Annotated in this window: 121 protein-coding genes, 2 tRNA genes, 1 rRNA gene, 4 riboswitches and 2 other annotated features (2 of these 130 running past the window's edge); of the genes, 24 read left to right on the forward strand and 100 right to left on the reverse strand. The window is 57.0% G+C overall.

Annotated elements, in window-relative coordinates:
• The 4 genes from steA to moaA form a co-directional block, all read right to left on the reverse strand.
• Positions 1–302, reverse strand: the 5' portion of a protein-coding gene (gene steA / locus CBW65_RS21285; RefSeq protein ID WP_087458569.1) for a putative cytokinetic ring protein SteA. Its footprint begins 850 nt before the window's first position; the window shows 302 of its 1,152 coding nt (coding positions 1–302); it begins with the start codon at positions 300–302; the stop codon falls past the left edge of the window.
• Between the two features lie 327 nt (positions 303–629).
• Positions 630–1,121: a MogA/MoaB family molybdenum cofactor biosynthesis protein gene (locus CBW65_RS21290; protein WP_087458570.1), complete on the reverse strand. Its 492-nt coding sequence runs from the start codon at positions 1,119–1,121 to the stop codon at positions 630–632.
• Entirely contained in the window at positions 1,118–1,606 is a 489-nt protein-coding gene (gene moaC / locus CBW65_RS21295) for a cyclic pyranopterin monophosphate synthase MoaC (protein WP_087458571.1), read from the reverse strand. Before moaC ends, CBW65_RS21290 begins: the two co-directional genes overlap by 4 nt.
• 15 nt (positions 1,607–1,621) lie before the next feature.
• Positions 1,622–2,620 carry a GTP 3',8-cyclase MoaA gene (gene moaA, locus CBW65_RS21300; protein WP_232463390.1) on the reverse strand — a complete coding sequence of 333 codons (999 nt, stop codon included), beginning with the start codon at positions 2,618–2,620 and terminating at the stop codon, positions 1,622–1,624.
• An 84-nt stretch (positions 2,621–2,704) separates the two neighbouring features.
• Between moaA and CBW65_RS25200 the strand changes: the two genes are divergently transcribed.
• The 3 genes from CBW65_RS25200 (at position 2,705) to CBW65_RS21315 (ending at position 5,081) form a co-directional block, all read left to right on the forward strand.
• Positions 2,705–3,409, forward strand: a complete 705-nt coding sequence (locus CBW65_RS25200; protein ID WP_087459330.1) for a molybdenum cofactor biosynthesis protein — start codon at positions 2,705–2,707, stop codon at positions 3,407–3,409.
• 3 nt (positions 3,410–3,412) lie between these two features.
• Positions 3,413–4,441 (forward strand): ThiF family adenylyltransferase, encoded by a 1,029-nt coding sequence (locus tag CBW65_RS21310; RefSeq protein WP_087458573.1) that lies wholly within the window; start codon positions 3,413–3,415, stop codon positions 4,439–4,441.
• Positions 4,442–4,709: 268 nt separating this feature from the next.
• Positions 4,710–5,081 carry a hypothetical protein gene (locus tag CBW65_RS21315; protein ID WP_087458574.1) on the forward strand — a complete coding sequence of 124 codons (372 nt, stop codon included), beginning with the start codon at positions 4,710–4,712 and terminating at the stop codon, positions 5,079–5,081.
• Between the two features lie 58 nt (positions 5,082–5,139).
• Here CBW65_RS21315 and rrf read toward each other — a convergent pair.
• From rrf to CBW65_RS21335, 4 genes are all read right to left on the reverse strand, one after another.
• Positions 5,140–5,256: ribosomal RNA gene (rrf, locus tag CBW65_RS21320) — 5S ribosomal RNA — on the reverse strand.
• 2 nt (positions 5,257–5,258) lie between these two features.
• Positions 5,259–5,345 (reverse strand) — tRNA-Leu (locus CBW65_RS21325).
• 17 nt (positions 5,346–5,362) lie between these two features.
• A tRNA-Thr gene (locus CBW65_RS21330) sits at positions 5,363–5,438 on the reverse strand.
• Between the two features lie 95 nt (positions 5,439–5,533).
• On the reverse strand, positions 5,534–6,451 hold the full coding sequence (locus tag CBW65_RS21335; protein ID WP_087458575.1) for a DMT family transporter: 918 nt from the start codon (positions 6,449–6,451) through the stop codon (positions 5,534–5,536).
• A gap of 132 nt (positions 6,452–6,583) precedes the next feature.
• Between CBW65_RS21335 and CBW65_RS21340 the strand changes: the two genes are divergently transcribed.
• Positions 6,584–7,312: a YqjF family protein gene (locus tag CBW65_RS21340; protein WP_232463391.1), complete on the forward strand. Its 729-nt coding sequence runs from the start codon at positions 6,584–6,586 to the stop codon at positions 7,310–7,312.
• A 54-nt stretch (positions 7,313–7,366) separates the two neighbouring features.
• On the opposite strand, the gene CBW65_RS21345 is transcribed toward CBW65_RS21340, so the two are convergent.
• From CBW65_RS21345 to aroQ, 8 genes are all read right to left on the reverse strand, one after another.
• The gene (locus tag CBW65_RS21345) at positions 7,367–8,797 is read right to left on the reverse strand and encodes a phospholipase C (protein ID WP_232463392.1); all 1,431 of its coding nucleotides are present in this window, start codon (positions 8,795–8,797) and stop codon (positions 7,367–7,369) included.
• A 52-nt stretch (positions 8,798–8,849) separates the two neighbouring features.
• Complete coding sequence (locus CBW65_RS21350; RefSeq protein ID WP_157722113.1) at positions 8,850–9,566, reverse strand: polysaccharide deacetylase family protein; 717 nt, start codon at positions 9,564–9,566, stop codon at positions 8,850–8,852.
• Between the two features lie 57 nt (positions 9,567–9,623).
• Entirely contained in the window at positions 9,624–10,850 is a 1,227-nt protein-coding gene (locus CBW65_RS21355) for an MFS transporter (protein ID WP_087458579.1), read from the reverse strand.
• Between the two features lie 402 nt (positions 10,851–11,252).
• A complete protein-coding gene (locus CBW65_RS21360; protein ID WP_087458580.1) occupies positions 11,253–11,708 on the reverse strand; it encodes a CD1247 N-terminal domain-containing protein in 456 nt (151 codons plus the stop codon).
• 88 nt (positions 11,709–11,796) lie between these two features.
• Entirely contained in the window at positions 11,797–12,072 is a 276-nt protein-coding gene (locus tag CBW65_RS21365; protein ID WP_087458581.1) for a YqhV family protein, read from the reverse strand.
• A gap of 123 nt (positions 12,073–12,195) precedes the next feature.
• Positions 12,196–12,753: an elongation factor P gene (efp, locus tag CBW65_RS21370; protein ID WP_087458582.1), complete on the reverse strand. Its 558-nt coding sequence runs from the start codon at positions 12,751–12,753 to the stop codon at positions 12,196–12,198.
• A gap of 53 nt (positions 12,754–12,806) precedes the next feature.
• A complete protein-coding gene (locus CBW65_RS21375) occupies positions 12,807–13,874 on the reverse strand; it encodes a M24 family metallopeptidase (protein WP_087458583.1) in 1,068 nt (355 codons plus the stop codon).
• A gap of 33 nt (positions 13,875–13,907) precedes the next feature.
• Positions 13,908–14,363 carry a type II 3-dehydroquinate dehydratase gene (gene aroQ / locus CBW65_RS21380; protein ID WP_087458584.1) on the reverse strand — a complete coding sequence of 152 codons (456 nt, stop codon included), beginning with the start codon at positions 14,361–14,363 and terminating at the stop codon, positions 13,908–13,910.
• A gap of 115 nt (positions 14,364–14,478) precedes the next feature.
• Here aroQ and CBW65_RS21385 point away from each other — a divergent pair, with 115 nt between their 5' ends.
• Positions 14,479–15,084: a histidine phosphatase family protein gene (locus CBW65_RS21385; protein WP_087458585.1), complete on the forward strand. Its 606-nt coding sequence runs from the start codon at positions 14,479–14,481 to the stop codon at positions 15,082–15,084.
• A 32-nt stretch (positions 15,085–15,116) separates the two neighbouring features.
• On the opposite strand, the gene gcvPB is transcribed toward CBW65_RS21385, so the two are convergent.
• Genes gcvPB through gcvT form a run of 3 tightly spaced genes read right to left on the reverse strand, consistent with a single transcriptional unit; the run spans position 15,117 to position 19,054 of the window.
• The gene (gcvPB, locus tag CBW65_RS21390; protein ID WP_087458586.1) at positions 15,117–16,586 is read right to left on the reverse strand and encodes an aminomethyl-transferring glycine dehydrogenase subunit GcvPB; all 1,470 of its coding nucleotides are present in this window, start codon (positions 16,584–16,586) and stop codon (positions 15,117–15,119) included.
• Entirely contained in the window at positions 16,586–17,938 is a 1,353-nt protein-coding gene (gene gcvPA / locus CBW65_RS21395; protein WP_087458587.1) for an aminomethyl-transferring glycine dehydrogenase subunit GcvPA, read from the reverse strand. Before gcvPA ends, gcvPB begins: the two co-directional genes overlap by 1 nt.
• 18 nt (positions 17,939–17,956) lie before the next feature.
• Entirely contained in the window at positions 17,957–19,054 is a 1,098-nt protein-coding gene (gene gcvT, locus CBW65_RS21400) for a glycine cleavage system aminomethyltransferase GcvT (RefSeq protein ID WP_087458588.1), read from the reverse strand.
• A gap of 67 nt (positions 19,055–19,121) precedes the next feature.
• Positions 19,122–19,184, reverse strand: a riboswitch (glycine riboswitch).
• A 3-nt stretch (positions 19,185–19,187) separates the two neighbouring features.
• Positions 19,188–19,322, reverse strand: a riboswitch (glycine riboswitch).
• Positions 19,323–19,449: 127 nt separating this feature from the next.
• Between gcvT and CBW65_RS21405 the strand changes: the two genes are divergently transcribed.
• Together CBW65_RS21405 and CBW65_RS21410 are read left to right on the forward strand one after the other, a co-directional pair.
• Positions 19,450–21,132, forward strand: a complete 1,683-nt coding sequence (locus CBW65_RS21405; RefSeq protein ID WP_087458589.1) for a DEAD/DEAH box helicase — start codon at positions 19,450–19,452, stop codon at positions 21,130–21,132.
• Positions 21,133–21,175: 43 nt separating this feature from the next.
• Entirely contained in the window at positions 21,176–22,048 is an 873-nt protein-coding gene (locus CBW65_RS21410) for a YqhG family protein (protein ID WP_087458590.1), read from the forward strand.
• Here the strand turns inward: CBW65_RS21410 and CBW65_RS21415 are convergent.
• The 7 genes from CBW65_RS21415 to CBW65_RS21445 form a co-directional block, all read right to left on the reverse strand.
• The gene (locus CBW65_RS21415; RefSeq protein ID WP_087458591.1) at positions 21,991–22,902 is read right to left on the reverse strand and encodes a hypothetical protein; all 912 of its coding nucleotides are present in this window, start codon (positions 22,900–22,902) and stop codon (positions 21,991–21,993) included. The genes CBW65_RS21410 and CBW65_RS21415 overlap by 58 nt on opposite strands.
• A 149-nt stretch (positions 22,903–23,051) precedes the next feature.
• The gene (locus CBW65_RS21420) at positions 23,052–23,963 is read right to left on the reverse strand and encodes a phosphate/phosphite/phosphonate ABC transporter substrate-binding protein (RefSeq protein WP_087458592.1); all 912 of its coding nucleotides are present in this window, start codon (positions 23,961–23,963) and stop codon (positions 23,052–23,054) included.
• Positions 23,964–24,130: 167 nt separating this feature from the next.
• Positions 24,131–24,634 carry a hypothetical protein gene (locus CBW65_RS21425; protein WP_087458593.1) on the reverse strand — a complete coding sequence of 168 codons (504 nt, stop codon included), beginning with the start codon at positions 24,632–24,634 and terminating at the stop codon, positions 24,131–24,133.
• Between the two features lie 94 nt (positions 24,635–24,728).
• The gene (zapE, locus tag CBW65_RS21430; RefSeq protein WP_087458594.1) at positions 24,729–25,673 is read right to left on the reverse strand and encodes an AFG1/ZapE family ATPase; all 945 of its coding nucleotides are present in this window, start codon (positions 25,671–25,673) and stop codon (positions 24,729–24,731) included.
• 95 nt (positions 25,674–25,768) lie between these two features.
• Positions 25,769–26,215, reverse strand: a complete 447-nt coding sequence (locus CBW65_RS21435; protein WP_232463393.1) for an ACT domain-containing protein — start codon at positions 26,213–26,215, stop codon at positions 25,769–25,771.
• Positions 26,216–26,334: 119 nt separating this feature from the next.
• Positions 26,335–28,260, reverse strand: a complete 1,926-nt coding sequence (gene asnB, locus CBW65_RS21440; protein ID WP_087458595.1) for an asparagine synthase (glutamine-hydrolyzing) — start codon at positions 28,258–28,260, stop codon at positions 26,335–26,337.
• Positions 28,261–28,366: 106 nt separating this feature from the next.
• On the reverse strand, positions 28,367–28,885 hold the full coding sequence (locus CBW65_RS21445; protein ID WP_087458596.1) for a shikimate kinase: 519 nt from the start codon (positions 28,883–28,885) through the stop codon (positions 28,367–28,369).
• A gap of 188 nt (positions 28,886–29,073) precedes the next feature.
• Between CBW65_RS21445 and CBW65_RS21450 the strand changes: the two genes are divergently transcribed.
• Both CBW65_RS21450 and CBW65_RS21455 read left to right on the forward strand, forming a co-directional pair.
• Positions 29,074–29,283 (forward strand): hypothetical protein, encoded by a 210-nt coding sequence (locus tag CBW65_RS21450; RefSeq protein ID WP_087458597.1) that lies wholly within the window; start codon positions 29,074–29,076, stop codon positions 29,281–29,283.
• A 145-nt stretch (positions 29,284–29,428) separates the two neighbouring features.
• Positions 29,429–29,617, forward strand: a complete 189-nt coding sequence (locus tag CBW65_RS21455; protein WP_157722114.1) for an aspartyl-phosphate phosphatase Spo0E family protein — start codon at positions 29,429–29,431, stop codon at positions 29,615–29,617.
• Between the two features lie 170 nt (positions 29,618–29,787).
• Here CBW65_RS21455 and CBW65_RS24630 read toward each other — a convergent pair whose 3' ends face one another.
• Positions 29,788–30,042: a hypothetical protein gene (locus CBW65_RS24630; protein ID WP_198299683.1), complete on the reverse strand. Its 255-nt coding sequence runs from the start codon at positions 30,040–30,042 to the stop codon at positions 29,788–29,790.
• A gap of 37 nt (positions 30,043–30,079) precedes the next feature.
• On the opposite strand from CBW65_RS24630, the gene CBW65_RS21460 reads away from it, so the two are divergent.
• A complete protein-coding gene (locus tag CBW65_RS21460; RefSeq protein ID WP_198299684.1) occupies positions 30,080–32,230 on the forward strand; it encodes a M4 family metallopeptidase in 2,151 nt (716 codons plus the stop codon).
• A 340-nt stretch (positions 32,231–32,570) separates the two neighbouring features.
• Here CBW65_RS21460 and CBW65_RS21465 read toward each other — a convergent pair whose 3' ends face one another.
• The 12 genes from CBW65_RS21465 to CBW65_RS21520 form a co-directional block, all read right to left on the reverse strand.
• Positions 32,571–32,843, reverse strand: coding sequence for a hypothetical protein (locus tag CBW65_RS21465; RefSeq protein ID WP_198299685.1), 273 nt, complete (start codon positions 32,841–32,843; stop codon positions 32,571–32,573).
• A gap of 17 nt (positions 32,844–32,860) precedes the next feature.
• Entirely contained in the window at positions 32,861–33,178 is a 318-nt protein-coding gene (locus tag CBW65_RS21470) for a hypothetical protein (RefSeq protein ID WP_087458600.1), read from the reverse strand.
• A complete protein-coding gene (locus CBW65_RS21475) occupies positions 33,175–33,627 on the reverse strand; it encodes a PulJ/GspJ family protein (protein ID WP_087458601.1) in 453 nt (150 codons plus the stop codon). The genes CBW65_RS21470 and CBW65_RS21475 overlap by 4 nt, the downstream gene beginning before the upstream one ends.
• Positions 33,596–33,958, reverse strand: coding sequence for a type IV pilus modification PilV family protein (locus CBW65_RS21480; RefSeq protein ID WP_087458602.1), 363 nt, complete (start codon positions 33,956–33,958; stop codon positions 33,596–33,598). Before CBW65_RS21480 ends, CBW65_RS21475 begins: the two co-directional genes overlap by 32 nt.
• The gene (locus tag CBW65_RS21485; RefSeq protein WP_087458603.1) at positions 33,955–34,422 is read right to left on the reverse strand and encodes a prepilin-type N-terminal cleavage/methylation domain-containing protein; all 468 of its coding nucleotides are present in this window, start codon (positions 34,420–34,422) and stop codon (positions 33,955–33,957) included. Before CBW65_RS21485 ends, CBW65_RS21480 begins: the two co-directional genes overlap by 4 nt.
• A complete protein-coding gene (locus CBW65_RS21490; RefSeq protein WP_157722115.1) occupies positions 34,419–34,793 on the reverse strand; it encodes a competence type IV pilus major pilin ComGC in 375 nt (124 codons plus the stop codon). The genes CBW65_RS21485 and CBW65_RS21490 overlap by 4 nt, the downstream gene beginning before the upstream one ends.
• Positions 34,794–34,836: 43 nt before the next feature.
• Positions 34,837–35,862, reverse strand: a complete 1,026-nt coding sequence (locus CBW65_RS21495) for a type II secretion system F family protein (protein WP_198299686.1) — start codon at positions 35,860–35,862, stop codon at positions 34,837–34,839.
• Between the two features lie 74 nt (positions 35,863–35,936).
• Positions 35,937–36,989, reverse strand: a complete 1,053-nt coding sequence (locus tag CBW65_RS21500) for a GspE/PulE family protein (RefSeq protein WP_157722116.1) — start codon at positions 36,987–36,989, stop codon at positions 35,937–35,939.
• A gap of 268 nt (positions 36,990–37,257) precedes the next feature.
• Positions 37,258–38,073, reverse strand: a complete 816-nt coding sequence (locus CBW65_RS21505; RefSeq protein WP_087458607.1) for a metallophosphoesterase — start codon at positions 38,071–38,073, stop codon at positions 37,258–37,260.
• A gap of 74 nt (positions 38,074–38,147) precedes the next feature.
• Positions 38,148–39,767, reverse strand: coding sequence for an S-layer homology domain-containing protein (locus tag CBW65_RS21510; protein ID WP_087458608.1), 1,620 nt, complete (start codon positions 39,765–39,767; stop codon positions 38,148–38,150).
• Positions 39,768–39,854: 87 nt separating this feature from the next.
• The gene (locus CBW65_RS21515; protein WP_087458609.1) at positions 39,855–40,901 is read right to left on the reverse strand and encodes a S66 family peptidase; all 1,047 of its coding nucleotides are present in this window, start codon (positions 40,899–40,901) and stop codon (positions 39,855–39,857) included.
• Positions 40,902–41,102: 201 nt separating this feature from the next.
• Positions 41,103–42,428 (reverse strand): MFS transporter, encoded by a 1,326-nt coding sequence (locus CBW65_RS21520; RefSeq protein WP_087458610.1) that lies wholly within the window; start codon positions 42,426–42,428, stop codon positions 41,103–41,105.
• Between the two features lie 126 nt (positions 42,429–42,554).
• Between CBW65_RS21520 and CBW65_RS21525 the strand changes: the two genes are divergently transcribed.
• On the forward strand, positions 42,555–43,346 hold the full coding sequence (locus tag CBW65_RS21525) for a sulfite exporter TauE/SafE family protein (protein ID WP_087458611.1): 792 nt from the start codon (positions 42,555–42,557) through the stop codon (positions 43,344–43,346).
• 46 nt (positions 43,347–43,392) lie between these two features.
• Here the strand turns inward: CBW65_RS21525 and CBW65_RS21530 are convergent, their stop codons facing one another.
• From CBW65_RS21530 to CBW65_RS21670, 29 genes are all read right to left on the reverse strand, one after another.
• The gene (locus CBW65_RS21530; RefSeq protein ID WP_087458612.1) at positions 43,393–43,767 is read right to left on the reverse strand and encodes a M67 family metallopeptidase; all 375 of its coding nucleotides are present in this window, start codon (positions 43,765–43,767) and stop codon (positions 43,393–43,395) included.
• Between the two features lie 6 nt (positions 43,768–43,773).
• Positions 43,774–45,060, reverse strand: a complete 1,287-nt coding sequence (gene obgE / locus CBW65_RS21535) for a GTPase ObgE (protein WP_087458613.1) — start codon at positions 45,058–45,060, stop codon at positions 43,774–43,776.
• A 15-nt stretch (positions 45,061–45,075) separates the two neighbouring features.
• Complete coding sequence (locus tag CBW65_RS21540; RefSeq protein ID WP_087458614.1) at positions 45,076–45,669, reverse strand: Spo0B domain-containing protein; 594 nt, start codon at positions 45,667–45,669, stop codon at positions 45,076–45,078.
• Positions 45,670–45,800: 131 nt separating this feature from the next.
• Positions 45,801–46,103: a 50S ribosomal protein L27 gene (gene rpmA / locus CBW65_RS21545; protein ID WP_087458615.1), complete on the reverse strand. Its 303-nt coding sequence runs from the start codon at positions 46,101–46,103 to the stop codon at positions 45,801–45,803.
• Positions 46,104–46,136: 33 nt separating this feature from the next.
• Positions 46,137–46,472, reverse strand: coding sequence for a ribosomal-processing cysteine protease Prp (locus CBW65_RS21550; RefSeq protein ID WP_087458616.1), 336 nt, complete (start codon positions 46,470–46,472; stop codon positions 46,137–46,139).
• 6 nt (positions 46,473–46,478) lie between these two features.
• Positions 46,479–46,787 (reverse strand): 50S ribosomal protein L21, encoded by a 309-nt coding sequence (gene rplU / locus CBW65_RS21555; RefSeq protein ID WP_087458617.1) that lies wholly within the window; start codon positions 46,785–46,787, stop codon positions 46,479–46,481.
• Positions 46,788–46,798: 11 nt separating this feature from the next.
• Positions 46,799–46,873: a sequence feature (ribosomal protein L21 leader region), on the reverse strand.
• A 76-nt stretch (positions 46,874–46,949) separates the two neighbouring features.
• Complete coding sequence (locus CBW65_RS21560; protein WP_087458618.1) at positions 46,950–48,638, reverse strand: Rne/Rng family ribonuclease; 1,689 nt, start codon at positions 48,636–48,638, stop codon at positions 46,950–46,952.
• Positions 48,639–48,720: 82 nt separating this feature from the next.
• Positions 48,721–49,620: a M50 family metallopeptidase gene (locus CBW65_RS21565; protein ID WP_087458619.1), complete on the reverse strand. Its 900-nt coding sequence runs from the start codon at positions 49,618–49,620 to the stop codon at positions 48,721–48,723.
• A gap of 18 nt (positions 49,621–49,638) precedes the next feature.
• Positions 49,639–50,538 carry a M23 family metallopeptidase gene (locus CBW65_RS21570; RefSeq protein ID WP_087458620.1) on the reverse strand — a complete coding sequence of 300 codons (900 nt, stop codon included), beginning with the start codon at positions 50,536–50,538 and terminating at the stop codon, positions 49,639–49,641.
• Positions 50,539–50,661: 123 nt separating this feature from the next.
• Positions 50,662–51,459: a septum site-determining protein MinD gene (gene minD, locus CBW65_RS21575; protein ID WP_087458621.1), complete on the reverse strand. Its 798-nt coding sequence runs from the start codon at positions 51,457–51,459 to the stop codon at positions 50,662–50,664.
• Positions 51,460–51,478: 19 nt separating this feature from the next.
• Positions 51,479–52,153, reverse strand: a complete 675-nt coding sequence (gene minC / locus CBW65_RS21580) for a septum site-determining protein MinC (RefSeq protein WP_087458622.1) — start codon at positions 52,151–52,153, stop codon at positions 51,479–51,481.
• Positions 52,154–52,210: 57 nt separating this feature from the next.
• Positions 52,211–54,112: a peptidoglycan D,D-transpeptidase FtsI family protein gene (locus CBW65_RS21585; protein WP_087458623.1), complete on the reverse strand. Its 1,902-nt coding sequence runs from the start codon at positions 54,110–54,112 to the stop codon at positions 52,211–52,213.
• A 99-nt stretch (positions 54,113–54,211) separates the two neighbouring features.
• Positions 54,212–54,721 carry a rod shape-determining protein MreD gene (gene mreD, locus CBW65_RS21590; protein ID WP_087458624.1) on the reverse strand — a complete coding sequence of 170 codons (510 nt, stop codon included), beginning with the start codon at positions 54,719–54,721 and terminating at the stop codon, positions 54,212–54,214.
• An 8-nt stretch (positions 54,722–54,729) separates the two neighbouring features.
• Positions 54,730–55,605, reverse strand: a complete 876-nt coding sequence (gene mreC, locus CBW65_RS21595; protein ID WP_157722117.1) for a rod shape-determining protein MreC — start codon at positions 55,603–55,605, stop codon at positions 54,730–54,732.
• Positions 55,606–55,645: 40 nt separating this feature from the next.
• Entirely contained in the window at positions 55,646–56,680 is a 1,035-nt protein-coding gene (locus CBW65_RS21600; RefSeq protein ID WP_087458626.1) for a rod shape-determining protein, read from the reverse strand.
• A gap of 87 nt (positions 56,681–56,767) precedes the next feature.
• Entirely contained in the window at positions 56,768–57,472 is a 705-nt protein-coding gene (gene radC / locus CBW65_RS21605) for a RadC family protein (RefSeq protein ID WP_087458627.1), read from the reverse strand.
• 5 nt (positions 57,473–57,477) lie between these two features.
• Positions 57,478–58,077, reverse strand: coding sequence for a Maf family protein (locus CBW65_RS21610; RefSeq protein WP_087458628.1), 600 nt, complete (start codon positions 58,075–58,077; stop codon positions 57,478–57,480).
• A 220-nt stretch (positions 58,078–58,297) separates the two neighbouring features.
• Positions 58,298–59,716 (reverse strand): aspartate ammonia-lyase, encoded by a 1,419-nt coding sequence (gene aspA / locus CBW65_RS21615; protein ID WP_087458629.1) that lies wholly within the window; start codon positions 59,714–59,716, stop codon positions 58,298–58,300.
• A 70-nt stretch (positions 59,717–59,786) separates the two neighbouring features.
• Positions 59,787–60,665: a glycoside hydrolase family 191 protein gene (locus CBW65_RS21620; protein ID WP_087458630.1), complete on the reverse strand. Its 879-nt coding sequence runs from the start codon at positions 60,663–60,665 to the stop codon at positions 59,787–59,789.
• A 109-nt stretch (positions 60,666–60,774) separates the two neighbouring features.
• A riboswitch (cyclic di-GMP riboswitch) is annotated at positions 60,775–60,866 on the reverse strand.
• A gap of 40 nt (positions 60,867–60,906) precedes the next feature.
• Positions 60,907–61,797 carry an SPOR domain-containing protein gene (locus CBW65_RS21625; RefSeq protein WP_087458631.1) on the reverse strand — a complete coding sequence of 297 codons (891 nt, stop codon included), beginning with the start codon at positions 61,795–61,797 and terminating at the stop codon, positions 60,907–60,909.
• Positions 61,798–61,955: 158 nt separating this feature from the next.
• The gene (locus CBW65_RS21630) at positions 61,956–62,939 is read right to left on the reverse strand and encodes a resuscitation-promoting factor (RefSeq protein WP_087458632.1); all 984 of its coding nucleotides are present in this window, start codon (positions 62,937–62,939) and stop codon (positions 61,956–61,958) included.
• 246 nt (positions 62,940–63,185) lie between these two features.
• On the reverse strand, positions 63,186–63,635 hold the full coding sequence (locus tag CBW65_RS21635; protein WP_157722118.1) for a prepilin peptidase: 450 nt from the start codon (positions 63,633–63,635) through the stop codon (positions 63,186–63,188).
• A gap of 268 nt (positions 63,636–63,903) precedes the next feature.
• Entirely contained in the window at positions 63,904–64,938 is a 1,035-nt protein-coding gene (locus CBW65_RS21640; protein ID WP_087458634.1) for a type IV pilus twitching motility protein PilT, read from the reverse strand.
• 75 nt (positions 64,939–65,013) lie between these two features.
• The gene (locus tag CBW65_RS21645) at positions 65,014–66,312 is read right to left on the reverse strand and encodes a bifunctional folylpolyglutamate synthase/dihydrofolate synthase (protein ID WP_087458635.1); all 1,299 of its coding nucleotides are present in this window, start codon (positions 66,310–66,312) and stop codon (positions 65,014–65,016) included.
• Positions 66,313–66,327: 15 nt separating this feature from the next.
• Positions 66,328–68,985 (reverse strand): valine--tRNA ligase, encoded by a 2,658-nt coding sequence (locus tag CBW65_RS21650; protein ID WP_408646514.1) that lies wholly within the window; start codon positions 68,983–68,985, stop codon positions 66,328–66,330.
• A 79-nt stretch (positions 68,986–69,064) separates the two neighbouring features.
• Positions 69,065–69,304: a binding site (T-box leader), on the reverse strand.
• A gap of 63 nt (positions 69,305–69,367) precedes the next feature.
• Positions 69,368–69,910 carry a hypothetical protein gene (locus tag CBW65_RS21655; protein WP_087458637.1) on the reverse strand — a complete coding sequence of 181 codons (543 nt, stop codon included), beginning with the start codon at positions 69,908–69,910 and terminating at the stop codon, positions 69,368–69,370.
• On the reverse strand, positions 69,907–70,569 hold the full coding sequence (locus CBW65_RS21660; protein WP_087458638.1) for an ABC transporter ATP-binding protein: 663 nt from the start codon (positions 70,567–70,569) through the stop codon (positions 69,907–69,909). Before CBW65_RS21660 ends, CBW65_RS21655 begins: the two co-directional genes overlap by 4 nt.
• 1 nt (position 70,570) lies before the next feature.
• Positions 70,571–71,782, reverse strand: coding sequence for an ABC transporter permease (locus tag CBW65_RS21665; RefSeq protein ID WP_087458639.1), 1,212 nt, complete (start codon positions 71,780–71,782; stop codon positions 70,571–70,573).
• Positions 71,783–72,028: 246 nt separating this feature from the next.
• Positions 72,029–73,456 carry a phosphohexomutase domain-containing protein gene (locus tag CBW65_RS21670; protein WP_087458640.1) on the reverse strand — a complete coding sequence of 476 codons (1,428 nt, stop codon included), beginning with the start codon at positions 73,454–73,456 and terminating at the stop codon, positions 72,029–72,031.
• Positions 73,457–73,596: 140 nt separating this feature from the next.
• Between CBW65_RS21670 and CBW65_RS24635 the strand changes: the two genes are divergently transcribed.
• Positions 73,597–73,749: a hypothetical protein gene (locus CBW65_RS24635; protein WP_198299687.1), complete on the forward strand. Its 153-nt coding sequence runs from the start codon at positions 73,597–73,599 to the stop codon at positions 73,747–73,749.
• Between the two features lie 92 nt (positions 73,750–73,841).
• Positions 73,842–73,992, forward strand: a riboswitch (cyclic di-AMP (ydaO/yuaA leader).
• Positions 73,993–74,000: 8 nt separating this feature from the next.
• The gene (locus CBW65_RS21675) at positions 74,001–74,864 is read left to right on the forward strand and encodes a C40 family peptidase (RefSeq protein ID WP_198299688.1); all 864 of its coding nucleotides are present in this window, start codon (positions 74,001–74,003) and stop codon (positions 74,862–74,864) included.
• Positions 74,865–74,915: 51 nt separating this feature from the next.
• On the opposite strand, the gene CBW65_RS24425 is transcribed toward CBW65_RS21675, so the two are convergent.
• From CBW65_RS24425 to CBW65_RS21755, 17 genes are all read right to left on the reverse strand, one after another.
• Positions 74,916–75,086 carry a hypothetical protein gene (locus CBW65_RS24425; protein WP_157722119.1) on the reverse strand — a complete coding sequence of 57 codons (171 nt, stop codon included), beginning with the start codon at positions 75,084–75,086 and terminating at the stop codon, positions 74,916–74,918.
• Between the two features lie 25 nt (positions 75,087–75,111).
• Positions 75,112–75,639: a hypothetical protein gene (locus CBW65_RS21680; protein ID WP_087458642.1), complete on the reverse strand. Its 528-nt coding sequence runs from the start codon at positions 75,637–75,639 to the stop codon at positions 75,112–75,114.
• Positions 75,640–75,675: 36 nt separating this feature from the next.
• The gene (locus CBW65_RS21685) at positions 75,676–76,365 is read right to left on the reverse strand and encodes a hypothetical protein (protein WP_087458643.1); all 690 of its coding nucleotides are present in this window, start codon (positions 76,363–76,365) and stop codon (positions 75,676–75,678) included.
• Complete coding sequence (locus CBW65_RS21690; RefSeq protein WP_087458644.1) at positions 76,365–76,931, reverse strand: hypothetical protein; 567 nt, start codon at positions 76,929–76,931, stop codon at positions 76,365–76,367. The genes CBW65_RS21685 and CBW65_RS21690 overlap by 1 nt, the downstream gene beginning before the upstream one ends.
• Positions 76,928–77,437: a hypothetical protein gene (locus CBW65_RS21695; RefSeq protein ID WP_087458645.1), complete on the reverse strand. Its 510-nt coding sequence runs from the start codon at positions 77,435–77,437 to the stop codon at positions 76,928–76,930. The genes CBW65_RS21690 and CBW65_RS21695 overlap by 4 nt, the downstream gene beginning before the upstream one ends.
• A gap of 12 nt (positions 77,438–77,449) precedes the next feature.
• On the reverse strand, positions 77,450–77,977 hold the full coding sequence (locus tag CBW65_RS21700) for a hypothetical protein (protein ID WP_157722120.1): 528 nt from the start codon (positions 77,975–77,977) through the stop codon (positions 77,450–77,452).
• 100 nt (positions 77,978–78,077) lie between these two features.
• On the reverse strand, positions 78,078–78,581 hold the full coding sequence (locus CBW65_RS21705) for an SF0329 family protein (protein ID WP_087458647.1): 504 nt from the start codon (positions 78,579–78,581) through the stop codon (positions 78,078–78,080).
• Positions 78,550–79,596 carry a phosphotransferase enzyme family protein gene (locus tag CBW65_RS21710; protein WP_087458648.1) on the reverse strand — a complete coding sequence of 349 codons (1,047 nt, stop codon included), beginning with the start codon at positions 79,594–79,596 and terminating at the stop codon, positions 78,550–78,552. Before CBW65_RS21710 ends, CBW65_RS21705 begins: the two co-directional genes overlap by 32 nt.
• Before the next feature lie 12 nt (positions 79,597–79,608).
• On the reverse strand, positions 79,609–80,298 hold the full coding sequence (locus CBW65_RS21715; protein ID WP_087458649.1) for a DNA alkylation repair protein: 690 nt from the start codon (positions 80,296–80,298) through the stop codon (positions 79,609–79,611).
• Between the two features lie 87 nt (positions 80,299–80,385).
• A complete protein-coding gene (locus CBW65_RS21720) occupies positions 80,386–81,741 on the reverse strand; it encodes a CotS family spore coat protein (protein WP_157722121.1) in 1,356 nt (451 codons plus the stop codon).
• A 14-nt stretch (positions 81,742–81,755) separates the two neighbouring features.
• Positions 81,756–82,829 (reverse strand): mannose-1-phosphate guanylyltransferase, encoded by a 1,074-nt coding sequence (locus CBW65_RS21725; protein ID WP_087458651.1) that lies wholly within the window; start codon positions 82,827–82,829, stop codon positions 81,756–81,758.
• A 36-nt stretch (positions 82,830–82,865) separates the two neighbouring features.
• Complete coding sequence (locus tag CBW65_RS21730; protein ID WP_087458652.1) at positions 82,866–83,870, reverse strand: aminoglycoside phosphotransferase/kinase family protein; 1,005 nt, start codon at positions 83,868–83,870, stop codon at positions 82,866–82,868.
• Between the two features lie 100 nt (positions 83,871–83,970).
• Positions 83,971–85,971 (reverse strand): LysM peptidoglycan-binding domain-containing protein, encoded by a 2,001-nt coding sequence (locus tag CBW65_RS21735; protein ID WP_087458653.1) that lies wholly within the window; start codon positions 85,969–85,971, stop codon positions 83,971–83,973.
• A gap of 105 nt (positions 85,972–86,076) precedes the next feature.
• Entirely contained in the window at positions 86,077–87,216 is a 1,140-nt protein-coding gene (locus CBW65_RS21740; protein ID WP_087458654.1) for a glycosyltransferase family 4 protein, read from the reverse strand.
• A gap of 24 nt (positions 87,217–87,240) precedes the next feature.
• On the reverse strand, positions 87,241–88,092 hold the full coding sequence (locus CBW65_RS21745) for a CotS family spore coat protein (protein WP_087458655.1): 852 nt from the start codon (positions 88,090–88,092) through the stop codon (positions 87,241–87,243).
• Positions 88,047–88,283 carry a hypothetical protein gene (locus tag CBW65_RS24990; RefSeq protein WP_087458656.1) on the reverse strand — a complete coding sequence of 79 codons (237 nt, stop codon included), beginning with the start codon at positions 88,281–88,283 and terminating at the stop codon, positions 88,047–88,049. Before CBW65_RS24990 ends, CBW65_RS21745 begins: the two co-directional genes overlap by 46 nt.
• Positions 88,284–88,304: 21 nt before the next feature.
• Positions 88,305–89,333: a CotS family spore coat protein gene (locus CBW65_RS21755; protein ID WP_087458657.1), complete on the reverse strand. Its 1,029-nt coding sequence runs from the start codon at positions 89,331–89,333 to the stop codon at positions 88,305–88,307.
• Between the two features lie 135 nt (positions 89,334–89,468).
• Between CBW65_RS21755 and CBW65_RS21760 the strand changes: the two genes are divergently transcribed.
• The gene (locus CBW65_RS21760) at positions 89,469–90,041 is read left to right on the forward strand and encodes a hypothetical protein (protein ID WP_087458658.1); all 573 of its coding nucleotides are present in this window, start codon (positions 89,469–89,471) and stop codon (positions 90,039–90,041) included.
• On the opposite strand, the gene CBW65_RS21765 is transcribed toward CBW65_RS21760, so the two are convergent.
• Together CBW65_RS21765 and CBW65_RS21770 are read right to left on the reverse strand one after the other, a co-directional pair.
• On the reverse strand, positions 90,038–90,448 hold the full coding sequence (locus CBW65_RS21765; RefSeq protein WP_087458659.1) for a thiol-disulfide oxidoreductase DCC family protein: 411 nt from the start codon (positions 90,446–90,448) through the stop codon (positions 90,038–90,040). The two genes, CBW65_RS21760 and CBW65_RS21765, sit on opposite strands and share 4 nt — an antisense overlap.
• A gap of 81 nt (positions 90,449–90,529) precedes the next feature.
• On the reverse strand, positions 90,530–90,772 hold the full coding sequence (locus CBW65_RS21770; protein WP_087458660.1) for a hypothetical protein: 243 nt from the start codon (positions 90,770–90,772) through the stop codon (positions 90,530–90,532).
• Positions 90,773–90,919: 147 nt separating this feature from the next.
• Between CBW65_RS21770 and CBW65_RS21775 the strand changes: the two genes are divergently transcribed.
• The 6 genes from CBW65_RS21775 to CBW65_RS25205 all read left to right on the forward strand — a co-directional run bounded on the left by CBW65_RS21775 (position 90,920) and on the right by CBW65_RS25205 (position 93,389).
• Positions 90,920–91,834 carry an RluA family pseudouridine synthase gene (locus CBW65_RS21775; protein WP_087458661.1) on the forward strand — a complete coding sequence of 305 codons (915 nt, stop codon included), beginning with the start codon at positions 90,920–90,922 and terminating at the stop codon, positions 91,832–91,834.
• A gap of 30 nt (positions 91,835–91,864) precedes the next feature.
• The gene (locus tag CBW65_RS21780) at positions 91,865–92,296 is read left to right on the forward strand and encodes a hypothetical protein (protein WP_157722122.1); all 432 of its coding nucleotides are present in this window, start codon (positions 91,865–91,867) and stop codon (positions 92,294–92,296) included.
• A gap of 148 nt (positions 92,297–92,444) precedes the next feature.
• Positions 92,445–92,549 carry an FDLD family class I lanthipeptide gene (locus CBW65_RS24640; protein ID WP_198299689.1) on the forward strand — a complete coding sequence of 35 codons (105 nt, stop codon included), beginning with the start codon at positions 92,445–92,447 and terminating at the stop codon, positions 92,547–92,549.
• A 40-nt stretch (positions 92,550–92,589) separates the two neighbouring features.
• A complete protein-coding gene (locus tag CBW65_RS24645; protein WP_198299690.1) occupies positions 92,590–92,694 on the forward strand; it encodes an FDLD family class I lanthipeptide in 105 nt (34 codons plus the stop codon).
• A gap of 42 nt (positions 92,695–92,736) precedes the next feature.
• Entirely contained in the window at positions 92,737–92,850 is a 114-nt protein-coding gene (locus CBW65_RS24650) for an FDLD family class I lanthipeptide (protein ID WP_198299691.1), read from the forward strand.
• A 413-nt stretch (positions 92,851–93,263) separates the two neighbouring features.
• Complete coding sequence (locus CBW65_RS25205; protein ID WP_269767973.1) at positions 93,264–93,389, forward strand: hypothetical protein; 126 nt, start codon at positions 93,264–93,266, stop codon at positions 93,387–93,389.
• Positions 93,390–93,528: 139 nt separating this feature from the next.
• On the opposite strand, the gene CBW65_RS21785 is transcribed toward CBW65_RS25205, so the two are convergent.
• From CBW65_RS21785 to hemA, 8 genes are all read right to left on the reverse strand, one after another.
• Positions 93,529–94,851: a purine/pyrimidine permease gene (locus CBW65_RS21785; protein WP_087458663.1), complete on the reverse strand. Its 1,323-nt coding sequence runs from the start codon at positions 94,849–94,851 to the stop codon at positions 93,529–93,531.
• Positions 94,852–94,922: 71 nt separating this feature from the next.
• Complete coding sequence (gene hemL, locus CBW65_RS21790) at positions 94,923–96,212, reverse strand: glutamate-1-semialdehyde 2,1-aminomutase (protein WP_087458664.1); 1,290 nt, start codon at positions 96,210–96,212, stop codon at positions 94,923–94,925.
• 16 nt (positions 96,213–96,228) lie between these two features.
• Positions 96,229–97,212 carry a porphobilinogen synthase gene (hemB, locus tag CBW65_RS21795; protein ID WP_087458665.1) on the reverse strand — a complete coding sequence of 328 codons (984 nt, stop codon included), beginning with the start codon at positions 97,210–97,212 and terminating at the stop codon, positions 96,229–96,231.
• 12 nt (positions 97,213–97,224) lie between these two features.
• The gene (locus tag CBW65_RS21800) at positions 97,225–98,025 is read right to left on the reverse strand and encodes a uroporphyrinogen-III synthase (protein WP_087458666.1); all 801 of its coding nucleotides are present in this window, start codon (positions 98,023–98,025) and stop codon (positions 97,225–97,227) included.
• Positions 98,022–98,948 carry a hydroxymethylbilane synthase gene (gene hemC, locus CBW65_RS21805; protein ID WP_087458667.1) on the reverse strand — a complete coding sequence of 309 codons (927 nt, stop codon included), beginning with the start codon at positions 98,946–98,948 and terminating at the stop codon, positions 98,022–98,024. Before hemC ends, CBW65_RS21800 begins: the two co-directional genes overlap by 4 nt.
• Positions 98,948–99,580 (reverse strand): precorrin-2 dehydrogenase/sirohydrochlorin ferrochelatase family protein, encoded by a 633-nt coding sequence (locus tag CBW65_RS21810; protein ID WP_087458668.1) that lies wholly within the window; start codon positions 99,578–99,580, stop codon positions 98,948–98,950. The genes hemC and CBW65_RS21810 overlap by 1 nt, the downstream gene beginning before the upstream one ends.
• A 3-nt stretch (positions 99,581–99,583) precedes the next feature.
• Positions 99,584–100,402, reverse strand: a complete 819-nt coding sequence (locus CBW65_RS21815; RefSeq protein ID WP_087458669.1) for a cytochrome C assembly family protein — start codon at positions 100,400–100,402, stop codon at positions 99,584–99,586.
• A 51-nt stretch (positions 100,403–100,453) separates the two neighbouring features.
• Positions 100,454–101,884 carry a glutamyl-tRNA reductase gene (hemA, locus tag CBW65_RS21820; RefSeq protein ID WP_087458670.1) on the reverse strand — a complete coding sequence of 477 codons (1,431 nt, stop codon included), beginning with the start codon at positions 101,882–101,884 and terminating at the stop codon, positions 100,454–100,456.
• 220 nt (positions 101,885–102,104) lie between these two features.
• Here hemA and CBW65_RS21825 point away from each other — a divergent pair, with 220 nt between their 5' ends.
• A complete protein-coding gene (locus CBW65_RS21825; RefSeq protein WP_232463395.1) occupies positions 102,105–103,115 on the forward strand; it encodes an ABC transporter substrate-binding protein in 1,011 nt (336 codons plus the stop codon).
• Positions 103,116–103,162: 47 nt separating this feature from the next.
• On the opposite strand, the gene CBW65_RS21830 is transcribed toward CBW65_RS21825, so the two are convergent.
• Positions 103,163–103,618, reverse strand: a complete 456-nt coding sequence (locus tag CBW65_RS21830; protein ID WP_087458671.1) for a tripartite tricarboxylate transporter TctB family protein — start codon at positions 103,616–103,618, stop codon at positions 103,163–103,165.
• A 120-nt stretch (positions 103,619–103,738) separates the two neighbouring features.
• Here CBW65_RS21830 and CBW65_RS21835 point away from each other — a divergent pair, with 120 nt between their 5' ends.
• The 3 genes from CBW65_RS21835 to CBW65_RS21845 all read left to right on the forward strand — a co-directional run bounded on the left by CBW65_RS21835 (position 103,739) and on the right by CBW65_RS21845 (position 106,338).
• Positions 103,739–104,503, forward strand: coding sequence for an ABC transporter ATP-binding protein (locus tag CBW65_RS21835; protein WP_087458672.1), 765 nt, complete (start codon positions 103,739–103,741; stop codon positions 104,501–104,503).
• The gene (locus CBW65_RS21840) at positions 104,493–105,314 is read left to right on the forward strand and encodes an ABC transporter permease (RefSeq protein WP_087458673.1); all 822 of its coding nucleotides are present in this window, start codon (positions 104,493–104,495) and stop codon (positions 105,312–105,314) included. Before CBW65_RS21835 ends, CBW65_RS21840 begins: the two co-directional genes overlap by 11 nt.
• 109 nt (positions 105,315–105,423) lie before the next feature.
• Positions 105,424–106,338, forward strand: a complete 915-nt coding sequence (locus CBW65_RS21845) for a DMT family transporter (protein WP_087458674.1) — start codon at positions 105,424–105,426, stop codon at positions 106,336–106,338.
• An 80-nt stretch (positions 106,339–106,418) separates the two neighbouring features.
• On the opposite strand, the gene CBW65_RS21850 is transcribed toward CBW65_RS21845, so the two are convergent.
• From CBW65_RS21850 to lonB, 4 genes are all read right to left on the reverse strand, one after another.
• Positions 106,419–107,564: a DUF4097 family beta strand repeat-containing protein gene (locus CBW65_RS21850; protein ID WP_087458675.1), complete on the reverse strand. Its 1,146-nt coding sequence runs from the start codon at positions 107,562–107,564 to the stop codon at positions 106,419–106,421.
• Positions 107,565–107,673: 109 nt separating this feature from the next.
• Complete coding sequence (gene yihA, locus CBW65_RS21855) at positions 107,674–108,285, reverse strand: ribosome biogenesis GTP-binding protein YihA/YsxC (RefSeq protein ID WP_087458676.1); 612 nt, start codon at positions 108,283–108,285, stop codon at positions 107,674–107,676.
• Positions 108,282–110,603 carry an endopeptidase La gene (gene lon / locus CBW65_RS21860; RefSeq protein WP_087458677.1) on the reverse strand — a complete coding sequence of 774 codons (2,322 nt, stop codon included), beginning with the start codon at positions 110,601–110,603 and terminating at the stop codon, positions 108,282–108,284. The genes yihA and lon overlap by 4 nt, the downstream gene beginning before the upstream one ends.
• Positions 110,604–110,774: 171 nt before the next feature.
• Positions 110,775–111,382: the 3' end of an ATP-dependent protease LonB gene (gene lonB / locus CBW65_RS21865; protein ID WP_087458678.1), read on the reverse strand. It continues 1,099 nt past the right edge of the window; the window shows 608 of its 1,707 coding nt (coding positions 1,100–1,707); the start codon falls outside the window, past its right edge — the gene reads right to left on this strand; its stop codon occupies positions 110,775–110,777.

A 111,382-nucleotide genomic window follows, 5' to 3' on the forward strand; every position in this document is an offset into this window, starting at 1 on the left:
CCGTCTGTGAGCTTCTCAAGCAGCGCAGCGGGGGCTTCGTCGAGCAGCAAGACGCCGGCCCGCACCAGTTTCAAGGGCCCGAGATTCGGATAGCGGCCGGAGATGGAAGCGGCCGTGTTGATCACCGCCTGCACTTTCGCCGCGATCAAGGCGTCGGCTGCCACTTCATCGAGATCGACATGCGAAATCACGGCGATCTCGCCCGGCAACAGTCGCTTGACGAGATTTTTCGTCTTGCGGTCTGCGCGCGCCGCACCGTAGAGTCGAACTCCGCTTCCCTTTTTCTCCAGCGCAAAACGCATCTCGGGCGTCCACCTTTCCCAAATAAAAAACGGCTACCCTTATTATGGAACAGGCAGCCGTCAGATAATCCCTGAGATGGAAATATGGAGAAAAGAAAAAGAGACCCTTGGCTCGAAATCAGGGTCTCTGTTTCCTATAAGCTCGATCCGTCCCCACATTCTGCACAAACAGAATGTCTGTTGTTGGGGAACTTGCACTCGTCTGCGCTAGCCATTTCGCAAACGAGCGGAGCCGTTCTTGTGGGTCTTACATATATGTAAGATGTTTTTCGAGGTGAAAAAGTTTCACCAAGAAAAAAGTTTTTTACGATCGGAACTAAATTCCGCTTACTTGTGCTCGCCCATCTTGCCCTGCAAAATCTCCAAAGCATGCGGCAATACCGGCAAGAGCACTTCCAGACACTCGCGGACGCCTTTCGGGCTGCCCGGCAAGTTGATGATCAGCGTGTTGCCGCGCGTGCCAACCACGGCGCGCGAAAGCATAGCAAACTTGGTCTTCGCAAGCGAGGCTGCCCGCATCGCTTCCGCCATGCCCGGCACTTCCCGCTCGATCACCGCCAAGGTCGCTTCCGGGGTCACATCGCGCTTGGCGAGGCCCGTTCCGCCCGTCGTGACGATAAGATCAAGATTTAACTCGTCACAGTAGGTTACCATAGAATTGCGCAAAATGTCAAATTCATCGGGCACAACCTGGTAGACGACCACCTCGCCGCCGATGTCGAGCATCATTTCGCGGATCACCTGTCCGCTCAGGTCTTCGCGTTCGCCGCGCGCCCCTTTGTCGCTGGAGGTGAGAATGCCTACTTTCCATGCACTCATCTTGCCGCCTCCTCCCGGTGAAAATCGCCGTTTTTGCCGCCCGTCTTCTCCAGCAGCGATACCTGTTGAATCGTCATCGCTTTGTCGACCGCTTTGCACATGTCATAGACGGTCAAGGCGGCGGCGGTGACGGCGGTCAACGCTTCCATCTCCACGCCGGTCACGTAGGTGGTGGCGACGGTGGCGTAGACGTTCAAGGCGTCCTCCCCCGCTTCTTCAAACGAGATGTCGACTTTGGTCAAGGGCAGCGGATGGCACATCGGGATGATCTCCGACGTCTTTTTCGCCGCCATGATCCCGGCGACCTGCGCGACGGCGAGCACGTCGCCTTTTTTCATTTTGCCTTCGCGGATCAGGGTCAAAGTCTCCCGGCGCATCTCGATGCGCGCAAAAGCGGTCGCCGTGCGCTTGGTGACCTCTTTTTGCGTGACATCGACCATCTGTGCGCGGCCCTGTTCATTAAAATGGGTGAATTTTTCTTCCACGCTCTACTCTCCCCGTTACCCGCCGATCTGCGACATGCGCCGCAGCGTCGGGTTGTGCGATTTTTCTTCGCCTTGCAAGGCCTTGGCCATCTCATGCGTCTCCGGCTTGGCATCGAGCGCGCGCAGGAACAGCTCCGTCAGCTGGCCCTCATCGCCGAGCGCCTTTTTGACGTTAAACTCATCTTCCCAGTACAGGCAGGGCTTGAGGTTGCCGTCGGCCGTCAAGCGCAGGCGGTTGCAGCTCTGACAGAAATGGTCGCTGACCGGGTGGATCAGGCCAAACGCGCCTTTGGCGCCGGGAATCTGATAGTTCTCCGCCGGACCGTTGCCTTTGATCTCCTGCGACAGCTTGACCGGCTCCCAGCCGTTGATCCGGCAGCGCTCCAGCACCGTCTCCAGAGGCAGGTAGCTCGCTTTCCAATCCTCGCCTTCATGACCGATCGGCATGTATTCGATAAAGCGCACCGTCACATTCCGTTCGATCGACAGGCGCAAAAAGTCGTCAATCTCGTCTTCGTTAAACCCTTTCATCAGCACGACGTTGAGCTTGACCGGGTCAAATCCAACCTCATACGATCTCTCCAGCGCTTCCAGCACCCGGCTGAGGTCGCCGCCGCGAGTGATCTTGGCAAAACGCTCCGGCTGCAGCGAGTCGAGCGAGATGTTGACGCGGGTGATCCCCGCTTCTTTCAGCGCCTGCGCCCGCTGCGCCAGGTAGATGCCGTTGGTGGTAAGCGCAATGTCGTCGATGCCGGGAATGGCCGACAAACGACCGACCAGCTTTTCAAGATTCGGACGCACCAGCGGTTCGCCGCCGGTGATGCGCAGTCGGCGCACGCCAAGCTTTGCCGCGACCGTCACCACCTCGGTGATCTCATCAAACGACAAGTAATGCGCAGGCTCCAAAAACGGCAGGCCTTCCTCCGGCATGCAGTAGCGGCAACGCAGATTGCAGCGGTCGGTGACCGAAATGCGCAGATAATCATGGACGCGCTGGAATTTATCGATCAGCATGGGGGATTCCCCCTTTCCTAGAAAACTCATGTCAACTATTATATCATAAGGAAGAGCCCCAAGATGAAAAAGGAGTATCCCTATATGAATTTGTCCGTACAATTATTTGCAGGCGTCGCGGAAGCCGTTGGTTCCCGCCTCTGGGCAGGCCAACTTCCGGAAGGCGCGCGCGTCGCCGATCTCTTTGCCGAACTGGCGAAACAGCATCCGCAGGCGGAGGCCGTGCTGCGCATCTCGTTTGCTTCGGTCAACCAGCAGTTTGCCGCACCGGACACCGTGCTGACCGCGACCGATGAGATTGCAATTTTGCCGCCCGTCTCCGGCGGTCAGGATCTGCCGTTTGAAATCACCGAACAGCCCCTGTCGGCCGATGCGGTGCTGGCGAAAGTGCGCAATCCGCTGTGCGGCGCGATCAACGTGTTTGTCGGCACGGTGCGCGAACTGACGCAAGGCAAGCGCACCGTGTTTTTGGAATATGAGGCGTACGCGCCGATGGCTGTCAAAATGATGGAGCAGATCGCCGCTGAGATTGAAGAAAAATGGCCGGGGACGCGCGTGGCGATGTCACACCGTATCGGGAAGCTGGAGATCGAAGACGCGGCGGTGGTGATCGCGGTCGCCACGCCGCACCGCGCCGCTTCTTATGAAGCGGGACGCTATGCGATCGAGCGGCTGAAAGAGATCGTTCCGATCTGGAAAAAGGAAATCTGGGAGGACGGCACGGAGTGGATGGGCCATCAGCAGGGGCCGTGGAATCCGCTGCGTCCGGGCACGGAGAGGACGGAATAAAAGATGGATCTGGAGCGTTATTCGAGACAGATATTATTTGCCGGAATCGGGGAAGCCGGCCAGCGCAAGTTGATCGACAGCCGCGTGGCGGTGGTCGGGATGGGGGCGCTGGGCACCGTGCTCGCCAATCATATGGTGCGGGCGGGCGTCGGATTCGTCCGGCTGATCGACCGCGATTTTGTGGAAGCGTCCAATCTGCAGCGCCAGATGCTGTATACGGAGCGTCACGCCGAAGAAGGTCTGCCCAAGGCGATTGCGGCAGCGGAGATGCTGCTCGACGTGAACTCGCAGGTGCAGATCGAGCCGGTCGTCGCCGACCTGACGTGGCAAAATGCGGAGGAGCTGCTGGCCGACGTCGATCTGGTGCTGGATGGCAGCGACAATTTTCAAGTGCGTTTTTTGGTTAACGATGTTTGTGTGAAGCACGGGATTCCCTGGGTCTACGGAGGCGGTGTGTCCGCCAATGGCATGACCATGCCGATCATCCCCGGCGAGATGCCATGCCTGCGCTGCCTGTTCGAATCGGCGCCTGCGCCGGGCACGACGGCGACCTGCGACACGGCGGGGGTGCTGGGGCCGATCATCCATATCATCGCTTCTTATCAGGCGGTGGAAGCGATGAAAATTTTAGTTGGTGCCACCGATAAAGTTCGCCGCACGATGCTGAACGTCGGGATCTGGGACTATTCCACTTCTTCGATCGACATCGCCAAAGCCAAGCGCCCGGACTGCGTGTGCTGCGGCAAGAACGAGTTTGAGTATCTGCAGCCAGTTGCCGGGGATGATGCGATTTCGCTCTGCGGGCGCAATTCGATCCAAATCTCTCCTTCCGAGCCGTGGGAGGTAGATTTAGCAGCGATGGCTTCCCGCTTGGCAAACAGCGGCAAAGTGGAGCAAAACAAATTCCTCGTGCGCTTTTATGCGACCGACGACATTCGCCTCGTCATTTTCGCCGACGGCCGCGTCCTCGTGCATGGCACCGACGATGTCAGCGTCGCGCGCAGTTTGTACGCGAAATACATAGGCATGTAAAAAAGACCCGATCCAATGGATCGGGTCTTTCACGTTGTGCAAAAACGAACATCATTTACTCGATTTGCTAATTATATTTAATCCATAAATTTTATTACTTAGTTTATCTTTATTATTTATACAAGAAAATTAGATAGAGACAGCATTTGCCAGAATCATTGGTTTAAACGCACAATACACCCATTTACAGGAAATGACGTACTCGGTGTATTTACTATATAATCCATACATAACATTCAAAACAAAAATATGTCTGGAGGAATCTTACATGAAAAAAGTTCTGCTTTCTGCACTGCTTGGCGCATCTCTGATGGCTATGCCTTTGACCGCTTCTGCTGAAGAGGCTGGTTCCTGGGACTATGTTGGTCATTCCATCTTCAAGTCCCAAAGCGTAGTTGTCTACTCCAACGGCGGCGACTTCAGAGCCTGCCTCGCTGCCGGCTACAACTGGTCCGGTTACCTGACCCTGTGGGAATACGATGCAGAAAATGCGGATGATAAGGTCAGCAACCAATACATCACCCCGGGTTCCTGTGCAGTATGGCGCGGCATCGGCGGCTTCGTTGACGGTGCTCAAGCAGAGTTCTACGTGACCAAACCGGCCGACGGTGTGAGCATCGACGTTAAGTTCTACGACTAATCTCGATTAGTTACACGACAAAAAGACCCGATCCGTAATGGATCGGGTCTTTTTCTTTGCCTAGCGACGTCCTACTCTCCCAGGACCCTGCGGTCCAAGTACCATCGGCTCTGCAGAGCTTAACTTCTGTGTTCGGGATGGGAACAGGTGTGACCTCTGCGACATTATCACTAGATATGGTGCGGTCAAGAGGACTTGAACCTCCACGGGGTTGCCCCCACAAGAACCTGAATCTTGCGCGTCTGCCAATTCCGCCATGACCGCTTATGAAGTTGAAGAAGTGGTGCCGGCGAAAGGAATCGAACCCTCGACCCACTGATTACAAGTCAGTTGCTCTACCATCTGAGCTACACCGGCACGTTTTTGTTTCAACCGCTTGTGTCTCGCGGTGACAAGAGTTATCTTATCATGCCCTTCCCCACTGCACAATCATACGCAGTCATCAAAATCCGTCAAAATTCGCCTTGAGATGCAATCTTCTTTTTCGGAAGTGACAAAATCACCACCGTAGCCACGATACATAGCCCGCCCACAATTTCAAAAAGTCCAAGCGGAACGCGCAGCCAAACCACCGAAGCGATCACCGCCACCAGCGGCTCGATACAAGCCAAGAGCGACGTTTCGGCCGGCGAGAGAAACCGCATCGAATCCAAATACAGAAAGAAAGCGATCAGCGTGCCAAACAAAATCACAAACAGCACCAGCGCGATGCTCATCCCCGTCCAGACCTGACCCGTCGTTCCCCACGGACGCTCGACCAGCAGCAAGCCCACACCGCCGATCAGCATGCCCCAGCCGACGATGACCTCCGAACCCCGGCGTTTGAGCAGCCCGGCCGGATACAGCGTGTAAAACGCCAGCGCCACCGCCGAGACCAGCCCCCAGACCACCGCATTGGCCGGCACGGACAAACCATCCCAGCGCCCGTTGGTCACCAGCAGCGCCGTTCCGAGCAGCGCCAGCAGCACCGCCGCAAATTCCAGCGCACGGGGCATCTTCCGCAGTTGCACCGCCAGATAGATCGTCACCAGCAGCGGGGCCAAATACTGCAAGAGCGTCGCCGTCGCTGCATTTCCCGTCTCGATCGCGGCAAAATACGTATACTGCACACCGAGCATCCCCAGCACGCCAAAGACGATCACTCCGAGGCGGTCCCTTGGATCTTTCCAGACGCCGACCAAGTCGGCCCGTTTCCCGCGCAGCCAAGCCACGCCAATCATCACAGCGCCGGCGATCAGCAGGCGCATCGTCACCAGATACCCGGTCGTAAATCCATAATCCGCAAACAGCTTCTGCGCGACCGTCCCGGACAGTCCCCACAAACTGGCGCCGATCAAGACCATAGCAAACCCTTTTACACGTGCGTCCATACAGATACTTCCTCCCTCAGTCTTAGAGAGAGTATACACCTCATCCAAGCGTTTGAGCAGTATCTTTAGCAAATTCTGCCCATCAAGGAATTTTCGACTATACTGAATGTATCCAAGTTGGGAGGAATGCTGATGAACCTCACCGATCACACCGCGCACCGCCCCTATCCGCTGCCCAAAGGGCCGTGGCTGATGACGCAGACGTGGGAGAACCTGTTATTCGCGCATTGGCCCGTCAATGCGGCCGTGCTGCGCCAACTGGTGCCTGCAACGCTGGAACTCGATACGTATGACGACCAGGCGTGGATTGGCATCGTCCCGTTTCAAATGAGCAACATCCACGCCCGCGGCATCCCGCCGATCCCCGGGACGGCAGCGTTCCCCGAACTAAATGTCCGAACGTATGTCAAACATGGCGGCAAAGCTGGCGTGTACTTTTTCTCGCTCGACGCTGCCAATCGTCTGGCGGTGGCCACAGCCCGGCGATTTTTTCACCTGCCGTATTTCAACGCCGAGATGAGCGTGCAGGTGGATGAGCAGAGCCGTGTGAACTATGCCAGCAGGCGCACCCACCGCGATGCGCCGCCCGCCGTGTTTCAAGCGGACTACCGCCCCGTCTCCGCCGTCTGGCACAGCCAACCCGGCACGCTCGACCACTGGCTGACCGAACGCTACTGCTTGTACACCACCTATCAAAACACCGTCTACTGCGGCGAGATTCACCACCTCCCCTGGCCGCTTCAGCACGCCGAAGCGGAGATCCGCGCCAATACGATGTTCGAGGTGCCCGATGGAGCGCCGCTCCTTCAGTTCGCCCAAAAGCTCGTGACCCTCATCTGGCCGCTGCACAAACTGACATAACAAAAAGACCCAATCTCCCGCAGATCGGGTCTATCTGTCTCCCCAAGCAGAAATCTACCTCTCAAACCTCTTGAAAATCTCTTTCAGATCCGCCTTCTCCAGCATCCCGCCGCGCAGCATCGACAGCGCTTCGCCGATTCTCGCCGCCGTCAGTCCGGCGATGTCGAGATAGAAGTCGGTCGGCTCGGTCGACAACGGCTCGCCGGACGTCGACAGCGGCTCAGGAATCGGCGGGTCGTCCGTTCGCGGCGTCTTCCGTGTCAGCACGCCGCTGATGTCATGCGCGGCCCGGTCGCGCCCGGTGAGCGGCTCCAGTCCCCAGCGGTTGGTGATCGTCTTGATCACAGAACAATGATCGAGCGGCACCTCATTGCCGTTTTCATCCCGTGCCCGAAACACAGTGCCCGGCTCGATATACGGCGAGATCAAGAGCGTTGGCACCCGCACGCCCAAGCGGTCAAAGCGAAACCCATGCTGCCCCTGCGGCGCATGACCGTCCGGCGGTGCAGCTTTTGGCGGCGGCACATGATCCGCACAGCCGCCGTGCTCATCATAGGTGATCACGAGCAGCGTCTGCTCCCAGCCCTTGCCGTATCGCACCGCCTGATACACGTCGCGGATCAAGCGTTCCCCTTCCGCCACGCTGTACGGCGGATGCTGGTCATTGCGCCCGCCATTGTAGTTGAGAAACTGCGGCTCCAAAAACGAATAGCTCGGCAGATGCCCCTCTGCCGCATCCCGGTAAAACTGATCGAGCGTGGCAAAATTCGTCCGCCAATCTTTCAGCAGTCTAGGAAAGTGGATCAGCAAGGTCAGCGGCAACTGGTTGTGCGCGTCATAATAGACCTTCCAGTCCAAGCCCTGCTCCCCGCGCTCCGCAATCCGGTCAAAGATCGTGTCGCCGTCATTGCCCACCCAATTCACATACGGCGCGTTATCGGTCAGTCCGCTCGATGTGGCCGCATGGAAAAACGACCGGTTCGTCCACGTCTGGCTCGGCACCGCGCAAAACCACTGGTCGCAGATCGCATACTCCCGGGCCAGCGCCGACAGCACCGGCACCTGCCGCGGCGTGAAGTTGTCCATGATGATCTTGTAGGTGTCATAGCGGACCGGCCGCGACTGCTCCTTCAGCACGTTGATATAATCGCGCACAAAGCCGTTCATCGGCGCCCGTTCCGGCAATTTTTCCGCAAATGCCTGTTCCCCGTACAGCTGCACCATCACATGCTCGTACGGCTCCCCCGGATCGGGGTCGGGGTGCAGATCATGGCTCCCCCGTCCCGCCGGCACCTGTTTGCGTTCCGCGCCCGGCACACCGGCGGGGATCCCATTGGAAAAATGCTTCCCGGCCAGCCCCTCGAACCTTTGCCCTCTTGGCGGAGGGTTTTTCTTGTCGTACAGCCAGCCGGCCAGATTGTCGAACGAACGGTTCTCCAGCATCAGCACCACGATGTGTTCAATCTTCTCCAGCCCGTGTTTCACCTTGGTCTCCCCCCTCCCACTCATACTATGAGCGAGAGGGCGGGAGAGTCCGTCAGAGCTGCAAGCCTTCCTTTACCGTCACAAATCGGTACCCGTCCGCTTTCAGCTTCGTCACAACCTCTTCCACCACGTGCAAAAAGGCGGCCGGGTCGCTTCGGCGTCCATCATGCAGGATGATGATCCCGCCCGGATGCACATCGGCCATGATCTGCTCGACGATGAGATCAGGATCATAGCTTTTGGCATACTGCTCCTGCGGGTCGATGTCCCAAGTGACCAGCTTCATATCCCGCTGTTTCAGCATCCACGGCAACACGACCATCTTATCTCCGTACGGCGGGCGGAAAAACGTCCGGTCCGACTCCTCAATATTCTTCAGTATCCCGTCCATATTGCGCAGGTCGCTTTTGATGTACCACGGCGTCTTGTAAATCATCCGGTCGTGATGCACTGTGTGGTTCGCCGCCTGATGCCCTTCTGCCACCGCGCGTCTGGCGATGTCTTCGTTCTCGACGATGTTGTCCCCGATCATAAAGAACGTCGCGTTCACATCATGCACCTTGAGCAGGTCCAAGAGCGGCTCCGTCCACTCCTTCGTCGGCCCGTCATCAAACGTCAGTGCAACCACTTTTTCCTCCGTCTCAAAATGCGTCACCGGCTCCACGAACAGCGCCCGATCCGGCGGGCGGTTGTAGAACAGAAACAGAAATACATTCAGCGCAAAGATCACAACCAGCGCAATCCCGCCGTATATCAAAACTTTCTTCATGAATACTCCTCCTTCTGAACACAAAGACCCGGCCATGAATTGGCCGGGTCTTTACTTCTACGCGTTTGCTTCCCATTCCTTTAATTTCTGGTCGGACGGCAGCAGATAGGTCAGCAGACCAAGCAGCGGCAGCACCGAGCAGAACAGCATCGTGAAGTCCAGTCCCTGCAGGTCGGACAGCTTCCCGAGCGCAACCGAACCGATCGCGCCCAGCCCAAAGGCGAGGCCGACGATCAAGCCGGACACCGTGCCGATCTTGCCGGGGATCAGCTCTTGCGCATAGACCACCGTGACCGACCAGCTCGTCGACAAGATCACGCCGATCACAAACAGCAGCGGATACGCGAAGATCAGGCTGACATGCGGCAAAAGCAAAGCAAACGGCGCCGCGCCCAGCATCGAGAAGAAGATCATGCGGCGCTTCCCGAAGCGGTCGGACAGCGGTCCGCCGATAAACGTGCCGATGACACCGGCGATCATAAACAGGAAAATGAATACTTGCGCTTTCGAAATCGACAGTCCATAATGGTCGATCAGATAAAACTGATAATAATTGCCAAGCCCTGACGAATACCACGATCTTGCAAAGACCAGGAAGATGAGCAGTACGATGGCTGACGCAATCTGCTTCTTCAAAGCGCCCGATTTGCGCTCACCTTTCGACTTGCGGGCCAGCGGCTGCATCGCCAGTTGGCGGGTGTACCATGAGGAGACAAACAAACAGACCAGAATCGCCACAGCGGCCAGCGACGTGAACCAGATCGCCCCAAACTGCCCCAGCGGCACAAAGATCAGCGCGGTCATCAGCGGAGCGAGCGAAGAGCCGGTGTTGCCGCCAACCTGATAGACAGACTGCGCAAAACCTCGGCGAGCGCCTGCCGCCAGATAAGCCACTTTCGACCCTTCCGGATGAAACACCGCCGATCCTAAGCCAACAAACAGCACGGTGAACAAAATCCACAGATAGCTCGGCGCAAAGGCCAGGCCAAGCATCCCGATCATGCTAAGCGCCATCCCAAACGGCAGCAAAAACGGTTTGGGCTTTTTGTCCGACCAGAAACCCACGACCGGCTGCAGCACCGATGAGGTCATGTTAAACGCAAACGAGATCAACCCGACCTGCGTAAACGTCAGCGCCATCGACTCGCGCAAAATCGGATAGATCGCCGGAATGACCGCCTGCATCGAATCATTGAGCAGATGGACGAAGCTGATCGCAAACAGAATCCGGTACATCGTACCGTTTGGTGAAGTCTGAACGTTCGCTTTCGCAACCGTTTGCATAGACACCCCGTCCTTTCCAGACAAAATCAGTTCTTTCGATACCCGTAATAATTGTACGCGAAAACCACCTTGTCTGAAAAGATGCAACAATTATGACTTTCTTCAAGTCAAAAGGGCCTGACACGCCTATTTTTTAGCGCCCTGCACACCTGTCCGCTTCCCTCTCCGACCCTCCTGCATCTATTAGTACTAGAGAAGACACGACCAAGGAGGGACGGTACATGTCTGACTACGTCTCTACATTAACCAAATGGATCGTCGCGTTCCTCATCATCTTTCTGCTTTGCATCATACTGCTGCTCAGCTTCTTCAGAAAGAAAAACTCTCCCGCTCCCAATTTGCCCCGCTACGTATAGCAAAAACCCCTGTCCACAGCGGACAGGGGCCTTTTTTTCGAAACCATTAGTCCAGCAGCTCTCCTGCCAAATCATCTTCGCCGGAGTTGTCATTGACAAGCACCGTCTCCTGGCATTCCGGGCACAAGACTTCGATGATCTCATCGCCTTTGAACACGTCTTCATCAACAAAAACGGTCTCCCCGCAATTCGGGCAATTCATTTCCAAATACTCGATCGCGGTGTCATCGTCCAGTTCGAGGTCTTCGTCGTACTCGAAGTCATCATCTTCGAGATCTTCGCCGTAGAATTCCTCTTCCAGATCGCCCAGGTCATCGTCGACCGCTTCAATGTACTCCTCCAGTTGATCCTGCATCATCGTCAGGCGATCAAGAGAGCGAGCCATCTCATTCATGACTTCCATCATGCCGGCAAGCACACGCCCTTCCGGAGTGCTTTGCCCCACGTTCAAACCTTCTGCCAGACCTTTCAGATACGCCAAACGTTCTTTGATTTGGTTCAAGTGACTCGATCCTCCTTCGCGGCTGTTAAGCGGCGCTAAGCTATAGGAATTTCCATCCACACGCTATTCTGACCAACATTGCCACAAATTAACCGCGAACGCCCCAAAGAATCAATCCAACTCCGCCCATCACCACGAACATCCGCCAAAATTCCAGCTTGTCGGCGAGTCCGATCAGCCCAAGCGAAGTCACCAGGATCAATACGGTTGGCCCAACCAAGGCCAGTCCCGCGTTGATCTGCACCGCTTTTTGCACGCTGCCAAAATAAAACATGGCGACGGCTGCCGTCACTTCGATCATCCCGGAGAACAGTCGCAGCCCGGCCATCCCCATCAAAATGTGATCGCGTAAATAGGAAAACATCTCCTTGCCTCCTCACTTGCAAGCCTCCACTACTCGAAGATATGCAGGAAAGGGACAAGGTATCACCAAAACAAAAGGCGCGTCCCTCAAAGAGGACACGCCATCGCTTTGCTATGTGTGGTGTTACGCGCGGGATACGTATTCGCCGTTGCGGGTATCGACGATCAGCTTTTCGCCGACTTCGATGAACAGCGGAACTTGTACCACGGCACCGGTTTCCATCGTAGCGTTTTTGGAGCCGCCTTGTGCGGTGTCGCCTTTGATGCCCGGTTCGGTTTCTGCTACGGTCAGGACAACGGTGTTCGGCAGTTCTACGCCGATCGCCTGGTCTTCGTAGATCATCACTTGGCATTCCATGTTCTCGAGCAGGTACTTCACTTCGTCTTCCAGCATGGTCGCCGGAACACCCAGTTGCTCGAAGGACTCGTTGTCCATGAACTGGAAGAACTCGCCGTCGTTGTACAGGTATTGCATCTTGCGGGTCTCAACGCGTGCGCGCGGAACCTTTTCACCTGCGCGGAAGGTCATCTCACGGACAGCGCCGGTGCGGATGTTCTTCAGCTTGGTGCGGACGAAAGCAGCGCCTTTGCCCGGTTTGACGTGCATAAATTCGACGACGCGCCAAAGACCGCCATCATACTCAATCGTTACGCCTGGACGAAAATCGTTCGAAGAAATCATGAAAATTGCCTCCTGTATGGTTACAAATGTTTCTTTGTTTACTGCCTGAGTGGTCAGCCGATGATCAGGAACTCTTTGGTCGACGAAGTGAGGATCTCGATGCCGTTTTCCTGCATCACGATGTCATCCTCAATGCGTACGCCGCCGAAGTTCGGGATGTAGATGCCCGGCTCGATCGTCACGGTCATGCCCGGTTGCAGCACCGTTTCGCCGCGGACGGACAGAGACGGCATTTCATGCACCACCGTGCCCAGACCATGGCCGAGCGAGTGGCCGAAGTTGTCGCCGTAGCCGTGCTCTGCGATGATATCGCGAGCCAGTGCGTCCGCTTCTTTGCCGGTCATGCCGACTTTGATGTTCTCCAGGGTATGGAGCTGGGACTTCAGCACGATGTCGTAGATCTCACGCTGCTTGTCGTTCGCGTGGCCCAAGACGACCGTGCGGGTCAGGTCGGAGCAGTACCCTTGGTAGTATGCACCAAAATCCATTTTTACAAAATCGCCCGCTTCGAGAATCTTCTCGCTGGCCACGCCATGCGGCAGCGACGAGCGTGTGCCCGATGCGACGATGATGTCAAAGGAAGAGGATTTCGCGCCTTGTTTGCGCATGAAGAACTCCAGTTCCAGCGCCACTTCGATCTCCGAGATGCCCGGACGCAGGAAGCCGAGGATGTGCGAGAACGCATCGTCTGCGATCTTGGCAGCCTTGCGCATGATCACCAATTCGCTCTCGTCTTTGTAGAGGCGAATCTCTTCGGTGATGCCTTCTTTCGGCACCAGAGTCACGCCATCCAGCTTGCCTTGCAGGGTTTCGAAGAGACCGTAGTTGACATAGTCCTTTTCGAACGCCAGTTGGGTCAGCTTCTTGCCGGAAAGTTCGCTTTGCAGCGAGCCGATCAGATCTTTCGCTTCCACCACGCGGCAGTGCGGGCATTGCTCGGTCGCTTGTTCCGTATAGCGGAAGTCGGTGATCAGGATCGCCTCATCGTGCGTGACGAGCAGGTAGCCGGTCGAGCCGGTGAAGCCGGAGATATAAAAACGGTTCTCCTTCTTGAGAATGAGCAGCGCTTCCAAACCCTCTGCAGTCATCCGTTCACGCAAACGTGTCAGACGTTGTTCCACAGAAATCTCCCCCTTTTCGTTTCACTTCGTTGTCTACTCCGATAACAGCCCTCTTTTGGCAAAGTCTTCGAGCAGCGCATGGAAAGCAAGTGTGTAGCCAAGCGCGCCTAAGCCGCTGATCTGTCCCATGGCGACAGGAGCGATCATCGAGCGATGACGGAACTCCTCGCGGGCATGGATGTTGGACAGATGCACTTCGATCGTCGGGATCTGGATCGCCGACAGACAGTCGCGGATGGCGATGCTGGTATGGGTGTAGGCGGCCGGGTTGAAGATGATCCCGTCCGTGTTGCCGACAGCCGCTTGCAGACGGTCGATCAGCTCGCCTTCGTGGTTGGATTGATAGCTCTCCAGCTCCACGCCGAACCGGTCCGCCAAGAGGCTGAGATCCCGGTTGATCTGCGGCAAGGTCGTCCGCCCGTACACATCGGGTTCCCGAGTGCCGAGAAGATTGAGGTTAGGTCCGTGCAAAACTAGTATTTTCGCCAAAGGGATAACCTCCCAAAAAGTCCAAGACTCATTTTATCATGAATTTCCTTCATTGAACAGTTGACCGCCTCAAATGATATAATGGAGAAAATTGCATTGGAAGGTGTGATCGATCATGAACCAGCCTGTACAGTTTACGTTGGTGCGCCACGGAGAGACGATTTGGAACCGCGAGATGCGGCTGCAAGGCTCCAAGGACATCCCCCTGTCGGAAGCGGGTCTGGACCAGGCGGAGCGGGTCGCCGCGCGCCTTTCCGGTGAAACGTTCCATGTCCTCTACTCCAGCCGCTTGCAGCGCGCCCACAAGACGGGTGAAAGAATCGCCGCGGTGTCCGGTGTCCCGCATCATGTGCACGAAGACCTGCGCGAGCGCCACTACGGCGAAGTCGAAGGGTTCACCCGCGAGCAGATCCTCGACCGCTATCCGGACTTCTGGACACCCGGGCAGACGTATGAAGTGGCCGGCGTCGAGTCGTTCGAGGAGTTGAGCGCCCGCGCCTTTAACGCCGTCAGTCACATCGCCGACCAGCATCCCGGCGAGCACGTCGTCCTCGTCTCCCACGGCGGCACGATCAACGCCTTCCTCCATGCCATCTCCGGCGGCCAATACGGCTCCGGCGTCAACAAGCTCGGCAACACCAGCGTCACCCGCGTGATCCGCGAAGCGGACGGCACATGGAAGATCATCGATGTCGGCTGCACCGCGCATCTTGAATCATAAAAAAGGAGTGCCCTCGGGCACTCCTTTTTCGTTTAGCCTTCGTAGCTGAAACGGAGCACCGGGTTGCGGGCTGCGGTCGTTTCGTCGAGGCGGTTGACTTTGGTGTTGTACGGAGCGTTTTTGATCAGGTCGGCATTCTCTTCCGCTTCTTTGGCGATCTTGATCATCAGGTCGCAGAAGCCGTCCAGCGTTTGCAGGTTCTCCGTCTCGGTCGGCTCGATCATGATCGCTTCTTCCACGTTCAGCGGGAAGTAGATCGTCGGCGGATGTACCCCGAAGTCGAGCAGGCGCTTCGCCACGTCGAGCGTCTTGACGCCGAATTCTTTTTTCAGACGGCGGCCGGACAGGACGAACTCATGCTTGCAGATGCGGTCATACGGCAGCTCGAAGTGCGGCTGCAGGCGGCGCATCATGTAGTTGGCGTTGAGCACAGCATCTTCGGTGACGCGCTTCAGGCCGTCCGGACCCATCGTGCGGATGTAGGAGTACGCGCGCACGTTGATGCCGAAGTTGCCCCAGAAGCCTTTGACTTTGCCGATCGACTGCGGACGATCCCAGTTCAGCACGTAGGAGCCGTCCCCTGCCTGTTCCACGCGCGGTTTCGGCAGGAACGGGATCAGCTCTTTCTTCACGCCGACCGGACCGGAACCCGGACCGCCGCCGCCGTGCGGGGTGGTGAACGTCTTGTGCAAGTTCAAGTGCACCACGTCAAAGCCCATGTCGCCCGGACGCGCATAGCCGAGAATCGCGTTCGCGTTTGCGCCGTCGTAGTAGAGCATGCCGCCAGCAGCATGGACGATCTCGGAGATCTCGATGATCTGGTCTTCGAACAGGCCGAGGGTGGACGGGTTGGTCAGCATCAGAGCTGCCGTGTCTTCGTTGACGACTGCGCGGAGCGCGTCGAGGTCAACGCCGCCCTGCTCGTTCGACTTGACGGTGACGGTGCGGTAGCCGGCAACGGTCGCCGACGCCGGGTTGGTGCCGTGCGCGGAGTCCGGAACGATGACGGTGGTGCGCTTTTCACCGCGCGCTTCATGGTAGGCGCGGATCATCATCAGGCCGGTCCATTCGCCGTGCGCGCCTGCTGCCGGCTGCAAGGACACTTCGTCCATGCCGGTGATTTCAGCCAGCTCGGTCTGCAGCTTGAACATCAGTTCGAGCGCGCCTTGCACCTGCTCTTGCGGCTGCAGCGGGTGGATCTGCGCAAAGCCCGGGATGGCAGCAGCCTTCTCGTTGCGCTTCGGGTTGTATTTCATCGTGCAGGAGCCGAGCGGATAGAAGCCGTCGTCCACACCGTGGTTGCGCTTGGACAGTTCGGTGAAGTGGCGCACGAGGTCGAGCTCGGCCATTTCCGGCAGCGCCGCCGGGGTGCTGCGGATGTATGCTTGCGGGATCAGGTTCTCGATCGGCTCTTCCGGCACGTCGAGCTCCGGCAGGCTGTACGAGATGCGGCCCGGTTCGCTCAATTCAAAAATCAATGCTTTATCTTTCTCTTGACGCATTACAGGATCGCCTCCAGTCTTTCAGCCAACAGGTCAATATCTTGTTTCGTGCGCAGTTCGGTCACGGCGATCAGCATCGCGCCTTTGTATTCCGGATAGGTTGTGCCGATGTCATAGCCGCCGATGATCTTGCTTTCGAGCAGCTTCTTGTTGACTTCAGCCACGTCGCCTTCGACCTGGATCGCAAACTCGTTGAAGAACGGCGCGTTATCAAACAGAGCTTTTACTTTCGGGATCGCGGTCAGGCGCTTAAACGCATAGTGCGCTTTTTGCAGGTTGAGACGCGCGACTTCCTGGAAGCCCTGTTTGCCCATGTAGGAAGCGTAGACGGTTGCAGCCAATGCGTTCAGCGCCTGGTTGGAGCAGATGTTGGAGGACGCTTTTTCGCGGCGGATGTGCTGCTCGCGCGCTTGCAGGGTCAAAACGAAGGCGCGGCGGCCGTCCAAGTCGGTCGTTTGGCCAACGACGCGGCCCGGGATGCGGCGCACTTGATCTTTTTTAACAGCCAGCATGCCGAGGTACGGACCGCCGTAGGAGATGCGGTTGCCCATCGACTGGCCTTCGCCGACGACGATGTCAGCGTCAAACTTGCCCGGCGCTTCCAGCACGCCCATGGCGATCGGGTTGACGGAGACGACGAACAGAGCTTTTTTGCTGTGCGCCAGATCGCTGATCTTTTGCAGTTCTTCGATGCCGCCGAAGAAGTTCGGGTATTGCACGAAGACGCCGGCTACGGTGTCGTCGAGCTTGGCTTCGAGTTCATTCAGGTCGAGCAAGCCGTTTGCGAGGCCCACTTCCACCACTTCGATGTTTTGGCCGTATGCGTAGGTCTTCAGCACTTCACGGTACTCCGGGTTGACGGAGCGCGCAACGATGACTTTGCTGCGGCGGGTCGCGGAGCAAGCGATAAACGCCGCTTCGCCAAACGCGGTCGGGCCGTCATACATCGACGCGTTCGAGACGTCCATGCCGGTCAGTTCGCAGACGATGGTCTGGTATTCGAAGATCGCCTGCAAGGTGCCTTGGGAGATCTCCGGCTGGTACGGGGTGTAGGCGGTGAAGAACTCGGAACGGCCGATGATCGCTTCGACGACAGCCGGGATGTGGTGCTGGTAAGCGCCTGCGCCGAGGAAGTTGATGTTGTCCTCGAGGTTGGCGTTTTTCGAAGCGAGTTCGTTAAAGTAACGATACAGTTCCACTTCGGACAGTTCTTTCGGAATGTTCAGGTCGCGGCCAAGGCGTGCGCGCTCCGGGATGTCTTGGAAGAGGTCTTCCACTTTTTCGACGCCCAGGAAGTCGAGCATTTTTTTGCGGTCCGCTTCCGTGTTCGGAATATAGCTGAATTTGTTCACTCAGGTTGGCCTCCCTTATTACTTCTGACGCTTGTAAAACGGCGTTTTGATGATGACACCTTTGACAGCCTTGTTGCGGATGATCACGTCGAGCTCCTGGCCGATCGTTGCGTACTCGACGTCGATCAGCGCGAGACCGATGTTTTTCTTGACGGTCGGGCCCATCGTGCCGGTGGTGACTTCACCGATCTTCTTGCCGTCCACCTGCACTTCATAGTGGGTGCGCGGGATGCCGCGCTCGATCATTTCGAAGCCGACGAGCTTGCGTTTCACGCCTTCTTCTTTTTGCTTCGCCAGCGCGTCGCGGCCGATGAAGTCAGGTTTGTCCAGTTTGACGAAGAAGCCGAGGCCCGATTCGAGCGGCGAGATGTCTTGGGTGATCTCCTGGCCGTAGAGCGGCAGGCGCGCTTCAAAGCGCAGCGTATCGCGGGCGCCGAGACCGATCGGCAGCACACCGTCTGCTTTGCCGGTCGCGAGGATCGAATCCCACAGCTTGGCGACATCGGATGCCGCGCAGTACAGTTCAAAGCCGTCTTCGCCGGTGTAGCCGGTGCGGGAGACGAGGCATTTGACGCCTGCTACGTCGACGTTTTCGAGGAACCAGTAGTATTTGATCTGCGAAAGGTCGGTCTCAGTCATCTTTTGCAGCACTTGCTCCGCCAGCGGGCCTTGCAGAGCGAGCTGTGCGGTTTCTTCGGAAGCGTTGCGGATCGACACGTCGCCAAATGCGTGCTCTTGCACCCACGCGAAGTCTTTTTCGATGTTTGACGCGTTCACGACGATCAGGTAGTTGTTGTCGCCTTTTTTGTAGACGAGCAGGTCGTCGACCACGCCGCCGTTTTCGTAGCACATCGGGGAGTACAGCGCTTGGCCGTCGGCCAGCTTGGAAGCGTCGTTGGTGATCCACTTTTGGATGTTCGCCAATGCGTCGCTGCCGCTCACTTCAAGTTCGCCCATGTGAGAGACGTCGAACAGGCCGGCGCGGGTGCGCACCGCTTCATGTTCTTCGAGGATGCCGGAGTACTGCACCGGCAGCGCCCAGCCGCCGAAATCGATGATCTTGCCGTTATAGTTCGGGTACACTTCGAACAAAGGTGTTTTCTTCAAATGGTCCATCTAAATACCTCCTTGGGCATGTATGAGATCAAAAAAGGAGACACGTATGCCTGTTAGGCCCGGTCTCCTCTGTACACTTTACCTGAGAGTTTTACACCTTGGGTGGCCGAATGGTCGGCTCTCTCCAGAGTTGCGTCCCGCGGCGGTACTTTTTGCCTGAGAGATTCGCATACATCCTTGGGCGGGACGCTGCTTGCTCCTTCGGCGTCACAGGAGGCTCGTTTTTCGGTCAAAAAACGAACATTGTGCTCTCTCCCACCGACGATCATTCGCAATTATTGATTGGTTACGCATCCATCATATCACAATCTCACCCATTTGGAACCGTCCCTCGAAAAATTTTCCCCTTTTGTGGTCATACTATCCATACAAGTTGTCGACGGAGGTGGAATCAGTTGGAAAAGACTCGCTTCGTGCCCGATTTGGACTGGCAAGAAGGTGTGGCCGACCTGCTGTTTGAGCGCGAGAAGAACAACGAGTGGGATTCGTGGGAGCTGTTCCGGCTGGCTCTGGAAGCGGAAAAGACGCGTGTGGTGCCCAATTTTGACCAGTTGATCTGCATGCAGCAGTTGCCGGAGATCACGCCGTTCCCCCATCAGATTGAGACGGCGAAGAAGGTGCTTAATGAGCTGCATGGGAGAGCGATCTTGGCCGATGAGGTTGGGCTTGGCAAGACGATCGAGGCCGGGTTGATTTTGAAGGAGTATTTGATCAGGGGTCTGGTGAAGAAGGTGTTGATTCTCGTGCCTTCTTCTTTGGTGATTCAATGGGTGCGGGAGTTGAGCTCGAAGTTTAAGATTCAGGCTTGGGCGCAGAAAAATACGTACAGTTGGACCGATTATGACATCGTGGTCTCCTCGATCGACACGGCCAAGCGGGATGTGCACCGGGAGATCGTGCTGGCCCAGGACTGGGACTTGGTGATCGTCGACGAGGCACACAAGCTGAAGAACCGCAAGTCGAAGAACTGGGAGCTGATCAACACGCTGCGCAAGAAGTACTTGCTGCTGCTGACGGCAACTCCGGTGCAGAATGATATGAAGGAATTGTATAACTTGATCACCTTATTGAAACCGGGTCAATTAGGCTCATCGACGGAGTACTCCAGCACGTTTATGGAGAATAAACGGTTGCCGAAAAATCGCGGTGAGTTAAAAGAAGCGCTGTCCGAAGTGATGATTCGCAATAAACGCTCCGAAGGCGGCGTGCAATTTACGAAGCGCATCGTCGAATCGATCATGCTGGAGCTGTCCGATGATGAGCGGGAGTTATATGACAGCGTCAGTGAGTTTATCAAGGATCAATATACGGCGATTCGCGAGGAAGGAAAAGGCAATGTGCTGCAGTTGATCAACCTGCAACGGCAGATCTGCTCTTCCCCTTATGCGGCTCTGGTGTCGTTGAAAGGCATGAAAGAAAGCGAGAAAACGCCGCATGAAATTCGCGACCGCGTCAATCATCTGTACTCGCTGGCTGAAAACATTCCAGCTTATACGAAAGTGAATAAGTGTATTGAATTGTTGAAGCAGATCGATGACAAGGTGATTATTTTTACCGAGTATCGGGCGACACAGGATTTTATTTTGTATATGCTCCAGCAAAATGGCATCAAGGCGGTCATGTTTCGGGGCGGTTTTAAGAAAAGCAAGAAAGACTGGATGACCGAACTGTTTAAAAATCGCTTTCAGGTGCTGGTGGCAACGGAAGCCGGCGGCGAAGGGATCAACTTGCAGTTCTGTAACCATGTGATCAATTTCGACTTGCCCTGGAACCCGATGCGCGTGGAACAAAGGATCGGCCGCGTTCACCGCTTGGGTCAGACAAAAGACGTCAATGTTTACAATTTGTCGACGCGGGGAACGATCGAGGAACATATTGTCGGATTGCTGAATGAAAAGATCAATATGTTTGAGCTGGTGATCGGTGAGCTTGATTTGATCCTTGGCAACTTGAAGGTGGGCAGACAGTTTGATGCGGATATGATGGATCTGCTCGTCAAAGGCGCTTCGCAGGATGAACTGAAGGCGAAGTATGATGAGCTGGGGCAAAAACTGAAAGAAGCATCGATCAAAGTTTGACAGGTTTGACAGGTATCCACCGCGATTCGAAAGGAGGGGTTTTGTGGAGAACAAGCAGGAGATTCAGGATTTCTGCAGGCGGTATTTTGAGGCTGTGGGGGCTCCTATTTTGATTGATCAGGAGGACTTTTTGCAGGTGGAACTGCCGAGGGAGATCGACAAGGAGCTGACCGACCGGCCATATTATTGGATGTACGTCGAGGCGATGGGTCAGGACGTGCCAAATTCGGTGCTGTCGCTCGCGTTTGATCCGGACTTGGAGATCGAAGGTGTGGAAAGAATGGAATTTGTGACCCTGGGGAGCTTTCGGCTGAACAAGATCATCGAATCGACACAGAAACGCGGACGCATCACCCGCGCCTATCAAAAAGTCAGCGCGAAGCCGCTCGCGCCTTATTTGATGACGACGTTTAAGTTGTCGTTTATCGCCGACCGGCGGCGGGACGAGATCGTGTCCTACGGCGTTCACCTCGGGAACGGGTCGTTGGTGCGGGATTTTTATGAACGCGTGGAAACGTTGGCGTTTGGGGAATCGCCCGGCGTTGGGGCGATGGTGCAGCCGGCCGGACTGTCGCTTACAGAAGGATATCGCCGCCTGAAACAAAGCCTGATCGCAGAGATTGAAGGACTGGATCACTCGTGGGCGGAAGAAGCAGACGCTCATTTGGCGCAGGAGTTGGAACAGCTCGAGACCTATTATGAGTCGCTGGGGCTGGTCAATGCTGACGATGCGAAGACCGAAGACGACAAAGAAAAAAAGGCTGCGATGTACGCAGCCGAACGGGAATTGAGGATCGCCGAGTTGAAATGGCGCTGCGCTCCCCGCGTGCAGGTGGAACCGTTTCATTTTGGCATGCTCTATGTCGCGGAAGACGCGCTGAGGAACACGCTGACCGGGAACCGGCTGTCGATGTAGACGCTTTCCGTCTCCGGGGTGAACGGGTTGCGGACTTGCAGATAAGCCGCTTCGCCCTGCGATACCACTTTGGTCACTTGCAAGGCGATGGTCAGCTTGTCGGGGACAGCATCGTAAACAATATAAGACGGCTCGGTGAAGGTGTCCCCTGCTGCGTAGCTGCGCAGTTGGCGGACGCCTTTTTCGTTGTCATCCGGCTCCAGTTTGAGCTGGCCGAAACGGCCGGTGGCATACAAGGCATCGCTGTCCGGCGAGTTCGAAACCTCGACTTCATGTTCGACCGTTGACTGCCGGGCTGCGACAGTTGCACCTGACGCTGGAACTTTGTTTTTCAACTCGCCCCAAGGCAAGGTCTCTCCTGTTTGCAAGTTATAGAGATCCAGCGTGTCGCCATCGGTGTGGTAGTAGACCAGATGCAGCATCGGTCCGGCATAGATGTAGCCTTCGGTCAGCTCTTTGCCCTGCAAGTGCTCCGGCAAGGTTGGAACCGCGCCGCGGCTGAACTCGTAAACGTGTTGCCCGTCCGGCGAGGTGACGAGATAACCGGCAGGCTGCCCGTTTGCCTGGACACTCCACAGGAGCGCCTGTTGCCGGCCTTCCGGGTTGTGCAGGCTCCGCACCAGCTGTGCTGCGGCCCCTTGCCACTCCGTATAGGTGGAAATCGCCGAAATGCGGTGTAAAAGTGCGGTAATATCAACAGCTTGCGAGCTGGTAGAGATTGAGGTGTCTGCTTGTTGCTGCTTTCTTTCCTCCGGCTGCTGCTGTGCAGCAAGCGGCGCTTCCGCAAGCGTCGGGATCGACGTGGCGGTGAGCAGCAGGGTCAACATGGTCAGCGTGCGGAATTTTTGTCCCATCGAGGTTCATCGCTCCTTTGATGCTTCTGTCTCAATGGTAGCGTGTCCGGGGTGCAATGTATGTTAGAACCTGTCGGGCGATCACATAAATTTTCCGACAAAAAAACGACTCTCCGCAAGGAGAGTCGTTTGGTGTCGCTTGTATAAAATTACTCCGGCTTGATGCCCATAACTTCGATCGCTTTGCGAACCGGGTCGAAGTTCTTGTCATCGGAGACAACGAGGTTGTCGAAGGAGTAGATTTCTTTACCGATGGTTTTGCCTTCTTCGGTCTTCATGATCGCGAGGAAAGCGTCTTGAACTTTCTTGTTGAAAGCATCAGAGAAACCGTTGCGGATGGAAACGGTGTCGTTCGGGATGTCTTCGGAGTAAGCGAACGGAGTCAGCTTGGTCATTGCATCCGGAACTTCTTTGGTGATGACGGTACGAGCGTCTTCGAAGACGGTCGCTACATCTACGTCACCGCGAACCAGCGCCATCAGCGCTTTGTCGTGGCCGCCTGCGAGAACCGGCTTCACGTCGGTTTCCGGGTTGATGTTAGCGCCTTTGAGCATAACTGCCGGGTAGATGTAACCAGCAGCGGAAGATGCGTCAACGAAAGCAATTTTCTTGCCTTTTACGTCTTCGATCTTGTTGAGGGTGGTGTCGTCAGCACGCTTTACGAACATTGCGCGGTAGGACGGCGAACCGTTACGCTCGGTTTGCAGCAGAACTTTAACTGCTTTCTTCTGGTCGTGTGCGAATACGTAGTTGATCGGGTTCAGGAAGCCAACGTCAACTTTCTTCGCTGCCATACCTTCAACCAGACCGTTGAAGTTGGTGGTAACTTGTACTTCTACCGGAATGCCCAGCTCTTTGGAGAGCAGGTCGCCCAGCGGCTTTGCTTTTGCAGACAGGTTCTCTGCGTTTTGGGACGGAATGAAACCAACGATCAGTTTCTCCGGGTCTTTTTCGGTTTTTGCAGCTTGATCGCCGCCTTTTTCTTTCTCATCGGAACCGCAGCCAACGATGGTTGCTGCCAAAGCCAAAGTCATACCAACTGCAAAAGTCTTTTTGAACATTCGATTTTCCCCCAAATGTGTAAATAGGATCAATAAATGGGCTATTGCCACGATTAGTATAGCACAATTGGCCCAAAAAGAAATATCCGTTTTTTGTAGATTTTGTGAGGATTCATCACAATTCGACAACAAAAGGCTACCTTTGCTGGCAAATTCTTGCGTTTTCGCTAGCGCACGCGTTCTTTCACTCTTTCAAGCTCCGTTTGCAACTCTTGATTGGCCAGACGCAAATACTCCAATTGTTTGCCTTTCAGGCTGTCCAGTTCTCCCATCAAAGCGCGAAGCTGCTTAAGATCGCGCTTCTGGCGGGCGGCGTGGATCTGCTTTTTCAGCGCTTCCCCCTGTTTGTGCAAAGCATACGCCTGCTTCAGGTTGGCGTGGAAGCTCTGTAGTTTGCCGTCCACGTCCCGCTGGAACTCTTTGTCCGCTTTGCGCAAGAGTTTGCGCAGTTCGTAGCTGTTGTCCCTCATCTGGTGATTCAGGTGGCGGATGTTGTGCTCTTTTTGCTTGATCGCGCCCAACTGCCCGCGAAACTTAGTCAGCTCTGCCGTCGTCTGCTGCGTGACGTCGGGCTGCTTTTGCACAACCTCCGCAGTTGCATCGGGCGTGGCGCTCACCGTCAGCAGCGTCAAAAGAGACAGTGCCGTCATCTTGCGCAGCCACTTGTTCATTTGACCATCACCTCTTACAAGCTAGTATGAGCAGGCCGGCGTTTCCCTATGTATGCCATGCATAAAAAAAGAGAAGGACTTGGGCGTCCTTCTCTCAGGCATCTAAAAATTCAACTTGGCTCAGCCGCGCGTCTTTGCCGGTCAAGCGGCCGATGCGCGTCATTTGCACGATGCGCGAAATCATCGCATCAACCGTTTTTGTGGAATCGTAAAACGTTTTGTAGACCGCCGGCGGTTCGTAGTTGGAGGTGAACAAGGTCGGCAGTTTGTTCGAGAAGCGGTAGTTGATGATGCGGAATATCTTGTCGAGCGTAAACTCGTTGGCGCGCTCTTGGGCAAATTCGTCGATCGCCAAGACCGGCACCGTGCAGTATTTTTCCAGCACAGCTTCCATGTCCTGTCCCGATGCTGCCATGCCGCGCAGCTTGTCAAAAATCGTGTCGGCGCGGACGAAGATATTCGGCACCTGGCGATCGTCGAGCATGTTGCAGATCGCCAGCATCAGGTGTGTTTTGCCAACGCCGGGCGATCCGAAGATGTACAGCCCTTTAAAGGCGGCTGCCGTCTCAATCGGGTTGCGGCGGTGGTCGTAGCCGCTGGCAAATTCCATCGCCGCCGCATAGAGCTCCGGATGCTTGCGCGCCTGCTCCTGCGGGTAGTTGTCAAAGCGGTATTCCTTGTCGGCCAGCGTCTTCTCCGAGAACTCGCGCAACGAGGAGGTCTCCCGCATTTCGATATGTTTTAAATAGGGATTGCAAGGGCCGCTGCGAACGGTCAACTGGTCGTTGTACAGGTCGAGGTAGTCATAGAGGCCTTGGGCGTCGCCTTCTTTGCCGCATTTGTCGTAGCCTTGGCAGTTGCCGCAGATGCGCTCCTGCTTGATCAGGTCGAGCAGGAGGATCGCGCCGCGCTTGACCGTCTGATCATCGACGCCAAGCGAGCGCAGGTGCGGCAGACGCTCGCGGAAATAGTCGGGCGAATAGTCGAACTGCCCTTTCAGGCGCGCCGCCATGCCCAGTGCCGAACCGATGTGCTCCATTGCATACCCTCCCTTCTGTCGTTTCGTGCATGATTCATATACGTACTAGAGTACCACGCCGCCAAGGTTGTCCTCAAGACACGAAATCTGACAGCTTAGGAGTAGCCGACCACTTCCGCCTTGCGCACGCCTTGCAGCTTTTCGAGGCTTTCCAGCAGTTCATCGACCGAAGTGGTCAGATGTTGCACTTCGACGGTCATCGTCAAATGGGCCGCCTGGCTCATCGGAATCCCTTGATTGATCGTGATGATGTTGCCGCCGTGCTTGGCAATCGCGTTGAGCACCGCCGACAAGACGCCTTGGCGGTGCTCAAGGATCAGGGACAAGGTGATCAGTCTCCCCTGACCTTCTTCTTCGTACAGGAACACAAGATCCCGATATTTATAAAAAGCGGAACGCGACAAGCCCGCCAAATTGACAGCATCGTGCACCGTGTTGGCTTCGCCGCGGGCCAGCATGTCTTTGACTTGAACGGTCTTGATCATCGCTTCCGGCATGATATCTTCTGCGACCAGATAAAAGCAGCGCCGCTTGGAACTCACAGTCGAACCCTCCCCATTATCACTTTTACTTCTATTGTATAGAAAGTACGGATTATTTAATAGTCTATCTCCATAAAAAAGAGACCCTCTGCGCGAACAGAGGGCTCGGGTCGATGAAATTAGTAAGCGGCCAGCGGCGCGTTGTGCTCGCGGCGCGTCTTGACGGTCGGCGGCACTTGCGGCGTGATCGTCACGGAACGCTCGACGTAGATCTGGTGCCACATCATGAAGACGAGGATCGTCCAGACTTTGCGCGCGTTGTCGCGGACGCCGTTTTTGTGATCTTCGAGCATCTGCATGACATACTGCTTGTTGATCAGGTGATCGATTGGGCTGGCGTCGATCAGCTCGCGTGCCCACTGGTAGTGCTCTTTTTTCAGCCAATGGCGGGTCGGCACCGGGAAGCCGAGCTTCGGACGCTCTGCCACTTCTTTGGGCAGAATGTCGCGCACCGCTTCACGGAGCACGTATTTGGTCGTGCCGTTCATCGTGCGGTACTGGGCCGGAATCTTTGCGGCAAACTCAAACACCTCTTTGTCGAGGAACGGAACGCGCAGCTCCAGCGAGTTGGCCATCGTCATCTTGTCCGCTTTCATCAAAATGTCGCCCGGCAGCCAGGTGTGGAAGTCGATGTACTGCATTTTGGTCACGTCATCGTACTTCGCCGCACGGTCATAGTACGGCTGGGTGATGTCGAGGTAACGGCGCAGACCCATCTGCTCCGGGTTCATGCGCACGAACTCCTCTTTCATCTGCTCGCCGAAGATAAAGGCGTTGCCGACGAAGCGCTCCTGCAAGGTCTTGCCGCCGCGCATCAGGAAGGAACGACCTTTCATGCCTTCCGGGAACATCTCCGCCATCGAGCCCAGAGTGCGGCGCATCGACATCGGCAGGTAGTCGAACATTTTCAGGGACAAAGGTTCACGGTAGATGGTGTAGCCGCCAAACACTTCGTCCGCCCCTTCGCCGGACAGGACGACGGTGATGTAACGGCTCGCCAGCTCCGCGACAAAGTACAGCGCAATCGCCGACGGGTCGGCGATCGGCTCATCCTGATGGAACATCAGGCGCGGCAGCACATCGAGGTATTCCTTGGCCGTGATGATCGTGTCGCGGTGCTCTGTGCCGAGGATATTCGCCGTCTCGCGGGCATAAGCGATCTCCGACTGTCCGCCTGCGCCTTCAAAGCCGACGGTGAACGTCTTGACCTGCTCCAGCTCTTTGAGCAGGGAGACGATGGTCGAAGAGTCGACACCGGAGGAGAGGAATGCGCCGCGCGGCACTTCGGAGTTCATGTGTGCTTTGACCGAGTTGCGGAGGATCTCCTGCGTGCCTTCGATGTAGTAGGACAAGGGACGGTCTTCCGGCTCGAACTTAAGATCCCAGTAACGGGTGATCTCTTTGATCTTGCCGCCTTTGATCACCATGTAATGGGCAGCCGGCAGCTTGTGGATGCCTTTGAACATGGTCAGCGGGTCTGGCGCGTACTGGAAGGTCAAGTAGTTCCAGAACGACTCCGGGTTGACGTCGCGGGCCACGCCCGGCGCTTCGAGCAGGGATTTGATCTCCGAACCCCAGACGATGCTGTCAGTCGTTTCCGTATAGTAGCACGGCTTGATCCCGAAATGGTCGCGGGCGATCAGCACCATGTCATTGCGCGTGTCGACGATCGCAAAGGCAAACATGCCGCGCAGCTCTTTCACGCAGTCCGGGCCTTTTTCTTCGTACAGGTGGACGATAACTTCGGTGTCAGCCTCGGTCTGGAACTGGTGTCCGCGCTCGATGAGCCATTTGCGCAGCTCCTGGTAGTTGTAGATCTCGCCGTTGAAGGAGATCCAGACGGTGCCGTCCTCGTTGGGCATCGGCTGATGGCCGCCTTCCAGGTCGATGATCGACAAGCGGCGGAAACCAAGTCCAACCGGCCCTTCAAAATGCATGCCCGAATCGTCCGGACCGCGGTGCACGATCTGAGCGTGCATGCGCTCCAGCACATTTTGGTCAACCGGCTGTCCGGTTTTGTTGTACATTCCCACGATGCCACACATCTATGTAAAACCTCGCTTTCTCTATCGAAGACGATGAACTCGTTTGTATCGTATTGTTTCATATACAGGCAGAACTATTAAAGTGTAGTCTCTTTCATTCTGCTCGTCAACGCGAAGAACTAGACAGATTTTGGATGATTTCAGCCGTGATTGACTGAATCGAGCGGTCAGTCGTGTCCACCGTCCAATTCGCAAAATCATACAGGCCTTTGCGTGCTTCCAGAAGCTCTTCCACACGGGCGCGCAGGCCGGTGTCGCTTGGCAAAAGCGGGCGGTTCTCATCCTGCCCGACGCGGCGCACGATTTCGTCGAGAGATGCGGTCAGATGGACGACATCGCCGCTTTGTTTCATCAGTTCGCGGTTCGCTTCCGACAACACCACTCCCCCGCCGGTCGTAATCACCGCAGGTTCGCGTTGCGCGAGTTCGGTGAGCATCACATGCTCCAGGCTGCGAAAATACGCCTCTCCCCGCTCGGCAAACAGCTCGGGAATCGGACTGCCCTGGGCCTGTACGATTTCTGCATCGGTGTCGTACAAGTCAACCCCCAGCTCCGCGGCCAGCGCCTGCCCGACGGTCGTTTTGCCCGTACCCATAAATCCGATCAGATACAGTCGCCTCTTCATAGTATTCGCTCCTTGTGGCTTTCTTTTGGACTCATCATAATATGACGCGCGAAAACGGGCAACCGTCACACCTTGTTCCCAGAAAAAGTTACGTGTTTCGTAATAATTTCCCGTTGTTGTCTATGGTACAATAAGGGCGTACTCAAATATTTATGATCTTGAAACTATATATGAAGGAGTCTTGCGCCATGTGGGATAGCTTTTTGCACTGGATGGGCGAAGCGACGATGTGGGACTGGATCTGGCACATTGTGGCTGTCGTCGTCACTCTTTATTTGAGCGTGCCCGGCCTGTGGTGGCCGCACGTGGAAAAATATATGAAAAAGAAAAAAGAACGCGAAGCTGCTGCCAAGCTTGCTGCTGAGCAGGCAACGATGAATATGTCCAAGGGCAAGTAAGCGCGGATTGGAATCGCTCCGGTGCGACACCGGGGCGATTTTTCTTGACAGGGTTCTCTTTTTTGTGTCGAAAGAAAAAGGTAGAGCCGGAATCTCACCGCGCATATACTGCAATATGTCAGATGCGAAAAGCGGGGGATGGTTCATGACGAGCAGCATGCTCGCGGTGCAAATCGAAGGGTTACGGTCGGAGATGATCAAGGTCGCCGAACGCCAAGGCAGCCTCGTCGACCCCCAAGTGGTCGAGATCAGCCAGCGACTCGATCAGCTGATCCTGCTGATGCAGCAAAACAAGAGGTTTACTGCCAATCGCCTGCACAAGCGTCCTAATTAGGACGCTTTTTTTGTTTTTTTAAAAGAAGATCGGAAGAGAAAACTTTCGTTAATGAATAAGTGAAGATGCGTAAAAAGCTAGTTTTGACTAATAATTAATATCATCTGCTCTGTAATTATATTCCATCGTTTACATGAGTGATTACATAGTGGTATTATGTGGGTAGATGTTTAAAATAAATCTGGATTAAGAAAGGGGAATAAATACATGAAAATGAAGAAGGTTCCAGCTTTTGCCGTTGCCTCTACCCTTGTGCTGTCAATGGCTGCGATAAATACTTTTCCTGTATTGGCTGCTCCGTCAGAAAAATCAAAAGCGGTCGATCGGCAGGAATCTGCGAGAATAGATATTTCTGAAAATTCAAAAGGTAAAGAAAATTTATCATGGAACATCAAGAAAGATGTGCCGAGTTTTGTTTCTGGCAAGCTCTCTTCCCGTACGGTGCGCTCCGGGTCGGATGCTGTGGCAGTGCTGGAGGAGAACCGCGACCTGTTTAATATGGACTCTGCTCAGCTGGAGCTGACTCCGTTTGATACGATCAAGGACGAGCATGGACAAGCGTTTAAGTTCCGTCAAACTTATAAAGGCGTGCCGGTCTTTGGGAATGAGCTGATTTTGCACACGGATGCGGATGGCAAGGTCACTGCGGTCAACGGGTATTATGACCCGGTGGTGAAGATCAAAGGCTTGAAGGTGAAACCGTCGCTGTCTGCTGACCAAGCGCTGACCGTTGCCAAGCAAACGCTGAAAGTGACCGCTGCAGCATCGTTTGATGTGCAGGAGTCGCAGTTGGTCGTTTACGAGGCTGGTGAAGGCGATTATCATCTGGTCTACCTCGTGACGCTGTCGACGCTGGACGGCACGCCGGTCTATGCGGATGTGTTTGTGGATGCGCACGACGGTGCGGTTGTCCACACGATCTCCAAGCTGTCGATGGTCGCAGCGGTCGCTCCTGCTTCAGGTGTGCTGGATGATACGAAGACGCTAAATACGGACTTGGTCTCCGGCCTGTACTACTTGAGCGATGTCACCAAGCCGATGTTTTCCACCGGCGGCAAGATCGACACGTATTCGGCCAACTACGGGCTGTCGCTGCCGGGCACGATGCTGTCGAACACCGACAATGTCTGGTCGGACAAGGCGGCTGTTGATGCGCACTATTATGCGGGACTTGTATATGACTACTACTATACGGAGCATGGACGCAACTCGTTTGATAACAACGGGGCGACGATTAAGTCGACCGTTCATTACAGCTCGAACTATAACAACGCGTTTTGGAACGGCGGACAGATGGTCTATGGGGACGGTGACGGCAAGAACTATCTCGCCTTTTCAGGCGCGCTCGACGTGGTGGCGCATGAGTTGACACATGCAGTGACGACGAAGACGGCCGGGTTGATCTATCAGGACCAGTCGGGCGCGTTGAGCGAGTCGTTCTCGGATGTGTTTGGGGAGTTGATTGAGAACAAGCCGGATAATAACTGGCTGGTTGGCGAAGCGATCGTGACGCCAGACATTCCGGGCGATGCGATGCGGTCGCTGGCAGACCCGGGGGCGTACAATCATCCGGACAACATGGCGGAGTATTTGTACACGTCGGCCGACAGCGGCGGTGTGCACACGAACTCGGGGATTCCGAACAAGGCGTTTTATCTATTTGTGACCGCGCCGGGCATGACGCAACAAAAGGCCGGCAAGGTGTGGTATCGGGCGTTGACGCAGTATTTGACGTCGAAGTCGATTTTTAATGACGCGCGCAATGCGACTCGTCAGGCGGCGATCGATCTGTACGGCGCCGGGTCGGCAGAAGTGGCTACTGTGGTCAATGCGTGGGAAAGCGTTGGGGTGAATGACTCGACGGGCGATCCGTTTGAGCCGAACAACTCGAAGGAATCGGCGTATGCTCCGGTGATTTCGGACACGACGTATAATGGACGCATCACGTCGGCGGGCGATGAGGATTGGTTTAAGTTCACGCCGAGCGCGAATGGCAATGTGACCGTTTTGATGAACAATATGGCGTATGATTATGATCTTGCTGTTTATGATGCAACTTCGAATCTGATCGGCCAGTCGACGAACCGCGGGAACTTGGCGGAGACCGTGGCGTTTAGCGGGACGGCTGGCGCGACTTATTATGTGAAAATTGTGGGCTATAATGGGGCGCAAAGCTCGACTTCGGTGTATACGCTGAAAGCGACGTTCCCGACGGTGACGACGAACAAGTGGTTCTATGAGACGCTTCCGATGGATACGCCTCATCCTTATCCGGTGAGCTATAACAACAGATATCAGCACACGTATAAGAAGCAAGGGGCGCAGAAGGTTGCGCTGCACTTCTCGCGCTTTGAGACGGAGCACACGTATGATTATGTGCAGATTCGGGATAAGAATGATTTGACGGTGTATACGTATACCGGGACGCTGGCCGGTTTCTGGGTGACGCTGGACGGTGATGAAGCTTCGGCGATTTTGTTTAGTGACAGCTCGGTGACGGCGTTTGGCTATACGATTGACCAGGTGGCTTATTATAATCCGACGGCGATTGTTTCGGCTGGGATGCTGGCGGAGGAGCCGAAGACTAGTTTTGTGGATCCGATTGAGGAGTAAAGTGTGAGTAAAAGGCACAAAGTTCAAGACCCCCATGCATGCGCATGGGGGTCTTTTTGTTGTTGGGCAGAGGGCTGGGGCTGGGTGGTCGGGTCCGGGCGGGACATGCTCCGGGTTCACGTTTCATCTGTACCCCTTGATTGAGTAAAACCTTTTTAGAGGTAGGGTAAAGATTCAAAGATCACCACTTCCGCATATCCCGCCCTCCCCCAAGTTTTTCAGGTGCCCGGCGTTTGGAAGTTCGTTGCAGGATGAGTTGATTGCTCGTTGTCTGCCTGGGTTTTATGAGTGGCAGTTGCGATTGCTTTCCTGCTGCTCGCATTGATAGATTGGTCGATTGTTAGGACTCCTGACCATCTTGTTCTTGTTGCATGGTGTTGTTCTGAGCATTGTTCTGAGCATTGTTCTGAGCATTGTTCTGAGCATTGTTCTGAGCATTGTTCTGAGCATTGTTCTGAGCATTGTTCTGAGCATTGTTCTGCGCGTTGTTTTGACTTTGGTTTTGGTTGGCCGCTTGTTGGAGCTCTTCTTCGTCTCCTTCGGCGTTGATGAACTGCAGGACTTGCATCAGGCCGGTATTGTCTCGGCGCTGCTGTTGTTGATCGTCTGCCATGTGGCATCACCTCGGGATTAGAATACCCGTTTGAGGACTGTCTTTATTTTTCCGATTTCACCGGTCGCTTCGATGTGGACAACTGCTCCTTGCTCGTAGATGCGGAAGGCGTATGTTCCCGCTCCGAGCGAGACGCTCGCTTGGGTGCCACGCCAGGATGGGTCTTGTTGGAGGCGATCCTTCGCGAGAGCGAAGGCCGCTTCGGCGAGGTAGTAGGACTGGTTGGATCGGGTGAGCTCGGTGGTGATCTGGAGGTCTTGGGTGGTCAGGGTAAGTTGAGCGCCGAGGAGGAGCAGGGTCAGCATGAGCAGGGTGATCGGCAGCACCAGCTTCATGGGCGGCTCCCCCTGCCTGTCCAGGTCTGGGTGGTGCCATCGAGGTGGATCGTGACCAGCTTGCCCTCCTGCTCGGTCGTGAAACGGCAATCGGTGAGTTTGGAACCGATGACGGTTGACCCAACCCCCTCTTCGTCGCGCAAGAGCAGACCGCCCGTGGTGAGCTGGTAACGGATCAGTCTGCCTTCCCCGTTTCGGAACGCTAAGCCGCTTAGCTGTGGGGAGAATTGGATGCCGTCTCGAAGTTCTGTGCCAATTCGATGCAGTAATATTGCTGTCCGCTGGCGGGTTTCGATGCGGTCCGTCACCTCACTCCATTGGGTGGTCAGAGCGATCAGCCACGCCGCAAGCACGGGCAGCAACAGCCCTGCGACCGTTAGGGAGATCACCAGCTCCAGCAAGGTGACACCTCGCTCGTCATGGATGATAGGTCGCCCACGTCTGCTCACGGGCACGCCCCCTCTCCTGCCAGGTGTAGGTGATGGTGACTCGGTATAGTGCCGCTTCTGGAATGATGGTGATGGTGAAGCGTTCGGTGATGGCTGTGCCTCGGATGTTGATCTCGGTGGTGTCATCGCGAGCGGCAACGCTCGGCTCGGCTTGCAGGCGCTCCAGGCGGGACACCGCTTGTCGGGTCAGGGATGTCTGCAGCTCAGCCTGCCGCTCGGCGGCCAGGCTGGCTTGCCAGAGTCCAACTGCCAGTAAAACGGTGAAGGAAGTAACCACTATGGCGCACAGCGCCTCGATGAGTGTGAAACCCTGTTCATTTTGGGGCATCATGGCTGCACCCCGTCATAGACGATGTGCCCGGAGACGGGCGAGATTTTGATGTCCGCTTGCTGGCCGGTGGCGTTTACCAGTCGGATACTGCCGCTGCCTGTGGCGCGGGTCGGGCTAAAACCAAGGGTGGCGACCGTGTTTTCGATGTAGCCGAGGCGGTAGGTCACACGGTTTGGGAGCTGCTTTTGTTTTTGGAAGACCCCTTTCTCCCACAGGGTGTACCGGGGTGTGAACCGAGTGAACTTTACTTCATGCTCGTCTCCGTGCACCCAGGCGCTCACTTGCGCGCTCCGCAGGTCGGAGGTGACGGCACGGCTCGCAGCATCCAGCTCGAACCACTGGTACAGCCGATTCACACTGGGGATCAGGAGCGCAAACATCACGCCGAGGATCGAGAGGACGAGGAGCAATTCCAGCAAGGTGTGTCCAGCTTGGGCACGGTAGCGATTGCCATTGCCGATCATTGGCCGAGCGCTCCGTGCACCGGACAGTCGAGGACGACGCTTTTTCCGTCTGCTGCCACCGTGATCGCATAGGTGCCGCCGCCGGGGCAGGACGGAAGGCTTTGCAGATAGCCGCGGTCGACCATCGCTTCCAGACGCTCGGTGTCTGTTGCGCCTGCCGGGTAGGAGTTTTCGATCAGGTAGTAGTTTTCCAACTGCGCACGCAACAGCCGCTGGTTGCCTTCACAGGTGACCGTCTGGGCTTTTTCTCCGGTGCCGCGCAGATTCGGCAGGGCGATGGCGATCAGCACGGAGATGACAAACACCACCACCGCCAATTCGATCAACGTGAAACCTTGCTGACTGCGCAACATCTGGAACCATTTTCGCATCGAACTCATCCTCTCGTTTATGAAATTGTGTATGAACTTGCCGTTAAATCGTTTGAATCAGGTCGAGCATCGGCCACATCATCAACAAGGCCACCAATCCGACGAACAGACCGGCGATCAAGATCAGAATCGGCTCCAGCCCTTTGATCAACAGGCTCATCATCTGCTTGCGCTGCTCGGCCAGCTCGCGTTCGACCGCCAAGAGCGCGCGGGACAAGTCTCCCGTCACTTCCGCCACTCCGATCGCGAGCGGCAGCGCGGCATCCAGTTGCTCGCCTGCGATCGCTTCGCCGAGCGGGCTGCCCAGCAGCACTTTTTCGCGAATTCGCACACAGGCGGTGCGGTTCTCTTCGCGCAGCGGAAGCCGCTCCTGCACCTGCAACGCCTGCAGCAGCGGTACCCCGCCGTCGAGGAGGAGACCAAGCGTCGCCACCCATTCGTGCGTGCGCTCGACGAGCAGCAGACGGCGCAGAAAAGGCACTTTCCGTAGCCTGTTTAACACGGAATAAGTGCCCTTTCCCCTCTTTCTGCTCCTCTTCCACACCATGCCGGCACCGCCGCTGGCAAGCGCGGCTCCCAGCAGGGTCGGAAACAGATCAATCATGCCAAAAAGCACCCGGGTCGCTCCCCGCACTTCCAGCCCCATGCCGGCATACAGCGCGGCAAACCGGGGCACGACAACGCTGAATAAAAACAGGGAGAGCAGGAGCAACACCGCTCCGACCAGCAAGGGGTACAGCATGGCCTGCCTCCGCTCCCGGCGCCACTTGACCTGCTCGGTGCAGTAGTCGGCCGAACGGAACAAACTGCCGGCCAGGTCGCCGCCATGTTCGCCAACTTCGACCAGCGCCTGCATCATCAGCGGCGCATCTCCCCGTTTTAAAGAGTCGGATAGCGGATGGCCCTCCTGCAGGCGCACCTGTAGCTCTTGGAGCCAGGTACGCTCTTTGGCGCTGCTGCGCACCGCCAGAAAGGCCAGCGCTTCCAGCAGCGGCACACCACCGTCCAACAGTCGTGCCAGCCGCCCGGCAAAAGCGCCCCAAGCAGCGACATCGAGCCGTTTTCTCATGACAGCCCCGGTTCGCCGATCACCCGCTCTAAGCCGACTGGCCAAAGCGTTCCACGCAGCGTCAAGCCGCTTGGTCATGAGAGCCCCCGCTCGCCGATGATCCTGTCGAATGTCTCTTCGTCGACCTCACCTCGATCCAGCCAGTCGCTGAGCACATCGGGCAGCAAGCGAACGCCATCTTTTTTTGCACGCAGGGTCAGTTCCCGCGCGTCCGCCTTTTGGTACAGGGCTTGGCGGATCGACTCGGTCATCGGCAGGCATTCGAATACCGCTTTGCGCCCGGTGCTGGTCTCGACGAGGCGCTGGCCGATCACGCCGCGCAAGGCGGTCGCCACGACTTGCGGCGGCACCCCTAAGTCGATCAGGCGCAGAAGCGCGCTGACCGCACTTTCGCTGTGCAGCGACGTCAGCACCAGATGCCCGGTCAGCGCAGCCCTTGCTGCCACCTCAGCCGATTCTTCATCGCGAATTTCGCCGATCATCAGCACATCGGGGTCCTGCCGCAGCACCGATCGCAAAGCCACGCCAAAGGACAGCCCCGTGCGCGGCGAGATCTCGACTTGGTTGATGCCGGGGAGTTTGACCTCGACCGGATTTTCCAGACTGGACAAGTTCAAGCCCGTCGCGGCCCGCTCTTGCATCGCCGCATAGAGTGTGGTGGTCTTGCCTGATCCGGTCGGACCGGTGACCAGCACCATGCCGTGACGCGCTTCGATCCACGAGTTAAACAGCCTGCGCTGTCTCGGGTCCATGCCCAGCTCGTTCAGACTGCGCCGGGCCCGGTTTTGCAAAAGCCGCAGGGCGAGCTTTTCGCCATGCACCGTCGGAAGCGACGAGACGCGCACGTCAAACGCCTCGCCGTCTGCCGCCTGCACTTGAAAACTGCCGTCTTGCGGCAGCCGTTTTTCCGCGATGTCCATCCGCGCCTTGAGTTTGATTCTCGATACCATCTGCTCCAAAGTCCCGTCCAGAGCATCCCACCGCTCCAATTTCCCGTTCACTCGCACCCGCACTTGACAGCCGCCGTCCGCTCCCGGCTCGATGTGCACATCGCTTGCCCCTTCTCGATAAGCCAGGCCAAGCAATTGCTCCAAGCGGTCTGTCGTGACTTCTTGATCGTGATTCATGTTTTGCATGAACTCCTTTTGTCTGGTTTGACGGATGCGCATCCTGACAACTGTTTTACCACTAACCTTTCACGTGAATAAAGAGTTTTTCGGAATACAATTTTACTGAAATGGAAATTAGAGACCGTTGATGAGCCGTCACAAGCGGCATTCGGAGGTCTGGCACTGGCAAGTTTTGAAATAATTTTCGCGAAATTAGCAGGAATCCTACCACCGGAACAGAAAAGGGTAGGAGCCTCGGCAACATCTGCCTGCTCCTACCCTCTCCTTACTGCCCTTTCACCGTCAGGACGCTGACTCTGCTCCGATTGAGAAAGCGAATCGGAATTCCGCTCGTTCCCAACCCGCTGTCGATGTACAAGACCGTCCCCTCCGCCAGCTGAAAAATCCCTTTGTCATACTTTGGAAAATACCCTTGTCCCGGCGCGACCACCGCTCCGATCAGCGGGAAGCGCACCTGCCCTCCGTGCGTATGTCCTGACAAGATCAAGTCCGCCTGAAACGCCTGCGCTTTGCGGATGATCATCGGATCATGCGCGAGCAGCAGCGTGAACCGCTCCCCTGCTGCCACGCCCTGAAACGCCTCGACCATGCGGTCCCGCTTCGTATGCGGATCGTCCACGCCCACGATGGTTATCTCGATGTCCCGGATCGTCAGTTGGGCACTCCCGTTGCCCAGCACGTTCACATCCCGCCTGCGCAGACCCTCTGCCATTTCCCTGTAGCGTTTATGCTCCCAGTCGTTATTGCCCGACACGAAATACAGATGCGGGCAGGCTTCCCGCAGCTTTTCGATAACGCGGTACACCCGGTCAAAATGTGGCTCTGTTCCGTTGATCAGATCTCCGGTGATCGCCACCAGATCGGGACGCGTCGCTTTGACCCGTGCCAGATAATCGTCGCTCAAGCGCATGTTATGCAGATCTGACACCTGCAGAATGCGCAGTTCCTGTCCCTCCGCCAACCCGCTGCACGCCAGTTCAGCCGTTTCAATTTTCGGGAAGAAGGTCTCAAAGATCACAGCTCCGAGCACCAGCAGCGCCAGTGCCAGCAAAACGAGCAGGAGGATGATCCAAATGGTCATGTCCAACGTTCCTTTCTTCAGACAAGCAGGAGCCCTGCAACGGCTGCACGGCTCCTTCGCTTGTTAGGTTTTCCTCACTCCAGCGCTTTCAGCCACGCGAGCCAGGAGGTATTGAGCTCTTCCATGCTCACGCCAAGCACCTTCGGGGCGGCTGTGTGGAACTTCTGTTTGTTTTCCGCATCGCGGACGGCGATCGTGCCTGCACCAAACGGGAACGTGCCAAGCTCTGCGGTCAGCGCCTTGACCTTGTCTGCTCCATAGGTCTCGGAGAGGAAGCGGACGACCATCCCGCAGACCGTATAGTATTGCTGGACGTCAACGCCAGCGGTCATCGTTTCAAGATTTTTCGCTTCCAACTCCGGCAGGGAGAGAAGCGTGCCGTCCCACGGCGCTGTCTGCTGTCCGGAATAGTGCACGGCGAGCCCTTCCGCGTACCAGTAGGGCAGGTTGTTGTTTGCGATGGCGATGGTGATCTCATGTGTCGTCTCGTGGCCGATGATGATGGAGTAGTTGGCGGCGCTCCCCCTCAGGGAATTCGCTTTGATCGACTCGGAGTATTCGTACCAGCCCGAGAACCGCCAGCCAAAGGACAGCTTGACCGACTGGCGCAGCAGCTCCAAGTCGTCATACAGCTTGATCGTCGTCTTTTTGCCAAGGCGCTTGTCTTCAAGCTGCTCCATCAGCTGGTCGTAGGCGAGTTCTGCATCCACGGCGATTTTTTCAGCGACTTCACGGTCGGGGCGCAGGTATTTGATCGAGTAATGCTCCGTTTCCAGCGTTTCAAAATTGAGATCGCTGTCGAGCATCCCGTTTTCCGTTTTGATAAACCGCTCCTGGTAGGTGATCTGGTACGGTTCGCCGTTCATGGTGTAGGATTGTTCGAACTTGACGAGCACCGTCTGGTCATCCAGCCTGACCACGTCGATCGGCTTCAAGTCGAACTCCTCGATCAGCTCCGCATGGGCGGTCAGGTCAAGGAACCAGTTTTTGCGCTCGGCGATAAACTCTTGATGGGCAGGGTCAAGAGTGCCAAGGTAGGCCTGCAGGTTCTTGTCGCGAATGGCTCCGGTCTGTGTCATGATCGTTTGCCAGACACCTGCGATTTGCGACTGGTGTGCCGCGTGAACGTCCATCGTTTTGACCATCATCTTCGCCGCGTCTCGGCGAATGACCGGATTGTGCGGCTTGAAATGCTCGCCCGCGAGGTCGATCAATCCGAGACCAGCCGCACGATGCGCAAAAGACTGTGCCCACACAGCGATCGTCTCTTCATCGGCAAAATCGGCCGTTTCGCCTTCCGTGCCGACCCCGGTCGCCTTGACCAGCAACACCGCCATCTCCTGCCGGGTAATCGGCCGATCCGGGTGGAAGCGCCCTTGCTCATCGCCGCGCAAAATCTCTGCATCGGCCAGCGCTTCGATGGCGCCGTACGCCCAGTCCCCCATCTTTACATCGGAAAAAGACGGCTTGGTCTTCATCGTCAGCGGGATCGCATGGAGCAGATTGGCGACGATCATCGCCGCCTCCCGCCGGGTCAGCGCGTCCAGTTCGTGAAAGTTCCCGTTTGTATCTCCAAACATCAGCCCTCGATGTTGCGCTTTTTCTACCCATGGCGTTTCCTCAGCAGCCCATGCCGGTGTTGCCGTCCCCAGCAACAGCACGGCTGCCAGCGCCGCTTTCCCCCATTTGGTCATCTGCCAGTCTCCTCTCGTAATCTCTCTCTAATAGAGTTAGACGCAGAATTTTTCCAAATCATTTCAAAACAGCCAAGAAAAACAAAATTAACGATATTCCATCCCAACTGTCCCTTTGCCGTTCTGCACAGACACCCGGGCCATCGCGCCGTTGACGAAGATCATCTGCGGTGGCATATGCCCGATGTCCGCATCATAGATCACCGGCACCTGCAGATCGCCAAGCGCCCGGTGCAGCGCATCTTGATAGCTGAAATCGGCCACGTCGATATTGCCCCGCGCCCGTCCGATCAGAAAGCCCTTGGCCCCTGTGAACCAGCCGGCTTCTTTCATCTGCCACAGGCTGCGGTACATCTCAGCCGCATTGATCTCCGAGCTTTCCAGATACCAGATCACTCCTTCTTCCCGGCAATACTCGCGGACAAACTCTTGTACCGGCGCATACGGGGTGCCAACCAGCGAACGCAGGATCTCCCAGCAGCCGCCGAGCAGCCGGCCGGAGAACTCCACCGCCGTTTGCGGTTGCTGCTCAGCACCGAGACATTTCCATTCTGTCTGTTCGGTCAGAGCAAACGGGTCGGACGGCAACTTGCGCGACCAGTGTTTTTGGTAGCGTTCGGACGAATGCTGCACGATCTGTCCGCCCTCCGGTGTGGCCAGCGCATCCACCCAGCGCCTGGTCAACTCATCCCACGGTGTCGTGCCCAGATCGAAAAAGTTGTTGCCGTGCGCCGTCGCATGCCCGGTCAATAGCGTGTACACGAAGCAAAATGTCGTCAGATCGGAGTAGCCGAGCACCCATTTCGGGTCTGCCTGCCGCAACAGCTCCCAATCGAGCAGCGGCAAAATCTCAAATAAAAACTCCCCGCCCCACACCGGCACCACCGCCTGCACGTTCGGGTCGAGCAACAGGCGCTGCATCTCTTCGGCCCGCGCTTCTTTTGGAGCTGAGGTCAACTGAACGTTGCTCCACACCATGTCGCTGATCTGCACGTCATAGCCTGCCGCTTCGACATTGCGCTTGGCCTGCTCCATAAACTCTTTCCAATCGAGCGTCACCCCGGAGGACGGCGCATTGACAGCGATCCGTCCGCCAGCAGGCAACGGCTTGGGATAGCGGATTTTTTGGGTCATCTCCTTCTTCCTTTCCGGCAATCAATGATTTCTTTGGCATAATTGTAACATTTTTCTGTCACAATAGCCTCAGATCATTGGTTTTACATGCCGGGGAGTGAATCGGCTTACACTAATCTTGGATTGTTACGAAAGAAGGTGCACGCATGCGAATGTTGCTGCATGGTCTGTGGATCGCATTGATCATCCTGTTCGCCTGGATTACTGTGGAGCGGCGTTGGTTTGCCGATCCGGTCGAGCCGCCCGATCACCCCGACGATACCGAGTGGTGGTAGACGCCGGCGGCAAACGGAACGACCAGAGGAAGGCGACGAGCAAGAGGATCAGCACGAACACAAACAACGATGGATAGGAAAAGATCACGGTCAGACCGGCCGAAAAGACCGGGAGCACCGCCACCGGTGCGCTGCACATGTTGAGATACGCCACAAAGCGTCCCCTCGTCTCATCCGTACAGATCTCCAACAGATAATTGGTAAACCCAATCCAACTCCCACCGACGACCCCCAGCATCACAAATGCCAGCAGCACGTAGGCGCGCACCTGCTCCGCCGTCTTGCCCATCCCGGCGAGCAGGATCAAGATCGGCACGAGGACATTGATCAGCGCGGTGAACTGAATCGCTTTGCGGTTGCCGTACTGCGCGGAAAACCAGCCGATCAACAGGCCGGAGAGAATCCCGCCGACCACTTGCGCCATGACCAGCGTCCCGATAAAAGACAAGCCGATCCCTGGCAAGCCTTGCACATACAAAATGTAGAACGGCATCACCAACTGGTGCATCCCGACCAGCGTTTGCACGATCAACAGCGTTCGAAACGCGCGGTTGCGCTTCCACGCGCGCGGCAAACCGCGCAGGGTGGCCGACCAGGAGGATTCTGGCGCGCTGACCTTGCGGCGCGGCCGGTCTTTGACACAGAGGAAGGAAAGTGTGGAGAGGAACAGCACAGCAAAGGCTAGGGAAAAGAAGATCAGAAAGTTGCCCGGATACGGGTAGCGCTCCGGATGAGCCATCACCTGCTGGATGACCAGCCCGCAGCCAAACGAGCCAACCGCGCCCAGCGACTGCATCAGCCCAAACAGCCGTCCGTGGTTCTCCGTGCGTATCGTGCGGCCAAACAGGTCCATCCAAGGCACTTGGATAATGCCTTCGCCCAGCGAAAACAACGTATACCCGATGAAAAACGTGAGCAGCACAGCTTGCGAGGAAGGGGTTTGGAGCAGAACAAACGGCAGGAAGAGGAAAGCAAAGCGGCAGATCAGATAGGTCCAAAAGACGAAGCGGTCCAAACGGGGGATCCGGGACATCCACTGCGCCATGAAGATCTGCGGCAAGATGAATCCCAGTTGGCGAATGGCGATCGACAGTCCGATCAGCATCGGCGAGCCGCCGACGTGTTCGAGGAACAAGGGGATTAAAATCGTGGCATCGAGGATGGTAAGGGCGGCGTTATACAGCGCGCCGTCAAGCGTAAGCATGGCAAAATTACGCCTCTCAAGCGCCGAACTGAACCAGTTGGGACGCATACAAAGAGAGCCTCCTTTAAGGATCGTTATAGTTTTAGTGGGAAGAACCGTTTTCTTGCGGTACAATGAAGCGGAACTGTCCAATACATACCAACAAGGGTCTTACGGAGGTGTTTTCTTACAATCATGATCGATGCACTCCTTTTGTTTTTCACTGGTGTTTTAGCCGGGGTGACCGGCTCGATCGTAGGACTCGGCGGCGGATTTATTGTCGTGCCTGTGATCTCCTTTTTATACACGATGGTGCCTGCTCACATCGTCGGCACGTCGATGGCCGTGCTGTTCTTCAACTCGATCTCCAGCACGATCACCTATGCCCGCCAAAAGCGCATCGACTTTGCCGCTGGCATCTCCTTTGCCGCCGCCAGCATCCCCGGTTCGATCATCGGGGCGTTTATCGCAGAAGGCATGGCGAGCAAAACGTTTTTTGTCGGCTTCGGCTGTTTCCTGATCTTCATCTCGCTGTTTCTCGTCTTCAAGCCGAAAAAACCGGTTCGCTTGCCGCTCGAACCCACTGTGCACCGCAAATTCGTCGACGCATCCGGCACGGAGTTTGAGTATTCGTATCACCGTCCTCTCGGAATCATCATCTCGTTTGTGGTCGGTTTCATCTCCAGCCTGCTGGGCATCGGCGGCGGGAGCATCCTCGTGCCGATGATGGCAATCCTGTTCGCCTTCCCTCCGCACATCGCGACGGCAACCTCGATGTTCACGATCTTCTTGTCGGCGATCATCGGTACCAGCACGCACTGGTACCTGGACAACATCGACTGGATGAAAGTGCTGTTCTTAGCGCCCGGCGCTTTTGTCGGCGGACTGATCGGCGCACGGCTGGCTCCGAAACTGCTGGCTCAGACGATCTTGCGCATTTTGTCAGCGATGCTGATCATCGTGGCAATTCGCCTGATTACAAAATAGATATGTCGAATGATCTACACCCTAGAACAGACAGAAAGAGGACGGCTCAAGGAGCCGTCCTCTTTATTTGACACGCCTGCCAGACAGGCTGTTCATCTTGAAACGAAACGATCACACACCACAGTTCCAGGTACATCCACTCCCGCAAGTCGCGGGCGGAAGGAACGGCGGCGGCTGTGGGATGGGAATGCACCAGCGCCAGAGGCGTCAGACCGGACGCGCTCGTCTCAGCCAGCGCATCCAGCCATTCCTGCGGCTGCACGAGATAGCCGGTCAGCGGGTCGGCTGCCACATTGCGCAAAGGGCGCCAATGCAGCACCTCGTCCCCTTGCCCGCTCCAGAGCCCGACCCCTTCCTGCGGCAGGCAGTCTTGCAGATCGGCGATGGTCTGTGCGACCAGTTCCTCCGTCACCTGCAGCATGAAGGACTACTCGGCAAAATCGAATTCGTACTCGCCGATGCGGATGGTGTCGCCTTCAACTGCACCTTTTTTGCGCAGTGCCGAATCGACGCCTTTTTGTTTCATGATGCGCTGGAAGCGTTTGACCGAGTCGTATTGAGTGAAGTTGGTCATCACGCACAGCTTTTCAATCCACTCGCCATTGACGACATAAGCGTCGTTGTCGCGGGTGATCCAGAATTTGTCCGCATCGTCTTCCAGACGGTAGATCTTGCGGTCCGGCGTCTCTTCGACCTCTTCGAGCTGCGTATCCAGTTGCAGCGCCGCATCCAAAGCGTCGGCCACCGCATAGACCAGTTCGCGCAGACCCTCACGGGTCACGCCGGAAATCGGGAAGATCGGGTAGTTGTCCCCGACCTGCTCGCGGAACTTTTGCAAGTTCTCTTCCGCTTCCGGAACGTCCATCTTGTTGGCAGCGATCAGCATCGGACGGGCTGCCAGACGGTCGTTGTACAGTTCCAGTTCGCGGTTGATCGTCACAAAGTCCTCGTACGGGTCGCGCCCTTCGGTGCCGCCCATGTCGACGACGTGGACGATAACGCGGGTGCGCTCGATGTGGCGCAGGAACTGGTGGCCCAAGCCGCTGCCTTGGCTCGCCCCTTCGATCAGACCGGGCAAGTCGGCCATGACAAACGTGCGGCCGTCGCCTGCGTCAACCACACCCAAGTTCGGGGTGATCGTTGTGAAGTGGTACGCGGCGATCTTCGGCTTGGCAGCCGAAACGGTAGAGATCAGCGTCGATTTGCCGACGCTGGGCAGACCAAGCAGACCGACGTCTGCGAGCAGCTTCAACTCGAGGTTGATGTAGCGCTCCTGGCCCGGCTCGCCTTTTTCCGCAATCTCCGGCGCCTTGTTATACATCGTGGCAAAGCGGGAGTTGCCGCGACCGCCCCGGCCGCCGCGGGCGATAACGAGCCTTTGACCATGCTCGATCAGTTCGCCCAGAAATTCATTGGAATCCGCATCGGTGATGACGGTGCCCGGCGGAACTTTTATGTACATGTTTTCGGCGTTGGAACCGTGCTTGTTGCTCGTTTTTCCATATTCGCCGCGCTCCGCCTTGAAGTGGCGCTTGTACTTAAAGTCGAGCAGGGTGCGAAGCCCTTCGTCGACCACCAAGACCACATCGCCGCCCTTGCCGCCGTCACCGCCGGCCGGACCGCCTTCCGGAACATATTTCTCGCGGCGGAAGGAAACGATGCCGTTCCCTCCGTCGCCGCCTTTTACGTAAACTCTCGCGGTATCTACAAACATCTCAGTCACCTCAGTCTATTCCTGCGCTTGAAAGCGAATCGAATATTCGATTCCGTCTTCCTCCTGAAGCTGTTTAAACTCGATTCCCTGCTGCATCCATTTCTCTGCCCACGCGGAAAAATCGGGCTCGCTGTCTCCGGCGCTGTCGAGAAACCATCCTATCTCATAGCCTTGACCGAATGCGACAATCCATACATCCATTCGCAAAGGTTCCAGCAAGGTCATCGAATGCTTGCCGACCGTGTCGAGCAAGTCGAACAGCACCTGCGCAGCCCGGCTCTCAGCTGGCAAGGACGGCGTTTCTAATTGTTCATATGAGGCGTGCAAATGCAACATCTGGTAGCAAATGTCGCGCGTCAGCACCACATACGAGATCATCGGGCTGGCAATCGCCGACATTTCGGTGTGCCGCTGGGCTTCGGCGATCAAGTTTTGAATCGGCTCTTGCAGTCGATCAAACTTTTTCATCTGGGAATAGGCGTGAAGCAGTTGCACCTGATTCATCAAATCATGCCGGTACGTGCGCAACACGTCCAGACTGTCTTCCATCAATCGACGAATTTCCAGTACGTTAGTTTGCTCCGAAGGAAGGTTTTGATTCATACTCATGTCCTTTCTTCCACCATGGTCACATCATTGCCTTAGCCTCATACACTTCGACAACCGGAAAAGAATTCCTGTGGTCTATGCTATAAAAAAAGCGACTCTCCGCGAGGGAGAATCGCTTTTCGCAAAAGCTCTTACGCTTCAACAGCTTCTGCAACCACGACCGGGTATACGCTGACTTTCTTCTTGTCGCGACCCATGCGCTCGAAAGCAACACGGCCCTCAACTTTAGCAAACAGCGTATCGTCGCCGCCGATACCGACGTTCAGGCCCGGGTAGATCTTGGTGCCGCGTTGGCGAACCAGGATCGAACCAGCGGTAACTACCTGACCGTCTGCACGCTTAACGCCCAGACGCTTCGAGATGGAGTCACGACCGTTTTTGGAGGAACCTACCCCCTTCTTGGACGCGAACAGCTGAAGGTTCAATTTAATCATTTCATTCCACCTCCGATACTGTGGATTGTGCCCTTAACGGGACTTCTCGGTAAATTTCACAAAGTCCGGATATGCATCCGCGACTTGACGAATTCCAAAGGACATAGATTCCATAAGCAATTGGAGCTTTTCATTCTCCACGCCATCCAGTGCAGGCACTTCGCATACGACATCACCAGAGGCGATCTCGTCGTCTGTTGCGACGACTACGCCAAGCAATTGCTCCGACGAGTTGATCGCATTCGTGACCAAAATCGAGACGGCAGCACACACGATATCATAACCGTGGTCGGCTGCGCCTGCATGTCCACGAACAGAAAATTTCCGTATCCTGCGCTGATCGTCACGCCAAATAACCGAGCGGATCATGCGAGATTACGCGTTGATCTTTTCGATTTGAACTTGGGTATACGGTTGACGATGACCTTGCTTACGACGGTAGTTTTTCTTAGACTTGTACTTGAAAACGATGATCTTCTTCGCTTTGCCATGCTTCAGGACTTTCGCAGAAACGGTTGCGCCAGCTACAGCCGGGGAACCAACTACTACGCCGCCTTCCTTGGAAACGAGGAGAACTTCGTCAAAAGTAACAGCTTCGCCTTCAACGTCGAGCTTCTCAACGAAGATCACGTCGCCTTCTGCTACCTTGTACTGCTTGCCGCCAGTCTTAACGATTGCGTACATTATGTGCACCTCCTATTACTCAGACTCACTACTCCTAGGTAGTCACAAGGACGTTTCGAACCCGGACTATGTGGTTACAGCGTGCACGAACTATAAAACTACAGAACATCACGCTACTAACGTATAGTATCATAGTCAGCAGCGCGATGTCAACGAAGCGATTTAGTTGGGTCGTTGCACGATATTTGCTTTGGCATAGGTGCGAAACACCTGCGCAATTTTGATCAGCACCGTTTCACCGACATGCATGCCGGCGTTTTGCACATCGAGCACATAGCCTTCCAGCCGGGCGATGCCGTCCCGCGTGTTGTGCGCGTGCGGCTCGTCGATCCGCACTTCGAGGACTTGTCCGATCTGCACCGGCAGCGCTCTCATCTCGACCTCGGCGACCGTGCCCGCCCAGAGAATGCGGTGTTCGGCCATGTGCAGGCTCTCGCGCCCTTTGATGAAGATGCGCTTTTTCGTCTCCCGCTCCAGGCGCTGCAGGTTCTGCCCGCCCGGACCGATCAGCTGCGCCGCCACCAGCGGGTGGCATTCGATCAGCACCGCCGCGTGCTCCTGCGTGGCGAGGTACTCCAGCAGTTCGCGCTCGATGCGGGCGGCCATCGTCTCTTCGGAGAAGACTTTGCCTTTCCCTTCGCAGTAGTGGCAGGGGCGCATCACCACTTCATCGAGCGACTGGCGCACTTTTTTGCGGGTCATCTCGATCAGGCCGAGCTGCGTCATGCCCAGCACATGGGCGCGAGTGCGGTCCTTTTTCAACTGGGTCTCCAGCTCTTCCAGCACCAGTTGCTTGTTCGCCGGATCACGCATGTCGATAAAGTCGATGATGATAATCCCACCCAGGTCGCGCAGGCGGACCTGACGCACCAGTTCGCGGGCCGCTTCAATGTTGGTCTTCAGCACCGTCTCCTCAAGCGACGTCGTGCCGACGAACTTGCCGGTGTTGATGTCGATCGCCGTCAGCGCCTCCGTCTGGTCGATCACCATGAAGCCGCCCGACTTGAGCCAGACTTTGCGCTTTAATGCTTTTTCGAGATCCTGGTCGATGCGGTGGGCGGAGAACAGGTTCTCTTTGTCCTTGTACAGCTTGACGCGCTCCTGCAGATGCTTGGAGCCGTATTGCAGCAGTTCGCGCACCGTCTCGTACGCCTCCGCCGTGTCGACGACAAACTCGTCCACATCGTCGGTAAAAAAGTCGCGCACGGAGCGGCTGAGCAAGTCGAGGTCGCGGTAGACCACGCCGGGCACCTTCACGCTTTTCGACTGTTTCTGCACGCGCTGCCACTGCGCTTTCAAGAACGTATAGTCATTTTCAAAAACGGATGCTTCTGCGCCTTCCGCTGCGGTGCGCACGATCACGCCCGTATCTTCATCGCGGATGCGCTCGGCGATCTCCTTGATCCGATCGCGCTCCGCTTCATTTTCGATCCGGCGCGACACGCCGACATACGGCTGTCCCGGCATCATCACCAGGATGCGGCCCGGCAAGGACAGGTTGGTCGTCACCCTGGCGCCTTTGCTGCCGACCGCCTCTTTGCTGACCTGTACGACGATCTCCTGCCCTTCGCGGAGCAGTTCATTGATCTTCGGCTTGGTCTCCGGCGGCGTTTCGCCCGGCAAGAGCGACAAGGCGTCATCTATGTAGAGAAAGGCGTTCTTCTCGATCCCGATATCGACAAACGCCGCCTGCATGCCCGGCAGGACATTGGCTACGCGGCCTCTGTAAATATTGCCGACGACGCCTTCCCCGTTGCTGCGCTCCAAATAATATTCCACTGTGCGGCCGTCTTCCAGGATGGCCACGCGCAATTCACGATGATCGGTTGAAACGAGGATTTGTTTGCGCATCTGCACACCCTCCCTTTGCCAATTGCAGGATTCTAACGGCTTACCTTTCGACAGCACGCACCGAATTCCTCTTCCGTTGCCATCAAGCGGACGGTTTGCGCCGCTCTGCCAGTTGGCGCAACGTCATCCGCATGCCATTCTCTTCAAAGACACTATGCACCAAATCATCCTCCGCTAAAACAGCGGTCACATTTTTTTGTACATCCAGCACGTAGATCATGTGATAAGCGTCCGGAGCGAAGCGTTCGATCACCTCGCGCACCTTCATCGTGTCCGGCACCGCGAGCGACCGCACTTGCTGCGGCTCTTTGCGCTGCTCCCGCCGCTTGGCATCGAGAAAACGGATCACGTCGACGCGCATCTGCTTCTTTAACTCCCACGCAGAGAGCAGCAGAAAGGCGCCAAGCGTCAAAAAGCCGACATTAAAGTAGCCGACCCACAGCGACACGAGCCCCACGATGACCAAGAGCGCCCCCATCCCAAAGGACATGCGAATCGACACCTCCGTAGCCGCGCGGTACCCCTGCTCCCGGGACGCGGCGGCGCGCAGAATGCGCCCTCCGTCCAGCGGCAAGGCGGGCAGCAGATTGAAAAAGCCGATCATCAGGTTGCCTTTGATAAAAAACTCGGTCAGCCACTCCGACCACAGCCCGGCTGCGTGCAGCAGAACGGCGACCAGAATCATCAGCAGGTTGTTCAGCGGACCTGCGATGGCGATCGCCACTTCGTGCCTCGGATTCCACCCCATCGCGCCATGCTCCAGCTTGGCCACGCCGCCAAAGGGCAGGATCACCATCTCGCGAATTTTGTAGCCGTAGGAGGTGGCGACAAAGACGTGCCCCAACTCGTGGATGATGACGATTGTAAACAGCACGAGCATTTCCACCAGCATCCCCGATGCAACGGCAGCCACACAGAGCAGCAAGAACAGCGGATGAATCCTGACTTTCATGCCAAACGGCCAAAACTTGCTGAGGTTCATCACGTTCGCACCTGCGTTCTAATTCGCAGCGGGAAGCTTCAAGATGTCAGCCGGGTTGAGGAATTTGTCATCGACCTGATAGGCGAAAAACAAGGTGCCATACTCGCCTTTTTGCGTCAAGCCGCCGATCTTCTGCCCGGTCTCCAGCCATGCGTCCTGTTTAACGTCGACAGTCACGAGGTGGCGGTAGATCGTTTTGCCCGCCGTGCCATGCGAAACGGTGACGGTGTAGTCTTCGCTGCCTTCTTCCTTCTCCACTTTCTCCACGATGCCTTTCGCCGCCGCTTTCACCTCGGCGCCAAGCTCCGTCTGGAAGGTCACCCCTTGCTGCTGTGCGCCGTCAAACGGAGTCTTGATCGTGCCGGTCACCGGCAGCACAAACTGCGGCGCTTCCGCTTGCGGCGTCGTGCTCGCCGGGAGCGCCAGGCTGTCCGACACATTTTGCTGCCACCACGAAGAGATCGCCGTAAGGTCGGTGTCTTGCGTCAGCGAGTGCGTCGCAAACGCTTGTACTTTTTGCGCGATCGGCGCTTGGCTTTGGAAAGTGAAATACAGCACGGCGGTCAGCGCGATGGCGCCGAGCACCTGCATCGCGCGATGTCCGGAGATGCCGGGCTCGTCCTCTTCCTCATAAAACCGCCGCCCGTTGCCGCTGTAGCCGCCATAAGCCGTACCGCCGCTGTCGTACGCCCGCGGGTGCTGATGACCACGCGCCCGCAAAAAGTCTTCATAGCTGCGCGGGTTGTTGCTCGGATGGGAGGAAAATTCCGGCTTGGCCGTCGTGACATCCCAATCGTCATCCCCCGCCGAAAACAGCGAAGAGCGGGTGGTATCTGCATATCGGTCAAATCCTTGACGCCAAGGCACCGTTTCAATCTCATCGTATCGTTTCTTCTTCCAAAAATCCCATTTGATCATCGTCGATGTACCCCCTCGTCCACATGCATTTCTCTCTCATCATATGAGTCGCAGGACGAGTTTATGAAATCGAAAAAGCGAGCCTGCCGATTGACAGACTCGCTTGGGGTATAAGTACTTGCTTTATTTGCCAAGGCCAATCATGCGCTTGACCTTGCCGAAAAATCCGATCTCATCCTGCAGGTTCATCAGCGGCACCGAATCGCCGAGGATGCGGCGGGCGATGTTGCGGTAGGCCATGCCCGCCTTGGCGTTCGGGTTCATCACGACCGGTTCGCCGGCGTTCGAGCCCTTGATGACGCCGTCATCGTCCGGCACGACTCCGAGCAGGTCGATGGCGAGCAGCGCCACGATCTCATCGAGATCGAGCATTGAACCGTCTTCCACCATATGCGGACGAATCCGGTTGACGACCAGCTTCGGCTGGTTGAGCTTGGCCGCTTCCAAAAGCCCGATCACGCGGTCGGCGTCGCGCACAGCAGCAGCTTCCGGGTTGGTGACGACGATCGCCTTGTCCGCCCCGGAGATCGCAATCTTAAATCCTTGTTCGATGCCGGCCGGGCAGTCGATGATCACGTAGTCAAACTGCTCTTTCAAGCCTTCGACGACCGTCTTGACCGATTCCGGGGTCAAGGACGTCTTGTCTTTGGTCTGCGAAGCTGGCAGCAGATACAAGTGGTCAAAACGCTTGTCTTTGATCAACGCTTGCTCGAGGCGGCATTGTTTGGTGACAACATCGACGATGTCAAAAATGATGCGGTTCTCAAGCCCCATGACAACGTCCAAGTTGCGCAGGCCGATGTCGGTGTCGACCATGCATACTTTCTTGCCCGACAGCGCTAAGGCTGTACCGATGTTTGCGGAGGACGTGGTTTTGCCCACGCCTCCTTTCCCCGATGTAATTACAATTGCCTCTCCCACTCTTAGTTCCCTCCTTAAATCAATCACGGGCCCTAATGCTATATAGATGGCTGAGTTTATCGACCGCCATTTGACGTTCGCGCAAGTAGGCAAACTCCATTTCCGTCTCCAAAGGCTGCGTTTCGCCTGTGTCCGGCGCGCGGCTGATCACATCGTGAATCCGCAGTTGGGACGGCTGAAAAAATACGGCTGCGATGACCGCTTCCTCATTGCCTTTGCATCCGGCATGCGCCATGCCGCGCAGTGTACCCATTACAAAAATGTCGCCCGTCGCCAGCACCTGGCCGCCCGGGTTGATATCGCCGATCACCACAACATCGCCGTCATGCTCGATCACTTGACCCGATCGGACCGTGCCATAGTGGACGCGCTGCGACGGCTTCGGCAGTTGAATCATCGCATCCCAGGCCGATTGAAACTCTTGGATGATCAGATTGCCGTGACTGGAAAGCTTCTTGCGAACCTTCGCTTCCTGTTCGGCGGAGAACTTGCGACCCCCGGTCTGTATCGTGACTTTGATGATCGGACCCGCCAGCAGTTGACGGTGAGTGCCGTTCACCTTCTCTTCCAGATCTTCCAGGATCTCATCCAGAGAACACTCATCATGTAAGATGAAGACCAGTCCATCACGGATCCCCTTGATCGTCACGGGCGTTCTGGTTCGTAGTGTTTCACATCCCGTTTGATGTCCCATGCCGGTCCTCCTGTTAAAAACACTCGCATTGCATCGTAACTTATTCGTGAAAGATTTCTATTTTCCTTCACTCAAGGTGAGTTGTTTCTGTTCTTTCAGCTTAAAGTACGTATCGAACATTTTTTTCGCAATTGGACCAACGCTGTCATAGGAGTGCGAGTTCTTTTTGTTATCCGGGATGATGATCGCGATCGCCACTTCCGGATTGTCGTAAGGAGCGTAGCCGACGAACAGGGAGTTCTCAGTGCCGCGCCCCGTCTCCGCCGTGCCGGTTTTGCCTGCGACCGGGTAGCGGAAATCGTGCAGCACGGAGTAGAACGTGCCGTACGGCTGGGCAATTACGTCGCGCATCCCGCGCTGGACGAGGTCGATCTGTTCATCGGTAAACGAGAGCTTGTTTAACACTTTCGGCTGGAACTTCTTCACCTGCTTGTTGTCCGGGCCGATGATCTCGCTGACGACGTGCGGCTCCATCCGCTTGCCGTCGTTGGCGATCGTCGAAACGTATTGCGCCAGCTGCATCAAGGTGTAATGCTCCGACTGGCCGATCGCCGAAAACGCCAGGTCGCCTGCGTTTTTCTCTTCGGTTACCCCGCCTTGCTCTTCATACGGCAAGTCGACGCCGGTCTTGACTTTGCCCAGGCCAAACTCGGCATGGTACGCCAAGATCTTCTTCATCGAAGCCGGCAGATAGCTGTCGAGGAACGTGCTGACTTCAGCATTGCTCATGTAGTCGTTGTACTTCCCGAAGCGTTTGAAAATGTCGATCATGTAGACGTTCGAAGATACGGCCAGCGCCTTGACCGGATCGACATAGCCGAGCGCCTGCCAGGAGGAGATCATGTTCGGCTTGCCGTCGATCGTCCAGCCGACCTGAATCGCGCCGGAGTCATACAGGCCGGAACTCGGATAGATCATGCCTTCCTTGAGACCGATCAGCACGGTCGACATCTTCACCGTCGAACCCGGCTGATACACCTGCTGAATCGCGCGGTTCATGATCCCGGGCAGGATCATCTCGTTGTATTCTTTGGTGCTGAAACCTTTGATATATAAGTTCGGATCGAAGTCCGGGTAGCTTGCCATCGAGAGGATTTCCCCCGTTTTCGGGTTCATCGCGATCGCCGCTGCGTGTTCAACCGTCGAAACGGAGCCTTTGAGCGCCTGAATCTGATCTTTCAGCGCCTGCTCGGTGGCCGCCTGCAGGTCTTTGTCGAGCGTGAGGATCAAGTCGTGGCCTTTGACCGGGTCTTCCGTGCGCTTGTCTTGCAGCGGCTGGTAGTTGCGGTTGACTTCGACTTTCAGCGTCCCGTTTTGACCGTGCAGGAATTCTTCATATTGCTTCTCCACGCCGGCCCAGCCGACGATCTCATTTTGCTCATAGCCTTTGGCCTTGTAGCTTTCCCACTCTTCTTCGTCGATGTTGTTCAGGTAGCCGAGCACATGCGATCCGGAGTTGTTGAACCGGTAGCTGCGGATCGGCTCGACGACCACGTTGATGCCAGGCAGTTCGTTGGCGTGCTCCCGGACATACGCCACCTGCTGCGGCTTGGCATCGGAAATGATTTTGCGGGCGATGGTCCGGCCGTATTTTTCTGCTTCCGGGTCCATCTTCTCGTACATCTCTTCCGGGGTCATCTCAAAGATCTGATGCAGTTCGCCGATCAGGTCCATCGAATTCTGACCCACTCCGCTCAGGATCTGATAGGTGATCGTAAACGCGGGCTTGTTCCCGACAAGCTCGACTTTATCCCGGTCATAAATGCTGCCGCGCGGCGCCGGAATGGACAATTCGATATAGCGGTTGGTCTCGGCGCTCGCCAAAAACGTTTCCCCTTGCGAGAGCTGCACGAAGCTCAGACGGAAGATCAGCACGGCCAGCGCGAAAAAGATGATCACAAACAACAGGCTCATGCGCTTCGAGGCGCCGGTCAGCTTTTCTTTATCCTGGTTCGTCACGACAACGTTCACCCCTCTCCCATTGTTTCATCGAAAAGAGCCACGAAGAGCAGCGCAAACTTGACGTTTCGCCGTACCACGTGGCTGAAAGGACAACAATTACAAGGATTCTTCAGCCAAGCTTCTGTTGCGTTCCGTCGCCAGCAATTTGACAGACGGGACATACAAAAGCAAAGCAAAGATTCCGTTCCAGATCATGATGCGCACCGTATGCGTCACCGCCGCCATCAGGTCGACGTGCGCATAGCCGAACAAGCGGCTCAGTCCGTACGCGGTGAGTTCGGCGAGGAAGCTGTACCCAAGCATGATCAGGATGACCATGACCAGTTGGCGCGTCCAATACGAGCGGAACGTCATGCCGGCAAAATAGCCGACCGTCGCAAACGTATACGCATACAGCCCCAGATAGGTGCCAAACAGGATATCTTGAATCAGGCCGATCAAAAGGCCGCAATACAAAGCGGTCAGCGACCCGCGCATCATGCTGACGTACAGCAGGAAGACCACGATAAGATTCGGCGCGATAAAGGAGAACGGCTGTACCTGCAGGACGGTAGACTGCACGACCAGCGCCCCCATCAAAGTAAGGAGTATCAGCAGCGGATGCATCTTCTCACCTACCTTGCTTCAGCCTTGGCTTTTTTCACTACATAGAGGAATTCCAAGGAGCCGAGGCTGGCAGCCGGCTCGATCTCTGCCGTCTGGGTCAGGCCCAGTTTGTCTTCGGTCACGCTCGCGATCTTCCCGATGTACAAGTTGGCCGGAAAGAGCGTGTAGGCGAGGCCGGAGGTGACAACATTCTGGCCTTTTTCCACTTTGGTGTCGAGCGTGATGCCCGTCATCTCCACCCGCACCTTGTCGGTGTGCGACAAGTCATTGGTGGCGCCGCTGACGATGCCGTACGCGATGTTTTTCTCATCGTTGTTCAAGACTTTTGCTGAGATCCCCATTCGTTCTTTGTCGGTGAGGAGCAGCACTTTGGAATGGTACGGCGTGACTTCATAGACGCGGCCGACCAGCCCTTTATTGGCGGTGATGACCGCCATGTCTTTCTCGACGCCGCTCTTGCTGCCGACGTCGATGGTGATTTCTTTGTTCCACGAGGACGGGCTGCGCCCGACAACGTTGGCAGACACGAGGTCAAATTGACCGGAGATGTCTTTGAGCTTGTAGAGATCGTCTTTGAGCTTTTTGTTCTCCCGTTGCAGCACTTCCACCTGAATCGCCATCGAAGAATAGTCGTTCAGGTTGGACTTGAGCTTGGCGTTCTCCTCATACAATGCTTTGATGTTCTGAATTTCCTCAAAGAAGCCGGCAACGTGGTGCACAGGAGCGTAGATGACGCCCTGCACCCAACCGAACGCGTCGATGAGGAATGCTTCCGGCCATGTCGGCTTCTCCCGCTCCCGCAGCGTCAGACCAACCAAAGCGGCGAGCAAGATGAAACTGGCCAGAAGCGCCATCATTCTCTTGCTTGTAAAAAATCGGGTCACCCGTTACCCACTTCCTTTTGTAACGCCTGATAGGGCTGTATTAGCGCGCACGCCGCTTTTTGTTGTCGGTGCTCTTGAACAGGTGGCTGTACTCCAGCGATTTGCCGGTGCCGATCGCCACGCAGTCGAGCGGGTTCTCCGCCACCAGAACCGGCATGCCGGTCTCGCGGGACAGCAGACGGTCGAGGTTCTTGAGCAGCGCGCCGCCGCCGGTCAGCACGATCCCGCGGTCCATGATGTCGGCAGCCAGCTCAGGCGGCGACTTCTCCAAGGTGATCTTGACCGCTTCGACGATCGAGTTGACCGTGTCGGCCAGCGCCTCGGCGATTTCGGTCGCGGTGATGGTCAAAGTCTTCGGCAGGCCGGTGACGAGGTCGCGGCCGCGCACGTCGATCGTCTCTTCCTTGTCGGACGGGATGGCAGAGCCGATCGTCATCTTTAATTCTTCAGCGGTGCGTTCACCGATCATCAGGTTGTACGCTTTCTTGATGTACTGGATGATCGCTTCGTCCATCTCGTCGCCCGCCACGCGGATCGAACGGGATGTGACGATGCCGCCAAGCGAAATGATTGCGACTTCGGTCGTGCCGCCGCCGATGTCAACGACCATGCTGCCGGTCGGTTCGCCAACGGGCAGACCTGCGCCGATCGCGGCTGCCATCGGCTCTTCGATCACCTGCGGGTCACGGCCGCCCGCTTCGCGCGCCGCGTCTTCCACCGCACGGCGTTCCACAGCGGTGATGCCGGACGGAACGCAGATCACAACGCGCGGCGGCGAGAAGAACAAGCCTTTGTTCTTCGCCGTCGCCTGGCGGATGAAATGGCGAAGCATCGTCGCCGTCGTTTCGAAATCGGCGATGACCCCGTCTTTCATCGGGCGTTCTGCGCGGATGTTGCTCGGGGTGCGGCCGATCATTTGCTTCGCCTCTTCCCCGACCGCCTTGATCTCACCGGTGTCGCTGCGAGTCGCAACAACAGACGGTTCGCGAATGATGATGCCTTTGCCTTTTACATATACGAGGGTATTGGCTGTGCCCAGGTCAATACCCATATCTCTTGAGAACCTGTTAAACATTAGTAATTACTCCTTCCCGAAACCTGAGGGGACAAGTTATGTTAACAACTGATTATTATACAGCATGAGACAGGGCTATGCCTAGTGTTACAGCCAGCCTTTTTCCTGCATGCTTATGTAGCAATTTTCGCCGATGATGATGTGGTCAAGCAGTTCAATACCCAGGATCTGTCCGGCTTCCACCAGACGGCGGGTCACTTTTACATCATCAAAACTTGGCGTCGGGTCACCGCTTGGGTGGTTGTGCAGGCAAATGATCGAAGCGGCGCTTTTCTTGAGCGCAGTCTTGTAAATTTCGCGCGGATGAGCGATCGAGGAGTCCAGCGAACCGATCGACACGATCTCTTCCCCGATCAAGCGGTTTTTCGTGTCCAGATGGAGCACGAAAAAATGCTCTTTCAGGTGAAATCGCAAGCGGTCCATCATGTAATCTGCCGCATCTTTCGGTGATGCGAACGTCGGGCGCGCTTCGTTTTTCACGCGTGCGACCCGGCGTCCGATCTCGATGGCAGCCTTCAGCTCTGTGGCTTTGGCCACCCCGACACCCGGCAGTGCAGTCAGTTCACTCAGATCCGCGTCGATCAGGTATCGGATACCGCCAAGGCGTTTCAAAATCTGCTCGGCCAAATCGACCGCCGAACAGCCGCGGGAGCCCGTGCGAAGCAAGATGGCGAGCAGTTCCGCATTGCTGAGCGATTCTGCGCCATGAAGCATCATGCGTTCGCGCGGGCGGTCTTCCTTTGGGATCTCCCGCACCAGCACCGGCTGACTTGCGTGCAGTACTGCACCCATGCCGGTCACCTGCCTTCTGGTGATGCCAAGACTTCAAATCCGAAACGCACCAAATGATCCGCCACACGGGAGACAGGCAAGCCAACTACGTTAAAATAGTCGCCTTGAATCTCCGGAATGAAAGCGGAAGCAGCCCCTTGAATGCCGTAAGCGCCCGCCTTGTCCATCGGATGGCCGCTGGCCACATAACGCGCGATGAGTTCCGGGGACAGTTCTTTCATCACCACTCGGGTGCCGCAAACGTCGCGCACTTCCTGCCCGCCGCCCGCTTCCACAAAAGCGATCCCTGTATACACCATATGCGCATGTCCGGACAACTTGGACAACATTCTTTTCGCATCTTCTTCATCAACCGGCTTGCCAAGGATGACCCCATCGCTTACAACAATGGTGTCCGCACCGAGGACGAGCCCATGAGATAAAGAATTCGCAACTGCTTTGGCCTTTCTGTACGCCAGCTCTTGGACAAGTTCCACCGGGTCGACGCCCGGTTCAAACGATTCGTCCACATCGCTCACAATCACTTCGAATGACATTCCCAGACCCGCCAGAAGCTCTTTCCGGCGCGGAGATCCGGATGCCAGCACCAACAGCTTATCCTGCATAGCGGCCCTTCGCCTCCATGTTCGTTTTCCAAGAAACAGATGCACAATACCGTTTCTGGCTACTCTGGATTATTTTAGTCTGTCCTGGAAAAAGAAAAGCTATGTCCATGATAATATACTCTTTATCTTGTTGACTGTCCAGAACAGAACGGCGACAGAAGTTGACACGAATTTGACAAAGAAAAACCCGCCCCGTTTCAGGCGGATCTTTCTTCCTGCATTATTCACCAAACAGCAGCTTGCTTCCTGCGATACCCGGCGATGTCATCTCAAACGGATTCAAGATCACATCGAGCTCTTCTTCGGTGAGGATGCCGCGCTCGAGGCAGATCTCGCGGACCGACCGTCCGGTTTGGATCGCTTCCTTTGCCACCATCGTTGCCGTCTCATAGCCGACATGCGGGTTGATCGCCGTCACGACACCTACGCTCATCTCGACCAGCTGGCGGCACCGCTCCACGTTCGCCGTCAGATCTTCGATCAGGCGTTCGCGGAAGACGCGCAATGCGTTTTGCAGAATCGACAGCGACTGCAGCAGGTTGAAGACGAGCACCGGCTCCATCACGTTCAGTTCCAGCTGGCCCGCTTCCGAGGCGAGCGAGATGGTGTGATCGTTGCCGATGATTTGGAACGCGACCTGGTTGACCACTTCGGCCATGACCGGGTTGACTTTCCCCGGCATGATCGAGGAGCCCGGCTGGCGCGGCGGCAAGTTCAACTCGCCAAGGCCGGTCCGCGGCCCGGATGCCATCAATCGAATGTCGTTGCAGATCTTCGACAGGTTCACAGCACAGATCTTTAAGGCGCTCGACACTTCGGTGTACGCATCGGTGTTCTGCGTAGCATCGACGAGATCATCGGCGCGTTTGAGATCAAGTCCGGTGATCGAACGAAGGTGCTCGGTCACTTTGACGATATAGCGCGGATCGGCGTTAAGCCCGGTGCCGACCGCCGTCGCGCCCATGTTGATCTCGCGCAGGTTGTCGAGCGAACGCACGACCCGCTCATGGTCGCGGGAGATCACTCGCGCATAGGCGGCGAATTCCTGCCCGAGACGAATCGGAACAGCATCTTGCAGATGGGTCCGGCCCATCTTGATCACCTGATCAAATTCCTGCGCCTTCACCTGCAAGGCCAGGCGGAGGTTGTCCAATTCGGTGACAACGCCCTTGGCCAGATTCAGCGACGCGATGCGGATCGAGGTCGGAAACACATCGTTGGTCGACTGGGCCATGTTGACGTGCGTGTTCGGCGAGCAGTGCAGATATTCGCCTTTCGCGCCGCCGAGCAGTTCGATCGCCCGATTGGCGATCACCTCGTTGGCGTTCATGTTCATCGAAGTGCCTGCGCCGCCTTGGATGGAATCGACAATAAACTGGTCGTGAAACTGACCGTCAAGCACTTCATCAGCAGCTTGGGAAATCGCTTCGCCGATGGTTTTCTTCAGCACGCCGACTTCCATATTGGCGAGGGCAGCCGCTTTTTTGACTGCTGCAAGGGCGCGGATCATCTCCACATGCGGCGGGATGCCGGTGATCGGGAAGTTCTCAACTGCACGCAAGGTCTGGATGCCATAATATGCGTCTACCGGCACGTCTTTGGTGCCGAGAAGGTCTTTTTCTACGCGATAGCCTGTCATGATAGAGGGCAACTCCTTTGTGTATATACCAAATGTTACTCTATCGTACCATACTTTACCGTTTCATCCATTAGAGTTCATCATAGCTTTTCTTGATCACTTGTCCTACATAGCCAAGCTTGGTATTGAGCTGCAGATAGTTGTTCTTCTGCTTGCCGGTCAGCCCGACATCCACAGTGAGCACAGTGATGCCGTGTTTTTGCTTCAGAGCGGACAGCTCCTTCATTCGATTCTGGCTCCACTGGTCTTTGCTCACGACCTTCGGGTCAAAATCTTCCCACAAGATGCCGTCAATGTAAGGCGCGGTGCGGTCTTTCAGCGCGGTCAGGCCCCAGTTTTGCACGATCGCCTGTGCCGGGAATGCGGCGCGCAGCGTTGCGACAAACTTCACCGCACCTTCGCGCTGGCGAGTGGAAACATCGGCCGGCCAGATGCCGTCATCCGCGTTGCCCATCGTATCGAGGAACACGCCGTTCAGCCCTTTGGCGAGCACGTGGCTGCGATAGTCTTCGAGGAGCAGCTCGGAGTAGTGCGCGCTGTTGATATCCATCGACCAGGACTCCCAGTCCGAACGGAAGTCGCGCTTGCCTTTGATGGTCAGGTAGTCGGCCGAAGTCGCCTTCTTGAGCAACTCGGAGTCCTTGTACTGCTCCAGCACGCTCAGGTAGCCGAGCACTTTGACCCCTTGTTGCTTCAAGATATCGACTTGAGCCTTGGTCCAAAGGCGCGGTTCGATGACGACCAGGTCATAGGCGGTCAGCTTTTGCAAGGCGGCCTTCTTCGGCTCGCCGTAGTAGATTGTATAGGAATCAATCCCGGCCAGGGAGCTGGGCTTCGGCTTGACGGCAGTTGCCTTCGTCTGAGCCAATGCGACGTTTGCCGCAGCTGCCCCCGTGACCAGAGAGACTGCAAGACAGAGGGTCGAGAGGTTACGCATCATTTTTTTCATGAGGTCTACGCTCCTTGTTGCAAATATGAAAAACGCCCTCTCCGTATAAGGAAGGGCGCTGGATATCTGCACTGTAACAGCAACAGAGTGTGGCAGAGTAAGGTCTGCCTCCTGCAACCTGGCTGTCTGTGACGGCGATCTGCCGTCCGAAGACCCATGGCTTTGCGTCCTTGCCTTTCGACAAGTTTGCCCTTACCCGTATGAGGTTACCCCTATTGTAAATGCCGCACACACGCTTTGTCTACTCACTTTTAATCAAGTTGGTAATCAGAGATTCATAGCCGAGATAGAAGGCGGTGAGCTTGACTTGCGCGGCGAACATCCCTTTGCCTTCCTGAACGGCTGACACCGCTTCCGACAGCGAGCTGTGCATTTTTTCCAACAGGGCTTTTTCCTCTGCGCGGTTCGCTTTGGCGAGGATGCTCTGCCAATTCTTCAGCTCCGTGTCGAGGGAGGCGAGCTCCGGGACAAACGCTTTGGCTTTGGCCGCATCGGGCGCCGGTTGAAGCGCCAGCGGCAGAACAGTGGAGGCGAGCTGCAATTCTTTGGCGATGCCTGCGGTGATCGTTTTTGCATCCGCATCGGTCACGCCCGCCATCTTGCCGGTGCGGGCCGGGATGATGAATTCTTTGGGATAGTGCTGAATTTCCAGTTCCTTCAGTTTCGCCTCCAACTGCTTGCCGGCCGCTTTATCTGCCGTGACCGAGGTGAACACCTGAAACTGGTCGGTGCCGCGGATCACCGTGCCCACGCCTTTGTCCGCGACGGCCGCCTGCAGCGATTCGGCGCGGGCGCGGTCCTTGAACACGCCGATCTGCATCGCGTACAGCGTAACGCCGGGCAGCTCCGCGTCGGCGCTGACGGCAGGGATCCCGCCGCCCGGCTGCGCCGCCTGCGCATCAGGCGAGGTCGCCGAGACGACGCCTGTGGAAGTTTGCCCTTTAAACAGCAGGAGCAGGCAGACGCCAAGCAGCACGCCGGTCAAGGTTGCGAGCAGAAACGGAAACACGATCTTGCCCTTTCCGGTGCTGCTCTGCAACCCGCGCTGCAACCGGGAGGGAAATCGGGTATAGGTGTCGGCCGGGGCTGCGTTTTTGCTTTTGATGTGTACGGTCACTTGTGGTTTGTCCATGCTCACCGCTCCTTTTCAAACTCCGAGTCTAGTTGCTAGAGTCTATGAAAGCAGTTGCTAAGCTATGACAAGAAAAAAGATGAGAAAAACAAAAAAGATGCTGTCCGGTCCGAAACCAAACAGCATCTTCTTCCGTCTTTACTTATAGTAGGATCAGATCAGTTCAGGATATGAACCGTCACTGCACGGCGGCCGAATTGAAGCGCCTGTTCGCGAGTATCAAAATGAATGTCAATGCGATTGCCTTTGATCGACCCGCCGACATCGCTTGCAACTCCGTATCCGTATCCCTCGATATACAGCTTCGTACCGAGCGGAATCACGTTCGGATCCACCGCGATCGTCCCCGGTCCCGCAGCACCGCCCGAGGCGGTCCGCGCTCCCGGCATCGAGTAAGCCGAGGCAGCCATGGTGAGCACTTTCGTTGCCGTCAGGTTGGTATCGCTACCCCGGCTCGCTACTACGATCGGACGCTGCTGCGTTCCGTAGGAGACGACTTGGTTAACCGGTTCGCTGACGACTGTGCGCTCTTCCTTGCGATCGACTTCTTTGCCATTTTCGAGCACAATTTTCGTTGTGATCTTGGCTTTCCCTTCCACACCGGATGTCAGCACTTTCTCAGTGCCTGTGTACAAGTTGGCATCTGGCTGGCGTTCGGTCTGAAAAGGTATAGATTCTTCTGCGACTTTCACTTCTTCAGACATGCGTGTAATCGTGATCTTTTGTCCGCTTTCGATGGAGGCTCTCAGTTCCAGACTGGTCTTATCAGTTTTGTTCAGATTGATGCCAAGTTCTTTCAATAATTCTTCAGTCGTGCCGGCCTGCGTCTTCACGCTGACCAATTCTTTGGTGCCGTCCTGGATTTGAACTGATTTTGCATGTGTGACTGTGATCATAGTTCCTTCTGCAAGTGCGTCTGAAGCTGCAGGTTGCACCAAGTCTTCTGTTCCTACCGTTACGCCTTTGTCGCGCAACAGCTCTCCTACCGTTCCAAGTTGGAAACCGGAGATTTCCTGCTTCTGTCCGTCAACTTCCAAGGTTACAGTCTTGTAAGTGGACGATGCTGTTGCCACGCCTCCGATCAGAAGTGCGACAGCCGCTGCAGACAAGCAGTAGACAGACTTACGGTTGACCTTTTGCACTCAACCACCTCTTCTTTTGTAATTTCCCACGCTGGAAACTACCCCCAAATTAATGCGGACAAGAACTGGATACAGTATACCCCTACTTTCCGAATCTGGCAATGGGCGGAACTGGAAATGACTGAATATTGTCACGATTCGACAAGGTTTGACGTTCTTTCACTCTCGCACCGGAGGTACGTAGTCAGATTATGCGGGTGATAAAGTTACAAGAACCAACAAAAGTAAGGACAAATCATCTGCCGATTAGCCCCACTGCATCCAATACCACCGCCAGACCGCGTCGCCGTAAGCCCAGGCGGTGAGGGAGCCGAGCAAAATAAACGGGCCAAACGGAATGTGCTGACGGGGTCTGATCCGCCCGGACCACCGCAGGGGCAAGCCGATCAGCGTCCCCCACAAGCAGGAGAAAAAGAGGGCGAAGAGTACGCCTTTGACCCCCAGAACCAGTCCAATCATCGCGAACACTTTAACATCGCCGCCGCCCAGCCCGTTTGACACCAGCCCAAGCAGCGCCAAAGCTGCAAATCCGGCCACGAAGCCCAGCAGGTAGTGCATGAGCGGTTCTTGATGAATCCAGAGGCGCAGCACGAACAGCACAGCGAGCGACGGATACACGACCCGATTGGGCATCAACATGGATTGCAGGTCGGTGACGGTCAGTGTGATGAGCACCAAAAACAGCGTACCAACCACAAATGTTTCCCCGGTTAAGCCCCCCTGTACTGCTACGAATAGTAAAATGGTCATCGCCATCGCGGAGCACAACAAGCGAGACCTCCATGACTCCTTAGATATCACCCTTTGCAAAATCCCCATAAGACGCCACCTCGATTTTCTAATCGAATCTCGAAAACAACAATATACCGTTTTTTCAAACCCACACTCTCACCTCACGTCTTCACCTCACGTCTTCACCTCACGTCTTCACCTCACGCTTTCACATCACGCTTTCACATCACGCTTATGGCATCGCCATGAGGTGTTTTTTTGCTGTGTCTGGATCAATCACGCCCTTACTTACCAACTCCTGCAGGTGCATGTCGAATGTCTGCATGCCGTGCGCTTTGCCGGTTTGCATGGCGGTGCGGAGCTGGTGGGACTTTTCGGTGCGGATGAGGTTGGCGACGCCGGGGGTGTTAACGAGGATCTCCTGGACGGCGACACGCCCGCCGCCTGCTCGCTTTGGCAACAGACGCTGCGAGACGACGCCCAGCAGCACCGAGGCCAGCTGCGCCCGGATCTGGCGCTGTCCTTCGGCGGGGAACACATCGAGAATCCGGTCGATCGTCTGCGGCGCATCGGACGTATGCAGCGTGGCCAGCACCAGATGCCCCGTCTCCGCCGCCGTGACTGCCGTTGCGATCGTCTCCAAATCTCGCATCTCCCCTACCAAGATCACATCAGGGTCCTGCCGCAACGCCGCACGCAGCCCGTCCGCAAACGACCTCGTATCCCGTCCAACTTCCCGCTGATCGATCAGGCTCTGCCGATGGACATGCAGATACTCGACCGGATCTTCCAAAGTCAGAATCCTCCGCCGCGAAGTCCGATTGATCTCCTCCAGCAAGCAGGCCAGCGTCGTCGACTTCCCGCTGCCCGTCGGCCCCGTCACCAAAAACAAACCCTGCCTCCGCTCTCCGAACGACAAAATCACCGGGGACAGCCCCAACTCCTCCGCCGTCGGCACCCGCCGTGGGATCACCCGAACCGCCAGCGCCAAATCTCCCAATCTTCGAAACGCCTGCACCCGAAAGCGCTGCCCCTCCGGCAGTTCATAGGAAAAATCACACTCGCCCCGCTCCCGCAACACCGCCTGCATCTTTGCATCAAGCAGCTCCTGCACCAGTTCCAACGTGTCCTCTGCCCGCAATACATCCCGCCCCGGCATCGGCAGCAACTCCCCGTCCACCCGCATCATCGGCGGCGCTCCCACCGTCACATGCACATCGGATGCTCCTCGTTCCATCCCCACCCGCAAAAACGCCCACATCTTCATCCCCTTCACTCCTCTCCTGTGTCCGGCCATGAAAGAAGGACCCTGTTTCCAGGGTCCTTGCCATCGTACTGTTATTTAATGAAAGAACAGCGCGCGCGCTTCTGAGATCATGTACAAGGAACCGGTGCAAACGATCGTCTCATCCGTCCCCTGCACCCGCTCCCGGGCGAGGCGGAACGCCTCTTCCACCGATTGCGACAAAGCAACCGGCAGTTCCGGGTCGAGCCCATGAATCATCTGCGCCAGTGTCTCCACCGATGCCGATCGCGGCATATCAGCCCGCGTCACGATCACCTGCGAAGCCAAAGGCAACAGCGGCGCCAACACCTCCGGAATCGCCTTGTCTGCCATCACGCCGACGATCAGCACGGCCTTACGCTCCGGCATCAATTCCTGCAGCGCCGCCCCAAGCGCCTGCGCGCCTTCCGGGTTGTGCGCGCCGTCGAGCACCGTCAGCGGCGACTGTGCCACCACTTCCAAGCGTCCGGCCCACACGGTGTTCATCAGCCCGGCACGCATGCTTTCCTCCGAGACCTCAATGCCCAGCTCCCGAAGCTTGACGCAAGCAGCCACCGCCAGCGACGCATTAAAGATCTGGTGCTGACCGAGCATTTTGATCTGCAGGCCGCCAAACGCAACGCCCGGCCCCTGCCAGTCAAACGTCTGCCCGTCCCAGCCAAACGCCGTGCGCTCCGCCGAAAAATCACGGTCGAACTGCAAAAGCTCCGACCCGTTCTCGTCCGCCGTCTGCGCAATCACCTCAAGCGCCTTGCCCCATGCGGTCGTCAGCACCGGCACGCCCGGCTTGATGATGCCCGCTTTTTCAGCGGCGATCTGCTCGATGGTGTCACCGAGGATCGCCTGATGATCCATCCCGACATTGGTGATCAGGCTCAAGAGCGGCGTCACCACATTGGTCGAATCCAACCGCCCGCCAAGCCCGGTCTCCCACACGACCACATCGACCTCTTGCCGCGCGTAGTGCATGATCGAGACCACGCTGAGCACTTCAAACTCGGTCGGCCGCCCCGCCTCCGTCGCCGCCACTTCCTCGACGACGGGACGCAGCTGCCCGACGATGTCGGCAAGGTCAGCATCGGAAATGTTCACGCCGCCGACAGTCATCCGGTCATGGAACTGAATAAGATAAGGCGAGGTGTACAGTCCGACCTTGTATCCGGCTGTCTGCAGCATCGATGCGAGGTACGAACAGGTCGAGCCTTTGCCGTTCGTGCCGGCCACATGCACAAATCGGAGAGCGTCGTGCGGACGGCCAAGCCGGTCGAGCATCGCTACCATGCGCTCCAGTCCCGGCTTGATCCCGCCCTTTCCGTCAAAACGGTCAAAGCTGTGAATCCAATCGATTGCAGACACGTATTTGGTACTCCTTTAGCCGCGCAATTCAGCAATGCGGGCGCGTACTTTTTCACGCTTCTCTTCATAGTCGGCCAGTTTGGCCTTTTCTGTTTCAATCACATCGGCCGGCGCTTTCGCCACGAAGCCCTGGTTGTTCAGCTTCTTCTCGATGCGCTCCACTTCGCCGTCCAGCTTCTTCTCTTCCTTTTGCAGACGGGAGATCTCCGCGTCGAGGTCGATCAGGCCGGCCAGCGGCATGAACAGCTCGGCACCGGTGACCACGTTGGAAACCGCCTTGTCGGGCGCTGCGATGTCGGTGCCGATCGTCAGCTCATCCGGGTTGCAGAAACGGCGGATGTACGACTCGCCGCGGTTCAAGATATCTGCGGTCTGCGCATCTTTCGCCTTGATCAGCAAAGTGATCGGACGGGACGGCGGAACGTTCATCTCCGCGCGGGTGTTGCGAACGGAACGGATCAGGTCGATCAGCAGGTTCATCTCCTGCTCAGCCTGCGCATCGTTGTGCTCCGCAGAGAATGCCGGGTAGGTCGCCTTCATGATCGATTCGCCTTCCGCGTGCACCGGCAAGTGCTGCCAGATCTCTTCGGTCAGGTACGGCATAAACGGATGCAGGAGGCGCAGGGACTGGTCAAGCGCGTAGATCAGCACGTTTTTCGTCGTGGTCTTCGCCGCTTCATCTTCGCCGTTGAGCGGCATTTTCGCGAGCTCGATGTACCAGTCGCAGTATTCGTTCCACAGGAATTCGTAGATCGCCGAACCTGCGCCGCCGAAGTCGTAGTTCTCCAGACGCGCGTTCACCTGTTGAACCGCTTCGTTCAGGCGGTGCAAAATCCACTTGTCTGCCGTGCCGAGCTGAGTCGCGCCAGCCAGACCCTGGTAGTTGAAGTCGTCGCCGAGGTTCATCTCCACAAAGCGCGACGCGTTCCAGATCTTGTTCGCAAAGTTGCGCGCCGACTCAACTTTTTCCCAGAAGAAGCGCAGGTCGTTGCCCGGCGATGCGTTGGTCATCAGCATGAAGCGCAGCGCGTCTGCGCCATATTTTTCAATCACGTCGAGCGGGTCGACGCCGTTGCCGAGCGACTTGGACATCTTGCGGCCTTCGGAGTCGCGGATCAAGCCGTGGATCAGCACATCCTGGAACGGCTTGGTGTCGGTGAACTCCAGCGCCGTGAAGATCATCCGCGCCACCCAGAAGAAGATGATGTCATAGCCGGTGACCAGAACATTGCCCGGGTAGTAGCGCTTGAGGTCTTCCGTCTGTTCCGGCCAGCCCATCGTCGAGAACGGCCAGAGACCGGAGGAGAACCAAGTGTCGAGCACATCTTCATCTTGGCGCAGGCTGTCGTGGCCACACTTGCTGCACGCGGTCGGCGCTTCCAGCGAAACGATCGTCTCGCCGCAATGGTCGCAGTACCACGCCGGGATGCGGTGGCCCCACCACAGCTGACGCGAGATGCACCAGTCGCGGATGTTTTCGATCCAGTGCAGGTAGGTGCGCTCGAAACGGTCCGGCACGAAGCGGACTTTGTCATCCGTCTTCTGCAGCGCGATCGCTTCGTCTGCCAGCGGCTGCATTTTTACGAACCACTGGGTGGACAGGAACGGCTCGACTACAGCGCCGGAGCGCTCGGAGTGGCCGACCGAGTGCATGTGCTCTTCGATCTTGAAGAGCACGCCTGTTTCCTGCAGATCGGCAACCAGTTTCTTGCGGGCGTCAAATCGGTCCAGACCTGCGTACGGACCGGCATTGTCGTTCATCTGGCCGCCTTCGTCCATGACGATGATCTGCTCAAGGTTGTGGCGCTGGCCGATCTCAAAGTCGTTCGGGTCGTGCGCCGGGGTGATCTTGACGCAGCCGGTGCCGAATTCCATGTCAACATACTCATCGGCCACAACCGGGATCTCGCGGCCGGTGATCGGGTGGTCGAGCATCTTGCCGATCATGTGCTGGTAGCGCTCATCGCTCGGATGCACCGCAACTGCCGTATCGCCAAGCATCGTCTCCGGACGGGTGGTCGCGACAACGATCGAGCCGCTGCCGTCTTTGAGCGGGTAGCGCATGTGGTACAAGGCGCCTTGCACGTCTTTGTACTCCACCTCGATATCGGAGAGCGCGGTGCGGGCAGCCGGGTCCCAGTTGATGATGCGTTTGCCGCGGTAGATCAGGCCTTTTTCATACAGCTTGACGAAGACGAGGCGAACCGCCTTGGACAAGCCTTCGTCCATCGTGAAGCGCTCGCGGGAGTAGTCGAGCGAGAAGCCCATCTTGCTCCACTGGTTGCGGATGGTGTCGGCGTACTTCTCTTTCCACTCCCACACCTTCTCAAGGAACTTCTCGCGTCCAAGGTCGTAGCGGGACGTGCCTTCTTCGCGAAGCATGCCTTCCACTTTCGCCTGGGTCGCGATGCCGGCATGGTCGGTGCCCGGCAGCCACAGCGCGTCATAGCCTTGCATGCGCTTGCGGCGGACCAGCACGTCCTGCAGGGTGAAGTCGAGCGCGTGACCCATGTGCAGCACGCCGGTGACGTTCGGCGGCGGGATCACGATCGCGTACGGCTCTTTGTCCGCTTCGCTGTTTGCTTTAAACAGGTCTTGCTCGATCCACCATTTGTACAGGCGGTCTTCTACCGCCTTGGGATCATACACTTTCGGAATGTTTTTCTCTTCCATCTCCATCTGCCTCCATTTTAGAACTCAAAATACACATCAAAATCATAGGTGAAAATAAAAAAGTCCCTTTCATCCTCATAAAAAGGACGAAAGAGACGCTGCTTCCGCGGTACCACCTTTAGTTCGCAAGACAAGAGTCCTGCGCGCTCGGGAAGATAACGGATTCACCGGTTTTCCCTACCCGGCGCACTCAAAATGCGCGTTCAGGAAAACGACTCCGGGACGACGTTCAGCTTCTTCTGCCCAGGCGGCCTCGCAGCGTGTCAGCCACCCTCTCTGAGAGCTTTCAAAACCTACTCTTTCCCATCAAAGCCAATGCTTGTGTCAGGTTGTTTGATACATAGTATACAGCAAAGACACTTCTTGTCAAAGCCGAAACGCACTATTTTTTCTTCTTGGTGTTGCGATAGCGCTTTTTCGTCGCGTGCGGCACATACGTCTTCTGCCCGCGCGCCTCGCGCAGTTTGGTAGCTGCAGACGTTTTGCCATTGCCTTTGTCTTTATCTTTGCCCTTGTCCCCGTTTTTCGCAGCCATCTTCGCTTCGACTTCCTTGCGCTTCTTCTCCGTCCACTCGTTTGTTTTCACAAACACCCAGGAACCGGCCAGCGAAATGATCAGCACCGTGATCGGCAGGTTGACCATCGCCGTCTTCAGGTTGGCCTTGGCAATCGCCGGATCAAGCGTTGCAAACTGGTAGATAAAGAAGACGACCAGCGAGATGACCGCCGTCAGCAGCGTGACAAAAACGGCGCTCGGCAGCTTTTTGTCCTTGATGCGCGGCACGATGAAAAATGAAGAAAACATCATCGCGATCGGCAAGGTTGTAAACAGATACTGATCGCCGAGGAAGACCGGCAAGAGGCCTGCCAAGAGACCCAATACACCTGCAGTAATCAAGAGAAAACGCCAATTCAAACCTTTCACTCCACCATCACTCCATCCCGAATCTGTACCAGACGATGCGCCCGCCGGGCCATCGCCTTGTCATGCGTGACCATCACCACGGTCTTGCCCGCTGTGTTGGCCGTATGTAACAGGTCGATCATCTCCGCCGCCGTCTCGTCGTCGAGCGCCCCGGTCGGCTCATCGGCCAGCAGCAGGCGCGGATCGTTCATCAGCGCCCGGGCAAGCGCCACGCGCCGCTGCTCCCCGCCGCTCAGGACGTAGGAGCGGTCTTCGCCGCGCTTGCCAAGCCCGACCAGTTCGAGCAGCTCATCCGCCCGCAAATGGTCTGCGTCGCTGACAGCGCCTGCCAGCATTTTTGGCAATACTACATTTTCTCGCACATTGAGCGTGGAGACAAGACTGGGAAATTGAAAAACGAACCCGATCTCCTCCGACCGGAGCTTCGTCCGCTCCCGTTCGCGCAGCCCGCTCGTCTCCCGTCCCCCGATCATTACCGACCCTTTCGTCGGCGCGCTGAGCAGTCCGATGATCGACAGCAACGTCGACTTGCCGCTGCCCGACGGCCCCATCACGGCGAGAAAATCGCCGTCCCTGATCTCCAGATCGACACCCCGCAGCGCCCGCACGAAGCCTTGCGTGCTCTTGTAGGTCTTCTTGACACCCGTCAGCTTCAGCATCCTACTCGCCCTCCCGAATCGCGTCATAAGGATTCTGCCGCAAAATCGAGCGAATCGGCACCGCGGCCGCCAGCATCCCGATCAGAGCTGTCAACAGCACCGCCCCCGTCGCCAGCAGGATCGACGGCAGAAAATCAGGAAACAAGAGCGGCAGTTGAAACGCCTTGGCGATCACCGCCTCGTTGTCGGCCAGCATCGCCGCGACCAGAAACACGCCGACCGTCCCGCCCGTCAGGCTCGCGAGCAGGGATTCGGTCAGCAGCAGCCGGTACACCGCCCACTTTCCGGCGCCAAGCGCCCGGAACATGCCGATCTCGCGCATCCGCTCATTGACCAGTGCCGAAAACAAGGTCATCCCCTGAATCGCCGCCATCAAAATCACTACGCCGATCATCGAGTACGACAGCAGCCGCAGCGGAAACAACTGCCGCGTGATCGTCTCGCGCAGCTTGGTGCCGGTCACCGCCGACGCCTCGGGAATCTTGCGCTCGATCTGCCGTTTGACAAACTCTTCGTCGCCGGGCAGGGTCTTCACCAGCACCACCGACACGCTGTCCTTGGGAAAAGTAAGCCCGTTGCCGCCCGCCTCGCGCAGCTTCCTTGCCGCATCGAGCGTCATATAGATCGTGTGGTCCGCGCCTGTCCCGGTCGGAAACAGCACACGGGCGAGCTGAAAATCATGCCCAAACAGCTTGAGCGTCTCCCGATAGGCCTTGTACTGCAGGTGGTAGATCGCGTTTTTCCCGCCGGCGTCGCTGCCGACGATCACCTTATCGGAGGTCAGCTCCCGGCCGGCCCCGCTGAAATACCCTTTCAAGGTAAAATCGGTCTTGGGATCAAACGCGACCACCGGGAAATCGCCTTCGACCTGGCAGCACGTCCCGGAGAACGTCTCCAGATACAGCTGCGGCGTCAAAGCTTGCACCTCCGGGATCTCCCGCAGTTTCGCCACGACGGAGCCGGGCATATAAAACGAGCTCACTTCGCCTGTGATCATCACCTGCTCCGCCACCTTGCCGTAATTCTTCGGCACCACCATCACATCGGCGCCAAAGCGGGCATCGCTTGCGGTCAGGCTCCGATCGACCGACATCAGAAAAAAGTAACTCAAAAACAGCATCGCTGCCGTGATCGCCGTCGAGGTGAGCAACAGCGAACTGCGCAGCGGTTTGCGCCACAGATTGCGCCACGCCCACCGAATACGCTGCCACATCGTCTACACCTCTTCCGTCTCGTCCTCGACGGAAGGACCGTCATCAAACGGGTCACTTTTTCGTAAAATGAAGACCGTAATCATTGTACCAAGCAGCAACAGCGCCAACCAGACCAAATTAAAAAAAATCTCTGCCGAACTGAACATCATGCGTCCCCCGTTCCTCAAGTGTCTTACAGAGTAGTATTGGGCGGGAACGCCAAAAAAATCCAAAGGCGCACGTGTTGGCCGCCTTTGGATGCTCGTTTAGCGGTCTTTCGCCGCCGATTTCCCCTGCTCGATCAGCTGAATCGCCGCCCCGATCAGCTTTTGCACATCGGCCGGGTCTTTCGCTTCGGCGTAGACGCGCAGGAGCGGCTCGGTGCCGCTGGGACGGAACAAGATCCATCCGCCGCCGGCCAGCCGGTATTTGATGCCGTCGAGCGTCTGCACCTCTTCCACCGCAAAGCCGGCAAAGGTGCGCGGCTTTTGGCGCAGGGATTTCAGCAGGAGCTCCTTTTTCTTCTGCTCCAGATGCAGATCGGCGCGGTCGTACGCATGGTGCCCGGCGAGGAACATCAGGTTGTCGACCGCCTCGGTCAGCTTTTGTCCCGACCCGAGCAGATGCTCGATCAGGAGCATCCCGGAGAAGATGCCGTCGCGCTCCGGCATGTGGCGCGGAATGCCGATGCCTCCGCTCTCTTCGCCGCCGATCAGCACCTCTTCGCTTTGCATCACGTCACAGATATACTTGAACCCGATCGGCACTTCACGCAGCGGCACTTCATACAGGCTGGCCACATTGTCGATCATCCCCGTGGTCGAAAACGTCTTGACCACCGCGCCTTTCCATTTACGTTCGCGCAGCAGATGCAAGGTCAGCAGCGAAAACAGGATCTGCGGCGAGACGAAGTTGCCGTGCGCATCGACCGCCCCCAGCCGGTCGCCGTCCCCGTCGGTGGCGAGCCCGAGGTCGGCGTGGACTTCGAGGACTTTTTCCATCAACAGTCCGAGGTTCTGCTGGATCGGCTCCGGATTGACGCCGCCAAAAGTCGGGTCGGGCGCGGAGCGCAGCCGGGTGACTTGGCATCCCATCTCCTCCAGCGCTTTGGCAAAATAATTTCCGGCCGCACCGTGCATCGCATCGACGACAACATGCAGCCTGCGCTTCTTGCTTGCGACCGGAGCGATAAAGCGGAAGAGCTGGGAGAAATACTGCGTATCCAGATTGGTCAGGCGGATCAGGCCGGCGCTTTTCGCCTCGTCAAACGGCATGAACTGCACCGCCGATTTCCCGACCCTGGCTGCCATCTGCCGGATGTCTTGTTCCCCGACCGGTCCGGCGTGCGGGCCTTTCCATTTCAAGCCGTTCCATTCCTTCGGGTTGTGGCTGGCCGTGACCATCAGCCCGCCGGCAGCACCGAGATAGCGCACGGCGAACGATAAGAGTGGCGTCGGGGTGACGGTGTCGAGCAGATAGACGGGAATGCCGTTGGCGGCGAGCACCTGTCCTGCGACGCGGGCAAACGTGTCGGAGAGGAAGCGCGTGTCGTAGCCGATCACCATCCCCTGCTCGGCCGTCCCCCGGGCCAGCAGTTCGTCGGCGATCGCCTGACAGACCAGTTTGAGGTTGCTTATCGTAAAGGTATCGGCGATCTGACCGCGCCAGCCTTCTGTTCCAAAGCGAATTTCCATGATCACAGTCCCTCCTGCAAGCGTACTTTGTGTCTTGTAGACTATGCACCCGAGTAGGCTTTTGTCACGACTTGCGCACCATGGGCGGGCAGGCGCACATACACTGTCAGGGAAAGGACTTGGAAACGGGGGTCTGTCACATGTATTACTACCTGCTGCGCACCGTCAAGATCCTCCTTGGCGGCGCGATCGGGATCGTCTTCCTCCGGGCGCTGTTCTTCCCGAACGTGCTCGATGTCTTTTTGCTCCTGATCTTGTTCTTGATCCTGGTCGCGATGTTTGTCGGGACCTGATCAAAAAGCTGCCCTCCATTCTCGGGGCAGCTTTTTTGATTTTTCCCAGCGATTCCCGTCTGTTGGCGGGCGTTTGCTGCATGCTACAATATACCCTGAATATGCCGAATCTTGTCGAATGAAAGATTTCGACGAGTACGGGGGACGCAACACTTTGGGGTGAATGTTCTGCCGTTTGTGAGAGCAAGGGAATCCTCTTCCCGAACCCGTCAACTAACCTCGGAGGCGAAATGAGGAGGGTATTTGTAAGGATGAAATCATGGCGTGCGAAGCTGGCCATCAGTGTTTTTGCTATTGTTGGAATATTGTGTCAAGTGCAAGGTGAAGCGGAAGCAGCCGCTCCGGCTCCCAAATACAGCGTGCAGCTCAATGACAAGCTGGTCACCTTCCCGGATGCGAAACCGTATCTGGACGGGGCGGATCGCGTGCAAGTGCCGATTCGCTTTTTGACCGAGTCGATGGGCTATTCGGTGGATTGGAAGCTGGAAGGCAAGCAGGTGGCGGTGACGATGAAAAAGGGTACTGCGACCGTGCAGTTGAAGACGGGCGACCGCAAGATCATCGTCAACGGGAAAGCGGAACTGATGGATACCGTTCCGGTCTTGAAGCAGGACCGCACGTTTGTGCCGGTGCGCTTTGCCACCGAAGCGCTGAACGCTAACGTCACGTGGCACCAACCGACACTGTCGGCGATCATCGCAACAGATGGAAGAACGCATCAGGCACTGGCACCCGTCTATGTGCCGATCAGCGAAAAGATCATCAAAACGGCCAAAGCCTACATGGGCACCCCGTATGTGTGGGGCGGCTCGACTCCGAAAGGTTTTGACTGCTCAGGCTTGACGCAGTATGTCTACGCGAAAAACAGCGTCTCATTGCCGCGCGTTTCGCGTGACCAGTACAAAACAGGACAACCTGTCGCGAAGAGTTCCCTGAAAGTTGGCGATCTCGTCTTCTTCTCGCTCAATCAGAAAGGCGTCGTTGGACATGTTGGGATCTACACCGGAAACGGCGAGTTTATCTCCGCCACTTCCTCCAAAGGTGTCAGCATCGCCAAAATCAACGATCCGTACTACTGGGGCGCTAAATACATTGGCGCGAAGCGGGTTCTCTAAACCAATGCCCTTGTCACCAAAAGACACCGTCCCGATGGGCACGGTGTCTTTTCATGTTAGAAGCAAGACCGTCATGCAGGCCGCATAGAAAAAAGCGGCTCCCGGCACCCAGAGCAGGTGGACGCTGATGTTGTCTTCCTCGCGTTTTAAAGCGACTGCATAGCGGAGGAGTCCGTAGGCGATCATCAGCAGGCAGAGAATGAAAAGCAAAAGAGTTGCCATCGAATCCCTCCTTTATCTGTTTGTGTTACGGCAGCAGGCGGAGCGGGGCGAGTCGGTTGTTGAGCTCCTGCAGCTCGGCGGTGGAAATTTCGGTCAGGCGGCGCAACGCGGCCACGCCGTCCGCTTCCTGCTCAGCCTGGGCGTGAGCGGTAACGCCAGCTTGCAAGATGGAGCGAGTGACAGCAGTCATCGCGGCCAGTTCGCGGTCGGCCGCCTGAGTGGCCGTGTTGAGCGTGGCAAGGCCGTCGATGATCGTTCGCTCACCCGTGGCGATGTCGGTGAGATGGCCGTTCATCGCGGCGAGTTGTGTGACGGTGGCCTCTTCTTGCAGCCCGATTTGCGCTAAGGAGCGTGTGGTGTCAGAAAGCGGGTCGAGTGTGGCCGACGTTTCTGCGACAACAGCGCCGGTGGCGGCGAGCGAGCTGTCGATCAGCCGCATCGTTTCGTTGATCTGTCCCTGCACTTGCGTCTGCTGGGCAAAGCTGTAGCCAAACAGGCCCACGCCAAGCAAACTCAAGAGCAGCGGGAGCGCTTGCAGGCTCTTATTCAGCATACTATGTTGCCTCCTTTCACAGTGTTAGTCGGAATCTCAGGGAAAGAGATCGGGTAACGGCGGGAGCGGACGCGGCAGTGGCAGCAGCGGTAACGGGTGGAGCGGGTCATCGAGAAGATCTTTCAGTTTCCCAAAGTACTTGAACGTCTCCCGAGAGCGGTTGAGTTCCGCCAGCAACAGGTCGAGTTGGCCGCTTAGCCCCGCCGACTCCTGCCCGGCTCTGGCCAGCGGATCGGCCAGCCGGTCGAGCAGCGCTGCATTTTGCCCGACATCTTGGGTCAGGCTGCTTACTTTCACCGTCACTTGGCTGGTGAGCTGCACACTTTCCTGCTCCCCTTCCAAAATCTCCGCCATCAGCGTCACGCCCTGCTCAGTCAGCTTGACCTGCCGCGACAGCTCCTGCCCCAATCGTTCACCAGTCTCCTGCTGACGGGCGAGAATTCGTTCCTGCTCCTCCAGCTGTGCCAGCTTGCTTTCCACGCCTTGCACCTTTTGATGCAACTGTTCCGTATGCTCCAGCATGCTGCCCGTCGTGCCGGTCAGGTCGTACAAGAGCGCAAACAGGCCGGGCGCGGACGGGGCTGCTTTTTCCTGCTGCGCTTCCCGTTCCCTCTCATCGGGCAGAGAGAGCAGGAACGCAGCAAGAAACAACAGCAGGGCACAACCCCAGATCACAAACTCATGAAACATCGGGTCAAACGGCGTTTTGCTGTTCCCCTTGCGCATCACGGGTTCCCTCCCCCGCTTCGCCACTGCGGCAGGATCAACGTCTTGTCATTCATCTCGCGCAGATTCCGATTGATCTCCTCCTGCGCCCGCAGCATCACAGCCAGATCGGTCACCATTCCGCTGTTCGTCCCTTCAATCCCGCGCAGCACCGCAAGCAGTTCGGATGCTGCCTCGTGCGCAGTTTTCAAAGTCTCGGCCGTTGCGCCCGTTGAACTCCCCAGCTTCTGTACCGCCTCGCCGATCCCGCGCACCGATCCGTCCAGCTCGGCGAGCTCCTCGTTCATTCCCGCCGTCTCCGCTTGGACCCGGCCCAGCTTCGCTTCCATGCGGGCGCTTGCCGTCTGCAGTTCTGACAATCCTTGCAGCCCTGCCTTCATCTCGCCGGACAGCTCATGCGTCTGTGCAACCTGCCCTTTCAACTGCAAAGCTTTCTGCTCGATGTCCCGCTGAATGCCCACTTGCAGCAGCCCGTTCACGCCCAAGCCCAACAGGCAGAGCACGGTGATCGCTTTCGGGACGGACAGCGTGGTCTGCCAATCAATGACCCGTTGCTTCCAGCTCATGGCGTCACCCCCGGCGTTTTTTGGTTCATCTGCTCGGTGTAACCCTTGATCTGTTCCAGATGGGACTGATCCTGCTCAATCCAGTAGGACAATTTTCCCAAGACTGAATGCAACTCGCCCATCGCATGAGTCAAACGGCTCATTTCCTGGGAAATAATCAACAGATCGCCGCTGCTTTTGTTCCCGTACTGCACCATTTCCTGGTTCAGCTTCAAGGTCGAGGCGTTGAGATCGTTGATTCGGGCGATATGTACGTGAACCGTTTCTGTGGCGCGCAGCGTTTGCCCAAGCTGCTGATCCATCGCCTTCGTAGTCGAGACCACCTCTTGGAGGTGCTCATTTTTCTGGATGATCGACCGTTGGATCGACAGCAGCCGGGAGGTCGAATCGAGACTCTTTGCAAGTCCGGAGTCAATTTTGCTCAGCTGATACGTGACGGTCATCGTCTGCACGAGGAGCAGGATGGCCACCGTCACCCCGACATAACTCAGCACTTTGCGAACCATACGGCTCCCCCTTTACGGCATGTCATCGGCAACCTCGGCGGACGTTTGCGCTGCTGCCGAGACCTTGCCTGCGATGGCGCTGTTGGTTTGCGCAATCTCCGCCGCCAGCTCCGTCAGGTGCTTTGCGCTGGCTTGCATCTTCAAAAGTGCGGCTTTCTGCTCCGCTGACCCTTGCCCGACCCCATCGAGATCCGCGTGCAATGTCGAAGCGAGCTCCTGCAGCGAGAGGCTCAGTTCGATCTGCTTTTGGCTGAGCCGGTCAAGTTCGGCCAGCGAGCGGTCCTGTTCGCTGATCCCGGCCCGCAGCGCCTGCAATTGGCTCCCGATGCGCTCCGTCGTCGAAGATCGTTTGTCGATGTCGCTCATCTTGCCGGCGATCTCTCCATTCACCTCGTTGATCTGGTCGTTGCGCTCCCCGATCGTCTTCAGCATCCCCACCAAATCCATCCGTTCCGGAAGCTCCGGTTTGACCCAGACCAGACCGCTGGCCACCGCCAGCACCGTGACCCCCGCAGCGATCCAAAGCCAGACTCTCCTCAACGTCCCCCCACCTTTCGGCCATTTTTACAGCCTTCGGAAGCAGTCAGAGTTTTGTGTCAATTGCCCAAAATAGAACCGCAAATAAAAAAACACCGCAAATTCATGCGGTGTCTTTCGATCTAGACGCACTCCGTACCTGATAAAACAGACGAATCAACGGATGCGAGTCTTCGGTTACTTGAATCTGTTCCAGCCTGCGCCGTCCGACACGCTTGTCGAGCAGGGCAAAAGCACGGATGATCGGATCTTCATGCTGCAACGCTGCTTTGATCGGCAGGATCATGATCTCGCGCATCGCTTCGGTAAGATGGTATCGGGAGTGGATCGCTTCTTTCGCCAACCTCTGATCGGCCAGAACGGAAGCCTCACGCCAGCTGAGCTCCGGAGCTTCCCGCTTGATTTGCCTCGAACACTCGTGTTCACGCAGCATATAAAGCAACTTATTGCCTTTGAAAACCGTCTCGCCATCAATGCTCACCCGCAAAACCTGCCCGTCCTGATCGTGCGTTTTTCGATACACGTCAAAATGAAAATCAACCCGCGCCCGCACCGATTCGTGCAGGAACTCGTTCTTATATTTGTGCTTGAGTTTTGTCCACCTCATCGTAAAAAGCGTCCCATCCTCTCTTCACTTTTCTAATCAATTCTTCCGCATGCTGCTCCATCCAGTTTTCCAGATCGAGCACCCAATCCACGATGCCTCGCAGCCAGCCCGTGCTGTCCAGCCCTTCCAGACATCGCCCGGCAAAATGCAGCAAAAAGTAGGCTCGGCGCAGTCGCATCAACATGGGCAACGCATCCACTTCCGCCGCGGTCAGGCAATGCTCTGACGCATAGCCTCGCGCAAAGTTCTCCAGCCAGACCCACTCTGCTCCCGTTCCCCACATCTGGTTGGCCGGTCCTTCCCCCAGTCCGATCGCCAGGTCGAGCGCGCGCAGATCACGAGCGCAAAATTCAAAGTCGAGTACCCCGGTCACGTTTCTGGCAGCAAGCAACGTGTTCCCTTTCGTGTAATCGCGGTGGATCAACTGCCTCGGTAGCGCATCGTACAGTTCCGGCACTTTTGCGGTCATCTCCTGCAGCAAGGCGGCCATGCGGCGCTGTTTCTCCACGCTGACCGGCAGCGTCTCGGCCAAGCGCAGAGGATCGGGCACCAGCGGATGTACTTTTTCCAACGCTCCGTACAGAGGCACCCCGGCGCACAGAGCAGGCTCGTCGATCTGCCCCATCACGCGCACCAGTTCGCCAAGCCCACGTCCGGACGCTTCCGCCTGCTCTGGATCGTCCGCTTGCGGATGCTGTCCCGGAATCAGCGGAAACAAAGCCAGGAGCCGTTCCTGCCCCTCCGCAGTCACCACATGCGCCGTCCGCTGACCTGTTGCTGTCACCACCGGCACAGGGATAGCAAAAGAGAGCCTCTGCGCATCCAGAAGCTCCATCACCCTGATCTCATGCTGCACCAGTTCCTGTGCGTTGCAATTCTGATAAATCCGCGAGAAAAAAGACCCGAGCGGACTCTGCACCCGGTAGGTGAGGTTGATAAACCCCACTCCAGCCGGTTCCCACGTCCATGGCCCGGGCGCATCCGGCCACAGCTGTTCAAACGCCTGCAAGTTCATCGCTCACAGGCCTCAGCGCTTGGCCTTCGCCAGCTTCCGTTCCTTCATGCGCATGATGTATTCCACCGCATCTGGCGTTTTGCAAGCGGTGTCGCCGTGGTCGACATCGACAACGCCGATCCGCTTGGCCGCTGCGACCGCCTTCTCCTCCAGCGCGTCGTTGCGCGCGCCGATGGCGATCAAGGAGGAGTTCATCGCTTCCTTGATCCGGTTCTTGCTGCTGTGAATCCGCGCTTCGATAACCGCCAGATACGGCTCGAACAGCTCATCGGGCACCTCTTCCTTGCTCAGCGCGATCAGCGTCAGCATCTGCCAGCCGGAACGCCCGACAAACTCGACGTCCTGCTCCCCGATCCACATTTCCATCAACTCGCGGGTGAACTTCGTTTTGCCCGCGAGATTGCTGGTCAAAGTATCGGTCAGCGTATGCGAGTTCAAGCTCCGCACCCACGCATCGAGCGTCGCTATGCTGACCTTCTTCGGATCGGCGATCAACGTCGCCATGTTGCGGGCTTCAAAATTGCCCGTCTCCCACAACTGCTCGGCCAATTCCTGATCTTTCTTGATCTCCTTGGCCAGCGCCTTCATGTTGGCAAACGACACGCCAAACGTGTTTTCGCCAAGCCCGTGCCGGATGTACGTCTTGCGCGCCTGCTCCGTGCCCATCTCTTCCAGCCTTGCCATCACCGTCTGCAGATCCATTGCCATTGTAGATACCGCCCTTTCACACCAATAACTCCCATTATAAACGAAAGCCGCTGATCCTAAAAGATCAACGGCTGGTCTGCTCTATGGCCGCGGACGCCACGGTCCCGGCTTTTGCGGTTTGCGCTGCTTCACGCGGGGCAGGGCGAAGCGTACGTTTGGCTCGCTCTGGCCCGCTTCGTCTTCCAACTCCTCGCCGTACTCGTCACCGTGGCTGACCAGGGAGACGTCGGGCGTCTCTTCCTCGACCTGCACCGAGACGTTCTCCGACACTTCGACCGCGCTGCCTTCGCGCGTCTCCCAGCCGTCATCTCGGGTCTCGACCGAGGACGATTCCATGCTTTCCAGATCGTCGTATTCTTCCAGCCCTTCCAGATGCGGCGCAAAGGACGGCGCCGACAGGTTGAGCCCGTAGCGGGCGATCAGGTCCTGCACAAACATCTCGCGTCCTTCGTCGAGCGCCAACTGCTTGCGGAACCGGTTTGCAAAGCGCCCCGTATCCCAGTCCCGCGTGCGCTCAAAATACGCCTCGACCACTTCCAAGGTGCGCTGCGGGAACGACAGGTAAGCCGCCAGCACGGTCATTTCCTCCGCGGTGATCTCACGCACGGCACGGTACACGTCGAGGATCGAGAAGCCGATCGACGCATCCCAGTCATAGCGCGGCATATAGCGGGTGAGCAGCGCGCCGAGGTCATGCACGGGGTGCCCGTAGTGGCAATGGTCGAAGTCGACCACCGCCAGGCGCTCTTTGTCGACGATCAGGTTCTGGCGCGAAAACGACCCGTGGCAGATCGTCTTGTTCTCCCGCGCCCACTCCAGGATCTGCCCGTATGGCGAGTTGCCCAACTGCTCCGCCGCATGGTGAATCATCTTGTTCAGCTCACTGCGGTGCGTGCGGTAAGACTCATCCATCACATTCTGCTCGCGGCGGTCCTCGAGGCTCGCGTCATAACTGCTCAGCTTCGCCTGATAGCGCCCCCATTGCGCCGAGAAATCCTCGCGCGTCTCCTGGCCGAATCCGCCGCCTTCAAAACCCGCCCCGGCGTTGTGCAGCTTGGCGAGCGTCTCCGCCGCCAGGAACACATTTTTCGCCTTCTTCAGATCGGCTTCCTTGCCCGGCATCCAGTCGGTCAGGTAATAGATGCCCGTCGCGTGCACCACATACGGATCGCCGTACTTGGTGCGGATGAAGCGCGGCACGCCCGGAAAACCTTTGCCCGCCAGATGATCGACCGCTTGCTGCACAAATCGCACGCGGCTTTCGGTCACGCTGACTTTTTTCAGCGCCCGGTAGCCGGCCGGCGTTTTGATGCGCAGCACGCCGCGCACCGCTTTGATCTTCTCAACCGCCAAATCCCACTCCCGGAGCACTTCCGGATCGGCGCCAAAGGAATCAAAAATCTCCTGCAGCTCTTTCTCCTCTTTTTTCTTTCCCATGTTCATGCCTCCCCCTACAGAAACTCTCGCAAGTTTCGTTTTTCAATCCGTCTGACCAGGTCTTTGATCTCCTGATCGCGCTCTTTGTCGGCGACGAGAATTGCCCGGTCACTCTGCACGATCAAGAGGTCGCGCACGCCGATCGTCGCGATCAGCAAGTCTTCGCTTTCGATGATCGAGCGCGACGTGTCGATGCCGACATGCAGCCCGTTGACGATGTTGCCCGCGTTGTCCTGGCTCAAAAACCGCTCCACCGACCGCCACGACCCGACATCGTCCCAGGCAAAATCGGCCGGGATCACCGCGACATTGTCCGCTTTTTCCATGATCGCGTAGTCGACCGACAGTTTCTCCATCTTGGCGTACGTCTCGCGGATGATCTCCTTTTCGTCCGGCGTGCCCAAGATCTCATACAAGTGCGCCAGATGCTGGTACATCTCCGGCATGTGGCGGCGATAGGCCTGCAGAATCTCCTGCACGCGCCAGACGAACATCCCGGAGTTCCACAGGTACTTGCCAGACTGCAGGAAGCGCAAGGCGCGGTCAAAATCGGGCTTCTCCGTAAACTCCGCCACATGGTACGCCCGCCGCCCGTTGTCATTGACGAGCAGGCGGTCCATCTTGATGTAGCCATAGCCCGTCTTCGGCTCGGTCGGACGGATGCCAAAGGTGACCAGCATCTTATGATTGCGGGCAAACTCTGCCGCCCACGACAGGCAGCGGCGGAAATCCTGCTCGGAGCCGATAAAATGGTCGGATGGCAGCACCGCCATCACCGCCTGCGGGTCGCGCCGCGCCAGCCGGACGGCAGCCAGCCCGATGCCTGCTGCCGTCTCCCGCGCTTCCGGCTCGATGATCAGGTTCTCCGGGGGCAGCTCCGGCAACTGCTCGCGGATCTTGTCAAAATAGCGGTCGTTCGTCACCACATAGACGCAATCTTGACGAATCAAAGGGCGAACGCGGCCCGCCGTCGTCTGCAGCAAGCTCTTGTCCCCAAAGATCTGCAAAAACTGCTTGGGGTTGGCAGACGAACTTTTCGGCCAAAAACGGCTGCCCACCCCGCCGGCCAGGATCACCGCGTACAGCATGTCGATCGACCTCCTCTCCCCGCGCGTCGCACCGGCTTAGATCCACCGCGCCCCGTCCGCCCCGTAGACCATCGGACGGCGGGTCTGCGCCGCTTGGACCGCCCCTTCCAGCCGCTCGGCAAACACGTCGGCGCCGCGCTTCAGGCGCTGGAACTGCGCCAGGTGGCGGTACGCCGCATGCGGAAAGGCCAGATAGGCGTCGAGCACGACCAACTGCTGCTGCGTCATCCCCGCCTCTTCGCCGTACGCGTCGAGGAACACGCGGGCCAGCTCCTGCTCGCCGCGCTCCAGCAGCCCGTGGGCAAACTTGGCCGCATCATAGAGCGGCAGGTCGGCGATCGCATCGTCGATGTGCAGCGTGGCGATGCGCCCTTCCGCGTCGATGCGCAAGTCGCTCAAGCGATAGTCCCCGACGGCAAACTCGCCGTCCGCTTCCGACTGGCGCGCCAACTCCTCATATTTGCCGGCCGACAACCCTTCCACCGCCCGGCCGATCTGCTCGGCGATCCATTCATAATGCGTCAAAAAGCGCTCTTGGAGCAGATTGTGCTGGCGCAGCTCCGACCAGGCATGGAAGCGATCTTGCAGTTCGTCGCCCGCTTTGGCAAACCGCTCGATCCACGTGCCGTGCCGCTTCGGAAGCGCCGCGCCTTCGATCGGCTGCAGCCCTTTGCCCGCCTGGTGCAGCCGGGCGAGATTGCGCCCGCACAGCCGCATGTCGAGCGGGAAGAGGTCGGGCGTCCGGCCTTCCCAGTCATCGCTGAGCGTATAGAGCAGGTCGCCGTGGCGCACGACCGCATCTCCGTATAAGGTGCGGATGTGGCGCGGCACGCGGCGATACCCCTGCTTCGCCAGATGCTCCCACAGGGCATGGCGGCGTTCGATCTTGCGTTCTTCGGTGTCAATATGCAGCCGCTTGATCCCGCGGTGTTCTGTATCCACTAACAACGTGCGCTCATCGAGCGGAAGCACCCCGGCCACCCCGATGCCGTAGCGGGGCAGCACCGACTCGACGACCACGTCCAGTTGTTCGCTTTGCATACGTCTCCCCTCCCTTAACTCTTGATTCAAGCGTATGCGTCCGTGCCAAGGAGTAGACGAAAAAACAGGCGGACGGGAGGTCAGCCTGTTTCCGTGTCAATTAGCGTCTCGCGGCAGGAATGTAGAGAATTTGCCCGACATCCAAAACCTGGTCTTGCAGATTGTTGGCGCGCAGCAGATCGCTGACCGACGTTTGATAACGTTCTGCCAGTCCGGACAGCGTCTCTTCACTCTGCACGATCTTGAATTTCATCGTGACTTTGTGCTCTTCCTTTCTGGTCAGCACATCGCTCCAGAACGAGTCTTCATCATGCGACTTCGTGTGCACCGGCGCGTATTTCTCGGCGTGATGGGAGGAAGACTCGTGCACGGCATGCACGTAGCTTTCTTCCTTGTGCTGCGCTTGGTGATGCTGATGCGAGGAGGAGGACTCGTCGGCCGTATGGGCGCGGGAGTCGCCAAGCAGAGCGGACAGCTTGATCGGCGATACCTCCTGCTTCTCCCCGTGCTTCGAGCCGACCGACAGCTTGGGCCCGACGGCAACGAGCGGTTGTTGCTGCTGGACCTGCACAGGCGGCGCATCGTTCACTTCATCTTCGAACTGATATTCCGCTTCGTACGGGCGGTCGTCATCATCCCCATGCTGGTGATGATGGTCATGATGATGATCGTGCTGCTCATGGTCTACATGATCATGCTCCTGATGCTCTTGATGCTCGTGGTCATGATGATGTTCATGATGATGCTCAGCTTCGTGTTGCTGCTCCTGGTGCTCAGCTGTCACCTGCACCTGCTCGACCGTTTCGGTCTGCACGATCTCCGTCACATCGATCACTTGCACTTGTTCCGCTTGCAGCGGTTCTTGCACCGGTTCTTGCACCGCTTCGACCGCGCCTTCGCTGCGCACTTCTTCCAGTGTTTCTACTACTGTTTCTTCCACCGTTTCTTCCAGCACAAATGCGTTTTCGTCGTCCTCCGTCTCCCGCTCTTCCAACTGCGGCTCCGGCGGCAGCACCGCATCGGCGACCAGCGGTGTCTGGTCGCTAGGCGGCGCAAACTTCTGCTGAATGCTGTCCTGATGGAACGACGGGTTCACCGTCTCCGAACGGAACGGCTGACGGCCGTAAAACTCGTTTGTCGGCGGTGTAAACGGATTGGCGCCCGGCGTCTGGTCATAGCCAAACGACACTTGCGGCGGCGGCGTGTCAAACGGATTGAGCATGTGCGGCGACGAGTCGGTCGCGGCATCCGCTTCTTCCAGCTGGCGCGCCCAATCGCTGCCCGGCTGCGGCATCGGGAACACGAGATTCGGGTCGGGCGTGAAAACGATATCGTTTTCCTCTTCCTCCGCACCTTCATCCTCTTCGCGGACAAACGCTGATTCCTGCTCGCCCGCCGTGCCGGCCGGCGATTCGATCACCCAGTCGTCATCCTCTTGGGCCTGCTCCGCCAAGGCGTCATCTTCATAACGCGCCGCCTGCTCCAGATTCCAAGCCGGCTCAAACGGCGGTTCAAATTCCTCTTCGCCTTCCAACTTCGGCGCTTCATAATGGCGCGACTCATCGCTGTCCAGCAGCTGATCCAATTTTTGCGCCGACACGCCTTCCTCCTGCGTGCCGCAGCGGAACACATAACCTTCGCCGCCGGACAAGCCGTGGACGATCAGCTCCGCGCGCAGATGGATCGTGCCTTCGCCCAAAACATGCGCGTTCCACGTTCCGATGCGCGGGTTCACATCCAAAATGCCATGCTGACGCTGATGCGCCTGCTGTGCCGCCATCGGCACCTGCAACACGAACGGCATGCGGTGATGCAAAGGAATCACGTGCGCTTCCGGCACATCGTCGCCCGCTTCAAATACGTCCCGGTCATCCAGTACATCCGGAATCTCCTCGGACAGGGAAGCTGCGTCCTCTTGCCGCAAGAATCCGGTAAAAGACAAAGCCCCTTTCAGGACATACGCATCATCTTCTACATCAAACCCGGTAATCTCCGTCGCCAGGGTTGCATCCTCCACGTCTTCAGTACCGCTCACAGCCTCCAACAGCAGCTGCTGATCTACATGAATGCGAATGGATGGAATCATTTCCGCATCGCTCACTAAGAGTCCCCTCCTTCTATCGTTCGATCATAGTACGACACTTTCAATTTATGAGAATGCCTGTACGATTATGACTTAACAAAAAAGCACCCCGAAGGGTGCTCGTTACGAAGAAGCCGATTTCTTGCGCGCATACAGTTTTTCATACGCGGCCAATGTCTCTTTTGCACAGCGCTCCCAAGTGAACTTCGCCGCTTGGGCGAGCCCTTTCTGGCTCATCTCCTGACGCAGCTCCGGCGAGTTCAGCACTCGCTGCATCTTCTCCGCCAGATCGTACATGTCGTGCGGGTTGATCAACAGCGCCGCATCGCCTGTCACTTCCGGGATCGACGACGTGTTCGACGTGATCGTCGGCACTCCGCAGGCCATCGCTTCCAGCGGCGGGAGGCCAAATCCTTCATAAAACGACGGGTAGACGCAAAGGTCGGCCGCGTTGTACAGATGCGGCAGTTCCGGCACGGCGGCAAACCCGGTGAAGATCACGCGGTCTGACAGGCGCAAGGCTTCGACCAGCATCGCCGTGTCGTCAAAGTCTCGCGCTTCCTTGCCGACCAGCACCAAGGCGTAGTCTTTGGGGATCTGATCCTGAATTTCATAAAACGCGTTGATCAGCCCTTTGACGTTCTTGCGCGGAGAGAAGCCGCCGAGGTAGACCACATAGGGGCGGTCGATGCCAAAACGCTCTTTGACAAACGCTTTGGCCACATCTTTCTCGATCGGCTGGTACACGCTCTCCGGCGCTTCATAGGTGACGGCGATCTTCTCCTCCGGCACCTGGAAGATGCGCTGAATGTCGCGCTTGGAGTGTTCCGACACGGTGATGATCAGGTCGGACTGCTCCATGATCCGCGGCATCTCCTGCAGGAAGATGCGTAGATAGCCTTTGCCGACCGTCTCCGGGTAGATGTAAGGGATCAGGTCGTGCACCGTCACCACGTTCAGACAGCCTTTTTTCAGCGGCAGGCCGATGCCGTTTTGCGGAACGTGGTAGATGTCGATCTTCTCCTGCTCCACGCTCATCGGGACGTGAACCTCTTCCCAGAATTTATCTTTGCTCCGCTCAATCGAGTTGAACACTTCGTCGGCCGTCGGGTCGAGATTCTTAAACTCGTCACCGGGCCAGAAAAAGCGGTATTCGTTCTTTTTGTCATGCACGTACAGGTTTTTGATCAGTTGGTAGGTATACGTGCCGATTCCCGTTCCCCGGTACCAGATGGCACCGCGCGCGTCCAGACCAATTTTCATCCTGTCACCCCTTCATGCAGCGAATTACCGGATCTTGCCGTACTTCAGCACATAGCGGGCTCCCGTCTCAAACTCATGGAGGAACCGCTCGCGGCGCTCCTTGTGCTCCGCCCACTTGCGAAGTTTGCTTTCCAAAAACTCGGGAGGGCGGTTTTTGGTGACATAATGGAAATAGCCCGCTTCATAGAAATCCTGTGGAAACCGCATCATCGCGTGCAGCAGGCGCTCTTCGCCTTCGTGCGGCTCCGTTTCTTCAAAATAGGATTTGACGATAAAATAGGCCGTCCGGCTGTCCCATTTGACACTTTTCATGTTGCGCAAAATCAGCGAGGCCAGGTCGTGGGCCCGGATGTCGCACAGCGCGTAGTCGAAGTCGATCAGAGAGATGTTTTTGTCCCCCGTGATCAGCACGTTATGGTGCGCGTAATCGTGATGGCAAAAGCCCTTGTGGCCGCGCTCCAGCTTGGTGATCTCCTCATAGCGCGACGACAAAAGAAGCTCCACGGACCGCGACGCTTCTTGGATACAATATGCGGCCTGCTCCGCGAACATGCGGTCGACCACCGAGCCGCCCTGCTCCGCCAGCACCGTCCAATTGCGCAGCTCTTCGATCCGCTCCAAAAAGTGTCCCGTCCACGTCCCCCACTGCTCTTTGCCGGCGCATTCCGGCGGCTCGAACCCTTGTGACGCCTGATGAAACCGGGCCAGGCCGCGGGCGGCGATCGCCAGGTCGAGCACATGGTCGTACTTGCTCTCCCGCCCGTCGAGCCACTCCATCACGAAGTAGCAGGCTCCGTCCCGTTCGACGAAGGTGTCACCCTCGCGCGTCTTCAGCACGCCCGGCACCAAGAACCCTTTTTCCTTGACATGCTCCATCGCGGCCAGCGAAAAGCGCAGTTCTTCGGGGACAGGTTGAATTTTTTCAACGCGTACTGACCGTGCGGGGTGGTGAAGCGCACCACTTTGCGCACCGGCGCCGCCTGGGTGATTTCGACGTCATAGCGGTCGAGCACATCGGGGGCAAACCCGCACAGGTCGAGCACTTGCGAGGTTGTCAATTCGTCCATCTCGGCTCCTCCTTGCGACCTTTAGAGTCGAGTCGGAAACGCGTCGAGATAACGTTTCCAATTGTCCAGACGGGCCACTTCCTGACGCATTTTCTTGATCGACCCTTCCGGCGTATAGCGGTTCGACAGGAACCCGCGCTCCACCGCCCGCCAGTAGCGCTGCGGGAAAAACAGCACGGCGCGCAGCACCTGCAGCTCATCTTCGTGCAAAGGATCGATGGCGTGGTAGGTGTTGAGGATCAGATTGCCCATCTCGCTCGACCAGTCGGTGCGACGCAGCATCTTGCGCATGAAGCGGGCAAAGTCATGGGCGCGCAGTTCATGGGCGCAATAGTCGAAGTCGATCACCTGCATGTCGCCGTCGGGCGTCCGGATGAAGTTGTGGTAGGTGAAGTCGCCGTGCACAAAGCCGCGCAGCTCCTGCTCGCGCTTGAGCACTTTCAGGTACGGCGAGGCTTTGAGCAGCTCGAAACCTTTTTCGGCCATTTCCAGCATCGGTTCGACCGTTTCGAGGAACGTGGCTTCCAGCTCGTTTTGCGGCGCTTTGCCTTTGTATTGGTCATAGACGCGATGGAGGTCGGCCAACTGCTCTTCGAAGCGCTCGATCCAGCCGGCCCAGCGCGTCTTGATATGCGCCCGCACTGTCGGGGTGAACCCGCGCGACGCTTGGTGCAGCTGCGCCTGCAGGCGAATGATCTGCTTGAGCTGCGTTTCGTCGTTGACGTTGCTTTCTTTGCCGTCAAGCCAGTTGTTCAGGAAGATCAGACCGTCTTCCACCTCCAGGAACGGATGTCCGTCCTTGGTTGGCACAAAGCGGGGCAGCTTTTGAAACCCGTTGTTCCAGAGGTGCTCCTGCGCTTCGTACATAAATTGCAGCTTCTCCGGCTTGTGGCCAACTTTCTTCAGTGCAAACGTGCCTTGATCGGTCTCGATCTTCACCACGGCGCGCACTTCTTTGGCATCGAGAATCTTAATCCCGTATACGTCCTCCAGGTCGATGCCCGGAGCGAATTCTTCCAGTCCATATGTCAATTCTTTTTCTTTTGCCAACGTTGTGTCCCCTCCTCAAGCACTGACAGTTCACAGTCAGACTATGTAGGCAGGAGCGGAATGGTGAATGAGATACATTGGGACGTTTTGGAGAAGACTACTAAGAACGGAGATGAATGGGGGAGGGGTGCGGAGATGAGCATCTACTACTATTCGTTTCGGCTTGGCGAGCTATATGATGCGGTCGGGTCGAACGACCAGCTGCTGCTGAAAAAGGCACAGCTTTTGCTGTACCGCGACCCGGAGCTATACACCGTCGTGCAAGCGATTCTGCGGGACGGTCTCTTGTATCACGAAACGTTTAGCGACGACATGTACAACGAAGCCCTGACCAAAGTCGTGCAGGTGCTGCCGTCCTACCAAAATATTTTTGATGACAAAGACTATCAGGTCGACTACCACGACACCTGGCGCAAACTCCCCAAAGGAGGCCTCTTGCGCGACTACTGGAACTGCCTGACGCACGGGCGCTATCTGTTTGATCACCCGATCAAGCCGAAGACCTTGCTGCGCTACGGCTATCTGCTCCAGGACGAACTGCCCCAATTTTTGCGACTGGTCGAGCAGGACGGCGGCAAGCTGCCGTGGTACTTTTTCCAGCACACGATCGACTGTATCAGGCGGACGATGGAAGCGGGCGACGATCTGTTTGTTTCGATCGCCATTCGCGGACGGCGCTACCGGCTGATGCGCCCGCAGAAAAGCTAGTCTTTTTTATGGATCGAGCAGGCATCGCCGCAATCCGGCACGTCACGGCCGAACCACTTGGAGAGGCGGAAACGGTTGCGGGCCACCAGCCGATACGCACCTTCCGCCAGCCAGCCAAGCGGCGGCAGATAATACAGCCAGACCAACAGCCGCAAGCCCCGGTGCATGCGCAAAATCCGCACCATCGCCTCCGCCCCGCCATAGACGTTCCCCTGCTCAATCACATGCATCTGCGCTTTGCAGCGCTCTTCGCTTAGTTCCGGGTGTATCTCCCCGGCCGGCACGATGCGAAAATCCACCGGCAGCACCATCTTCCCAAACGTCTGTTCAATCTTGCTCATCGAAGCGCGGCAGATCGCGCAATGCCCGTCATAGATCACTTGAAGCGGCGGTTGAGACTTCTTCATGTCTGTCCCCTCCTTCTCCCTCTATCATAAACGAAAAAGGCCAGAGCCGCATCTTGCGCGGTTCCGACCTTTTCTCCCCAGTTAGCAGCACTCGTCTGCGGATACTTCCAGCTTCAAACACTCGATCTTCCCGTGCTTCAGCTCGATATCGCCGATTTTCATGCAGTCGTTTTTGACTTTTTCGATCTTCAGGTGGTCAAAGCAGACCTCATCCAAATAAACGGTATCGCAGTTGCCTGCGAGCAGTTCGCGAAGTTTGCAGCGCGCCTCTTCATCGAGCACCAAGGCAATTTTCATTTTCTTGATCTTTGTTTTATCAGACATCTGTTCTCTCCAGCCCCTTTCTTCCCTTCCACAATACGGCGGGCAGACTTGGGCGGTGCCTGGCAGCCAAGCCCAATTTTGCACAGGAGGCGGGGTTTGGTAAAATAGAACAATCTGTACTGCTCTCAGAAAGTCGGTGCCATCTCTATGTCGATCGAAAAGAACGGGCCGTGGCTGGAACTGCGCGTCACCAAGCAGCAAGAAGGCCAAACGGTTGGCGCTCTGTTGCAAGCAGCAGCCGGACTTCCGGAAAAAGCGGCCTTGGAATTAAAGAAGAAAGGTGCGGTGCTGCTCGGCAAAGAGCCGGCCGCACTCGATGCGGTGGTAAAACCGGGCGACCGCGTGCGCTGTGAGATGTTCCCGGAGGAGCCTTATGAGGTCGAGCCGTCTTTTGACCTGCTCGATGTGCTGTATGAAGATGACCACCTGCTGGTCGTCAACAAGGCGGCCGGGATGAAAGTGCATCCCAACGAGCCGGGCGAAGCGGGCACGCTGCTCAATGCTCTCGCCTTTCACTACCAGATGCAAGGGCTGCAGACGCGGTGCCGGGTGCTGCACCGGCTTGATCAGGAGACGTCGGGGGCGATTCTGTTTCCGAAGCATGAGATCGCGCACAAGCTGCTCGATGTGCTGTTAAACGAGCGCCAGATCTCCCGCGAATACCACGCGCTGGTCACCGGGCTGGTCGCTGCCGGCAAAGGGCTGATCGACCAGCCGATCGGGCGCGACCGCAGCCATCCCACCCGCCGCCGCGTCTCCAAGACGGGCAAGCCGGCACAGACCGAATATGCGGTGCTGCAGCGGTTTCGAGATGTGACGCTGGTAAAAGCTAAGCTGCACACCGGGCGCACCCATCAGATCCGCGTGCACCTGTCCTGGCTTGGGCATCCGCTGCTCGGGGACGAGCTGTATTTTGGCGCGACGGAGCGGTTCAAACGGCAGGCGCTGCACGCCCGCTTTTTGCGCTTCCCGCACCCGATCACCGGTGAGATGCTGGAAGTGGAAGCGCCATACCCGGACGATTTCGCAGAATTGTTGCAGAGTCTGGAGCAGCAGCTGTGATAAGATGAGGGATGAGGTGACCGTTACGGTATGAAAATGAGAACAAAATTATTGATTCTGCTGGGGCTTTCCTTAATTCCGCTGCTCTTCGTGCCGTTTGGCTATATGAACCGCGGGGACGTGTCCGACCTGCCCGCGTCGTATACGACCGTCAAAGTCGCGCTCGTCAACCCGGGGACGATCCTGATTCTCGGCGCGATCGTCACGCTGGTCATGCAGTCCCGCCGGGCGATGTGGTGGGCGATGGTCGTGACCTTCCTCTACTCCTACCTCGGGCTTGGCCTGATCTGGGGCGGTTTTTCCGGGCCGTTTGCGTCCGGGCTACTCAACTACGCCGCGCTGTTTGCGGTGATCGGTTTTGTTGGCGCCTTGTTCGTATTCATCTTCCTCACGGTGTTTAAAAAGATGATCGAAGTGAGCAAGAACCCGGAGAAGTTCAAGAAAGACTGGAAAAAGCCATAAGTCGATCAACGTTAAAACAATGCCCTGTGCTGAATGCAGCACAGGGCATTGTTCTGTTATTGTGAATTATGCTTAAACCTTGACAGTTGCATTATTTTGAATTATATTTTAATTAGAAAATCACTTAACTAGAAAGGAGGTCATTGCGATGGAAATGTTCGATCTGGACGTTCAAGTGCAAGAAACAAACGTCGTCGTAGCAGCACCGATGACCGCAGTTGGTTCTTGCGCATTTGTGTGCGAACCGTACTAATAGATTGTTGTGACCAACCAACCCGGGAGGAGGTATTCTAATGGAAAGACTGTTTGATCTTGACGTTCAAGTTTCCGAAGTAACCCCGGAAGTGGAATACATTACTTCGCGCGGTTCTTGCGAGTTCGTGTGTGACCCGCTCTAATTCGAAAGGAAGAGATCCTAATTCGAAAGGAGGAGATCCTAAATGGAAATGATGTTTGATCTTGACGTTCAAGTTCAAGGTAACGAAGTAACCGCGGAAGCGAGCTACATTACTTCTTACATTACTTGCGAGAACATGTGCAACTGGGATCAGTAAGAAAGGGGAAAATTCCTGATGGAAAAGCTTTTTGATCTTGATTTGCAAATCCAGCACGTCAGTAACGACGAGATGGTTAAGACCGAAACGCAAGATTCTTGCGCAGATCATTGCGACCCAACGATGTTTTGTTAAAGGGGTGTCCACCGATGGAAAAGCTCTTTGACCTTGATTTGACGATCGAGCAGGTCAACACCCAACAGATCTTGCCCGCCGAAACGACAGATTCTTGCGGGGAAGTCTGCGACGAATATTCTTACTAAAGGAGGTGCTTCGTGATGGAAAAAAACTTTTTTGATCTCGATTTGCAAATCGAGCAAATCAGCGACGCGATCATTCCGGCCGAAACCACCGATTCTTGCGCATTCGTCTGCGAGTAATTTAAAATTCCCAACCTGAGAGGAGATACTCTGATGGAAAAATTCTTTGATCTCGATGTTCAGATCGAGCAAGCCAACTCCACCGACGCAATCATGCCGGGCGTTACGCAAGATTCTTGCGCATTCGTCTGCTACCCGGAAGACCTCACCCTGGCGTAAGCATTCACGAAAGGAGATCGTACACATGGAAAATTTTGATCTGGATGTTCAAGTTGTACAAGTCAACACCCCGCAACTGCGACCGGGCGTTACGCAAGATTCTTGCGCATTTGTCTGCTACTAAGAAAAAGCGACTCCATCAGGAGTCGCTTTTTTCTTTCCGAAAGACCACATGCTCGAGGAACAGACAGACGATCAGCCCCACCAGCAAACCGTTGGCGACGATGTTGCGCAGCCATGGCGCCAGCGAGCTCAAGCTGTCCGGCGGCAGGAACATGACGCCAACGCCAACCATCAGCGAGATGCCGATGACCAGCAAATTGCGGTTGCTGCCTTGCACGCCCATCAGGTCGCGCACGCCAAAGCCGATCATCTGCGCAAACGGCGTAAACAAGGCCGCATACGCCACTTCCGAGGGCAAGGTGGCGAAGAATTTCCCGACGATCGGGAACAGCCCGCTCACGGCGATCAGCACCGCGCCGAGCACAAACGGCAGCCGCGCCCGCAAGCCTGTCGTCATCATAAACCCGGCCGACACCGACAAAGGCACAAGGCCGACGACCGACAGCGGCCCGGACAGCATCGACGCGATCCCGTTGCCAAACAACCCGCGCCGATACGTCGCCCCATCCGGCTCGATGCCGAGCGTATTCCCGATCACGACGATTGAGGCGATGACGTTGGAGATCAATATCACGCCGGTCAGCACCGAAGTCAACACCACGCCAAAATCCCACACCGGCGCCCCCCACGCAAACAGCTCCGGCAAAGCAAACCACGCCGTGTCCGCCCCGGTCAGCGCTTCACGCTCACTGAACCCGATCAAGGTGAACAAGATCCAGCCCAGCCCAATGCCGAGAAACGGCCCCATGCTCCGCAAAAGCCCTTTCCCTTTCAGCGAGATCGTCAGTACGGTCAACACGATAAACAAAGACAAGAGCGCCAATCGCCAGTCCACATGTCCAAATCTGGACACGCCAAGCATCCCTTTGAAAAACGAGCCGGTCAGCGAGAAGCAGAGCAGCATCAGATACACGCCCGTCACGATCGGCGTAAACAGATCGCGCACCCGACCGATGATCGGCAGGAGGCTGAGGATCACCAGCACGACGCCGGAGATGATCAAGCCCATCTCCAACTGCTGCAGCACGAGCCCCTTTTCGCCCGGCACCGCCATCGCGCCCATGATCAAAAAGAGCGCCCACCACATCCCGGCTCCCCCTTCGATCAAGGGCAGGCGGTGTCCCCAGAAAATTTGGATCAAGGTCGCGATCCCCGTCGCCAGCAGCATCCGCTGCACAAACGACGAGATCTCCACGGCCGACAAGTCAAACGCGGCGCCCACCACAATCGGCACCGCAATCGTATTTGCTAAGAAAAAGACCATCCATTGCAGGCTCTGCAGCCACAAGAGCGCTCCGCGCGGCTTTTGCACAGAGGTTGTTATATCGCTTCCGCTCATCGCTCTTCCCTCCTCTTCAAAAAAAGCAAGCCACCTGTTCGAAGTACCTGAACAGGCGGCATGTTTGATCTTTACAGTTGTTTCATCGACTCGCGGGACGCTTCCAGCGTGCGGTCGATGTCTTCATCGCTATGCGCCAGAGACAGGAAGCCTGCCTCCAGCTGCGACGGCGCCAGGTAGACGCCGCGTTTCAGCATCTCGTGGAAATACGTGGCATAGCGGTCGAGGTTGCACAGTTTCGCCGTATCATAGTCGACCACTTCCTGCTCGGAGAAGAACGTGCCCATCATCCCGCCGACATACGCGCCGGTCACCGGAATGCCCAGCTCTTTGCCTGTCGCGAGGAACCCTTCGACAAGGCGTTTGCCCATCGACTCCAGACGCTCATACGCGCCCGGCTCGCCGAGCTTTTTCAGCGTGAGAAGACCGGCGATCATCGCCAGCGGGTTGCCCGACAAGGTGCCCGCCTGGTAGATCGGGCCGGCCGGAGCGATCATTTCCATGATCTCGCGCTTGCCGCCGTATGCGCCGACCGGCAGGCCGCCGCCGATGACTTTGCCAAGCGTGGTCAGGTCCGGCTCGATGTTGTACAGCGACTGCACACCGCCGTACGCGGCACGGAAGCCGGTCATCACCTCGTCAAAGATCAGGAGCGCGCCGTACTGTTTGGTGACCGCGCGCACTTCCTGCAGGTAGCCCTCTTTGGGCAGGACGCAGCCCATGTTGCCGGCGATCGGCTCCAAGATGACGGCCGCGATGTCTTCGCCGAATTTTTCGAACGCCAGCTTCAGGCTTTCCACATCGTTAAACGGAACGGTCAGCGTGTTCGCCGCCACCGACTCCGGCACGCCCGGAGAATCGGGCAGACCAAGCGTCGCGACGCCGGAACCGGCCTTGATCAGCAGGGAGTCGGCATGGCCGTGATAGTTGCCTTCGAACTTGAGGATCTTGTTGCGCTTGGTGTAGCCGCGCGCCAGACGCAGCGCCGACATCGTCGCTTCCGTGCCGGAGTTGACCATGCGCACCACTTCGATCGACGGCATGATGCTCGTGACCAGTTGCGCCATCTCCGTCTCCAGCTCGGTCGGAGCGCCAAACGAAGTGCCTTTTACCGCCATCTCTTGCACGGCAGAGATCACGTCCGGGTGGGCGTGGCCGAGGATCAGCGGACCCCAGGACAGGCAGTAGTCGATGTATTCATTGCCGTCGATGTCGACCATCTTTGAGCCGAAACCGCGCTCGATAAACACCGGGTCGCCTTTGACGCCGCGGAAAGCGCGCACCGGGGAGTTGACACCGCCCGGGATGATCTTTTTCGCTTCGGCAAATGCCGCTTTGGAACGTTCGTAGCCTTTATGCATGAGGACACCTCCGGGATCAATAGCCTGCTTTTAGATAACCTGCAATGTCTTTGGAGAAATAGGTCAGGATCAGATCCGCACCGGCGCGCTTGAAGCCGGTCATCGTCTCCATCACCAAGGCGCGCTCGTCGATCCAGCCGTTTTGGGCGGCCGCTTTGACCATCGCGTATTCGGCCGACACGTTGTACGCCACAATCGGCAGATCCCACGTGTCGCGCAGTTGGCGGATGATGTCCATGTAGGCCAGAGCGGGCTTGACCATCAGCATGTCTGCGCCTTCCGCCACATCGGACGCCGCTTCCCGCATCGCTTCGCGGGAGTTCGCCGGGTCCATCTGATAGGTCTTGCGGTCGCCGAACGCCGGTGCGGAGTGCGCAGCTTCGCGGAACGGGCCGTAATAAGCGGACGAGTATTTGACCGCGTATGAGATCACCGGAACGTTCAGATAGCCGTTTTGATCGAGCGTGTGGCGGATCGCCGCGATGCGGCCGTCCATCATGTCGGACGGTGCCACGATGTCAGCGCCAGCCTGCGCATGCGACAGCGCGGTCTTGGCGATCAGTTCCAAGGACGGGTCGTTGAGGATCTCGCCGTTCTCGACGATGCCGCAGTGCCCCGCCGGGTTGTACTGGCAGAGGCAAACGTCGGTGGTGATCACGAGGTTCGGATTCTCTTCTTTCGCGACGCGGATCGCCTTTTGCACGATGCCTTCTTCCGCGTAAGCCTGCGAGGAGCAATCGTCTTTGTGATCCGGCACGCCAAACAGGATGATCGACGGAATGCCGAGCTCCGACACTTCGTTCACTTCGCGGCGGAAGTTGTCCAGCGAGAAGTGGAAGACGTTGGGCATCGACGGGATCTCATGTTTCACGTTGTTGCCTTCGACGACAAACAAAGGATGGATCAGATCGTTTACAGTCACATGGTTCTCGCGCACCATCGCACGGATGCCTGCCGAGCTGCGCAGGCGGCGGTGGCGGTCAAAATCAAGATGGTTCATTCGTAGGTCCCCCTAACGGCTGTTGGTCGTAAAAAAGCGGGCCAGCGCCTCAACCAGCCCTGGAATCGTATATGTATCGGCCATCACATCGATGTTCAAGCCCTGATCTTCTGCCGTCTCTTTCGTCACCGGCCCGATCGCCGCCAGCACGGCGCCGCTCAGCAGTGACCGTGGATCATACACGGGCAGAGCGGACAGAAAATTGGTCACAGTGGACGACGATGTGAAGGTGACCGCATGAATCTCGTTCGCCTGCAAGGCACGAACCAATTCTTCAACATTTTCGGTGACAGCCAGCGTCTGATAGGCATCGACCTCTGTCACCTCGCACCCTTTGGCACGCATTGCATCGGGCATCATTTTGCGGGCGATGTTGGCGCGCGGGAACAGCACGTGCTGTCCCGGTGCGACCTGATCGCCAAGCGAACGCAACAGCCCTTCGGCGACAAACTCCTCCGCCGTGACGGCGACCTGCACGCCATGGCGTTCCAGCGCGGCCGCCGTTTTGCTGCCCACCGCCGCCCAGCGTACGGACGATGCGGCCGGCAGCACCCCGTTAGTTTGTTTCATTCGCTCGAAAAACATTTCCACGCCCGTCACGCTGGTCAGGATGATCCAGTCGAACTCGCCGAGCCGGGACAAGGCCAGGTCGAGCGGCCCGAGGTCTTCCGGCCAGTCGGTGCGGATCACCGGGAACTCGAAAGGAATGCCTCCGAGCTCCTCGATCATCCGGCTCAGCTCGCTCGCCTGGCTGCGCGAACGGGTGACGACGATGCGCTTGCCAAGGAACGGCTTCGCATGGTTTGCACTCACTGGGCGATCTCCTCGCGCACTTTGGCCAAGATTTCACCGGCGCCTTTTTCGATCAGGCTTTCGGCGACCGCATGGCCCAGCGCAACCGGATCGGTGCCGGTCGCCGTTTCCTTGAGCAGGGTCAGCCCGTCGGACGAACCGACGATCCCGGTCAGCTTCAGCTCGCCGTCCGTCGTCTCGGCATACGCGCCGATCGGAATCTGGCAGCCGCCGTTGAGACGGCCAAGCACGGTGCGCTCAGCGGTGACGATGCGGCGGGTGTGCTCGCTGTCCAGCACGGACAGGATCTCGCGGATCTCTTCGTCTTCGGAGCGGCACTGGATCGCCAGCGCGCCTTGCCCGACAGCCGGGATGCACAGCTCGGTCGACAAGCGCTCGGAGATCTTGTCCGCCCAGCCCATGCGTTCCAGACCGGCCGCCGCCAGCACGATCGCGTCCAGCTCCATCTCTTCCAGCTTGGCGAGACGGGTGTTGATGTTGCCGCGCACCGAGACGATCTCGATGTCCGGGCGGGCGTGGCGCAGCTGTGCGGCACGGCGCAAGGACGAGGTGCCGACGCGCGCGCCGATCGGCAGGTCGGTAAACGTGCTGCCGCTTCTGGTGATCACCACGTCGCGCGGATCTTCGCGGTCGGTGATCGCGACCAACATCAGCCCTTCCGGCATCTCGGTCGGCATATCTTTCAGCGAATGCACAGCGAAGTCGATCTTCTTCTCATACATCGCCTGCTCAATTTCCTTGATGAACAGGCCTTTCCCGCCGACTTTGGACAAGGTGACATCGAGAATGCGGTCGCCTTTGGTGACGATCTTCTCCATGCCGATCTCAAGCCCTGCGTGATGTTCCTTCAACTTTGCCATAACCCATTCGGTCTGGGTCAGCGCCAGCGGACTTTTTCGAGTCCCAACTACAATACGCTTCATCATCCGCGTCCCCCTAGTATGCGTTCCAGCAGTTCATGCGCCGCTGCGGTGTGACCCGCGCGCAGGAGCTGCAGCAGTTCTGAATTGGCCAATCTTCGCAGTAGTTCCGTCCGCGCCGCACCATCCGGCACTTCGGCCAGGATGCGCGTGCGGGCGTCTGCCATCAGGTGTAAAAATTGTTCAATCTCCGGTCCGAAAAACGCTTCCAACTCCTCGCGAAGCTTTTTTGCCACGACTGGCGCCGCTCCGGATGTGGAGATCCCCACCGTGAGCGGCCCGCGACGCAGCAGCGCCGGAACGGTAAAATTGCCGAAGCGCTGGTCGTTGACGACATTGACCAGCCGGCCGTGCCGCTCCCCTTCCTCATAGACGGCAAGATTCACGTCACGCGAAGAAGTGGCGGCGATGATCAGGAAATACGGCGCGGCATCGCCCGCTTGAAACGGACGGGCCTCCCAGCTTAGTGTGCCATGTTCCGCCAGTTTCAACAGCGGTGGGGTGAGGCTGGGCGCGATCACCGTCACATCGGCCCGGCAATCGAGAAGCCCGGTGATCTTGCGCTCAGCCACCGGGCCCCCTCCGACAACGAGACATCTGCGTCCCGCAAGTTGTAAAAATGCGCCGTACAACATCGCTTACCAGCTGTGGAACCCGGAGAAATAGGTGCCGACAAACAGGTAATTGATGATGACCAGACCAAACGAAGCGACGTTCCACCATGCCAGTTTGCGCCCCGACCAGCCGCTGGCGGTGCGCAGGTACAGCCAGACGACGTACAGCCCAAGCAGCACGACCGAGACGAGCGGCTTGGCGTCGAGGATCAGCACCGAGCCAAACTGCGTGTAATACCAACTCACCCCGAGGATCATCGCGACCAAGAGCAGCGGGAACCCGACGATGATCAGGCGGTAGGTAAAGGCGTCGAGCTTGTCGAGCGCCGGCATCCGGCGGAACATGTTATTCCAGCGCTTTTCCTTGAGCATCTTCGACTGGATCAGGTACATGATCGAGAAGATGAACGAGATGGAAAAGGCCGCATAGCTGAGGAAGGCCAGCGTGATGTGCAAGACAAGCAGGTCGCCTTGCAGATTCTCTCCGACGCGGACGCTGCCTTCTCCGGTCACAAGGTCAAACACGACCATCGCAAATCCGATCACGTTGGTGAAGAAAGCAAACAGGTCGATCTTATAGAAATAGTTGATCACCAGCGAAAACGAGATTAATAGCCATGAGAAAAAGAGTGTGGTCTCAAAAGATGTCACCAAAGGCACATAGCCGACCTCGGTCATCCTGGTCAGGAAAAACGAAGTCTGCAGCCCCCACACCGCGGCCAGCAAACCAAACGCGATGCGGTTGAGCGTCCTGCGATGTCCAATAAAATCCAGAAAATACAACACGACTGCAATCGCGTAGAAAAAGACCATCAAGTCATACATCAACAGACTCTTCGGCATGATGAACACCTCCTTCTTGCCAGTCTGAATCAGTTCTAAGCTTTCGCAAAGCTACCGCGATCCGATCCGCGACAGCAAAGAGCGCTTGGCGCCGGAGGACGCCGCTTCTTCCTGACGGGACTGCTCGATCTGGCGGGTGGCGGCAGCGATGACGGCCGTCATCTCGCGCACTTCCGCCTGGGCAGCGATCTGCTGCTCTTTGTGCTGTTCTTTCAGCTCTTCTTCGAGCCCAAAGATGCGGGTGAACGCTTCGAGATACAGTTCCGCTTCCCGCTCGCCGGCCATCTCTTTGACCTGCTTGATCGGCTCATGGATCAACTGGTTGACCATCGCATTGGTCAGCTTGTTGACGGTGTGCATCTCTTTTTCCGAGAGGTTCGGCATTTTGTTGCTCAGGTTCTGCATCAGGTTGGACTGCGCCGCCATCGCTTTTTCGCGCAGCTTGTGGATCAGCGGAATCGCTTCCTGCTGGTTGAGCCACATCTTAAACGCCGCCAGCTCTTCTCCGATGATCTCCCCGACCTTCTCCGCTTCCTTCTGGCGCTCGGCCAAATTGACCTTGATCACGCCTTCCAGATCGTCGATGTCATACAGGAACACGTTGTCGATCTTGCTCATCTCCGGGTCCAGATCGCGCGGCACGGCGATGTCGATCAAAAACAGCGGGCGGTGCCGGCGATGCTTCATCGTCGCCTGCACATGCTCGCGCGTCACCACATAGCCTTCCGCTCCGGTCGAGGACACGACGATGTCCGCTTCCTTCAACGCCAGGTCCAGCGAGTTCATATCGAGCGCCTTGCCGTTAAACTTGTCGGCCAGTTCCTTCGCGCGCTCATACGTGCGGTTGACAACCAAGACCCGGGTCGCCCCGTTGGCGTTGAGATGCTTCGCCGTCAACTCGCTCATTTTGCCGGCGCCGATGACCAGCACCGTCTTCTCGTCGAGCGACTCAAAGATCTTCTTGGCCAGCTCCACCGCCGCATAGGAAACGGACACGGCATTTTCGCCGATCTTCGTCTCCGCATGCGCGCGTTTAGCCACGGTGACCGCCCGGCGGAACAGATTGTTAAAAATCGAACCGGTCGCCTGCTTTTCCTGCGCAAACAAGAAGGCCTGGCGGACTTGTCCCAAAATCTGCGTCTCGCCAAGCACCATCGAATCCAGCCCGGATGCGACGCGGAACAGATGACGAATCGCGTCGCCTTCCCCATATTGGTACAGGTGCGGCAAGAACGCTTGTCTCGACACACCCGACATCTCGCTCAAGAACTTGTAGATCTCATCCTGCCCGTCGATCCGCTCTTCCACCACGGCATACACCTCGGTGCGGTTGCACGTCGAGACGAGCACGACTTCCGCAATGCGGCCGCTCTGTTTCAGGCGCGAGATCGCATCCTCCAGACCATCGGCCGGGAGGGCGAACCGCTCGCGAATCTCGACAGGAGCCGACCGGAAGTTCAGCCCCACGACCATGATGTACATTCTCTCTCACTCCCTTATCTATCTCAAAAGCCGCATGATCTGTGCCATTTAGCTCTCCGTCCACTACAAACATCCTCATTATATCATAGCTCCCGCACAACTCACGGACGAAATATGACATCTTTTTGTCCGCTTCGACAAACCATCCCGCTCATTCACCAAGACAAACGCCTAGACATACACTGTCTATCAACTTCTCATAAACAGGAGGTCTGGGACCGTGAAGAAACAATGGAAGCAATTTGCCGCAGCCGGACTGATCACCGCTGCGCTCACAATGACCGCCTGCTCCCCGAGCGGCGGCGATGGAAGCGACCTGCAGGAAGTGCGGGTGTCGGAAGTCATCCGCTCCATCTTCTACGCGCCGCAGTATGTGGCGATCGAAAAAGGCTATTTCAAAGAGGAAGGCCTCAATGTCTTGCTCGACACCGCCTGGGGCGGCGACAAAGCGATGACCCGCCTGTTGGCCGACCAGACGGACGTGGCGCTGATCGGCGCCGAGACGACCGTCTACGTCCAGCAGCAAGGCGCTGCCGACCCGGTGGTCAACTTCGCGCAAGTCACCCAGCGCGACGGCTCGTTTGTCATCGCCAGAAACAAGATCGACAACTGGGACTGGTCGATGCTCAAAGGCAAGAGCCTGATCGGATCGCGCAAAGGCTCGATGCCGGAGATGGTCTCCGAATACGTCCAGAAGCAAAACGGCCTGCAGCCGTTCACAGACGTCAACATCATCCAAAACATCAGCTTCGACAACCAGGCGACCGCCTTCGCATCCGGCACCGGCGATTTCCTGCAGGCGTTCGAGCCGAGCGGCGCGATCTTGGAAAAAGCGGGCCAGGGCCATGTCGTCGCATCATTCGGCGAAGATTCCGGCAAACTGCCCTACACCGTGTTTATGGCCAAAGCCAGTACTATCAAGTCTGAGCCAGAGACCTTCCAGAAATTCACCAACGCCGTCCAAAAAGCCCAAAACTTCGTGCACTCCTCCACGCCGGAAGAAGTCGCCAAAGTCATCCTGCCGTATTTTGAAGGCGTCGATCCGGAAATCGTCGCCGCTGTCGTCAAGCGCTACCAGGAGTCGGACGGCTGGGCCAAAGACCCGGTGATCGACCAAGAGGAATTTGACAACATGAAAAAAATCATGAAAGACGCCGGCGAGCTGAAAGCGGACGTCAAATACGAAGACCTCGTGAACACCACTTTCGCAGAAAAAGCGCAGGCAAACTAGGAGCAAGCTCACAAAAAAGAGCCTCTTCTCCGGGGGAGAAGAGGCTATCAAGAAAAGGAGAGGAGAAATATGGGTTTCCCCACTATCTTCTCCTTTTTTTCATGTTTTATACATCTCACTTCCGTATGCCCCGCTCTGTCGACCCAGCTATAAGCACCGATCAGCTTAAACAGACAAAACGCCAGCAACAGCGTGCAGACCACATACCCAAGCAGCGGGGTGAACAGGCGGTAGAGGATCAGGAGAAGCACCGTGCCGCCCATCATCCTGCGCGCCTCCGGCACTCGGTTCGAACGTTCCGGCGGACGGCTTTTGACGAACAGCAAAAACACCAGACCGAGTACGATCATCAACCCTCCGACCACGCCAAACAGCACATGGTCGCCGACAAAGACGCTCATGCCATACGGAGCCAGCCGCACCGTTTCCCACATGGCGAGTGCGCCGAGCAGTACGACAAACACCCCGAACAGCCGGTCAAACCCACTCCAGGTTGGACGCATGGCTCACCTCCTCATGCAGGGTGCTTCACAAATACGCAGTTTGTCGAAAAATTATCCCCTTGCACCAAAAATGGGCGCCGCCCATACGCTGTAAGAAATCAGCAAAGTGAGGTGAACGCGATGGCAGCGATCTCGTTTGCAGGGGTCGATCAGAAGTACATCACCGTCTCCGGTGAGACGACTGCGCTACAAGGGATCGAGTTTGCCGTGCAGCAAGGCGAGCTGATCGGGCTGGTCGGGCCAAGCGGCTGCGGCAAAAGCACGATCCTCTCGCTGATCGCCGGGCTGCTTTTTCCGACGCAGGGCGAGGTGCGCGTAAACGCCGAACCGGTGCGGGGGCCGTCCCCAGAAGTCGGCTACATGCTGCAGCAGGATTATCTGCTGCCATGGCGCACGATCCGCGACAACATCCTGCTCGGTCTGGAGATCCAGGGCAAGAAAACGAAAGACAACACGGAGCAGGCGCTCCGTTTGCTTAGCGAGATGGGGCTGAAGGATACGGCAGACAAATACCCGCACCAGCTCTCCGGCGGGATGCGCCAGCGCGTTGCGCTCGTCCGCACGCTGGCTGCGAACCCGAAAGTGATCCTGCTTGACGAACCGTTTTCGGCGCTCGACTATCAGATCAAGCTGCAGTTGGAAGATCTGATCCAGAATACGCTGAAAGCAAAAGGGCTGACCGGCGTGCTCGTCACACACGATCTGGGCGAAGCGATCGCCATGTGCGACCGCGTCATCGTGATGGGCAAGAACCCCGGCACCTTGAAAAGCACCTACATCATCCCGGAAGAGATTCGCGAACTCTCCCCGTTTGAAGCGCGGGAGCACGTCGAGTTTCACGCCCTGTTCCGTGACGTCTGGGGGGATCTGCAAGATGAAGACTAACCTCTTGACCCGCGGCGCCAAGACGCCCGACCACGCCGCGTTTTTGCGCAAGAAGCGGCTCACCACGCTTGGCATCATCGCCACGCAGTTGCTGATCGCCGCCCTCTTCCTGATCGGCTGGGAGATCGGCGCGCGCCAAGGCTTTGTGAACAGCTTTATCTTCTCGCAGCCGTCGAAAGTCTGGGGGCAGTTCCTGACCATGCTGTCTGACGGAACGCTGCTGCACCACACGTGGATCACCGTCTGGGAGACGGTCGTCGGCTTCGTGCTTGGCACGGTGGCCGGCACCCTGCTCGCCGTCGTGATCTGGGCCTCGCCGGTGCTGGCGCGGGTTCTCGACCCGTATATCGTCATCTTCAACTCGATGCCGAAAGTGGCGCTCGGCCCGATTTTTATCGTGGCGTTTGGGCAAGGCTTTCTGTCGATCGTGATGATGGCGCTGGCGATCTCGGTCGTGATCACGACGATCGTCGTCTACACGTCCTTTCGCGATGTGGATGCGAACATGATCAAGCTGGTGCACACCTTTGGCGGCTCGCGCTGGCAGGTGTTCCAAAAAGTCGTCTTTCCGGCGGCGCTGCCGACGATCCTGTCCACGCTGAAAGTCAATGTCGGACTGTCCTGGGTCGGCGTGATCGTCGGCGAGTTCCTCGTCGCGCAGGCCGGGCTCGGCTACCTGATCATCTACGGCTTCCAGGTGTTCAACTTGACGCTGGTCATGCTTGCCCTGTTCGTGATCCTGATCGTCTCGACGATCATGTACCACGCCGTGGCGTTTTTCGAGAACCGATCTTTGAAATGGCGCAATTAAACGGTAAAAAGACTGCCTGTGCTCAGGCAGTCTTTTCTTGCGTTGACGAAATGCTCGCGGGCTATTATGTTGGTACTAGAAAGGTACAGCGGTGGAGGGACATCTGAAGATGAAAAAGCAAAGGCTGGCCGACCTCGTGCTGCTCTTCGTCACGTTTACGTGGGGCGCTACGTTTGTTCTGGTCAAAGAAGCGATAGACAAGATGCCGCCGTTTACTTTTTTGGGCGTGCGTTTTCTGGTCGCAGCACTGATTTTATTTTTGATCATGGTAGTTTTTTATCGGGAAACGCTGAAAGACTTGACCCGGCAGCTGTGGGTGATCGGTTTGTGGATTGGCTTGCTGCTGTTTGGCGGGTATGCGTTCCAGACGTTTGGGCTGCTCGATACGACCGCATCGAACGCAGGCTTTATCACCGGGCTGTCGGTGGTGATGGTGCCGCTGTTTGCCTTGTGGCTGTTGCGCCAGAAGCTGAAGCGCAATGCGGTGATCGGGGTGCTGGTGGCGACTGTGGGCTTGGCGATGTTGTCCTTGCATCAGTTTGAGGTCAACTTGGGCGATGCTCTGGTCTTTTGCTGCGCGATCTGTTACGGGCTGCACATCACGCTGGTCGGCAAGTATACGACGCGGTTTCATGCGCTGCCGTTTGCGTTTGTGCAGATCTTCTCCTGCGGCGTGTTTAACATGATCGGCGGATTCCTGTTCGAGGATGTTGGCGCGTCGTTCAGCAAGGATGTGCTGTTTGATCTCACCGTGTTCTCGGCGCTGTTGATCTGTTCGGTAATCGCGACGGCGTTTGCCTTTGTGGCGCAAAATCAGTTCCAGAAGTTCACCACGCCGACGCGCACCGCGCTGATCTTCGCCACCGAGCCGGTGTTTGCGGCGATCACCGGCTACCTGTGGGCGGGCGACCGCCTCGGGACCCTGCAAGTGATCGGGTGCCTCTGCATCCTCGGCGGCATGCTGGTGGCTGAGCTTGGAGGCAATCAGGAAAAAGAACCGCAAAAAGAAACCTCTTACGCCTGATGGCGCAAGAGGTTTTTTGTTTGTTGGCAGCAGATTGGGTCGGCACTGCCGGGTGCGGGAAGTTCGTTGATACGCCACTGTTAGTTGGCAGCAGACGGAGTCGTTGTTCCCGGTTGATTTGTTGCAGGCTGTGTATTGGCAGCCGGTTTGTTCGTTCCAGCGGGCTGGGTGGTGGTTGCCGGCTTGTCGGTTGCAGCCGGTGGGGTGGTGGTTGCCGGTTTGTTTGTTCCAGCGGGCTGAGTGTTTGTTGCCGGCTTGATGCTGTCAGCCGGCTTATCGGTTGCCGGCGGGGTGGGCGCTTGCTTCAGGATCGAGATCGAGCCGGTGTTGGTGTTCAGGTTGACTTGGCCGCCGCTTTGGCCGATCTGGCCTTGGACGGATTTGCTTGGGCCGGTGCGGCGCTCGTTGAGCTGGAACTCGGTGTCGAGGGCGCCAACGTTCGTTTTTGCATCTACCGTCACGTTCGCCTGCTCCGGCAATTGCACCGTCAAGGCGCCGACGTTGGAGTTGACTTCCAGCTCCTTGATCGCCTGGCCGCCTTTCACGGAGATCGCACCTGTGTTGTTCTTCACGTTCAAGCTGCCTTTAAAACCATCGATGTCGATCTTCGCCACATTCGCTTCCACATGCAGGTCGCTTTGCAGGCCGACGATGGTGATATCGCCAACTTTCGAGTACAGCTCAACCGCCAGCGTCGGCGGCACGATCAGCTCATAGTCGATGCGGAACTGCTTCATCCAGTTCTCTTCATAGTAACCGCTCGAGGAGACATACACCGTGCCGTCTTCCCCATAGTTGATATCGATGCCTACATTCTTCAGGCGCTGTTCCGCCGTTTCTTTCGACTCGGTGGTGTTCAGCTTTTTAATAAATTTCAGGGTCATTTTCTTCGCATTCGGGTCGGCGGTGATCTTGATCTGACCGACGTTGTTCTCCAACTTCAGGCGCTTGATCTTCTCGATCTCGACCTGCTCTTCACCTGCCGCCGTCACCAGATGCCCGTCGCTGAAGCCTTCTGCCAGTTGCTCCATGCTCTGGCCGAAACGATCCATCTCTTCACCAAACTGCTCCATGTTTTGCCCGATATACACTTCACCATTTTCATACTGCTGATTCTGCTCGGCAGCCACATACTCATCCATGTGGATCAGTTTGCCAACCGCTCCTGTTAAAAGCACCAGTCCGAAGACGATCAGGGCATAGCCCCAGCTTTTATGTAATTTCATCGCTCTCCACTCCTCCGTTGGTATTCCGTTTGTCCATATAGACGATGCCCGCCGGAGATACCCTTCACTTTTTGAAAAAGTTTTTTTGAGCAAGCAAAAACCCTCCGGATCAACCGGAGGGCGGAATGATTTTTTCGACGCCAATGTGTTTGGCGATCAAGTCCCATACTTCTTGCTTGCCAAGTCCCGTGTCGGCCGAGGTGAGAATGATCGGCGTGCCAGGCAAGACTTGCAGTTTTTCTTTGATCACCTTGATGTGCTTCTGGTACTGTCCGCGTGAGACTTTATCCGCCTTGGTGACCAGGATGGCGTGCGGACGGGCGTAGTGGGCCAGATACTTATACATCTCCACGTCTTCATTCGAAGGAGCGTGGCGGATGTCGATCAGTTGCATGACAAGTTTTAAGTTCTCCCGATTGTCGAGGTAGGTGCCGATCATCTTGCCCCACTGGGCTTTGACGTCTCGGGGCACCTTGGCAAACCCGTAACCGGGCAAGTCGACAAAATACAGGTCTTCGTTCAGCAGGTAATAGTTCAACTGCTGCGTCTTCCCCGGCGTCCCCGACGTGCGCGCCAAACCGCGGCGATGCAGGAGTCGGTTGATCAAGGAGGACTTTCCGACGTTCGAGCGGCCTGCCATCGCAACTTCTGGCAGTTCACCTTCCGGATACTGCTCCGGCTTGACGGCGGAAATGATAAATTTTGCTTCGCGAATCATCATTTGCTTTGCACCAACGCTTCTTTTAACACTTCGTCCATATGTTCCACGGGCACGATCGTAAGTTCGGCGCGGACCGTTTCCGGAATGTCTTCAATGTCTTTTTTGTTTTCGATCGGCAGGAGCACTTTCTTGATTCCTGCGCGGTGAGCTGCCATGCACTTCTCTTTGACGCCGCCGATCGGCAGGACGTGGCCGCGCAAAGTGATCTCGCCGGTCATCGCCACTTCGCGGGAGACCGGAACACCGGTCATCTGCGAGATCAGGGCGAGGCACATCGAGATGCCCGCCGACGGACCGTCTTTCGGGATCGCGCCTTCCGGGATGTGCAGGTGAATGTCATTTTTCTCAAGGAAGTTCGGGTCGACGCCAAGCGCCTCCGAACGCGAACGGATGTAGGAGAAGGCAGCCTGCGCCGACTCTTTCATCACGTCGCCGAGCTGGCCGGTCAAGGTCAGCTTGCCTTTGCCCGCATAGGTGGTCGCTTCGATGGAGAGCGTTTCCCCGCCGACCGCCGTCCACGCCAAGCCGGTCACAACGCCGACCTGGTCTTCTTTTTCGGCCAAACCGTGACGGAAACGGGCGCCGCCGAGGTAATCGGGCAGGTTCTCCGGCGTGATCGTCACATGCTCGGTCTCGCCCGAAACGATCTGCTTCGCCATTTTGCGGCACAGGGATGCGATCTGGCGCTCCAGATTCCGCACGCCCGCTTCACGGGTATAGCCGCGAATGACCGCATAGATCGTATCGTCGGTGATCTCGACTTGCTCCTGCTGCAAACCATGGTTCTCCAGCTGTTTGACCAGCAGGTGATTCTTGACGATGTGCAGCTTCTCCACCTCGGTGTATCCGGACAAGGAAATCACTTCCATCCGGTCCATCAAAGGCTGCGGGATGTTGTGCAACACGTTGGCGGTGGTGATAAACATGACCTTGGACAGGTCATAGGGAATTTCTATGTAATGATCGCTAAACGTGTTGTTTTGCTCCGGGTCGAGCACTTCGAGCAGCGCCGAAGACGGGTCGCCGCGGAAGTCGGACGTCATCTTGTCGATCTCGTCGAGCAGGAAGAGCGGGTTGTTTTCTCCGGCTGTCTTCATGCCTTGGATCACACGGCCCGGCATTGCGCCGACGTATGTTCTTCTGTGCCCGCGAATCTCCGCTTCATCGCGCACGCCGCCCAGCGACACGCGGACGAATTTGCGGTTCAGCGCCTTGGCGATCGAACGCGCCAGAGACGTTTTCCCCACACCGGGCGGTCCGGCCAGACAGAGGATCGGGCCTTTCAGCTTCTTGACCAACTGCTGCACGGCCAAGTATTCGAGAATGCGCTCTTTGATCTTGTCGAGGCCGTAGTGCTCCTCGTCGAGGATCTCTTCCGCACGCTTGATGTCGATGTCCTCTTCGCCTTCTTCTGTCCACGGCAGGGCCAGAATCCAGTCGATGTAGGTGCGGATCACGCCGCCTTCTGCCGAGGTGGTCGGCATTTTTTCCAGACGGTCAATCTCCTTCTCGACTTTCTCGCGCACTTCATCGGGCAGGTTCTTCTTGGCAGCGAGTTCGCGGAGCTCTTCCGCTTCGCCGCCGCGGCCTTCCTTGTCGCCCAGTTCCTTTTGGATCGCCTTCATCTGTTCGCGCAGATAGTATTCCTTCTGCGTTTTCTCCATCTGCTTGCGGACGCGCTGGTTGATCTTGCGCTCCAGCTCCAGCACTTCGCGCTCGTCAGACAGGATCTTCAGCAGGCGCTCCAGACGCTCTTTGACATCGACAGCTTCGAGAATCTCTTGCTTGTCGTTGATTTTGAGCGTCAGGTGCGACGCGATCGCATCGGCCAGACGGCCCGGCTCGTCGATATCGGTGACGGCAGCCAAGGTCTCCTGGGTGATCTTCTTGGAGATCTTGATATATTGTTCAAACTGGTGCAGAACTGCACGCATCAGCGCTTCTGTCTCCGGATCGTTATCTTCCGGCTCCGGCAGTTCCTCCACTTCGACGACATAACATTCGTCCGTCTCCACATATCCGGCAACCTTGGCCCGGTTCAAGCCTTCGACGATGACGCGCATCGTGCCGTTGGGCAGCTTGAGCATCTGCTTGACTTTGGCGACTGTGCCGACATCAAACAGATCTTCCGGTTCCGGTTCATCAATATGAGTTTCTACTTGCGAGACGAGGAGGATCAGATTTTCGCCAACCATTGCCCGCTCCACCGCTTTGACCGATACTTCCCGACCCACGTCAAAGTGCATGACCATGGTGGGATAGACGATAAGTCCGCGCAGCGGCAACAACGGGAGGGTGCGCTTTGTGCTGATTCCCATCGTGTTCACCTCCATCATGAAAAAGAAAAAAGTACCTGCTTCTGCTAGTATGCCAATTGTACCGTAAGGCATGTTGTTTGTCTAATCCTGACCATTAAAAAACCGGAGGTTCTGTCCTGGCATGCAAAAGCGGGGAGTACTCAAGCTCCCCTGCTATGCATGTTGTGTATTCTATGGCGTTTGGTTTGACATGTTGACCGATGGAACGGTGAGCAGATTCGCAGGCAGCGGCGCTGCCACGGCGCTTTTTTCCGGCAGCTCTTCCGGCACCAGGGAAAGATCGATCACCTGCTCGATGCGCTCGACCGGAATGATCTCGAGGCCTTCGAACGTTTTGAAAATGTCTTGCCAGTTGTCTTTCGGAATCACCACGCGGGTCGCCCCGGCCTGCTTGGCCGCTTCGACTTTGGCGATCACGCCGCCGATCGGTTTCACAAATCCGCGAATCGACACTTCGCCGGTCATCGCCAGACGGTTGTCGACCGGGATGCCTTTGATCGCCGAATAGATCGCCGTCGCCATCGTGATGCCGGCCGACGGACCGTCCACCGGAATGCCGCCCGGGAAGTTGACGTGCAGGTCATAGTCGAGCGGGTCGACATCCATCGTGCGGCGCAGGACGGTCATCACGTTTTCGACCGAGCCTTTCGCCATCGACTTGCGGCGGGTGCTACGCGCGCCGCCGTTGGTCTGCTCTTCTTCGACAACGCCGGTGATGTTGATCGTGCCTTTGCCGCGTTCCGATGATTTGGCGGCGGTGACTTCGATCTCCAAGAGCA

This window comes from Tumebacillus avium, assembly GCF_002162355.1.
Classification (GTDB): Bacteria; Bacillota; Bacilli; order Tumebacillales; family Tumebacillaceae; genus Tumebacillus_A; species Tumebacillus_A avium.

Bases quoted from the DNA above. Each gene is read 5' to 3' on its own strand.
- CBW65_RS21290 (WP_087458570.1), bottom strand. From the start codon at position 1,121: ATGAGTGCATGGAAAGTAGGCATTCTCACCTCCAGCGACAAAGGGGCG.
- moaA (WP_232463390.1), bottom strand. From the start codon at position 2,620: ATGCTGATCGATAAATTCCAGCGCGTCCATGATTATCTGCGCATTTCG.
- CBW65_RS25200 (WP_087459330.1), top strand. From the start codon at position 2,705: ATGAATTTGTCCGTACAATTATTTGCAGGCGTCGCGGAAGCCGTTGGT.
- CBW65_RS21310 (WP_087458573.1), top strand. From the start codon at position 3,413: ATGGATCTGGAGCGTTATTCGAGACAGATATTATTTGCCGGAATCGGG.
- CBW65_RS21315 (WP_087458574.1), top strand. From the start codon at position 4,710: ATGAAAAAAGTTCTGCTTTCTGCACTGCTTGGCGCATCTCTGATGGCT.
- CBW65_RS21335 (WP_087458575.1), bottom strand. From the start codon at position 6,451: ATGGACGCACGTGTAAAAGGGTTTGCTATGGTCTTGATCGGCGCCAGT.
- CBW65_RS21340 (WP_232463391.1), top strand. From the start codon at position 6,584: ATGAACCTCACCGATCACACCGCGCACCGCCCCTATCCGCTGCCCAAA.
- CBW65_RS21350 (WP_157722113.1), bottom strand. From the start codon at position 9,566: ATGAAGAAAGTTTTGATATACGGCGGGATTGCGCTGGTTGTGATCTTT.
- CBW65_RS21355 (WP_087458579.1), bottom strand. From the start codon at position 10,850: ATGCAAACGGTTGCGAAAGCGAACGTTCAGACTTCACCAAACGGTACG.
- CBW65_RS21365 (WP_087458581.1), bottom strand. From the start codon at position 12,072: ATGTTTTCCTATTTACGCGATCACATTTTGATGGGGATGGCCGGGCTG.
- efp (WP_087458582.1), bottom strand. From the start codon at position 12,753: ATGATTTCTTCGAACGATTTTCGTCCAGGCGTAACGATTGAGTATGAT.
- CBW65_RS21385 (WP_087458585.1), top strand. From the start codon at position 14,479: ATGAACCAGCCTGTACAGTTTACGTTGGTGCGCCACGGAGAGACGATT.
- gcvPB (WP_087458586.1), bottom strand. From the start codon at position 16,586: ATGCGTCAAGAGAAAGATAAAGCATTGATTTTTGAATTGAGCGAACCG.
- gcvT (WP_087458588.1), bottom strand. From the start codon at position 19,054: ATGGACCATTTGAAGAAAACACCTTTGTTCGAAGTGTACCCGAACTAT.
- CBW65_RS21415 (WP_087458591.1), bottom strand. From the start codon at position 22,902: ATGGGACAAAAATTCCGCACGCTGACCATGTTGACCCTGCTGCTCACC.
- CBW65_RS21420 (WP_087458592.1), bottom strand. From the start codon at position 23,963: ATGTTCAAAAAGACTTTTGCAGTTGGTATGACTTTGGCTTTGGCAGCA.
- CBW65_RS21425 (WP_087458593.1), bottom strand. From the start codon at position 24,634: ATGAACAAGTGGCTGCGCAAGATGACGGCACTGTCTCTTTTGACGCTG.
- zapE (WP_087458594.1), bottom strand. From the start codon at position 25,673: ATGGAGCACATCGGTTCGGCACTGGGCATGGCGGCGCGCCTGAAAGGG.
- asnB (WP_087458595.1), bottom strand. From the start codon at position 28,260: ATGTGTGGCATCGTGGGAATGTACAACAAAACCGGACAGCCGGTTGAC.
- CBW65_RS21445 (WP_087458596.1), bottom strand. From the start codon at position 28,885: ATGAAGAGGCGACTGTATCTGATCGGATTTATGGGTACGGGCAAAACG.
- CBW65_RS21450 (WP_087458597.1), top strand. From the start codon at position 29,074: ATGTGGGATAGCTTTTTGCACTGGATGGGCGAAGCGACGATGTGGGAC.
- CBW65_RS21455 (WP_157722114.1), top strand. From the start codon at position 29,429: ATGACGAGCAGCATGCTCGCGGTGCAAATCGAAGGGTTACGGTCGGAG.
- CBW65_RS21465 (WP_198299685.1), bottom strand. From the start codon at position 32,843: ATGGCAGACGATCAACAACAGCAGCGCCGAGACAATACCGGCCTGATG.
- CBW65_RS21470 (WP_087458600.1), bottom strand. From the start codon at position 33,178: ATGAAGCTGGTGCTGCCGATCACCCTGCTCATGCTGACCCTGCTCCTC.
- CBW65_RS21480 (WP_087458602.1), bottom strand. From the start codon at position 33,958: ATGATGCCCCAAAATGAACAGGGTTTCACACTCATCGAGGCGCTGTGC.
- CBW65_RS21485 (WP_087458603.1), bottom strand. From the start codon at position 34,422: ATGATCGGCAATGGCAATCGCTACCGTGCCCAAGCTGGACACACCTTG.
- CBW65_RS21490 (WP_157722115.1), bottom strand. From the start codon at position 34,793: ATGCGAAAATGGTTCCAGATGTTGCGCAGTCAGCAAGGTTTCACGTTG.
- CBW65_RS21495 (WP_198299686.1), bottom strand. From the start codon at position 35,862: ATGAGAAAACGGCTCGATGTCGCTGCTTGGGGCGCTTTTGCCGGGCGG.
- CBW65_RS21500 (WP_157722116.1), bottom strand. From the start codon at position 36,989: ATGAATCACGATCAAGAAGTCACGACAGACCGCTTGGAGCAATTGCTT.
- CBW65_RS21505 (WP_087458607.1), bottom strand. From the start codon at position 38,073: ATGACCATTTGGATCATCCTCCTGCTCGTTTTGCTGGCACTGGCGCTG.
- CBW65_RS21510 (WP_087458608.1), bottom strand. From the start codon at position 39,767: ATGACCAAATGGGGGAAAGCGGCGCTGGCAGCCGTGCTGTTGCTGGGG.
- CBW65_RS21515 (WP_087458609.1), bottom strand. From the start codon at position 40,901: ATGACCCAAAAAATCCGCTATCCCAAGCCGTTGCCTGCTGGCGGACGG.
- CBW65_RS21520 (WP_087458610.1), bottom strand. From the start codon at position 42,428: ATGCGTCCCAACTGGTTCAGTTCGGCGCTTGAGAGGCGTAATTTTGCC.
- CBW65_RS21525 (WP_087458611.1), top strand. From the start codon at position 42,555: ATGATCGATGCACTCCTTTTGTTTTTCACTGGTGTTTTAGCCGGGGTG.
- CBW65_RS21530 (WP_087458612.1), bottom strand. From the start codon at position 43,767: ATGCTGCAGGTGACGGAGGAACTGGTCGCACAGACCATCGCCGATCTG.
- obgE (WP_087458613.1), bottom strand. From the start codon at position 45,060: ATGTTTGTAGATACCGCGAGAGTTTACGTAAAAGGCGGCGACGGAGGG.
- CBW65_RS21540 (WP_087458614.1), bottom strand. From the start codon at position 45,669: ATGAGTATGAATCAAAACCTTCCTTCGGAGCAAACTAACGTACTGGAA.
- rpmA (WP_087458615.1), bottom strand. From the start codon at position 46,103: ATGATTAAATTGAACCTTCAGCTGTTCGCGTCCAAGAAGGGGGTAGGT.
- CBW65_RS21550 (WP_087458616.1), bottom strand. From the start codon at position 46,472: ATGATCCGCTCGGTTATTTGGCGTGACGATCAGCGCAGGATACGGAAA.
- rplU (WP_087458617.1), bottom strand. From the start codon at position 46,787: ATGTACGCAATCGTTAAGACTGGCGGCAAGCAGTACAAGGTAGCAGAA.
- CBW65_RS21560 (WP_087458618.1), bottom strand. From the start codon at position 48,638: ATGCGCAAACAAATCCTCGTTTCAACCGATCATCGTGAATTGCGCGTG.
- CBW65_RS21565 (WP_087458619.1), bottom strand. From the start codon at position 49,620: ATGAACCTCAGCAAGTTTTGGCCGTTTGGCATGAAAGTCAGGATTCAT.
- CBW65_RS21570 (WP_087458620.1), bottom strand. From the start codon at position 50,538: ATGATCAAATGGGATTTTTGGAAGAAGAAACGATACGATGAGATTGAA.
- minC (WP_087458622.1), bottom strand. From the start codon at position 52,153: ATGGGACATCAAACGGGATGTGAAACACTACGAACCAGAACGCCCGTG.
- mreD (WP_087458624.1), bottom strand. From the start codon at position 54,721: ATGCATCCGCTGCTGATACTCCTTACTTTGATGGGGGCGCTGGTCGTG.
- CBW65_RS21600 (WP_087458626.1), bottom strand. From the start codon at position 56,680: ATGTTTAACAGGTTCTCAAGAGATATGGGTATTGACCTGGGCACAGCC.
- radC (WP_087458627.1), bottom strand. From the start codon at position 57,472: ATGGGTGCAGTACTGCACGCAAGTCAGCCGGTGCTGGTGCGGGAGATC.
- CBW65_RS21610 (WP_087458628.1), bottom strand. From the start codon at position 58,077: ATGCAGGATAAGCTGTTGGTGCTGGCATCCGGATCTCCGCGCCGGAAA.
- aspA (WP_087458629.1), bottom strand. From the start codon at position 59,716: ATGACAGGCTATCGCGTAGAAAAAGACCTTCTCGGCACCAAAGACGTG.
- CBW65_RS21620 (WP_087458630.1), bottom strand. From the start codon at position 60,665: ATGAAAAAAATGATGCGTAACCTCTCGACCCTCTGTCTTGCAGTCTCT.
- CBW65_RS21625 (WP_087458631.1), bottom strand. From the start codon at position 61,797: ATGGACAAACCACAAGTGACCGTACACATCAAAAGCAAAAACGCAGCC.
- CBW65_RS21640 (WP_087458634.1), bottom strand. From the start codon at position 64,938: ATGAAGATGTGGGCGTTTTTGCGGGTGGGGATGGAACGAGGAGCATCC.
- CBW65_RS21650 (WP_408646514.1), bottom strand. From the start codon at position 68,985: ATGGAAGAGAAAAACATTCCGAAAGTGTATGATCCCAAGGCGGTAGAA.
- CBW65_RS21660 (WP_087458638.1), bottom strand. From the start codon at position 70,569: ATGCTGAAGCTGACGGGTGTCAAGAAGACCTACAAGAGCACGCAAGGC.
- CBW65_RS21665 (WP_087458639.1), bottom strand. From the start codon at position 71,782: ATGTGGCAGCGTATTCGGTGGGCGTGGCGCAATCTGTGGCGCAAACCG.
- CBW65_RS21670 (WP_087458640.1), bottom strand. From the start codon at position 73,456: ATGGAAATTCGCTTTGGAACAGAAGGCTGGCGCGGTCAGATCGCCGAT.
- CBW65_RS24635 (WP_198299687.1), top strand. From the start codon at position 73,597: ATGTATTACTACCTGCTGCGCACCGTCAAGATCCTCCTTGGCGGCGCG.
- CBW65_RS21675 (WP_198299688.1), top strand. From the start codon at position 74,001: ATGAAATCATGGCGTGCGAAGCTGGCCATCAGTGTTTTTGCTATTGTT.
- CBW65_RS24425 (WP_157722119.1), bottom strand. From the start codon at position 75,086: ATGGCAACTCTTTTGCTTTTCATTCTCTGCCTGCTGATGATCGCCTAC.
- CBW65_RS21680 (WP_087458642.1), bottom strand. From the start codon at position 75,639: ATGCTGAATAAGAGCCTGCAAGCGCTCCCGCTGCTCTTGAGTTTGCTT.
- CBW65_RS21685 (WP_087458643.1), bottom strand. From the start codon at position 76,365: ATGCGCAAGGGGAACAGCAAAACGCCGTTTGACCCGATGTTTCATGAG.
- CBW65_RS21690 (WP_087458644.1), bottom strand. From the start codon at position 76,931: ATGAGCTGGAAGCAACGGGTCATTGATTGGCAGACCACGCTGTCCGTC.
- CBW65_RS21695 (WP_087458645.1), bottom strand. From the start codon at position 77,437: ATGGTTCGCAAAGTGCTGAGTTATGTCGGGGTGACGGTGGCCATCCTG.
- CBW65_RS21705 (WP_087458647.1), bottom strand. From the start codon at position 78,581: ATGAGGTGGACAAAACTCAAGCACAAATATAAGAACGAGTTCCTGCAC.
- CBW65_RS21710 (WP_087458648.1), bottom strand. From the start codon at position 79,596: ATGAACTTGCAGGCGTTTGAACAGCTGTGGCCGGATGCGCCCGGGCCA.
- CBW65_RS21715 (WP_087458649.1), bottom strand. From the start codon at position 80,298: ATGGATCTGCAGACGGTGATGGCAAGGCTGGAAGAGATGGGCACGGAG.
- CBW65_RS21720 (WP_157722121.1), bottom strand. From the start codon at position 81,741: ATGGGAAAGAAAAAAGAGGAGAAAGAGCTGCAGGAGATTTTTGATTCC.
- CBW65_RS21725 (WP_087458651.1), bottom strand. From the start codon at position 82,829: ATGCTGTACGCGGTGATCCTGGCCGGCGGGGTGGGCAGCCGTTTTTGG.
- CBW65_RS21730 (WP_087458652.1), bottom strand. From the start codon at position 83,870: ATGCAAAGCGAACAACTGGACGTGGTCGTCGAGTCGGTGCTGCCCCGC.
- CBW65_RS21740 (WP_087458654.1), bottom strand. From the start codon at position 87,216: ATGAAAATTGGTCTGGACGCGCGCGGTGCCATCTGGTACCGGGGAACG.
- CBW65_RS21745 (WP_087458655.1), bottom strand. From the start codon at position 88,092: ATGGAGCATGTCAAGGAAAAAGGGTTCTTGGTGCCGGGCGTGCTGAAG.
- CBW65_RS24990 (WP_087458656.1), bottom strand. From the start codon at position 88,283: ATGGACGAATTGACAACCTCGCAAGTGCTCGACCTGTGCGGGTTTGCC.
- CBW65_RS21760 (WP_087458658.1), top strand. From the start codon at position 89,469: ATGAGCATCTACTACTATTCGTTTCGGCTTGGCGAGCTATATGATGCG.
- CBW65_RS21765 (WP_087458659.1), bottom strand. From the start codon at position 90,448: ATGAAGAAGTCTCAACCGCCGCTTCAAGTGATCTATGACGGGCATTGC.
- CBW65_RS21770 (WP_087458660.1), bottom strand. From the start codon at position 90,772: ATGTCTGATAAAACAAAGATCAAGAAAATGAAAATTGCCTTGGTGCTC.
- CBW65_RS21775 (WP_087458661.1), top strand. From the start codon at position 90,920: ATGTCGATCGAAAAGAACGGGCCGTGGCTGGAACTGCGCGTCACCAAG.
- CBW65_RS21780 (WP_157722122.1), top strand. From the start codon at position 91,865: ATGAAAATGAGAACAAAATTATTGATTCTGCTGGGGCTTTCCTTAATT.
- CBW65_RS24640 (WP_198299689.1), top strand. From the start codon at position 92,445: ATGGAAATGTTCGATCTGGACGTTCAAGTGCAAGAAACAAACGTCGTC.
- CBW65_RS24645 (WP_198299690.1), top strand. From the start codon at position 92,590: ATGGAAAGACTGTTTGATCTTGACGTTCAAGTTTCCGAAGTAACCCCG.
- CBW65_RS24650 (WP_198299691.1), top strand. From the start codon at position 92,737: ATGGAAATGATGTTTGATCTTGACGTTCAAGTTCAAGGTAACGAAGTA.
- CBW65_RS25205 (WP_269767973.1), top strand. From the start codon at position 93,264: ATGGAAAAATTCTTTGATCTCGATGTTCAGATCGAGCAAGCCAACTCC.
- CBW65_RS21785 (WP_087458663.1), bottom strand. From the start codon at position 94,851: ATGAGCGGAAGCGATATAACAACCTCTGTGCAAAAGCCGCGCGGAGCG.
- hemL (WP_087458664.1), bottom strand. From the start codon at position 96,212: ATGCATAAAGGCTACGAACGTTCCAAAGCGGCATTTGCCGAAGCGAAA.
- hemB (WP_087458665.1), bottom strand. From the start codon at position 97,212: ATGAACCATCTTGATTTTGACCGCCACCGCCGCCTGCGCAGCTCGGCA.
- hemC (WP_087458667.1), bottom strand. From the start codon at position 98,948: ATGAAGCGTATTGTAGTTGGGACTCGAAAAAGTCCGCTGGCGCTGACC.
- CBW65_RS21810 (WP_087458668.1), bottom strand. From the start codon at position 99,580: ATGTTGTACGGCGCATTTTTACAACTTGCGGGACGCAGATGTCTCGTT.
- CBW65_RS21815 (WP_087458669.1), bottom strand. From the start codon at position 100,402: ATGCCGAAGAGTCTGTTGATGTATGACTTGATGGTCTTTTTCTACGCG.
- hemA (WP_087458670.1), bottom strand. From the start codon at position 101,884: ATGTACATCATGGTCGTGGGGCTGAACTTCCGGTCGGCTCCTGTCGAG.
- CBW65_RS21830 (WP_087458671.1), bottom strand. From the start codon at position 103,618: ATGCGTCCAACCTGGAGTGGGTTTGACCGGCTGTTCGGGGTGTTTGTC.
- CBW65_RS21835 (WP_087458672.1), top strand. From the start codon at position 103,739: ATGGCAGCGATCTCGTTTGCAGGGGTCGATCAGAAGTACATCACCGTC.
- CBW65_RS21840 (WP_087458673.1), top strand. From the start codon at position 104,493: ATGAAGACTAACCTCTTGACCCGCGGCGCCAAGACGCCCGACCACGCC.
- CBW65_RS21845 (WP_087458674.1), top strand. From the start codon at position 105,424: ATGAAAAAGCAAAGGCTGGCCGACCTCGTGCTGCTCTTCGTCACGTTT.
- CBW65_RS21850 (WP_087458675.1), bottom strand. From the start codon at position 107,564: ATGAAATTACATAAAAGCTGGGGCTATGCCCTGATCGTCTTCGGACTG.
- yihA (WP_087458676.1), bottom strand. From the start codon at position 108,285: ATGATGATTCGCGAAGCAAAATTTATCATTTCCGCCGTCAAGCCGGAG.
- lon (WP_087458677.1), bottom strand. From the start codon at position 110,603: ATGGGAATCAGCACAAAGCGCACCCTCCCGTTGTTGCCGCTGCGCGGA.